At 60.3% G+C, this 98,358-nt stretch carries 93 protein-coding genes, 6 tRNA genes and 2 pseudogenes (1 of these 101 running past the window's edge); 28 read left to right on the plus strand and 73 right to left on the minus strand.

Going from position 1 to position 98,358, the window contains the following annotated elements:
- Positions 1-30, plus strand: partial view of a DUF1835 domain-containing protein gene (locus E4P00_RS23945; protein WP_248133183.1) — the 3' end only. It extends 1,176 nt beyond the left edge of the window; 30 of the gene's 1,206 nt are visible here — the last part of the coding sequence; its start codon lies off the left edge, out of view; the stop codon is at positions 28-30.
- A 15-nt stretch (positions 31-45) separates the two neighbouring features.
- Here the strand turns inward: E4P00_RS23945 and E4P00_RS23950 are convergent, their stop codons facing one another.
- Positions 46-561, minus strand: a complete 516-nt coding sequence (locus tag E4P00_RS23950; RefSeq protein ID WP_248133184.1) for a chemotaxis protein CheY — start codon at positions 559-561, stop codon at positions 46-48.
- A gap of 208 nt (positions 562-769) precedes the next feature.
- Between E4P00_RS23950 and E4P00_RS23955 the strand changes: the two genes are divergently transcribed.
- The 10 genes from E4P00_RS23955 to E4P00_RS24000 all read left to right on the plus strand — a co-directional run bounded on the left by E4P00_RS23955 (position 770) and on the right by E4P00_RS24000 (position 15,502).
- Complete coding sequence (locus E4P00_RS23955; protein ID WP_248130201.1) at positions 770-1,453, plus strand: molecular chaperone; 684 nt, start codon at positions 770-772, stop codon at positions 1,451-1,453.
- 22 nt (positions 1,454-1,475) lie between these two features.
- Entirely contained in the window at positions 1,476-2,462 is a 987-nt protein-coding gene (locus tag E4P00_RS23960) for a fimbrial protein (RefSeq protein ID WP_248133185.1), read from the plus strand.
- Positions 2,463-2,518: 56 nt separating this feature from the next.
- Positions 2,519-5,314, plus strand: coding sequence for an ATP-binding protein (locus E4P00_RS23965; protein ID WP_248133186.1), 2,796 nt, complete (start codon positions 2,519-2,521; stop codon positions 5,312-5,314).
- Positions 5,301-6,494, plus strand: coding sequence for an EAL domain-containing protein (locus tag E4P00_RS23970; protein WP_078821816.1), 1,194 nt, complete (start codon positions 5,301-5,303; stop codon positions 6,492-6,494). The genes E4P00_RS23965 and E4P00_RS23970 overlap by 14 nt, the downstream gene beginning before the upstream one ends.
- 83 nt (positions 6,495-6,577) lie before the next feature.
- Positions 6,578-9,727, plus strand: a complete 3,150-nt coding sequence (locus E4P00_RS23975) for a hybrid sensor histidine kinase/response regulator (RefSeq protein ID WP_248133187.1) — start codon at positions 6,578-6,580, stop codon at positions 9,725-9,727.
- A gap of 23 nt (positions 9,728-9,750) precedes the next feature.
- Positions 9,751-10,398, plus strand: a complete 648-nt coding sequence (locus E4P00_RS23980; protein ID WP_078821818.1) for a response regulator — start codon at positions 9,751-9,753, stop codon at positions 10,396-10,398.
- A 192-nt stretch (positions 10,399-10,590) separates the two neighbouring features.
- On the plus strand, positions 10,591-11,193 hold the full coding sequence (locus E4P00_RS23985; RefSeq protein WP_078821819.1) for a fimbrial protein: 603 nt from the start codon (positions 10,591-10,593) through the stop codon (positions 11,191-11,193).
- A gap of 76 nt (positions 11,194-11,269) precedes the next feature.
- Entirely contained in the window at positions 11,270-12,010 is a 741-nt protein-coding gene (locus E4P00_RS23990; protein WP_248133188.1) for a molecular chaperone, read from the plus strand.
- A gap of 85 nt (positions 12,011-12,095) precedes the next feature.
- On the plus strand, positions 12,096-14,606 hold the full coding sequence (locus tag E4P00_RS23995) for a fimbria/pilus outer membrane usher protein (protein WP_248133189.1): 2,511 nt from the start codon (positions 12,096-12,098) through the stop codon (positions 14,604-14,606).
- 59 nt (positions 14,607-14,665) lie between these two features.
- Positions 14,666-15,502 carry an HAD family acid phosphatase gene (locus E4P00_RS24000; RefSeq protein WP_248133190.1) on the plus strand — a complete coding sequence of 279 codons (837 nt, stop codon included), beginning with the start codon at positions 14,666-14,668 and terminating at the stop codon, positions 15,500-15,502.
- Between the two features lie 171 nt (positions 15,503-15,673).
- On the opposite strand, the gene E4P00_RS24005 is transcribed toward E4P00_RS24000, so the two are convergent.
- The 18 genes and pseudogenes from E4P00_RS24005 to E4P00_RS24090 form a co-directional block, all read right to left on the minus strand.
- Positions 15,674-16,096, minus strand: coding sequence for a RidA family protein (locus tag E4P00_RS24005; RefSeq protein ID WP_248133191.1), 423 nt, complete (start codon positions 16,094-16,096; stop codon positions 15,674-15,676).
- Between the two features lie 11 nt (positions 16,097-16,107).
- Complete coding sequence (locus E4P00_RS24010; protein WP_223019072.1) at positions 16,108-17,691, minus strand: FAD-dependent oxidoreductase; 1,584 nt, start codon at positions 17,689-17,691, stop codon at positions 16,108-16,110.
- 10 nt (positions 17,692-17,701) lie between these two features.
- Positions 17,702-18,625 carry an ABC transporter substrate-binding protein gene (locus E4P00_RS24015; protein ID WP_216091804.1) on the minus strand — a complete coding sequence of 308 codons (924 nt, stop codon included), beginning with the start codon at positions 18,623-18,625 and terminating at the stop codon, positions 17,702-17,704.
- An 18-nt stretch (positions 18,626-18,643) separates the two neighbouring features.
- Positions 18,644-19,417 carry an amino acid ABC transporter ATP-binding protein gene (locus E4P00_RS24020; protein WP_216091805.1) on the minus strand — a complete coding sequence of 258 codons (774 nt, stop codon included), beginning with the start codon at positions 19,415-19,417 and terminating at the stop codon, positions 18,644-18,646.
- Positions 19,410-20,381 (minus strand): amino acid ABC transporter permease, encoded by a 972-nt coding sequence (locus E4P00_RS24025; protein WP_248133192.1) that lies wholly within the window; start codon positions 20,379-20,381, stop codon positions 19,410-19,412. The genes E4P00_RS24020 and E4P00_RS24025 overlap by 8 nt, the downstream gene beginning before the upstream one ends.
- A 19-nt stretch (positions 20,382-20,400) precedes the next feature.
- Positions 20,401-22,794 (minus strand): TonB-dependent receptor, encoded by a 2,394-nt coding sequence (locus E4P00_RS24030; protein WP_216091806.1) that lies wholly within the window; start codon positions 22,792-22,794, stop codon positions 20,401-20,403.
- A gap of 915 nt (positions 22,795-23,709) precedes the next feature.
- A complete protein-coding gene (gspD, locus tag E4P00_RS24035) occupies positions 23,710-25,836 on the minus strand; it encodes a type II secretion system secretin GspD (RefSeq protein WP_248133193.1) in 2,127 nt (708 codons plus the stop codon).
- 5 nt (positions 25,837-25,841) lie between these two features.
- The gene (locus E4P00_RS24040; RefSeq protein ID WP_078821828.1) at positions 25,842-26,342 is read right to left on the minus strand and encodes a general secretion pathway protein GspN; all 501 of its coding nucleotides are present in this window, start codon (positions 26,340-26,342) and stop codon (positions 25,842-25,844) included.
- Complete coding sequence (gspM, locus tag E4P00_RS24045; protein WP_078821829.1) at positions 26,339-26,941, minus strand: type II secretion system protein GspM; 603 nt, start codon at positions 26,939-26,941, stop codon at positions 26,339-26,341. The genes E4P00_RS24040 and gspM overlap by 4 nt, the downstream gene beginning before the upstream one ends.
- The gene (locus E4P00_RS24050; protein ID WP_248133194.1) at positions 26,916-27,908 is read right to left on the minus strand and encodes a PilN domain-containing protein; all 993 of its coding nucleotides are present in this window, start codon (positions 27,906-27,908) and stop codon (positions 26,916-26,918) included. The genes gspM and E4P00_RS24050 overlap by 26 nt, the downstream gene beginning before the upstream one ends.
- The gene (locus tag E4P00_RS24055) at positions 27,905-28,606 is read right to left on the minus strand and encodes a general secretion pathway protein GspK (protein WP_248133195.1); all 702 of its coding nucleotides are present in this window, start codon (positions 28,604-28,606) and stop codon (positions 27,905-27,907) included. The genes E4P00_RS24050 and E4P00_RS24055 overlap by 4 nt, the downstream gene beginning before the upstream one ends.
- A complete protein-coding gene (locus tag E4P00_RS24060; protein ID WP_248133196.1) occupies positions 28,603-29,211 on the minus strand; it encodes a prepilin-type N-terminal cleavage/methylation domain-containing protein in 609 nt (202 codons plus the stop codon). Before E4P00_RS24060 ends, E4P00_RS24055 begins: the two co-directional genes overlap by 4 nt.
- Positions 29,208-29,540 carry a prepilin-type N-terminal cleavage/methylation domain-containing protein gene (locus E4P00_RS24065; protein WP_248133197.1) on the minus strand — a complete coding sequence of 111 codons (333 nt, stop codon included), beginning with the start codon at positions 29,538-29,540 and terminating at the stop codon, positions 29,208-29,210. Before E4P00_RS24065 ends, E4P00_RS24060 begins: the two co-directional genes overlap by 4 nt.
- A complete protein-coding gene (locus E4P00_RS24070) occupies positions 29,537-29,962 on the minus strand; it encodes a prepilin-type N-terminal cleavage/methylation domain-containing protein (protein WP_248133198.1) in 426 nt (141 codons plus the stop codon). The genes E4P00_RS24065 and E4P00_RS24070 overlap by 4 nt, the downstream gene beginning before the upstream one ends.
- 7 nt (positions 29,963-29,969) lie before the next feature.
- The gene (gspG, locus tag E4P00_RS24075; protein WP_103733804.1) at positions 29,970-30,380 is read right to left on the minus strand and encodes a type II secretion system major pseudopilin GspG; all 411 of its coding nucleotides are present in this window, start codon (positions 30,378-30,380) and stop codon (positions 29,970-29,972) included.
- Between the two features lie 20 nt (positions 30,381-30,400).
- The gene (gene gspF / locus E4P00_RS24080; protein WP_248128629.1) at positions 30,401-31,597 is read right to left on the minus strand and encodes a type II secretion system inner membrane protein GspF; all 1,197 of its coding nucleotides are present in this window, start codon (positions 31,595-31,597) and stop codon (positions 30,401-30,403) included.
- Positions 31,594-33,291 (minus strand): type II secretion system ATPase GspE, encoded by a 1,698-nt coding sequence (gene gspE, locus E4P00_RS24085; protein WP_248133224.1) that lies wholly within the window; start codon positions 33,289-33,291, stop codon positions 31,594-31,596. Before gspE ends, gspF begins: the two co-directional genes overlap by 4 nt.
- Before the next feature lie 225 nt (positions 33,292-33,516).
- Positions 33,517-34,080: pseudogene (locus tag E4P00_RS24090) on the minus strand (substrate-binding domain-containing protein); the annotation flags it as partial.
- On the opposite strand from E4P00_RS24090, the pseudogene E4P00_RS24095 reads away from it, so the two are divergent.
- Positions 34,030-34,371 (plus strand): annotated as a pseudogene (locus E4P00_RS24095) (nitrilotriacetate monooxygenase); the annotation flags it as partial. The pseudogenes E4P00_RS24090 and E4P00_RS24095 overlap by 51 nt on opposite strands.
- 40 nt (positions 34,372-34,411) lie before the next feature.
- Here the strand turns inward: E4P00_RS24095 and aqpZ are convergent.
- From aqpZ to E4P00_RS24110, 3 genes are all read right to left on the minus strand, one after another.
- A complete protein-coding gene (gene aqpZ / locus E4P00_RS24100; protein WP_248133199.1) occupies positions 34,412-35,104 on the minus strand; it encodes an aquaporin Z in 693 nt (230 codons plus the stop codon).
- A gap of 235 nt (positions 35,105-35,339) precedes the next feature.
- A complete protein-coding gene (locus tag E4P00_RS24105; RefSeq protein WP_248133200.1) occupies positions 35,340-35,603 on the minus strand; it encodes a hypothetical protein in 264 nt (87 codons plus the stop codon).
- A 129-nt stretch (positions 35,604-35,732) separates the two neighbouring features.
- Entirely contained in the window at positions 35,733-35,930 is a 198-nt protein-coding gene (locus E4P00_RS24110) for a hypothetical protein (RefSeq protein ID WP_032880294.1), read from the minus strand.
- A 248-nt stretch (positions 35,931-36,178) separates the two neighbouring features.
- On the opposite strand from E4P00_RS24110, the gene E4P00_RS24115 reads away from it, so the two are divergent.
- Complete coding sequence (locus tag E4P00_RS24115) at positions 36,179-37,675, plus strand: trypsin-like peptidase domain-containing protein (protein ID WP_216091811.1); 1,497 nt, start codon at positions 36,179-36,181, stop codon at positions 37,673-37,675.
- Positions 37,676-38,280: 605 nt separating this feature from the next.
- Here the strand turns inward: E4P00_RS24115 and E4P00_RS24120 are convergent.
- The 9 genes from E4P00_RS24120 to thrS all read right to left on the minus strand — a co-directional run bounded on the left by E4P00_RS24120 (position 38,281) and on the right by thrS (position 45,737).
- Positions 38,281-38,357: transfer RNA gene (locus tag E4P00_RS24120), tRNA-Pro, on the minus strand.
- Between the two features lie 90 nt (positions 38,358-38,447).
- On the minus strand, positions 38,448-38,804 hold the full coding sequence (locus E4P00_RS24125; RefSeq protein WP_003174972.1) for a MerR family transcriptional regulator: 357 nt from the start codon (positions 38,802-38,804) through the stop codon (positions 38,448-38,450).
- Positions 38,785-39,087 (minus strand): integration host factor subunit alpha, encoded by a 303-nt coding sequence (gene ihfA / locus E4P00_RS24130; RefSeq protein WP_002553164.1) that lies wholly within the window; start codon positions 39,085-39,087, stop codon positions 38,785-38,787. Before ihfA ends, E4P00_RS24125 begins: the two co-directional genes overlap by 20 nt.
- Positions 39,088-39,090: 3 nt before the next feature.
- Entirely contained in the window at positions 39,091-41,469 is a 2,379-nt protein-coding gene (gene pheT / locus E4P00_RS24135) for a phenylalanine--tRNA ligase subunit beta (RefSeq protein ID WP_078821837.1), read from the minus strand.
- 26 nt (positions 41,470-41,495) lie between these two features.
- A complete protein-coding gene (pheS, locus tag E4P00_RS24140) occupies positions 41,496-42,512 on the minus strand; it encodes a phenylalanine--tRNA ligase subunit alpha (RefSeq protein WP_003192486.1) in 1,017 nt (338 codons plus the stop codon).
- 109 nt (positions 42,513-42,621) lie between these two features.
- Positions 42,622-42,978, minus strand: a complete 357-nt coding sequence (gene rplT / locus E4P00_RS24145) for a 50S ribosomal protein L20 (protein ID WP_005789679.1) — start codon at positions 42,976-42,978, stop codon at positions 42,622-42,624.
- A 30-nt stretch (positions 42,979-43,008) separates the two neighbouring features.
- Positions 43,009-43,203, minus strand: a complete 195-nt coding sequence (rpmI, locus tag E4P00_RS24150) for a 50S ribosomal protein L35 (RefSeq protein ID WP_002553160.1) — start codon at positions 43,201-43,203, stop codon at positions 43,009-43,011.
- Positions 43,204-43,263: 60 nt separating this feature from the next.
- On the minus strand, positions 43,264-43,815 hold the full coding sequence (infC, locus tag E4P00_RS24155; protein ID WP_169851780.1) for a translation initiation factor IF-3: 552 nt from the start codon (positions 43,813-43,815) through the stop codon (positions 43,264-43,266).
- Positions 43,815-45,737 carry a threonine--tRNA ligase gene (gene thrS / locus E4P00_RS24160; protein WP_005789682.1) on the minus strand — a complete coding sequence of 641 codons (1,923 nt, stop codon included), beginning with the start codon at positions 45,735-45,737 and terminating at the stop codon, positions 43,815-43,817. The genes infC and thrS overlap by 1 nt, the downstream gene beginning before the upstream one ends.
- 366 nt (positions 45,738-46,103) lie before the next feature.
- Here thrS and E4P00_RS24165 point away from each other — a divergent pair, with 366 nt between their 5' ends.
- Positions 46,104-46,418 (plus strand): hypothetical protein, encoded by a 315-nt coding sequence (locus tag E4P00_RS24165; protein WP_078821838.1) that lies wholly within the window; start codon positions 46,104-46,106, stop codon positions 46,416-46,418.
- Positions 46,419-46,707: 289 nt separating this feature from the next.
- The gene (locus tag E4P00_RS24170) at positions 46,708-46,920 is read left to right on the plus strand and encodes a cold-shock protein (protein ID WP_003234260.1); all 213 of its coding nucleotides are present in this window, start codon (positions 46,708-46,710) and stop codon (positions 46,918-46,920) included.
- 71 nt (positions 46,921-46,991) lie between these two features.
- On the opposite strand, the gene E4P00_RS24175 is transcribed toward E4P00_RS24170, so the two are convergent.
- Both E4P00_RS24175 and E4P00_RS24180 read right to left on the minus strand, forming a co-directional pair.
- A complete protein-coding gene (locus tag E4P00_RS24175; RefSeq protein WP_032880290.1) occupies positions 46,992-47,312 on the minus strand; it encodes an I78 family peptidase inhibitor in 321 nt (106 codons plus the stop codon).
- A gap of 144 nt (positions 47,313-47,456) precedes the next feature.
- A complete protein-coding gene (locus E4P00_RS24180; protein WP_032880289.1) occupies positions 47,457-47,762 on the minus strand; it encodes a hypothetical protein in 306 nt (101 codons plus the stop codon).
- A gap of 153 nt (positions 47,763-47,915) precedes the next feature.
- Between E4P00_RS24180 and E4P00_RS24185 the strand changes: the two genes are divergently transcribed.
- A complete protein-coding gene (locus E4P00_RS24185; protein ID WP_032880288.1) occupies positions 47,916-48,116 on the plus strand; it encodes a hypothetical protein in 201 nt (66 codons plus the stop codon).
- A 34-nt stretch (positions 48,117-48,150) separates the two neighbouring features.
- Here E4P00_RS24185 and E4P00_RS24190 read toward each other — a convergent pair whose 3' ends face one another.
- The 7 genes from E4P00_RS24190 to E4P00_RS24220 are packed head-to-tail and all read right to left on the minus strand — an operon-like array spanning position 48,151 to position 55,115.
- Positions 48,151-49,179, minus strand: coding sequence for a nucleoside hydrolase (locus E4P00_RS24190; RefSeq protein WP_148854418.1), 1,029 nt, complete (start codon positions 49,177-49,179; stop codon positions 48,151-48,153).
- Between the two features lie 26 nt (positions 49,180-49,205).
- Positions 49,206-49,610 (minus strand): D-ribose pyranase, encoded by a 405-nt coding sequence (gene rbsD, locus E4P00_RS24195; RefSeq protein WP_005789692.1) that lies wholly within the window; start codon positions 49,608-49,610, stop codon positions 49,206-49,208.
- Positions 49,607-50,524 carry a ribokinase gene (gene rbsK, locus E4P00_RS24200; RefSeq protein ID WP_005789694.1) on the minus strand — a complete coding sequence of 306 codons (918 nt, stop codon included), beginning with the start codon at positions 50,522-50,524 and terminating at the stop codon, positions 49,607-49,609. Before rbsK ends, rbsD begins: the two co-directional genes overlap by 4 nt.
- A 23-nt stretch (positions 50,525-50,547) precedes the next feature.
- Complete coding sequence (locus tag E4P00_RS24205; RefSeq protein ID WP_248133201.1) at positions 50,548-51,570, minus strand: LacI family DNA-binding transcriptional regulator; 1,023 nt, start codon at positions 51,568-51,570, stop codon at positions 50,548-50,550.
- 3 nt (positions 51,571-51,573) lie between these two features.
- Positions 51,574-52,551 carry an ABC transporter permease gene (locus E4P00_RS24210; protein WP_032880283.1) on the minus strand — a complete coding sequence of 326 codons (978 nt, stop codon included), beginning with the start codon at positions 52,549-52,551 and terminating at the stop codon, positions 51,574-51,576.
- Entirely contained in the window at positions 52,548-54,101 is a 1,554-nt protein-coding gene (locus E4P00_RS24215) for a sugar ABC transporter ATP-binding protein (RefSeq protein WP_005789698.1), read from the minus strand. The genes E4P00_RS24210 and E4P00_RS24215 overlap by 4 nt, the downstream gene beginning before the upstream one ends.
- A 57-nt stretch (positions 54,102-54,158) precedes the next feature.
- The gene (locus E4P00_RS24220; protein WP_005789700.1) at positions 54,159-55,115 is read right to left on the minus strand and encodes a sugar ABC transporter substrate-binding protein; all 957 of its coding nucleotides are present in this window, start codon (positions 55,113-55,115) and stop codon (positions 54,159-54,161) included.
- Between the two features lie 554 nt (positions 55,116-55,669).
- Between E4P00_RS24220 and E4P00_RS24225 the strand changes: the two genes are divergently transcribed.
- The 3 genes from E4P00_RS24225 (at position 55,670) to E4P00_RS24235 (ending at position 57,870) form a co-directional block, all read left to right on the plus strand.
- The gene (locus E4P00_RS24225) at positions 55,670-56,758 is read left to right on the plus strand and encodes an asparaginase (protein WP_248133202.1); all 1,089 of its coding nucleotides are present in this window, start codon (positions 55,670-55,672) and stop codon (positions 56,756-56,758) included.
- Positions 56,759-56,926: 168 nt separating this feature from the next.
- Entirely contained in the window at positions 56,927-57,178 is a 252-nt protein-coding gene (locus E4P00_RS24230) for a DUF1654 domain-containing protein (protein WP_005789704.1), read from the plus strand.
- A 2-nt stretch (positions 57,179-57,180) separates the two neighbouring features.
- The gene (locus E4P00_RS24235) at positions 57,181-57,870 is read left to right on the plus strand and encodes an endonuclease I family protein (protein WP_005789706.1); all 690 of its coding nucleotides are present in this window, start codon (positions 57,181-57,183) and stop codon (positions 57,868-57,870) included.
- Positions 57,871-57,901: 31 nt separating this feature from the next.
- On the opposite strand, the gene E4P00_RS24240 is transcribed toward E4P00_RS24235, so the two are convergent.
- Positions 57,902-58,267 (minus strand): hypothetical protein, encoded by a 366-nt coding sequence (locus E4P00_RS24240; protein WP_032880279.1) that lies wholly within the window; start codon positions 58,265-58,267, stop codon positions 57,902-57,904.
- A gap of 261 nt (positions 58,268-58,528) precedes the next feature.
- Between E4P00_RS24240 and csrA the strand changes: the two genes are divergently transcribed.
- Positions 58,529-58,723 (plus strand): carbon storage regulator CsrA, encoded by a 195-nt coding sequence (gene csrA / locus E4P00_RS24245; RefSeq protein WP_003192511.1) that lies wholly within the window; start codon positions 58,529-58,531, stop codon positions 58,721-58,723.
- 210 nt (positions 58,724-58,933) lie between these two features.
- Entirely contained in the window at positions 58,934-59,194 is a 261-nt protein-coding gene (locus E4P00_RS24250) for a hypothetical protein (protein WP_078821843.1), read from the plus strand.
- 14 nt (positions 59,195-59,208) lie between these two features.
- Here E4P00_RS24250 and E4P00_RS24255 read toward each other — a convergent pair whose 3' ends face one another.
- Positions 59,209-59,886, minus strand: a complete 678-nt coding sequence (locus E4P00_RS24255; protein ID WP_103733795.1) for an HAD-IA family hydrolase — start codon at positions 59,884-59,886, stop codon at positions 59,209-59,211.
- Between the two features lie 216 nt (positions 59,887-60,102).
- On the opposite strand from E4P00_RS24255, the gene E4P00_RS24260 reads away from it, so the two are divergent.
- Genes E4P00_RS24260 through E4P00_RS24270 form a run of 3 tightly spaced genes read left to right on the plus strand, consistent with a single transcriptional unit; the run spans position 60,103 to position 62,474 of the window.
- Entirely contained in the window at positions 60,103-60,363 is a 261-nt protein-coding gene (locus E4P00_RS24260; protein ID WP_032880274.1) for a DUF2790 domain-containing protein, read from the plus strand.
- A gap of 42 nt (positions 60,364-60,405) precedes the next feature.
- Positions 60,406-61,077 carry a heavy metal response regulator transcription factor gene (locus E4P00_RS24265; protein ID WP_032880272.1) on the plus strand — a complete coding sequence of 224 codons (672 nt, stop codon included), beginning with the start codon at positions 60,406-60,408 and terminating at the stop codon, positions 61,075-61,077.
- Positions 61,074-62,474: a heavy metal sensor histidine kinase gene (locus E4P00_RS24270; RefSeq protein WP_248133203.1), complete on the plus strand. Its 1,401-nt coding sequence runs from the start codon at positions 61,074-61,076 to the stop codon at positions 62,472-62,474. The genes E4P00_RS24265 and E4P00_RS24270 overlap by 4 nt, the downstream gene beginning before the upstream one ends.
- Positions 62,475-62,486: 12 nt before the next feature.
- Here the strand turns inward: E4P00_RS24270 and E4P00_RS24275 are convergent, their stop codons facing one another.
- The 5 genes from E4P00_RS24275 to E4P00_RS24295 form a co-directional block, all read right to left on the minus strand.
- On the minus strand, positions 62,487-62,984 hold the full coding sequence (locus E4P00_RS24275; RefSeq protein WP_078821846.1) for an anti-virulence regulator CigR family protein: 498 nt from the start codon (positions 62,982-62,984) through the stop codon (positions 62,487-62,489).
- A 78-nt stretch (positions 62,985-63,062) separates the two neighbouring features.
- The gene (pcp, locus tag E4P00_RS24280) at positions 63,063-63,677 is read right to left on the minus strand and encodes a pyroglutamyl-peptidase I (RefSeq protein ID WP_248133204.1); all 615 of its coding nucleotides are present in this window, start codon (positions 63,675-63,677) and stop codon (positions 63,063-63,065) included.
- 7 nt (positions 63,678-63,684) lie between these two features.
- Complete coding sequence (locus E4P00_RS24285; protein ID WP_032880266.1) at positions 63,685-64,635, minus strand: DUF979 domain-containing protein; 951 nt, start codon at positions 64,633-64,635, stop codon at positions 63,685-63,687.
- On the minus strand, positions 64,632-65,348 hold the full coding sequence (locus E4P00_RS24290) for a DUF969 domain-containing protein (protein WP_005789724.1): 717 nt from the start codon (positions 65,346-65,348) through the stop codon (positions 64,632-64,634). Before E4P00_RS24290 ends, E4P00_RS24285 begins: the two co-directional genes overlap by 4 nt.
- Positions 65,349-65,986: 638 nt before the next feature.
- Positions 65,987-66,063: transfer RNA gene (locus E4P00_RS24295), tRNA-Val, on the minus strand.
- Positions 66,064-66,247: 184 nt separating this feature from the next.
- Here E4P00_RS24295 and E4P00_RS24300 point away from each other — a divergent pair.
- Complete coding sequence (locus tag E4P00_RS24300) at positions 66,248-67,531, plus strand: FAD-binding oxidoreductase (protein WP_032880262.1); 1,284 nt, start codon at positions 66,248-66,250, stop codon at positions 67,529-67,531.
- A 63-nt stretch (positions 67,532-67,594) separates the two neighbouring features.
- Here E4P00_RS24300 and E4P00_RS24305 read toward each other — a convergent pair whose 3' ends face one another.
- Genes E4P00_RS24305 through E4P00_RS24315 form a run of 3 tightly spaced genes read right to left on the minus strand, consistent with a single transcriptional unit; the run spans position 67,595 to position 72,196 of the window.
- Positions 67,595-68,830 (minus strand): cytochrome c, encoded by a 1,236-nt coding sequence (locus tag E4P00_RS24305; RefSeq protein WP_248133205.1) that lies wholly within the window; start codon positions 68,828-68,830, stop codon positions 67,595-67,597.
- A 2-nt stretch (positions 68,831-68,832) separates the two neighbouring features.
- Positions 68,833-69,372: a (2Fe-2S)-binding protein gene (locus E4P00_RS24310; RefSeq protein ID WP_005789732.1), complete on the minus strand. Its 540-nt coding sequence runs from the start codon at positions 69,370-69,372 to the stop codon at positions 68,833-68,835.
- The gene (locus tag E4P00_RS24315) at positions 69,365-72,196 is read right to left on the minus strand and encodes a xanthine dehydrogenase family protein molybdopterin-binding subunit (RefSeq protein ID WP_248133206.1); all 2,832 of its coding nucleotides are present in this window, start codon (positions 72,194-72,196) and stop codon (positions 69,365-69,367) included. Before E4P00_RS24315 ends, E4P00_RS24310 begins: the two co-directional genes overlap by 8 nt.
- Between E4P00_RS24315 and E4P00_RS24320 the strand changes: the two genes are divergently transcribed.
- The gene (locus tag E4P00_RS24320) at positions 72,195-72,374 is read left to right on the plus strand and encodes a hypothetical protein (protein WP_032880254.1); all 180 of its coding nucleotides are present in this window, start codon (positions 72,195-72,197) and stop codon (positions 72,372-72,374) included. The genes E4P00_RS24315 and E4P00_RS24320 overlap by 2 nt on opposite strands.
- Before the next feature lie 206 nt (positions 72,375-72,580).
- Here E4P00_RS24320 and E4P00_RS24325 read toward each other — a convergent pair.
- The 19 genes from E4P00_RS24325 to leuC form a co-directional block, all read right to left on the minus strand.
- Positions 72,581-72,657 (minus strand) — tRNA-Asp (locus tag E4P00_RS24325).
- Positions 72,658-72,762: 105 nt separating this feature from the next.
- Positions 72,763-72,839, minus strand: a tRNA-Asp gene (locus tag E4P00_RS24330).
- Positions 72,840-72,895: 56 nt separating this feature from the next.
- Positions 72,896-72,971 (minus strand) — tRNA-Val (locus tag E4P00_RS24335).
- Positions 72,972-73,078: 107 nt separating this feature from the next.
- A complete protein-coding gene (locus E4P00_RS24340; protein ID WP_032880253.1) occupies positions 73,079-73,843 on the minus strand; it encodes an SDR family oxidoreductase in 765 nt (254 codons plus the stop codon).
- Positions 73,844-73,854: 11 nt separating this feature from the next.
- Positions 73,855-75,066, minus strand: coding sequence for an O-succinylhomoserine sulfhydrylase (locus E4P00_RS24345; protein WP_122734599.1), 1,212 nt, complete (start codon positions 75,064-75,066; stop codon positions 73,855-73,857).
- Positions 75,067-75,131: 65 nt separating this feature from the next.
- Positions 75,132-76,637: an amidophosphoribosyltransferase gene (gene purF / locus E4P00_RS24350; protein WP_003192537.1), complete on the minus strand. Its 1,506-nt coding sequence runs from the start codon at positions 76,635-76,637 to the stop codon at positions 75,132-75,134.
- 41 nt (positions 76,638-76,678) lie between these two features.
- Entirely contained in the window at positions 76,679-77,236 is a 558-nt protein-coding gene (locus E4P00_RS24355; protein ID WP_005789751.1) for a CvpA family protein, read from the minus strand.
- A gap of 249 nt (positions 77,237-77,485) precedes the next feature.
- The gene (locus E4P00_RS24360) at positions 77,486-78,142 is read right to left on the minus strand and encodes an SPOR domain-containing protein (RefSeq protein ID WP_032880251.1); all 657 of its coding nucleotides are present in this window, start codon (positions 78,140-78,142) and stop codon (positions 77,486-77,488) included.
- A complete protein-coding gene (gene folC / locus E4P00_RS24365; RefSeq protein ID WP_248133207.1) occupies positions 78,126-79,433 on the minus strand; it encodes a bifunctional tetrahydrofolate synthase/dihydrofolate synthase in 1,308 nt (435 codons plus the stop codon). The genes E4P00_RS24360 and folC overlap by 17 nt, the downstream gene beginning before the upstream one ends.
- Complete coding sequence (accD, locus tag E4P00_RS24370; protein ID WP_005789754.1) at positions 79,430-80,350, minus strand: acetyl-CoA carboxylase, carboxyltransferase subunit beta; 921 nt, start codon at positions 80,348-80,350, stop codon at positions 79,430-79,432. The genes folC and accD overlap by 4 nt, the downstream gene beginning before the upstream one ends.
- A 244-nt stretch (positions 80,351-80,594) precedes the next feature.
- Complete coding sequence (locus tag E4P00_RS24375; RefSeq protein WP_005789755.1) at positions 80,595-81,227, minus strand: phosphoribosylanthranilate isomerase; 633 nt, start codon at positions 81,225-81,227, stop codon at positions 80,595-80,597.
- Positions 81,228-81,290: 63 nt separating this feature from the next.
- On the minus strand, positions 81,291-82,115 hold the full coding sequence (gene truA / locus E4P00_RS24380; RefSeq protein ID WP_005789756.1) for a tRNA pseudouridine(38-40) synthase TruA: 825 nt from the start codon (positions 82,113-82,115) through the stop codon (positions 81,291-81,293).
- 183 nt (positions 82,116-82,298) lie between these two features.
- Positions 82,299-84,806: a FimV/HubP family polar landmark protein gene (locus E4P00_RS24385; RefSeq protein ID WP_248133208.1), complete on the minus strand. Its 2,508-nt coding sequence runs from the start codon at positions 84,804-84,806 to the stop codon at positions 82,299-82,301.
- A gap of 161 nt (positions 84,807-84,967) precedes the next feature.
- Positions 84,968-85,978 (minus strand): aspartate-semialdehyde dehydrogenase, encoded by a 1,011-nt coding sequence (locus E4P00_RS24390; protein WP_103733783.1) that lies wholly within the window; start codon positions 85,976-85,978, stop codon positions 84,968-84,970.
- 252 nt (positions 85,979-86,230) lie between these two features.
- Positions 86,231-87,343: an aspartate-semialdehyde dehydrogenase gene (gene asd / locus E4P00_RS24395; protein WP_005789767.1), complete on the minus strand. Its 1,113-nt coding sequence runs from the start codon at positions 87,341-87,343 to the stop codon at positions 86,231-86,233.
- A 64-nt stretch (positions 87,344-87,407) separates the two neighbouring features.
- Positions 87,408-88,490, minus strand: coding sequence for a 3-isopropylmalate dehydrogenase (leuB, locus tag E4P00_RS24400; RefSeq protein WP_248133209.1), 1,083 nt, complete (start codon positions 88,488-88,490; stop codon positions 87,408-87,410).
- Between the two features lie 53 nt (positions 88,491-88,543).
- Positions 88,544-89,308 (minus strand): class I SAM-dependent methyltransferase, encoded by a 765-nt coding sequence (locus tag E4P00_RS24405; protein WP_078821854.1) that lies wholly within the window; start codon positions 89,306-89,308, stop codon positions 88,544-88,546.
- Positions 89,309-89,445: 137 nt separating this feature from the next.
- Entirely contained in the window at positions 89,446-90,090 is a 645-nt protein-coding gene (leuD, locus tag E4P00_RS24410) for a 3-isopropylmalate dehydratase small subunit (RefSeq protein ID WP_003192559.1), read from the minus strand.
- A gap of 10 nt (positions 90,091-90,100) precedes the next feature.
- Positions 90,101-91,519: a 3-isopropylmalate dehydratase large subunit gene (gene leuC / locus E4P00_RS24415; RefSeq protein ID WP_005789773.1), complete on the minus strand. Its 1,419-nt coding sequence runs from the start codon at positions 91,517-91,519 to the stop codon at positions 90,101-90,103.
- A 140-nt stretch (positions 91,520-91,659) separates the two neighbouring features.
- Between leuC and E4P00_RS24420 the strand changes: the two genes are divergently transcribed.
- Positions 91,660-92,550: a LysR family transcriptional regulator gene (locus tag E4P00_RS24420; protein WP_005789775.1), complete on the plus strand. Its 891-nt coding sequence runs from the start codon at positions 91,660-91,662 to the stop codon at positions 92,548-92,550.
- A gap of 66 nt (positions 92,551-92,616) precedes the next feature.
- Positions 92,617-95,937, plus strand: coding sequence for an EAL domain-containing protein (locus E4P00_RS24425; RefSeq protein WP_248128644.1), 3,321 nt, complete (start codon positions 92,617-92,619; stop codon positions 95,935-95,937).
- Here the strand turns inward: E4P00_RS24425 and E4P00_RS24430 are convergent.
- The 4 genes from E4P00_RS24430 to E4P00_RS24445 form a co-directional block, all read right to left on the minus strand.
- Positions 95,876-96,856 (minus strand): tRNA-dihydrouridine synthase, encoded by a 981-nt coding sequence (locus tag E4P00_RS24430; RefSeq protein ID WP_005789777.1) that lies wholly within the window; start codon positions 96,854-96,856, stop codon positions 95,876-95,878. The two genes, E4P00_RS24425 and E4P00_RS24430, sit on opposite strands and share 62 nt — an antisense overlap.
- A 55-nt stretch (positions 96,857-96,911) precedes the next feature.
- Positions 96,912-97,346, minus strand: coding sequence for a thioesterase family protein (locus E4P00_RS24435; protein WP_032880241.1), 435 nt, complete (start codon positions 97,344-97,346; stop codon positions 96,912-96,914).
- Between the two features lie 87 nt (positions 97,347-97,433).
- Positions 97,434-97,973 carry a TetR/AcrR family transcriptional regulator gene (locus tag E4P00_RS24440; protein WP_005789779.1) on the minus strand — a complete coding sequence of 180 codons (540 nt, stop codon included), beginning with the start codon at positions 97,971-97,973 and terminating at the stop codon, positions 97,434-97,436.
- A gap of 182 nt (positions 97,974-98,155) precedes the next feature.
- Positions 98,156-98,231, minus strand: a tRNA-Glu gene (locus E4P00_RS24445).
- Between the last annotated feature and the right edge of the window lie 127 nt (positions 98,232-98,358).

Genomic DNA, 98,358 nt, shown 5'->3' on the forward strand with positions numbered 1-98,358 from the left:
CTTGCTGATCAGCCCGTCTGGCGTGACTGATGCTGCGCGATACGATCAGCGCTTGGGAAACAACCCAACAGCGCATGCCACCACCGTCGGATCGCCCTGGTAGACCGCACGCTGGGTCATAGAAGGCTGCGGCGTTCGGCCGTCCACGGCGCGCAGCATCGGCCGCTCAGCGGTCGGGGAACTGTGGGCCGGATCGACGATTTCCATGCAGCAGCGCAGCGAGTTGAAGTCCGGCGATTGCGACAGCGACAGGTGCAAGGTCTGGTTCACCGACACCACCGAGCTCTGCGCGCATTGCCCGTCATAAATCAGTGTGTGGCGAATCAGCGGGTTGTCATGGCAGTACTTCAACAGGTTGACCTGCCGTGAGTGCACCAGTGCTGTGTTGATGATCAGCAGGTCGAACGCCACACCTCCCGAGCAGGTCAACGCCTGCAGTTCGTCGAACGAGCTCAACGGGGCGATGCGGTGATAACCCAACTGGTTGAGCATTTTCTCGATCTTGAGCCGTTGCAGAAGGTCTACATCGGCAATTAGAAGGCGTAACGCTTTATTGGGCATAGGGTAAACCTGACAGTTAAGCAGCAACGTCGATCATTCAACGGTGAACACGTTAACTGTTAGCCCCGGGCAAGACTTTAAGGCGATTCTGAAAGGGTCATCGGTGGGCAGGCACATACTTTTAAGAATCGCCTGAAAGCCCTTGCAGCAAACTCCCTCTACCCTGGCATGCACCACCAAACACTCCCATGGAATTTCAGTTGTGCTGATGTCATCCCTCAGAATGCTGCTGATCGTCAGTATGCTGCTGGCCCTTACACCGCCCGCCCACGCCGCACTAAAAATCGAAGGCACACGCCTGATTTACTTCGGTCATGACAAGGCGGCCAGTATTGGTGTAGTCAACCAGGCACAACGCAAAGTGCTGGTGCAAACCTGGATCACCGGCGAAGACGAAGCGGCAAGCGCCAATGTGCCCTTCGCCGTCACCGAACCACTGGTGCAACTGGCTGCCGGAGAGCATCACCAACTGCGCATTCTGTATGCCGGTGAAGGCTTGCCCACGGATCGCGAATCACTGTTCTGGCTCAACATCATGGAAGTCCCGCTCAAGTCGGAAGACCCTAACAGCATGCAGTTTGCGATACGCCAACGGCTCAAGCTGTTTTATCGACCGCCTACGCTCCAGGGCGGCTCGGCCGAGGCAGTACAACAGTTAGTCTGGCGCAGCGACGACGGGCGCACTCTCACGGTCAGCAATCCCAGCGCATTCCACCTTTCGCTGATAAACCTGCAAACCGACAGCCAGGCGCTCAGCGATTACCTTCTGCTCAAACCCTACGAGAGCAAAACCTTGAGTGCTCCAGGCCCCTTGCCGAAAGGCGCCAGCCTCCACTTCACCGAAATCAACGACATCGGCTTGCAGTCCCCCCGTAGCGCGGTACTCAAGTGATCGATCACGGAGTGTTTCACCTATGTCACTGACTAAACGTTTTCTGCCGCTACTGTTGTGGGCCGGCGTATTATTACCCGCTACCAGCCACGCGCTGGCCTGCCGTGAAGCCGGTACCGACTCGATCATCACCAAAGAAGCTCTAGGCATTGTGACGGCGGTCGCACCCGATGCACCCGACGGCACTATCATCTGGGAATCCGACACACGTAGCATCGAAGTCATCTGCAAGGACGACCAAAAGTATGGGAACGAACACGTGTATTTTTACGTCAATCCAGACAGCGCCGACGTCGGTCAGGGCATCCGCGTAGGCATCCGCTATAAGGATCGAAAGATCACCCAAAGCATCGGCGCGGCCGCTACCGGTGAGTTTTCCGTGGCTTGCATGAAATTTACATATATCCCGGATATATGCGGCGACTCAAAATTCACCCTCAGATTTAGCGTATTCATCGAGAAGTTCGGCACCACCCCGCCAAACGGCCAGGCCAGTACGTTAAGCTCGTACCACGTATTCCAACTGGACGGCGAGCGGGGGCTCAACGGCATCGCCAATAGCAACCTCAACTACGTGCTCACCGGCCTGAATCGTATCCGCTTCGTGCCATGCTCCCCCGAGCTGACCATCAGCCCCAGCGAGGTCAACTTCCCTAAGCCGTCGCAAAAAGCATCGATTGGTCAAGTCGCCAGCAGCGCAAACTTCCGTTTGAACCTACGCAAAGATTGCGACACGCCCTACACCATCAATGCGCGCTTCGCCACCACACCGGGCGGCGGCACCGTCATCAATAATTTGTTGGTGCCGAGCAACAACAGCTCGGTGGGCATCTCGTTATCTCGTGCCGATAGCCAACAAGCACTGCCTTTCAACGCCTGGTTCACGCTACAGACATTGATGGGGAAGGATCAGACCAGCGATGGGTTCCGCGCGGACCTGAAGTGGCGCACCACGCCGATCCCCGGTGCATTCGACGCCGCAGTGGTGGTGGATATGTCTTACAAGTAGGCGTCTTTAAGGATCGTCTTATGCAATGAAAAAAGGCCGGCGCTTAAAGTCCTCCGATGCGAATAAAAAATTACCTGCCCCAGATCAACCCGGTCCTTTCGCGACCCGAAGCAGCCAGAAGGCTGCTTCGTATTTTTGCGACTGTGTTGCTCGTCGGCATTCTGAGTGGGGTTTATACCTTCCTGTTGTCGACGTTCAACAACGATATTTCCCAGCGGCGCGGCTACATGAGCAGCGCCATCGCCGAAGCCCATACGTTTTTTACCAACCGCAAAGCCCTGCTCGAAAGCCTGAGTCTATCGGCGGTGCGCAAACAGTCAGGGGGTTACGCGCCCTCTGCGCAAGAAAAACACTTGCAAGTGGGTGACATCCCGGGCAACCAGTGGAGCATCTGGCTGCCCCCCCGTATGCGCGACTACCTCGAGGCCAAGCAGCTCAACCTGCTCTACGTGAACACCACCCCCACCCCGCAGGTGACGCGACTGTATGATACGAGTGCGCAGGTGCTGCCGATCAGCAAGCCTATGCTCGAACGTCTCAAGGCCCTACAGAACGCCCCTGGCAGGCTCAACACGTTGTGGCTGAGCGACAACACCGATCACCACTCACAGCTCTACCTCTTCATTCGCCTGGATGAGCGCGATGTCGAGTCCGGATGGCTGGGCCTGGAGATGGAAAGCCGCAAGGTCTCCTCATCCCTCAGCGACCAGAGCGCCGGCGAGTTCATGATGCTCAATTCCCAGGGCATGCTGATATTCACCAACAGCAATGACACACAGCTGAGCCAACAATACCTCAAGCCCACGGAGGACAGTTTTTTCGGCTTTGTCGGTAACGGTTTCCTGCCCGACCACCTGGTAATCCGAAAGCACCTGAAGTCCTCAGACTGGCAGCTGATGTACTCCATCGACCTGCGTGACGTGGTCACTGGCCTGTGGAAACAGTTGCTCGGCTCGCTGCTGTTCTGCCTGCTCAGCCTGACCCTGATCTGGCTGGTGATGCGCCGGGTCGACCAGCGCCTCATCATTCCGGCGAGCCACCGCATTCAGGCGTTGATCGAAAGCGAGGCGTTCGGCCGCGATGTGATCCAGACCGCCCCCGTCGCCCTCTGCGTACTGCGCCGCACTGACGGCCAGGTGGTGCTGGAAAACACCCTGGCCCAGCAATGGCTAGGCAACGGTCCCGAACTCGAAGCATTGCGCGCCGGCTGGATCGAGCAGGCCTTCACCGGCGAGTTGTCTGAACGCAGCGACTACTTTGAGACCGTCGACGGTCGCCACCTGTACCTGAGCAGCGCGCCGACCCGCTACAGGGGCGAGGACGTGCTGTTCTGCGCCTTCAGCGATATCAGCGCGCGCAAGCAAGTCGAGGCGGCGCTGGAGGAAGCCCGGCAGTTGGCGGATGCCGCCAACGCGGCCAAGACCCTGTTCCTGGCGACCATGAGCCATGAAATCCGTACGCCGCTGTACGGCGTGCTCGGTACCCTGGAACTGCTCGCACGCACGCAACTGGACGCCCAACAAAAGGACTACCTGCGCACCATCGAGGGTTCATCGGCGACCTTACTGCAACTGATTTGCGATGTGCTGGATGTGTCGAAGATTGAGGCTGGGCAGTTGGCACTGGAGTTGAGCGAGTTTTCGACGCTGGACCTGGTTCACGAAATCATCCAAGGCTATGCCGCAGCCGCCCAAGCTAAAGGCCTGCAACTGTATGCCTGCTTAGACCCAACGCTGCCTGAACGGCTGATCGGCGATGTGACGCGCATCCGCCAAATTCTCAATAACCTGCTCAACAACGCGGTGAAGTTCACCGATCATGGGCGCGTGGTGCTGCGAGTCAAAGTGCTCGGCCGTGACGGCGAGCGCTCGAGCCTGTTATGGCAGGTCTCGGACACCGGCAAAGGCATTGCCCAGGAAGATCAGATAAGGATTTTCGAGCCGTTTTACCAAAGCGAAGGCAACACCAACGTGGTCGCCGGCACAGGCCTGGGCTTGCCAATCTGCCAGCGCCTGACCGAGTTGATGAACGGCAATATTCGGATGGTCAGCGAACTGGGCCTGGGCAGCAGTTTCAGCCTGATTCTGCCGCTGGAAGAAGCGTCTCCCCCGCCGAAGAGACCCCTGTTGGCCGAAACCATTTACGTGGTCTCGCCCATCCCTGAATTGGCGCATTCCATCAGCGGTTGGCTACGCCGTTGGGGCGCCAGAGCCCAGGCGGGTCTGCCAACGTTGCCGGATAGTCATCTGTTGCTGCAAGTGCATCTGGAGAGCGTTGATCCGTTACTGGTGCCCGAATGGCCGGGCCCCGTGATCCATGTCAGCAGCAATGCCAGCAGCGTACCAGAAGCGGAAGACAATGCCTGGCACGTCAACCTCAACCACCTCAGCGCAATTTATCAAGCGGTGAGCCAGGCCCAGGGGCTATGGGTGGCCCGCGCCGGAGAACAGACGCGACAACGTGACCTGCACAAACTCAACCTGCACCTGCTGGTGGCCGAGGACAACATCATCAACCAGCTGATTTTGCGTGACCAACTCGAAGAACTCGGCTGCACCGTCGAACTGGCGGCCGATGGTCAGGATGCATTGCAGCTGTACACCGCCAGCAACTTCGACGTGGTGTTGACGGACGTGAACATGCCCCACATCAACGGCTATGAACTGGCGCGTGAGCTGCGGCGCCAGGGCTGTCCGTTGCCAATTATCGGGGCCACCGCCAACGCCATGCGCGGCGAGGCCGACCTGTGCCTGGCCGCCGGCATGAACCATTGCCTGGTCAAACCCTTTGCGTTGCGTGCTCTATTCAACTCCCTGGCGCCTTATGCACGGATCACCCATGAAGCCCCTTAGTATTTTGATTGTCGAAGACCATCCCCTGCAGTATATCTACCTGCAGAACCTGCTCAGCGAGTTGGGGGATTTCCTGCTCGAAACCGCCGAGGATGGCAAAGAAGCGCTGGAGCGCCTGCGCCAGCGGGACTTCGACCTGGTACTGACCGACCTGCTGATGCCCGGCATGGACGGCGTGCAGTTTATCCAGTGCCTGGCCAGCCTGCGCTGCAAGCCGGCGCTGGCGATCATGAGTGCGGCGTCACGGCGCATGCTGATGGCGGCCAGCCTGGTGGCGAAAAACCTCGATGTGGAAGTGATTGGCCTGATTTCCAAACCCGTGAACGCCGATGCGTTGCGCACCCTGGTCGACCAGCTCAGAAACAAAGTGCGCAAGCCCTCCCCCGAATTGCCCGAGCACATGGACATCGACCGTCATACGCTGGTGCAGGCCATGAGCAGCGGCGAGTTCCAGGCCTGGTTCCAGCCGAAAAAATCCCTGGCCAACGGCCGTATTGTCGCCGCCGAAGCCCTGGTTCGCTGGATGCACCCCGAGCGAGGCGTGATGCTGCCCGCCGCGTTCCTGCCGGCGATCAAGGCGTTCGAACTGGAGGAGCGGCTGTTGTGGCTGGTGCTCAAGCAAGCGATCCACGCCCAGGAACACTGGCGCCAGCGCGGCTATGAAATTCCGGTGTCGATCAACCTGCCGACCCACTTGCTCAACAGCCATGACCTGGCAGACCGTTTGCTGGAGTTCGTGCTGCACCACGATGGTATCCCGGGAATGATCTGCTTCGAGTTGATGGAGTGCTCGGTGCCGCAGTACATCAGTAACTTCTACGCTGGCGCTTGCCGCCTGCGCATCAAAGGCTTCGGCCTGTCCCAGGATGACTTCGGCAAGGGCTACAGCTCGTACTTGAACCTGGTCTCCACACCGTTTACCGAATTGAAGATCGACCAGGCCTTGGTGCAGGGCAGCCACGACAACGAAGGCATTGCCCAAGCACTGGCGAGCATCATCGCACTGGGTCGCAAACTCGGCCTGACCGTAGTTGCCGAGGGCGTAGAGACACCGGAGCAACTGGCCCTGTTGCGCAAAATCGACTGCAATCAGGTGCAGGGATTCCTGATCTCCCGCGCCGTATCCTCTGAACATTTTCAGCAACTTCTGAGCAATGATGGCCCCGCTACATCTCACTGACTGGCAGACACGCGAAATCTGTTCAATAGTTAAGGATAAACGGCACCCAATGCCGTTTCATCCTGCACCTGCGGAACCCCATAATGAAGCACAACACGACAGACCTCGAAGTCATCACTCGCAGTCCATGGCGCCTGAACAAAGGCCTGATGATGCTCCTCGGGATCACGCTGATGCTAGTCATGACCAACTATTGGTCACTGCAATGGGAGATCAATTCTCACTATAGCGCCGCACGCATTCAATTCGCGCGCCTGATGGAAAACCTTGCAGGACAGGAATCATACCTCAGGGGCCTGACGCACACGGGTATACAGGCCGAAATATTGCACCCCATAAACGTCTCGGTCAGCCTGGAAAGTCGCATGAACGACACAAATCGCACCCTCTACGAAGGTTTGAAGTATTCGTTTTCGGTGCCGTTTAACGTCAATATCGATGAACAACAGGTCAGCGCCACCGCCAAATCGCAGATTTTTGCCTTAGGCGCGAACCTGACGAGCTACTTCAGCGCCTTCTGGTCCCCATCGTCGTACGAGGCACCGCAAACCTTTCTGATCAATCGACAGAAGCACTACGCCCTCTCCATACCGTCGGTGGGCTACCTACGTCGGAAAACCATCGAGGAAATCGGCAACCCGATAGCACTGCTCAACGCAGTGGAACAAATTCTTGAGCAGGCGCCGCACGCGCTGGAAGACAATCGCGTGTACTGGCGGGCGGGGCCCATTCCCGAGCATCTAATGGCCTACATCGGCCTGCCACTCGGCGGCCAGGGCCCGGTGGTGGTCGGCACCCTGGTAGACGCGACTCCGATCAGCGATGTACTGCAACCCCAGGAACACTCGGTGATTGATCGCTTCACCCTGATTGCACCCGACGGCACCCAGTTGGTCGGCCCAGAGGCCAGGGCATCGCTCAGCGATGGCGTGCATTTCACCACAGACGGGATTGAATTCAAGATGACCCAGCCGGGCGACCATCCCTGGATCGCGATCTATGGCCTGAACTACTCGCACTTATTTCACGCGACCTTAAGCCCGCTGAGCACCCTAACCCTGCTCCTCGCGAGCCTGCTCCCTCTGGGCTGGGCCGGCAGCCGCTGGTACCGGCGCCAAGTCATTACGCCGGCTCGCCTGGCCCATGAACAGATTGCCGAGAGCCTGGAGTTCAGTCGCGTGATCATCGACACCGCCCCCATCGGCTTATGCCTGATACGGCGCAGCGACGGCAAGCTGTTGATCGAGAACCAACGCGCCAAGCTGTGGCCGGGCTCCGCGCGCCTGGCAGCCGCCCTGGCCGCTGTGCATGACAACAGCGAGAACGGCGAGACATACCTGGAGATCGAAGGCCGGCACCTGCAAATCGGTTACGTGTCCACCCGATATCAGGCCGAAGACGTGCGCTTGTATGCGTTCAACGACATCACTCGGCATATTGACGACGCTCAGGCATTGAAAGCCGCCGATGCCGCCAACGAGGCCAAAACGCTGTTCCTGGCGACCATGAGTCATGAAATTCGCACCCCGCTGTATGGTGTACTCGGCACTCTGGAGTTGCTCGGCCTGACCGACCTCAACTCATACCAGAAAACTTACCTGCATACGATCCAGCGGTCATCCGCCACACTTTTCCAACTGATCAGCGACGTACTGGACGTGTCGAAAATCGAGTCAGGGCAAATGGCGATTGAAGCCGTGGAGTTCTGCCCGCTGGACATACTCGAAGACACGCTGCACACCTACGCCGCCTTCGCCCAACGCAAGGGCTTGCAACTCTATAGCAACATCGACCCGACGCTGCCTGACAGCGTAATGGGCGACCCGATGCGCATCCGCCAGATCCTCAACAACCTGGTAAGTAACGCCCTCAAGTTCACTGACATCGGGCGTGTGGTGATCCGCACCAAAGTCACCGCGCACGATGCCGAGCATGTCAACCTGGAATGGCAAGTCACCGACACCGGCGTGGGCATCTGCGAGGCGCAGCAGATCAAGCTGTTCGACCTGTTTTACCAGTCACCGGACATCGCCAGCAAAGGCGGTGCAGGGCTGGGGTTGCCGATTTGCCGCTGGCTGGCGCAGATGATGGGCGGCGAGATCAAGGTGGTCAGTGAGCCCGGCCTGGGCAGCAGTTTTAGCCTGAAGATACGCCTGCCGCTGTGCCACGGCACGCTGACCAACCCGCCGCTGATCGAACCCAGTGAAACACCTGTGTACGTGCAGGCGCCAGTGGGCGAGTTGGCGCAGTCGCTGTGTGACTGGCTCAATCGCCTGGGCATAGTGGCGTCCTTGGCGACGCCCACGCGGGAGCAGGATAACGGCCATGCGGTGCTGGTGGACCTGCTGCCCAACGAGCCCGCCCGGCCCTGGGCCGGCCAACGCGTACAATGCGTGCCAGGTGCGCGCACACCGCCGTTGCACACAGCACAGGGCTGGGTTGTGGATATGCACGACGTACGTACCATCGCCAGCATCGTGTCCTTGGCTCAACATGGCAAGCATGAACAACCAGCGGCAGCCCAGCCGCAAAGTATCGGGAAGCTCGGATTGCACATACTGGTGGCCGAGGACAATCCGGTCAATCAGGCGATCATCAAGGAGCAACTGGAAGCCCTCGGTTGCTCAGTGATCCTGACCGCCAACGGCGAGCAGGCGCTGCAGCAATGGCAACCGCAAGCTTTCGACCTGGTGTTGACCGATGTAAACATGCCCCTGATGAACGGCTATGAACTGACCAGTGCGCTCAGGTTGCATGACCCGCTGTTACCGATCATCGGCGTGACCGCCAATGCGATGCGCGAGGAGGGCCTGCGCTGCCTGGCGGTAGGCATGAATGCCTGGCTCGTCAAACCCTTGAGCCTGCAAACCTTGCGCGAACACTTGGCCAAGCTGTGTAAGGTCAAACCACCATCCGAGCAGTTCGACGACAGGGTGCAGCTGTCAGAGAAGATGCTCCCGCTGTTCATCAGCAGCATGCAGCAAGACTTACAACGTATCGGTGCAGCCCTGGCACAGCGCGATGCGCGCGCCCTTGGTCAACTGCTGCATTCGGCCGCCGGCGCCCTGGGTACCGCGCAGGCCTTCAACCTGGCCCAGGCCTGCATCGAACTGGAAACCGCGCTTAACCGCAGCAGCCTCAACACCACGCTTGAGCTCAAGGTGAAGGTTGTGATGCAGCGACTGTTGGCCATCCTGGAAACCCTCCAGCCCGGGCAAACTTCCCTCACTTGAACTGGCATTACGGACGGCCCTTTATGAAAAAATTCAATGTAGTTATCGCGGACGATCACCCGATCGTGCTGCTCGGGGTACGCGAAATGGTAGAGCGCGATACACGCTTTCAGGTCGTCGGCGAGGCCGTGTGTTCAGCGGGCCTGATCGAACTGTTGCAGCGCCAGGACGCCGACATCGTGATTACCGACTACAACATGCCGGGTGACTCGCCCTACGGCGATGGTCTGAAGCTGGTGGAGTACCTGAAACGGCATTTCCCGCAGGTGCAGATCCTGATCCTGACAATGATCTCCAACCACCTGATCCTCACTCGCCTGCAAGAGCTGGGCGTGATCGGCATCATCCAGAAAAGCCAGTTGCACACCGAGATTCAACTGGCACTCAAGGCCATTGCACAACAGAGCACGTATCGCAGCCTGGAGCCGCCCAAGACCTCGGTGATCGAGACCCTCACGGCCATCGACGAGCGCTTTACCAGCTTGTCGCCCAAAGAGTTCGAAATCCTGCGCTTATTTGTTTCCGGCATGAGCGTGAGTGATATTGCACGCAGCCAGAACCGTAGTTCAAAGACCATCAGCGCGCAAAAGATCTCGGCGATGCGCAAACTTGAAGTAAGCAGCGACCAAGACCTTCTCGCTTATTGCCTGGCGCGTAACGTTTTCAACTAACCCGCTCTTTGCAAGCCCTTCCTGGACAATGGCGTCCCCCCTACTTGCTGGCCCCCACCTTTAAAGCCAACGCAAGTAAGACGCCAGTTTCGTCACTTATAAGAATCGTCTTATTCGCCCGCGCCGCGTCGCTGCTTATTCTTTGCTCGCAATTCAACAATCGCTTTTCAACTTACACTTACGGGCATCATCATGAAAAAGTTTTCCCTGGCTGTTATCGCCTCGGCGATTATCGCTGCCTCCGGCAGCACATTTGCTGCCGACCCAGCACCGAAACCGTCCATGGCTGGTAGCGGTAAAGTCACTTTCACTGGCGTGATCAACAACGACGCCTGCACGGTAGAGGGCGCCAAATCCGACCGTACCATTTCGGTCGACATGGGCAACGTTGCAATTAAAGACATGGGCACCGCAGAAAATCCAACTGCCGGCCGAGTGACAGCCAAAGATTTCAATCTGAACGTCAACTGCAACCAAGGCACCAAAGTCACCATGCTCTTCGAACCCAACAACGGCGGTTCGGGCCTGGTGAACGGCAAAAAGGTACTGGCGCTGAATCCAGGTACGGCCTCGGCGAAAAACGTCGGTATCGCTTTGCTCGACAGCAACGGCACCCTGATTGACCTCAGCTCGCCAGCCACCGCCCGTATTGAAAGCGACATGCACGGCAATGGCACTGCCGGCGGCGACGCGACCCTGAGCTTTGCGGCTGCCTACGTCACCACCGGTGCTGCCGGTGCGTCCACCGCCGGTCGCGGTGATGCCACTCTGCCGTTCATCCTGCAATACCAGTAACACCGGCGCTCTGTGCACCGAACGTGCGAGGCCATACGGCCTCGCCACTTTCTCTTAATTACACCGGATAACCCACATGCAGCCTCGTTCTATCGCCGCGTGTCTGGGGCTGTTGGGCATGCTTTTGGCTACCCAGGCCGCCGCCAGCATTTCACTGAACACCACCCGTCTCGTGTTCGATGGCGACCACAAAGAAGCCAATGTCACCGTACGCAACGGGAACCAGGAGGTTTTGATTCAATCTTGGGTGGACAGGAACGACGCTGATAGTAGCCCTGCGCCGTTTGCTGTCACGCCGCCAATAGCACGCATCTTTGTCAAGGAGCAGCAACTGCTGCGCATCCTGTATGAAGGCACCGGCATGCCCACGGACCGCGAGTCGGTGGTGTGGCTCAACGTGCAAGAAATCCCCAAGAACAGCGAAACTGAAAACTCCTTGCAGTTGGCCATCCGCCAGCGCATCAAGATTTTTTACCGCCCTGCCGGCCTAACCGGTAGTGCGCTGCAAGCCCCTGCGCAGCTTGAATGGACCCTGGTCAAACATGGCGTCCAGCACCTGTTGCGGGTGAAAAACCCGACGCTTTACCACGTGTCCATGGCCGACATCAAAGTACAGGCGCAACTGGCCAGTGACTCGACCATGATCGCGCCCGGCGAGGAAAAACAGTTCCCACTCAAAGCGCCGCCAGCGGCAGGTCCGGTTCAGCTGTCGTTTTCCAGCATCAATGACTACGGCGCTCAGAACCACTATACCGCGCCTCTGTCCGACGGCCCTTCGGCCCCCGTACGCGCCACTGAGTCGCTCCTCCAACACTAACTATTTTCTCTAACCCATAGGCTTACTCCATCGGCCTGTTTACGTACTCGCCTGCTCGCTGATCAGGGATGTCATAGGTCCTCGCATGTCTTTTAATCCCAGCAACAGTCCCGCGTGTGGCGCACTGAAGTTAAAGACGCTATCACTGGCGATCGCAGCCTGCCTGCCGGTTTTGGCGATGGCCGATGAGGCAGCGCAAACCTTCAACACCACATTCCTGCAAGGCTCGAAGTCATCGGTCGATTTGCAGCAGTTGCTCTCGGCCAACAGCGTGCTGCCGGGCAATTACCGCGTCGACCTTTACAGCAACGAAGTGCTGGTAGGCCGGCGCGATATCGACTTCAAGCGCGACCCGAAAAACGGCCGGATCGAAGCCTGCCTGACCCTCGACCTGCTCAAGCAACTGGGCGTCGACATGAAGCGCCTGCAGGCCGAGGGCAAACTCGACCCGCAGCAGCCACAGGACTGCTACGCCCTCGCCGAGATGATCGAAGACGCCAGCGTGCGTTACGACAGCAGCCGCCTGCGCCTGATGGCGAGCATTCCGCAAGTGGCCATGCAGCGCGGCTTGCGCGGGTATGTCGACCCGCAGTTGTGGGACGAGGGCGTACCTGCCGCATTCATCAACTACCAGCTCAACAGCAGCCGCACTGCCGGCGACTATCAAACACGTATTGCCAATAACCTGGGCCTGCGCAACGGCATCAACCTGGGTGCCTGGCGCTTGCGTAACGAGTCGAACCTCAGTGGCGGCACCGGCCGCGCGAACACCTTCACCAGCAACCGCACCTACCTGCAGCACGACGTGACCGCTATCAAGGGCCAGTTCAGCGCCGGTGAGATTTTCTCCGACACCGACCTGTTCGACAGCGTGCGATATCGCGGCCTGAAACTGGCCTCCGATGACGGCATGCGTGCCGACAGCGAGCGCGGCTATGCGCCAGTGATTCGTGGCGTGGCACAGACGAATGCGAGGGTAGAAATCCGCCAGAACAACTACATCCTCTACACCGCCAACGTCGCGCCGGGCCCGTTCGAGATCAATGACATTTACCCGAGCGGCTCCAACGGCGACCTGGAAATCACCGTGATCGAAGCCGACGGCACGCGACGGGTGACGAGGCAGGCGTTTTCCAGCCTGCCAATTATGGTGCGTGAGGGCCAGGTCAAGTACAGCCTCTCAGTGGGCACGTTCAACAGCAATGCCGATGGCATGGCAACCCCGCGTTTTCTCAGCGGTACACTGGCCTATGGTCTGACCAGCAACCTCAGCGGCATCGTGGGTTTGCAAACCAGCGAGGACTACAATGCGTTGTCCATCGGCGCCGGCAAGAACACCTCGTTCGGTGCGTTCTCGCTGGATACCACCCATTCGTCCAGCAAGGCCCAGGGGCGAACCTCCCAGGGCAGCAGCGTGCGCGCCTTGTACGCCAAGACCTTCGCCGGCACCGATACCAACTTCACCCTGGCCGCCTATCGCTATTCCACCGAGGGCTATCGCACCCTCACCGACCATGTGGAAGACAGCAGCGAGGACGTGCGCGTGCGCACCGGCCACTCGAAAACCCGCACCGACCTGACTATCAACCAAAGCATCGGGCGCAACAGCGAGTTCGGCAGCCTGTATTTGACCGCCAGCGACCAGCGTTACTGGAACCGCGGCGGGTCAAAGAGTTTTTCAGCCGGCTACTCCAGCAACTGGGGCGACCTGAGCTACAACCTCGGCGTGACGCGCACCAAGCAAATCGTCACCTGGGGACAGCCCAGCAGCGACACACAGGTGAACCTGTCCATCTCGTTCCCGCTGGGCAAACAGGCTCGCGCGCCACGGGCATTCGTCACCACCAGCCACCAACGTGGCAACACCACCACCCAAGCGGGCATCAATGGCTACGTGGCCGACACCAGCGACACCTCCTATTCGGTGCAGGCCGGCCACAGTGACACCAGCGGCGACTCAGGTTCGGTGAACATCAACAGCCGCACCGCCGTGGCCGACGTCAGCCTCGGCTACAGCCAGGGCCAGGGCTATAACTCACAGAACTTCAACCTCGCAGGCTCGGTGGTGGCTCACGCGGGCGGCGTCAACCTGGGGCAGACGGTCAGCGAGACCTTCGCCCTGGCCGAAGTGCCAGGCGTCTCTGGGGCCAAGATCAGCAGCTACAGCGGGGTGGAGACCGGCTACAACGGCTATGCGGTGGTTCCCACTGCGCAACCCTACCGGGTCAACTGGATCAGCCTGGACACTCGCGACCTGGGTGGCGACGTGGAAATCACCAACGCCACCCAGCAGCTGGTGCCGCGCCGTGGCGCCATCGTGGTGGCGCATTACAGCGGCACCACCGGGCGGCGGGTGTTGTTTGAGTTGTTTGATGCACAGCATCAACCGCTGTCGTTTGGTGCCTCACTGGAAGACGCCAATGGCAAGCAGTTGGCGATTGCCGACCCCAATGGTAATGCCCTGGCACTGGTGGAAGAGGATCAGGGCACGCTGATCATCAAGTGGGGGGAACAGCGTTGTAGCGCGAGCTATGCGCTGGCACCACAGAACAAGGCGTTGAACTACGAGCGCCAGGCACTGGTGTGTACGCCTTGATTGTGCGGGGGAATGCGCTACTGTGCCGACCACGCACCCATCCTCCGCGAGATTTGCCCATGCGTAACCTGTTCCTTGCCAGTGCCTGCCTGCTGACCACCGCCCTGGCAGGCTGCCAGCAAACACCACCGGCTAACGACCAACTCGATGCAGTGCTCTGGACCCAGACGTCCATCGAGCACGAGATGATCTACCGCCAGCTCTTCGCCAACGCCACCCGCCAACTCGATGTAGCGCTGGCCGACCCCAACTGGGACGCACTGCCTTTGCCTGCGCGCAAGCTGACCGGTTTGCCACCGGCGGTGATCGTGGATATCGACGAGACCTTGCTGGACAACGTGCCGCTCAACGCTCGCGACATCGTCAACAATCAGGTCTATTCCTACGATCGCTGGAATACCTGGGTCGAGCAGGCCAAGGCTCAGGCGCTGCCGGGTTCCGTGGCGTTCCTGCAAGCGGCCAGACAAAAAGGTGTCAAGGTGTACTACCTCACCAACCGCGAGCACAGCCAGGTCGCGGCCACCGCCAAAAACCTGCGTTTGCGCGGCTTTCCGATTGAGAGCGACGCACAGATCCTGGCGGCCAGCACCCCCACCGGCCACTGCGAAAGCGCGGGCTACGGCAAGCAGTGCCGCCGCCAGTGGGTCGCCAGCCGAGCACGCGTGCTGTTGATGGCGGGCGACTCGTTGGGCGATTTCGTGCAGGCCGAACACAACACCCTGGCTGCGCAGCGCAAGGCCGTCGAACCCTATGTGAACTGGCTGGGGCAGCGCTGGTTCCTGCTGCCCAACCCGAGCTACGGCAATTGGTACAGCGCGCCGTATGGGGATGATGAAACCTTACCGTTTGTCCAGAAGCGCAAGCTCAAGCAGCAGGCTTTGTTGTTGCAGCAATAAAGAGTAGCCATGTGGAAGGGGGCTTGCTCCCGATAGCAGTGGTTCAGCCAACACATGCAGTGACTGACAATCCGCTATCGGGAGCAAGCCCCCTCCCACAGTTCGAGCCGCCAACAATGACGCAGGGCTGCTCCCGCCGTGCGCACCACCTTGCTGATAGCAAATCGTGCATCAAGCAGTTCGGGCAGCAATCGCCTCCACTTCCACCAACGCCCCCGGCAACGGCAGCGCCACCACTTGCAACGCGGTCCGCGCCGGTTTTTTCGGCTGCTCGGGCGTACCGAAGAACTGCGTATACCCCCGCTGCAACCCGGCAAAATCCAGCTTGCGGTCGGTTTCTTCCGCGCCGACCAGAAATACGCGCAACTGCACGATATCGCCCAGGTCCAGATCCTGCTGCTGGAGGATTTTGCGCAGTTTGTTGAACACTGAAACAGTCTGTACTTCGGTGTCGCCGTAAACCCCAGGCACATTCGGGTCGGCGAGATCGGGCAGCGTGCCGCTGACGAATATCAGACTGGCCGAGGCCGGCACGGTGACGGTTTGCGAGATGGGAAAATCGCCCACGCTGGTGCGTTGAATGCTGTCGCTCATGGTGTTGCTCCTCAAGAGGCGGCCACAGCCGCGATCTGTCGTTGTTGGGTGATGTGCTCGGCCAGTTGCGCCACCACATGGCGCGCGGAGTTGGCCGCCGACTCCTGCCAGATGCCCACGCCACTTTGCACCAGGCCGTCGCCGGCGAAGTACACCCGGCCATGGGGCCGTTCCAGCAAGGCGTGGGCCTGGGCGGGGAAGTGTTCGCGTTGCAGCCACGGGCCTTCGCTGTAGGGGATCTGTTCCCAGGACACCGCCAGCGGATGACGCAAATGTTTGGAATAACCTGGATGCAACAGCTCTACGGCTTGTCGGGAGGCGGCGTGCTGCTGTTCGAGTGGCTGTGCGCCGAACACGTCGGCGCCCTCCCCGGTCACGTAACCGGCCACCAGCACGCCCTCGCGGGTATTGAGGTCGTTGCTGGGGTACCACAGCAAGCGCGCCGGGTGCTCGACCCATGACAGGCCGCCATAGGTGCGGTAATCGGTTTCCCAGAAACGTGGGGATTGCCACGCCACCTTGGTCGCCTGGTCGCTGCGCGTGCTGAGCAAGGCGGCCTTGACCGGGTCGCTGAAGTCGCTGTCCAGCCTGGCCAGCAGGGGCAGCGGCAAGGTCGAGACCAGGTAATCGGCACGCACCACCTGTTCGCGGCCGCTGTGCTGGTCGTGATAGGTCACCGCCACGCCCTCCTCCAACTGACGGATCTGCCGCACCTGGGCGCCCAGTTGCACCTGCTCATGCACGCGTCGGTAGAGGGCGTCGGTGATGCGGTCCATGCCGCCCACCGGCTGGAACATGGTGGCTGAAAATTCCGGGAATTCGGTGTGCAACAAAGCGCCCCAGAGTTCCGGGTGCAGCAAGCGCTCCAACCCCAGCGGCTTGTGGCGGGCGGGCAAGGCGCCAGGGTGGGCGGCGGATTCAAGGTGCCCGGAACGCAGGGTGCCCTCGAAGGCCAGCTCCTGGGACAGGTCGCCGTACACCTGCAAAAAACCCAGCAGGCGCGTGCGCTCTTCACCACTCAACACATCGTCAAGGGCGTCACGTTGCACCGCCCTGGCCAGCAACCCGGACAGGTGCCCACGGGTGTCGTTGAGCGCCTGGCCGACACTGAACGCCGGCTGGCTCAGGTCCGGCCGCACCTGAGCGCCATGGCTGCTGTTGACCAGCACTTCCAACGGCACGCCCAGCTCACTGCAATAGTCGAGGATGGTGCGGTGCTGGCTGGGGATACGCGCCGGGCCGGCGTTGAAATACTGGCCCGGATCAAACCCCACGGTTTGCGAGCGACCATCCTTGTAGGCCACGCGATCGCCGTTGCGCAGGGTCCAGGTGCGACCACCTACGCGCTCACGGGCTTCCAGCACCTGCACGCTGAAGCCAGCGCGACTCAGTTCCAGGGCCGTGACCAATCCTGCAATCCCGGCGCCCAGCACCAGCACGCGGGTGCCCTGCCCCAGGCCATCCTTGAGTTTCAGCGGTTGCGGTCGGCGGTGTGACGATGGGCCCAGCCCCAACACCGCCAGTGCATCCTTGACCGCCTTCTCACCGCCCACTGCGGCAATGCTCGACAGCGCTTCACGTCGTGTCAGTCCCATGTCGATGCTCCTAGTCCGGCAGGCCCGGTGGATTGATCAGCGACTTGTCGACGCGTTCGACATCCAGGCCCCAACGTTGCAGCACCTGCTCGTATTGCCCTCCGGCAATCGCGCCTTCCAAGGCAGTGTGGATCGGCTGGACCAGGCCGTTGTCCTTGCGCGTGGTCACGGCGATATCGGCCTGCAACGGCCACCCACCGTTGACAGTGCCGACGCGCTTGATGCCGCCGGTGATCGCCGCCGAATAGGCGTACACCGAGTTCGGCCCGAACAGCGCATCGCTGCGCCCTGACTGCACCGCCAGTTGCGCGGCGGCCTGGTCGTCGAAGTATTGCAACAGCGCAGGCTTGAGGCCGGCTTTTTCATTGGCCTCGTTCCAGGCCAGCAGGACCTTTTCCTGGTTGGTGCCGGAGCCGACGATGATCTTCAGCCCGGCAATGTCCGCCGCCTGCTGAATCGCGTTGATCTTGCTGGTGCTCTTGACGTAAAAGCCGAGCACATCCTGGCGGTAGGTGGCGAAGTCAAAACGCTTTTTACGTGCCTCGGTGACGGTGACGTTGCTGATCACCACGTCGTATTTGCCCGAGCTGACGCCCAGGGGCCAATCCTCCCAACTGGTCTGTACCACATTGAGTTGCAGGCCGAGGCTATCGGCGATCAGTTGTGCGGTATCGGCTTCGCTGCCGATGGTGGTCTTGTCGTCACTGGCGAGCAGTGCCAGGGGCGGCCCGGCCACGCCGGACACGGCCACGGTGAACTTGCCCGGCTGGGCGAACTTGAAGCCCGGCGGGATCTGCGCAATGGCCGCTTCATTGCGCGGCACATGGATGCGCGGGCGGTCGGGGCTGAGATCGACCTGTTGCACAGCGAAGGCGTATTGCGCGGTGCTGACGGCAAGCGCCAGCAAGGTCACGCGGGTGGTGTTGATGAACATGGGCACTCACTCCTTGAACTAAAGCACCTTGCCGAGAAAGGCCTGGGTGCGGGGATGGTGGGGTTGGCGCAGGATCTGTTCGGGCGGGCCTTCTTCGATCAGTTGACCGTCGCAAAGAAACACCACGTGGTCGGCCACTTCACGGGCAAAGCCGATCTCGTGGGTGACGATCACCAGAGTCACCCCCAGCCGGGTCAGACCCTTGATCACGTCCAGCACCTCGCCTACCAGCTCAGGGTCGAGGGCCGAGGTGGGCTCGTCGAACAGCAGCACCTTGGGATCCAGCGCCAGGGCCCGGGCGATGGCGACGCGTTGTTGCTGACCACCGGAGAGCTGGCGCGGATAGGCGTCGGCCTTGTCCGCCAGGCCGACCTTGGCCAGCAACTCGGCAGCCTTGAAGTGCGCTTGTGCCTTGCTCCAGCGCTTGTGGGCCAACGGCGCTTCAGCGATGTTTTCCCACGCGGTGAGGTGCGGGAACAGGTTGAAGTTCTGGAATACAAAACCGACGTCGATGCGACGCTTGAGGATCTCGCGTTCCTTGAGTTCGAACAGCAGGTCGCCCTTGCGTCGGTAGCCGACATATTCACCGTCGATGGTGATATGCCCGCTGTCGATTTTCTCCAGGTGGTTGATGGTGCGCAGCAGGGTGGACTTGCCCGAGCCGGACGGGCCGAGGATCACCGTGACCTTGCCGGGGTCGATAGTCAGGTCGATGTTATCGAGCACCTGCTGGTTGCCAAAGCGCTTGCCCACGCCCTGGATCTGGATGCGCCCGGCGCGTGCTTCAGCCATGGGACTTCTCCTTGAGCCACAGGCGCAGGCGCTGCAACGGCGTCGGCGGCAGCACCCGCGCGGTGCCGCGGGCAAAGTGACGCTCGACGTAGTACTGGGCGCTGGTGAGCACGGTGGTGATGATCAGGTACCACACAGTGGCCACGATCAGCAGCGGGATCACCGCCTGGGTGCGGTTGTAGATGACTTGCACGGTGTAGAACAGCTCGGGCAGGGCCAGCACATAGACAATGGAAGTGCCCTTGACCAGGCCGATGATTTCGTTGAACCCCGACGGTAAAATCGAACGCAGCGCCTGGGGCAGGATGATGCGGAAGATGCGCCGCGAGGCCGGCAACCCCAGGGCCGCGGCTGCTTCATGCTGGCCGGCCTCCACACCGATCAGGCCACCGCGGATGATCTCTGCCGCGTAGGCGGCCTGCATCAGGCTCAAGCCAAGCACCGCCACGGTGAATTGACTGAGCACATCCACCGTCGACCACTCGGCGAACACCAGATCGGTGAACGGCACACCGAGCACGATGTGGTCGTACAGGTAGGCAAAGTTGTAGAGAATGATCAGCACCAGCAGCGCCGGCATCGAGCGGAAAAACCAGATATAGCCCCAGGCCAATGCGGCCAGCAACGGTGAGCCCGACAGCCGCGCCAACGCCAGCGCCGTGCCAAGGATGACGCTGAACACCGTGCTCAGCAGCGTCAGCAACAGCGTCTGCCCCAAGCCGCGCAGCACTGACGGCGAGAAGAACCACTGGCCGAACACCCCCCACTCCCACCGCGGGTTGGTGGCCAGGGAATGCACGATGGCCAGCAGCACCAGCGCGGCGAAGATCGACCCGGCCCAGCGCCAGGGATGTCGGGCCGGTACTACTTGCAGAGCCTTTATCGGCGTCGAGATACGGCGCTGGCGCAGCGGTTGGGCGCTGACCTCATCAAGCAGGTCGTAGGGTTTGGCGACAATGGGCATGTGCTATTCCTCGCAGGCCTTAGAAGGCGTAAGTCAGCCGGGTGTAGTAGTACCCGCCGGTAAAACCGTAGGGCGAATAGGTGCCGTAGCTGGCGACCATGGTGCTGCTCGGCACCCCTTGTTTCTTGGGGTATTGGTCGAACAGGTTCTTGGCGCCGATGGCGATGTTCAGGTCTTTGGTGAGGTTGTAGCCAAGGTCGAGGTCGGTGATCCATTTGGCGCTGTAGACCCGGTCCAGGTCGCGGTTGGCCGATGAATTGACCTCCTTGTAGGAACCGTAGCGAGTCAGGGCCAGGCTGAGATTGAAGCGTTCGATGCTCCAGTCGCCACCAAGGATCAGCTTGGTATTGGGCTGCACGCCGGTGATCAGGTTGCGGGCCTCGCGATCCATCAGGTCATAAGGCCGGCCAAGGATGCTGGTGGACGCCTTGTAGTTCTGGATTCTGGTCTGGTTCCAGTTGAACGCAGCGGTCCACTTCAGCGCGCCGAACGCGCCCAGGTCCTGGTTGTAGCTGCTGACCAGGTCCAGGCCCTTGGTGCGGGTGTCGGCGCCATTGATAAAGTACTGGCCGCCGGAGGTGGAGTTGATGCCGTTGTTCTGCAGTACCTGGGTGACTTCAGGGCCAAGCAAGGTGCCGGTCAGGGTGATGCGGTCACGTAGATTGATCACGTAGGCATCGGCGGTGAAGCTCAGGCGGTCGGTGGGTGTAAGGGTGAAACCGAGGCTGAAGTTGGTGGAGCGTTCGGGCTTCAACTCTTCGGCGCCCAGCGCCTTGGCCGCCGCCGACCCCAACGGCAGCACGCCGTAATTGATCGACTGGTACACGCCGTCCACCACGCCATAGGTGGTGGAGCGCGCACTGAACAAACTGTTGGCCAGGGACGGCGCCCGAAAGCCATTGCTCACCGTGGCACGCACCGCGAACTGCGGCGTGAAGTCGTAGCGGGTGGTCAGCTTGCCGCTGCGGGTGGCACCCACGCCTTCGTTGTAATGCTCATAACGCAAAGCAGTGCCGACATACCAATCCGGCAAGGGGTTGAAGCCCACGTCCACATAACTGGCCAGGCTGTTGCGAGAAGCGCTGCTTTCTTCCTGCGGGGAAATACCGTTGGTGACCTGGGCTCCGGACGAGGCACAGTTACCCGGCGCCACGCAGTAGCCGCCGTTGGCATAAGACCCGTAGTCACCGGCCTGTACCTCGTAGGTATCGCGCCGATGCTCGAAGCCATAAGACAGGTCCAAGGGTTTTTGCAGGCCGATATCAAAGCCGCGCTTGAAGTCCAGGTTGGTGGTCAACTCGGTAGAAATCCAGGTGCCGGACGTGAAGCTGTTCGGCGTGGCCTCGCCCAGGGACGGGTTCTGGTTGTGGGTGGTGCCCTGCTCCGCTTCATTGCGCCCGTAAGTGGTGGACAGGTCCCAGTCCCACTCACCCAGGGTTCCCTTGCCGCCGAAGGCCGCCTGAAAATCGTCCTCGTCGATGTACCAGGTCGGGGTGTACCCGGCCGGATAGCCATTGGGCCCGGTGGTGATGGTGTTGGTGATGGTCGGCAGCCGGAAGTTCTGGCCCTGCTCGGCCTTGCGTCGCGAGTAGGTGGTGAAAGAGTACAGGCTGAGGCTGTCATCGATCGGCAGCTCGGCGTTGTAGCCCAGGGTCAGCAGGTTGGTCTTGGGCGTGCCGTAGCCGCCATAGGTGGACTTGCCTGCCAGGCCATACGCCTGCTCGTAGGTGTAGCCATTGGCGCTGGCCTTGTTGTCATCGTTCTGGCTACGCGCATCCAGAGCCAACTGCACGATGCCGCCGTTACCGATTTCGAAGCCCTTGTTGAGGCTTTGCTGCACCGTCTGTTTCTTCCCGTCGTAGCCAAGGCCGGTGTTGGTCACCGAAGTGCCGCTGGTGTCGGCCTTGAGGATCACGTTGATCACCCCGGCGATGGCGTCGGAACCGTATTGAGCTGCGGCGCCATCGCGCAGGACTTCCACATGGTCGATGGCACTGATGGGGATCAGGTCCAGATCCGCCGGCGCCGCGCCAGTGTTGATGCCGTTGATATTCAAGGTGGCGCTGGTGTGGCGGCGCTTGCCGTTGACCAGCACCAGTACTTCGGCGGCGCTCAAGCCCCGCAGGTTCGGCGCCCGGGCAATGCCGCTGGCGTCCCAGCCGGTTTTTTCCGGCAAGGTCAGCGACGGGATCACTGCGCTCAACGCCTCCATCAGCCCGGGCTTGCCGGTGCTTTGCAGTTGCTTGGCGCTGACCACATCAATCGGCACCGGGCTGCTGGTGACCGTGCGCTGCTCGGCGCCACGGTTGCCGGTGACCACGACGGTAGACAAGGTGCTGTCGTCCTGGGCTTGCGTCGCTGCAGCCAGCAAGGACAACGTCAGGGCGGCGGTGGGTTGTAGAACGTGCTTCATATCCATTCCCGGCTTTTTCCAAATCGCGAAATCGAGCAGGCACGCGCCTGACGCGGCGTGACCGGTGTTCAAAAGGCGTTTCGGCTTGGGCTAGGTGTGGGGCAAGCGAGGGGTTTGAAGTGGCAACATACGTTGAGCTCCCGTCCAACGACTCTGCTGCGGGGGATAGTCACCCGGTCAGGCGCGCAGAATCTGAATCACGCTGGGTACCATCCGAGGTCAGGGGTAGGCTGTTGAGCTCAAACATAACGGAATGAATTTCAAAAATATAATGCTGTTTTGGCATAAGCTAATATTCTCTACTTTCATTATTATTTAATATTTTTATTCATAACGGTAATGTTTAACCCATCAGCAGCAGAGAGATTCTGGGCTAGGGAGGTTGCCCTCGATAGCATAGGTATCTACACAACTTTGCAGCCGCCAACCGTAACCACGATGCGAAGCGAGCCGCTCGTGATCTTGATCTGCTTTTGATCCTAGGCGCCCCGTTAAACCACGCTGGCCGGAATTCGACAGGGATTTGGGGGGTAAACCGGCAGGGATGCCGGTTTAGCCGCCCCGCGCCATGGATGGCGCGTGGCGGCGACCCCCCCGAATACCTGGCGGATTACGGGCACACCGAGCCTAAGCGAGGTGCCGAGTGGTGGGGCAAGAGCCCTTTTGGTTACTTTTGGCTGGGCCGGCATTCCGGGCTCTTTTCCAAAAGTGACCCGCTGTAAAAGCGGAACCAATATCAGCCGTTACCACAGGAATGGATATGTACTCGGTATAACTGTGTTGGCTGTCAGGCCGTCATCGCAGGCAAGCCAGCTCCCACATTTGGATCGCGTCGCATCATTTAGGTAGTCGCTGGCAGTCAAGCCGCCATCAGGAGCAAGCCCCCTCCCACATTGGTACTCCGAGCAGCCAGGATTATTGAGCCGGCCGCAACAGCTGCATCTGCTGGCGATAATCATCCGTCACCTGCCGCGCCTGGCTGCTGCTGGTAATGACTCTTGGCGTAATGAGCACTATCAACTCTGTACGGTCCTTAGACTTGCCAGTATTGCCAAACAACCACCGCAACCCCGGTATCTTCCCCAGATAAGGCACGGCACTGACACTCTCGGCGTTGTCCTGTTTGATCAACCCACCAAGCAATACCGTCTGCCCACTCTGCACCGCCACCTGAGTCGACACCGAGCGTGTGGAAATGCGCGGGTTCACCGGCGTCTCACTGCTGCCCGCCGGGTTCTGGGCATCACTGACCTGCTGCTGGATATCCATGTACACCAGCCCGCCCGGATTGATGCGCGGCACCACATCCAGGATCACCCCGGTCTGTACATATTCGACACTGCTCAAGGTGGTGTCGGCGTCACCGGTGTTGACGGTGGTCTGGCTGATGGGAATGTTATCGCCCACCTGAATCTGAGCCGGCTGATTGTTCATCACCACCAGCGACGGCGCCGACAGCACCTGGGTGCGGCCGTTGGTTTCCAGCGCGTGCAAAGCCACTTGCAGGTTGGAGCTGACAAAGGAGTAGAACAACGAATCCGCCGCCCCCAGCCCCGCCCCGCCACCGCCCAGGGCGCCTTGGCTGCCGGAGGCGTTGGCCACCGTGGTGCTGGTGGAATTGCCCGCCAGGCGGCCCAGATACCACTGCACACCCAGGTCCAGTTCACCGGTGAGTTTGACCTCCAGGATGCGGGTCTCAATCTGCACTTGCAGCGGTGGGTTGTCCAGGCGCTTGATCGCCGCTTCGATCTCTTTCCATTGCGCCGGACGGGTGCGCACCAGCAGCTGGTTGCTGCTCTTTTGCGCGGTGATGCGGGTGCCGGCTTCGAGGTCGCTGGTGGGGGGCGCCTGGGTATTTTCGGCAGGTTCGGATTCGGGTTCGTCGGGTGCAGGCGCTGGGACATTGGCCTGCAGCCCAGCGCTGGTGGACGAGGACAAGGTGGTGGTACGCAACCCCGGCGCGACCTTGGCCGGTGCGTCGTCCTTGATCACGCCATTGCCGTAGATCTGCCGCAAATATTTGGCCAGGTCGGCGGCCTTCATATTGCGCACGTCGTACACATACATCTGCGGCTCGTTGCCGCCGCCCTCGTCGATGGTGCGAATCCAGTCACCCACCTCGCTGAGGTACTCGGGCTGAGACGAAATCGCCACCACCGAGTTGGTGCGCTCGACCGGCAAAAATCGCAACATGCCCGCCAGGGGCGTGCCGCTGTCGGCGCCGAACATGGCTTGCAGCTCGGGCATCAGTTCGGCCACCGAGGCGCGTTGCAGGCCGAAGACCGCCACGGACATGCCCTTGAGCCAGTCCACATCGAAAGTGTCGATGGTGTCCTGGTAGTTGGCCAGCTCTTCCGGGGTGCCGGCCAGGCTCAGTACATTGCGCGCCGGGTCGACCAGCAGAAACGCATTCTCTCGGGCGAAGGGCTTGAGCAGTTTCTGCATCTCGGTGGCGGAGATGTAGCGCAGCGGGAAGAGTCGCGCCGAGAGCCCGCTGGAGGGCTGCGTCACGCGCATCTGCGGCACCAGCTTGCCCGCCACCGCCTGGCTGGCCGGCAGGATCACGTAGCGGCTGCCCTGCTTGATCATGGCGTTGTCGGTCCAGGACAGCAGGGTTTCGAGGATCGACAGGGCCTGCTGCTTGTCCACCGGTTTTGACGTGGAGAAGCTGACATTGCCCTTCACGCCCTCGGCGATGCTGTAGTTCTCGTGCAGCAAGTCGCCCATTACGCTGTTGATCACCGCTTCGATGGGCTGGCCCTGAAAGTTGAAGACGATGTCGCCGCCCTCCTCCTGGGCTTTTACCGGCGCAGTGGGTTTACGCACGAACGTCTGATTGCCACGAATCAGCTGGCGCTGCGGCGGCGACTTCGCCTCGGGCAGAGCGCTTTGCATCGCAGGCTCCGCATTCGGCGGGCGTTGCGAACCGGTGCCTTGCAGCGCCTCGTTCAGCAGCTGTTCGTCCGGATCAAGGCGGTCGGGTAAGGATCCACAACCGCCCAGGGAGACGGCAGTGGCCAGGCAAAACAGCGAAGTGCGCATATCGATCAAGGGAGGGGCTCGCGGGGATGGGAAATCAGGGGTAACCGCTTGCCGTAGAGGCTCAGGGTCTGGGTGCGCCCGTTGAGGGCGAAACGGGCGTATTGCGGGGTCAGGTGTTCCAGGCGCCAGCCGTTGGGCAGCGTCTGGCCCAGGCGCACCGTCAGGGGTGGGCCGCCGGCTTGCTTGAGCATGGCCATTTGCAGGTTGCCGGTGATCATGATGCCGCTGAGGGTCAGGTTGGCCAGGCTCGCCACCTGGGTCTTGCCGACCACGCTGTCCGGGCGGCGATCGGGGCTGAACAGCGGCGTCTGCCAGGTGCTCGCGAGCTCTTGCAACGCCGGCGCCGGTGCGGCCTGCACAGTGACGGAGGGCTGCACAGGTGCAGGCGCCTGCGGCAACCATCGCGGTTGATCACCGATGCTGCTGAGGATCACCGCCATCAGTACGCCCAATAGCCCGGCCAAGCCGAGCAAGCCCCACTCCAGGGGGCGCAGTGCACCGATCATGGCGCCACCTGCGCCGGTTGCAGGTAGCCACGCACCAGCAGTTGCACCGCCAGCTTGCCCGCCCCGCCAGTGGCCGGTGCCTGTTTGCTGCGGCGAATGCGCAACTCATCGACAAACAGAAACGGCGGCTGGTATTCCAGCGCGTGCAGGATCGCGGTCAGCGGTTCGATGGCGCAGTTCAGCGTGAGGCTGACCTTGACCTGCCGATAGGGCTCGCTGCTGTCCTGTTCGGTGGTGATGGGTTTGCGCTGGGTGAGGTTGCAGCCGCCGCCAAGGTTGGCGTGGCTGTTGATCAGGTCGGCCAGACGCTGCATCAGGTCGGCGGCGACCACATCGGGGTCATCGCCTGGCAACAGGCTGGCGCTGCTGGCCGGGTCTTGCCGCGCCAGCTCAAGCTGCTCGCGCAATGCATCGCCCTGGTGCAACACGGCGGCGTAGCGTTGCTGCTGTTCACGCAACTGCTGGGCTTGTTCGCCCATGGTGCGCAGCGGGCCGGCGAACCAGCTGTCGATCAGCAACCAATAGGCCGCACCGAGTACCACGGCCAGGAGCAACAAGGCCCCGCCACGACGTTCACGGGGTGTGAGGGGTCGGCGCATCGGCGGCCTCCTGGCGTAAGTGGGCGCGCAAGGCAAACTGGTCCTTGCCGGTGCGCGCATCGGGTTGAATCACCCCTTCGAACTGGGCGTTGTCCAACCGCCGGCAGCCTTTGATGCGGGTGATCAGGCCACTGGCCTTGGCACTTTGCCCGGAGAAGGTCACCTCAGCGTCCTTGACGTCCAATTGGTCGAGCCAAGTGTCGGCGGGCAGACAAGTGGTCAAGTCATTGAGCAGCGCAGCCAGCGGCGGTTGCGCCCGTTTGCGCTGGGTGAGGTACTGCGCCGCGCCGCGGGTATTGAGCAGTTGCTGGCGCAGGGCGTGCACCTGGGCGACCTGGGCTTTTTGCTGCTGCACGGTGGCGTGCATGGCGTCGAGCACACGCTGGCGGTCGTTGAGCCACAGCAACATGGCGGCGATCAGCAAGGCACCGCACAGCCATGGCAGGCTGCGCTGCAAATCCTTGCCCGTTCGGCGTTGGCGCGAGCGTAACGGTGCCGGCAGCAGGTCGATGCCCAGGCCCGCCACATCGACGCGATGGGGATGCAGACCAAGGGCAGCGCAGTCACTCAGAATCCGATCCAGACGCTCGCGCAGGATCGCCACCAGCGTGACCTCAAGGTGGGTGGGTGTGCGCTGCTCCTGAAGCGCCACGAAGTACAACTGCTCGGCGTCGAACGGGGTGTAGCGGTCCAGTTCATAGCCGACCACCGCCGTGAGATTGCGCGCGGCCGCCAGGGGCAATTGCAGGCGTTGCTGCAGCACCACGTCAGGGCCGAGCATCAGCACCTGGCAGGCGCTGCCGGGGATAACCGGCGCCGTCAGCGGCCAGTGATGGATCTGTTCAGGCGGCTCTTGCGGGGCCAGCCAGCTCGGCACACAGCCGCGCAGCTCGGTGAGCCACAGGTGCCAGCCTTGTTGCAACAGGCTGCCGCGCCACTGGCGGGCGATAGGTTCAAGTCGATTCATTCTTGCCACCGCACCACCCGATAGGGTTGTGCACGGTCCTCCGCGGGGCTCAATAAGACGGTGAGTTGCAGGCGTGCCTGATAGCCGCCGGGGCGCTCGGCACGGCTGTCGATTTCCAGCACCTGGCCGGGGTCGGCGCCCTCGGCGTTTTGGCGTGGCAGGTTCAATGCCTTGCGCATCAAGGGGCTGGCAAATGCCGGATCGGGTCGATCCAGGTCGCTCCACAAGGTCATTTCCGGCAGCAATTGGCTGTACAGCGCCTGGGTCATACCGGGCAGTTGCCGCACTTCTTCCAGCACCCGAAACGGCGCCAGGCCCTGATGGCGCCGAGCCTCAAGCGCCTGGACCAGCTGATGGGCCTGGGCCGGGGTAGCGCCGCAAGCCAGGGCCAGGTGCAGCAAGTCATCGAGGTCGGCGTTGACCAGGTACAGCTTGCCGCGCTCACTGCGCAGGCGGACCTGTAGGCGGGCGTCGTCGAAGGTCAGCGCTATGGCACGCCCGTCCGCCACCCAGTGCCGATCAGCCATGACCTGGGCAATACCGGCTTCGGCGGCCAACAGCGTCTGGGTGTGCTGGCGGTACCACAGCGCCTGGCGACTTTGCAGTTGCACCCAGGCAGCCAAACCGCCGAGCAATAGGCTGAGTAAAGCCAGCACCCACAGCACCAGCAGCAACGCCGCTCCGCGTTGGCGCTTCATTGTTCACTGCTCGCGCTGCCGAGGTTCAGGCGCAGGGCAATCACTTGCGTCAGCCACGGCACCGGCCCGTTGACGCTGGCGTCGATGCGTACTGCGACGGGCAAGCGCCGGGGCCAGGGCCATGCGCTCAACCAGCCGGTGGGCTGGCCCAAGGGCGATACGCCGCGATAACTCAATTGCAGCGCCTCGACGTTATGCAGCAGCACTTGCGGTTCAGCGCGCTGGGCGTTGGCAGCGGATTGCAACTGCGAAAACGCCACCTGAAAATCCTGTTCTACCCGTTGCAAGGTAAAGCGCTGGATGCCCCCGCCGAGCACGCCGGGCAAGGTCGCCACAAACTGCAAGCGCTCTGCCGTACCGATAAAAAAACCGTCGGCCTGGCTGTCGTCTTCAATGATATTCAAGGGCAACGCCTCGCTGATCGCGGTGCGTAGAAACTGTTGGGCGGTGCGCATTTCATCCAGGCTCACGGTGTAACTTTGGGCCTTGGCCACCGCCCGATTGGCGCCCAGCAACGCAGCGCCCACCAGCAATAACAATATCGAAAGCAGGCTGAGCACCACCAGGATCTCCAGTAAGGTGAAGCCCTGCTCGCGGCACCTCACAGGCGGGCCTTCAAGGTGCTGAAGCGGGCCTGATGCACGCCTTCGCGCAGGTTCAGGTCGAGACGAAACAGATGGGGCTGTTGCCGGGTACTGGTCAATTGCCAATGGATGCCATCAAGTTCGCCTTGCAAGGTGCCTTCGCTCAGCGGGCCGGCCGCTTCCTGGTCCAGCAGCGTGAGCGCGGCCTGGGTTAGCCGGTCGCTGTGGGCAACCTGGGCCAACGAGCGCGCACTCTGGCCGAAGGCAACCAGCAACACGCTGCTGCACACCGCCATCAACGTCAGGGCCGCGAGCATTTCCAGCAGGGTAAAACCGGCCTGATGCTTCATGGCAGCGCCCTGGACTGCACGCTGCCGGTGAGCCAGCCAATGTCGATACGCCAACGCCGGGCGCCGCTGGCCAGCAGCAGGTTGCCGCCGGTGGAACTGCCATCGGGGTAGAACACCACGGCGGCGCCCGCCTGCTCGGCACTGTGCAGCGTCACCTGCAACGGTGCCTGCCACTGTTGCGCAGCACGCCCTGGAGCCCGGAACGTCAGGCGTTGCAGGTCGAATTCGGTGCGCGCCGCCTGGCCGCTGACGATCGCCCCCGCCCGCGTGGCGCGCAGTGCCTCGACCATCTGCCCCACCACCCGCCGCTCCTGAGCCACTTGCAGCCCCTGGCGCACACCCAGCCCCAACAACCCGGCGGCGATGCCGATCAATACAATGACCACCAGCATCTCCAGCAAGGTAAAGCCGCGCTGGGCCATGGGCGGGTTACTCCCAGTTACCCAAATCGGCACTGTAGCCCTCGCCGCCCGGTTGACCGTCCTGGCCGTAGAAGATCAGGTCGAAGGCGCCATGCTGCCCGGGGAAGCGATAACCGAACCCGTGGCCGAACGGGTCCTTCAACTCCGAAGGCTTGGCATAGGGGCCCGCCCAGCTGGAGGCATTGGCGGGCTTGTCGAGCAGCTGTTGCAGGGTGCTGGGCGGCGCCCCCACATCCAGGGCGTAGCTGTCGATCTTCATGCTCAAGCTCGCCAACTGCGCCTTGCCTGCGCCGTATTTGCCCTTGTCCACATTGCCGCCGACCTGGCGCACGACAATGGTTGCGACGATGCCCAGCAGCACGATCACCGCGAGCATTTCCAGCAGGGTGAAGCCGTTTTGGCGGTGCCGGGTTCTCATTGATTCCACTCCATGAAGGTTCATATATGGCTGGTGAGGCTCATCAGCGGCAGCATGATCGCGAGCATGATTACCGCCACCAGCACCGCCATGATCACGGTCAGCGAGGGCACCAGCGCAGCGAGCAGGCGGTCGATCGCACGCTTGGCCTCGACGTCGAAGATGTCGGCGACCTTGAGCAACATGCCGGGCAGTTCACCGGCGTGTTCGCCGACCTCGATCATTTGCAGGGCCAACTGCGGCAACAGCGGCTGACTGCCAAACGCTTCGGCCAGGGTGCCGCCGCCTTTGACCTGTTGCGCCGCCAGCGCCACTTGCGCCTGCAATGCACGGTTGCTGCAGACCTGCCGGGCGATCACCAGCGCGGGCAGCAATGCCACGCCATTGCAGAGCAAGGTGCCGAGGGTGCGAGTCAGGCGTGCGGCTTGCACCCGTTGCAGCAGCGGGCCGACCACACGGATGCCCAGCAGATGACGGTCGTAGCGTTCGCGGCGGTTGGGGTCGCGCAGGCGCGTCGCCAGGAGCCCGGCACTGATCGCCAACCCGGCCAACAGCACCAGGCCATAGGCCGACAAAAACTCGCCAAGCCCCAGGATCACTTGGGTGATCAACGGAATCGGCACGCCCAGATCCTGAAAAATCGGCACGAATTGCGGCACCACATAGGCCAGCAACAGCGCCAGGGAACCCAGTACGCCCACCACCAGGAACGCCGGGTAGATCAGCGCGTTGATCACCTCGCCACGCAGTCGCTGGCTGCGCTCCAGGTAGTCGCTGAGCTGGCGCAGGGTGTCTTCCAGCGCACCACCGGCTTCGCCCGCGCGCACCATGCTCAGGTACAGCGCAGAAAACGTATCGCCCTCTTCCTCAAGCGCAGCCGACAGCGGTTTGCCGGCCTTGACCTGGTCACGGATGCGCTCGATCAAGGCCCGCACCTGGGGTTGGCCGGGTTGTTTGAGCAGCAGGTTCAACGAGCGTTCAAGGGGCTGACCGGCGCCGAGCAGCGTCGCCAGTTGCTGGGTGAAACTCACCAGCGCTGCACCCTTCAACGGCCCGCGTACACGACGTAACGAGGCACTGCCCGTCGTTTCGATATGCAGCAGCAACCAGCCACGCTTGTGCAAGATGGCGACGGCGGCGGCCTGGTCAGCAGCTTGCAGCGTGCCTCTCTGGGCGGCGCCCTGGCTGTCCAGGGCACGGAACTTGAACAGGCTCACGCATCCTCTCCACGGGTGACGCGCAACACTTCTTCCAGGGACGTGACGCCCGCCAGTGCCTGACGCAGGCCGTCTTCATACAAGGTGCGCAAACCGCCGTGGCGGGCGGCTTGCTCAAGGGTGGCGGCGTCGGCGTGGGCCATCAGCAGGCTGCGCAACTCGTCATTCATCACCAGCAATTCGGTGAGGGCGCTGCGGCCGTGGTAGTCGCCGTGATACAGCAGGATCGGGCGCTGCTCGGTGAGGCGATCCAGCCCGTGTTCCTTGATCAACGCCGGCGGCGCCTGGAACGCGACCCGTGTGGCCGGGTCCAGGCGCCGCACCAGGCGTTGGGCGAGAATGCCGCTGACGGTGGAGGCGATCAGGTAGCTTTCCACGCCCATGTCCAGCAAGCGTGTGATGCTGGCGGCGGCGCTGTTGGTGTGCAGGGTTGAGAGCACCAGATGGCCGGTGAGTGAAGATTGGACGGCGATGCGGCACGTTTCCAGGTCGCGGATTTCACCGATCATGATCACGTCCGGGTCCTGGCGCACGATGGCGCGCAGCGCTCCGGCAAAGTCCAGGCCGATGGCGGGCTTGACCTGGATCTGGTTGATGCCCTCAAGCTGGTACTCCACCGGGTCTTCCACGGTGATGATCTTGCGTTCGGCGGTGTTGAGCCGCGCCAAGGCGGTGTACAGCGTGGTGGTTTTACCCGAGCCTGTGGGCCCGGTGACCAGCAGGATGCCGTGGGGCCGCTCGAGCAAATCAAGGAAGGCTGCCAGGCGCTGGCCATTAAAACCCAGGCTTGGAAAGTCGAACTGCACGGTTTGCCGGTCCAACAGGCGCATCACCACCGACTCGCCGAAGCTGGTGGGCACCGTGGACACGCGCAAATCCAACGCCTTGCCCTGGATGCGCAGCATGATGCGCCCATCCTGGGGCAGGCGCCGCTCGGCGATGTCCAGGCGCGCCATGATCTTGACCCGCGAGATCACCGCCGCCGACGAACTGGCGGGCGGTGCTTCGGCGTCGTGCAGCACGCCATCGATGCGGTAGCGCACCTTGAGCTGGTTTTCGAAGGGTTCGATATGGATATCCGACGCCCGTTGTTCCACGGCGCGTTGCAGGATCAGGTTGACCAGGCGAATCACCGGCGCTTCGGAAGCCATGTCCTTGAGGTGCTCGATATCTTCGAGGGCACCACTCTGCTCATCTAGGTTTTCGATCAGCGTGCCCATGGCCGAACGGCCCTGGCCGTAGTAACGCTCGATCAGGCCCTCTACGTCGGTATGTGCACCGATGGCCAGCCAGACAGGAACTTGGCAGGCATACGCCAGGGCTTGGAACGGGTACAGCTGCGTCGGGTTGGCGGCCAGCACGCGCAGACCGCCCTCGTCCCAGCCCATGGGCACCAGGTGGTAGTGACGCAGGAAACGCTCGGTAACGGCGGGTAATGGGTCGAGCAACGGCGGCGCAGCGTCGGCCGCCAGCAATGGTGCAACCAGCAGATCGGCCCAGGCGCGGGCCAGTTCGATTTCGGACACCAGGCCCAGGCGCGTGAGTAAACCCAGCAGGTCGCGAGGGTCATCGGATAAGCGCCGGGCGCGTTCCAGATCCAGCGTTTTAAGCCCGGCGTGCTGCATCAGCCACGCACACACCTGGTCGGTGTGCGGGATGTGCATCTTGCAAGCATCGATGGGGGCTGAAGACATCATTGAGGAATATCTAACGTTGCGAAAAGTATGGCTATTTGGAACTACCGAACAATGCCATTAGTTCGCCACAGCCGATGCAGGAGTTAGCCGGGGGTATCGACTGGAAGTTATAGCTCTAGTTCCGGCTGGCGGGAAATTAAATACAAAACATTGCCAAGTGCACTGATTTAGAGCGTTAGCAGCCAATAGCCACTAGTTGCACTTAGCCATACCCCGTAATGACTAGGTACTTTCCCTTTCAATTAACTGACAGTGCAAAAGATTCAAGCGTGCAACTTCACCCTCGATCGGTAATACACCCAGACTTTGCAGAACGCGGGTGGCGGCTAATACACCAATCTGCAGGGCCGGTGGCTGGATCGTGCTGAGGCTGGGCAGCAACATCTGTGCGAAGGGGTAATCACCAAAGCCCAAGACGGCACAGTCCTGCGGGATGTTCAGCCCCGCTCGTTGACCGGCGAGCAAACCACCGGCAGCCAGGTTGTCGTTGGCAAAGAAAATCGCGTCGGGCCTGGTCACCGCCCCCATCAGCGCCTCCATGGCCTGCTTGCCCGCCTCGAAAGGCGCACGGTCGGCGTCGGGGACGAAGACCCACGGCTGCACACCCAGCTCGCTGAGGGTCGCAGTAAAACCATCACGGCGCTCCGGCACGTAGTCCCAGGTTTCCACCACCGGGATGTCCACCTCGGCGATCATCTTTTCGATGCCTGGGCTATGGAAGCGACTGGTCAGCACCAGCGCGGCCGCCAGCAACTGCGGAGCGAACTGGCCCAGCGCGAACAGCTGACACTGGCGCAACTGGGCCGACGCATTGCCGGCGGACGCGGTCATTACAGCTTGATCGGCACGCCTACGCAGATCGCCGATGAGCTGCAGCGCTGGTTCGAAGAAGGCGCGGCGGATGGCTTCAATATTCTGGTGCCACACCTGCCGGGCGGGCTGGAGGATTTCGCCCGCCTGGTCGTTCCCGAGTTACAGCGGCGTGGCTTGTTTCGGCGCGAATACACCGGCACCACACTGCGTGAAAACCTTGGTTTGGCGCGCCCGGCCAACCGTTACAAGGCGGCTCGATCATGAAGAACACGGTCCGCTCGCCGAGCAAAGGTGGCCTGAGCGACTACTGTTTTGTCGCCAACACGAACCGGTGCACCAGCCCACCAAACACGCCACCGAGTAAAGGCACCACCCAGAACACCCACAACTGGGCTATCGCCCAATCGCCTTGAAACAGTGCTACGCCCGTACTGCGCGCCGGGTTAACCGATGTATTGCTCACTGGAATACTGATCAGGTGAATCAAGACCAGGGCAAAACCGATGGCCAGCGGCGCAAAACCGTCCGGCGCCTTTTTGTCGGTAACGCCCAGGATGATCAACAGGAAAAACGCCGTGAGTACAAACTCGGTGACCACCACTGACAGAAACGAGAAGCCACCTGGAGAGTGCTCACCATAACCATTGGTGGCAAACCCCGCAGTCACATCGAACCCGGCCTTGCCGCTGGCGATCAGGTACAGCACGCCGGCCGCCGCAATCGCGCCCAGAACCTGAGTGAGGATGTAGGGCACCACATCCTTGCCGCCGATACGCCCGGCGGCGAGCAAACCCAGGGTGACCGCCGGATTGAAATGCCCGCCGGAAATATGCCCGACCGCGTAGGCCATGGTTAATACCGTCAAGCCAAATGCCAATGCCACACCGGCAAAACCAATGCCCAACTCAGGGAATGCGGCCGCCAACACGGCACTGCCGCAACCGCCCAGTACCAGCCAGAACGTGCCGAAGAACTCGGCGGCGAGACGTTTTTTCATCAGGAAACTCCTTGAAGTCAGGTCAAAGAGTTGGAGCCTAACAACAGGGTACGGGCATTGGATGTGGGAAATTTCCTTAGCGCGTAACTAATGAGCAGGTGTGATTCGCGATGAAGATTGTTCACGCGGGAAGGCATCTATTCCCGGCATGAAAAAGCCATAATCAGCAACAACAGTGGCGCATCAAGGCAAAGCCGGCCTCTTGCTGCTCAGCGTGGCCCCCCTCTGGATACCCTCACCGTAGCGCGCCCGCCTTGGCGATCAACTCACGCAATCGGAAATCCTTAGGCTCAAACACGTCGAGGAGCCCGATCGCCTTAAGAGCGGGCAGAGATTGAATAATTTCTCGCTCAGCCAGCAGTTGATCATCCATGCTCGCGCCTGGGTTACTCCAAACTCGTACGTTTGCCAAAAAGGCACCCACCGTCCCTTTACGTACGGTCACTCCCTCAAATGTTGCTTCGTTTGTATCGTCGGCAAGAACGTCTTCGGCACGCATATCCGTCTCCGCAGTTGGGTTGCTTTAACTTCTCGGGCTTTCGGAAAAGGGCATCACGCCGACAATAACGTAATTATCTTGCGCTGACATTTAAATGAAAACCCGGCGCTTGGCCGGGTCCGTTGATGCTCAGTTGTCAGGATGCTCACTGGCTACTGAATCGGCAGCGTCCACGTCCGACATATCTTCCTCGAGGGGTGCCTCGTCGTCCGGTGGCAGCGGGATATGATCCTCATCGCGCTTTGGATCATGACCGGCCTCATTGTCCGTTCCACGCGTTACTGCCTGCTGTGAAATATTGCCTGGGGCGTTCTCGTTGATTTCCATGCTGTCTCTCCGCTCTAAAGCGCGACAAATACGCACTTAAACATTGGAGCAGGCGTGTAACAGGGAGTGCCGAACTTTGGACGAACGGAAAATCCCGAGACGGTGTTGGGCGTAAGGACGCCAGCACCAGCAGCCATAACGGCGACTGAGGATCCCGCCAAGGGCTCACGCAGTAGCCCTGTATGTCATCCGCCATGGCCTGATTGAGTAGTTTCAGCCAATCAATGACTTCCTTGTCGAGGCCCCTTATGGCACTTCCTCACACCGCCTGCATCTTCCTGTATTTCCTGTTGCTCAGCACTGTCTGGCCCAGCCATGCCAGAGATCTGGCCGAGGGCCTTACCGAGCAGTCACCGTCTGTGGCCCTTGAAAATAAAAACCACCGTTATCCGCAATGGACCGGCATCGGTTCACTGGAAAACGCCTTAGGCCAGACCTGCAATGCCGTTCTGCTCGACACGCGCAATCGCCAAGGTAAGGCCATCGGGCCGGCTTATGTGCTGACCGCCGGGCATTGTGTGTTCTACAGCTACGGTACAGCGCGCGTCCACCAGGCGCTCACCGCCGACGTGACCTTCAACTACTTTCATGACACACCCGAACGGCGTGTCACCTACGCCGTCAAGACGGCGCATTGGAGCAGCATGGCGGGCACTGACCTGGCCGTGCTCGAACTGGATACGTCACTGGCGGTGCTGGTGGCCAAGGCGATCATGCCACTCAAGCTGGCCTCCCAGCGTCAGACATCGGATCGAGAGGTGATCAACGTGGGAGCGCCGACCGGCTTTCTGAAAAAGGGCCTACGCATGAGCGCCTGCGTGGAGTCGACCCTCAACAGTTTTGCCGAACATCCCGGCGTGTTCCCCAGCGCCTTGCGCAACCGCTGCAATGGTCTGCGCCCAGGCAGCTCCGGCAGTCCGATGCTGGACCGGAACACCAATGAAATCACCAGCATCATCAGCAAGGTCGCGTCTGCCATTCAGAAAGACATTCTCAATAGCTGCCAGAACAACTCGGCGTGCGAAGCCGCCAAATTCAACTACAGCTACCCCGTCAACGACTTGTACTACTGCTTTGTAGACGGTGTTTTCCGTAACGACACCCCAACCTGTCAGCTCAAGGCGGTTGAAATCACGCTGGATGAGCCGTGGAACCTGAAGCCCTATGTGCATTTAAAACGTGACGCCACCGACCAAATTACCCGTCCGACTTGGAACCTGAGGTTCTCGATCCAGGAACCGTTCTACCGATTCAAAGCCGTGAATCACATCAGCGATTGCGCACGCACACACGGCTACCAAGTCGCTGCCGCTTCTGACGAGGCCTACATCAACCAACCCATCGGCCCAGTGCTGGGGCCGCATGTGTTATGCATACTCGGGGTGCAAACGGCCGAACAGCCGCTGACCGAAGCGCTGCTGCGCAATGCGCTCACCCATTCGGTATTCCTGACCAACCCGGCACCTGCACCGCAGCTCAAGCACCGCTATCACATCGCCTGGGAAAACCAGCAGAACGGTTTTAGCCAGCATTATTACTACAGCGTGAACTCGGCGATCAGCACCATCTGCGGCGATATTGACGACGATCGCTACACCTTGGCCATGGACGGCATATCCCTTGATATAGCAGAGCTGCCGGTCACGTTATGCAGTTATGCACGCAACAACGCCGGGCAACCGTCGGCCATTCGCACAGACATGATCATAGGCGCAACGGTTCGCTCGCAGCGTCAGGCCAGGTGAGGCAGGGAGATGTTTTAAGCAAATGTTGATGAGTCAAGTCAGCGCAATCGAGGGCAATGCCCGAAAGGCACGACTTGAGCGGGATCACTGGGGTTCTCCCCCGCCGAAACGCAGCGGGGGCGACCCGGTTACCATTGACCAGAGAGCAAACAGGTTGCCGCCTCAATCATGCTGAAGTGGTACCACGGCTGAGAATCCTGGCAACTGGTGGCGAAAGACGCATGCGCACTTGAGGTCGCTAACAGGCAGGCTGCAGCCGTCATATAGACGTATTTTTTTATAGTCATCTTCACTCCCCTTCCCATCGTTAATACATTGGCTTGCGCTTCAAACTCTACTGCCGGGTTCGTGCAACGATCAATTAGGGCAGGTGTGCTAGTGGCGTATCGACATGCGCGCGACAATGCCTATCGACGTCACGCCAGTCATTTCAGGGGAGTGTCGTAGCGATTGCATGTTCGCTGTACCCCACCGGCAGATCACAGAGGTGAAACAGGCTCTCGGGCCCATAACAGCCCACGGCGCGGTAGGGGGTTTAGTAGGGGGTATTTTTCAGACATGAAAAAGCCCAATCTTTTCAGATTGGGCTAAGTCATTGAATAATATGGTCGGGACGGAGTGATTCGAACACTCGACCCCTAGCACCCCATGCTAGTGCGCTACCGGACTGCGCTACGCCCCGACTAGGCGTGTTACTGGGTTCGCTTCTTAACGAAGCGAACCGGAATATACCGCAAGCTTTTGAAATGTGGAAGTATTTTTAAAGCTTGAATCATTTCTTCAGCACCACCAGCACATCTTCCAGTTCGGAGATCATCTGGCGGATCAGTTGCTTGTATTGGGTGGTGTCGTCTTTGGCTTCATCACCGGACATACGCTGGCGTGCGCCGCTGATGGTGAACCCCTGGTCGTACAGCAATGCACGGATCTGTCGGATCATCAGCACGTCCTGGCGCTGATAATACCGACGGTTCCCGGTGCGTTTGACGGGGTTGAGTTGAGGAAACTCCTGCTCCCAATAGCGCAGCACGTGCGGTTTTACCGCACACAGCTCGCTGACTTCACCAATGGTGAAGTAGCGTTTGCCTGGGATGACGGGTAGTTCGTCGTTATGACTTGGTTCCAGCATAAGCCTCAACTCGGGCCTTCAACTTCTGCCCTGGACGAAAGGTGACCACACGGCGAGCCGTGATCGGGATTTCTTCTCCCGTTTTTGGATTGCGGCCAGGCCGCTGGCGTTTGTCCCGCAGGTCAAAATTGCCGAAACCGGACAATTTGACCTGTTCGTTGTCTTCCAGAGCGTGGCGGATCTCTTCAAAAAACAGCTCGACCAATTCCTTGGCCTCGCGCTTGTTCAGACCCAACTCTTCGTACAGACGTTCCGCCATCTCAGCTTTCGTCAAAGCCCCCATACGTCACTTCCTTAACGTGGCGTTCAACCTTTGTTCGAGCGAGGTGAGGATATTTTGTGTCGTGGTATTCACCTCATCGTCATTAAGAGTGCGCGATGGATGCTGCCAGGTCAAGCCGACTGCGAGGCTTTTTCTATGCGGATCAATGCCTTTACCCTGATAGACGTCAAATAGCCTGAGGTCTGTCAGCCATTCCCCTGCATTTTCACGGATTACATCCAGAACGGCAGTGGCGGCGACGTCACGGTCGGCGATCAGCGCCAGGTCGCGACGCACTTCAGGAAAGCGCGACAACTCGCTGAATTTAGGCATCTTGCCCGACGCCACTTCAGCCAAGACTAGCTCAAACACGAAAACTGGACGGTCCAGCCCCAACGTTTTCGACAGTTCCGGGTGAATGGCGCCCACAAAACCTACCAGGCGACCTTCGCGCTCGATACGCGCAGTCTGGCCTGGATGCAAGGCTGGGTGACTGCCCGGCACAAACGTAAAGGCATCCAGCGCGCCGGCAAAGCCCAGTACCGCTTCCACGTCAGCCTTGACGTCGAAGAAGTCTACGACGTCGCGGCCCTGCGCCCAGCCTTCCGGCAGGCGGCTACCGCAGACCACGCCAGCCAGCATCGGCTCTTGCTTGAGGCCATCGAGCTGACCCACGAAACGCAGGCCGCTTTCGAACAGGCGCACGCGGTCTTGCTGGCGGTTCAAGTTGTGGGAAAGCGCTTTCACCAGACCCGGCCACAGCGAAGAACGCATGGCGGCCATGTCGTTGGAGATCGGGTTGGCCAACAACAGCGGTTCAACACCCGGGTTGAACAGCTCAAATTGTTTTGGATCGATGAAGCTATACGTCACGGCTTCCTGGTAACCACGAGCAACCAGCAGGCGGCGCAGCTCAGGCAGGTGCGCACGCGCTTCGGCCTTGGGTTGCGGCGCGAGGCGCGCTTGCGGGTAGCGAACCGGCAGGCGGTTGTAGCCATACAGACGTGCCAGCTCTTCGATCAGGTCGACTTCCAGGCTGATGTCGAAGCGATGGCTAGGAACTGCAACCTGCCACTGCCCTTCCCCACCTGCAGAAATACCCAGGCCGAGCGCGGACAGCAGTTGCTCGATTTCAGCCGGCTCGATGACTAAGCCGAGCATCTGCTCAACGCTTTTGGCACGCAAGGTGATCGGCGCAATCGACGGCAGGTACTGTTCGCTGACGGTTTCGGTGATCGGGCCGGCTTCGCCACCGGTGATTTCCAGCAGCAGGCCGGTGGCGCGCTCCATGGCTTCACGGGCGAGATTCCAGTCCACGCCACGCTCATAGCGGTGCGAAGCATCGGTGTGCAGGCCATAGGAACGGGCCTTGCCTGCGATGGCGATCTGGTCAAAGAACGCGCTTTCAAGGAATACGTCACGAGTGGTCGCGGATACACCGCTGTGCTCGCCCCCCATCACGCCGGCAATTGCCAGGGCGCGAGAGTGGTCGGCGATAACCAGGGTGTCGGCACGCAGGCTGACTTCCTGACCGTCGAGCAGCACCAGCTTTTCGCCTTCCTCGGCCATGCGCACGCGGATGCCACCGTTGATTTCGGCGAGATCGAAGGCGTGCAGCGGCTGACCCAGCTCCAACATCACATAGTTGGTGATGTCGACGGCGGCGTCGATGCTGCGCACGTCGGCGCGACGCAGGCGCTCGACCATCCACAGCGGGGTCGGCCTGGACAGGTCGACGTTACGGACCACACGCCCCAGGTAACGTGGGCAGGCGTTCGGCGCGAGCACTTCGATGGAGCGAACTTCGTCATGCACCGGCGGCACAACAGCAACCGCCGGACGGGTGACAGGAGCGTTGTACAGCGCGCCCACTTCACGGGCCAGACCGGCCAGGGACAGGCAGTCGCCGCGGTTCGGGGTCAGGTCGACCTCGATGCTGGCGTCTTCCAGTTCCAGGTAAACCCGGATGTCCTGACCCACAGGCGCGTCGGCCGGCAGCTCCATCAGGCCATCATTGCCCTCGCCTACCTGCAACTCAGCCTGAGAGCACAACATGCCGTTGGACTCGACACCACGCAGCTTGGCCTTCTTGATCTTGAAGTCGCCAGGCAGTTGGGCACCGATCATGGCAAACGGGATCTTCAGGCCCGGGCGCACATTAGGCGCTCCGCACACGACCTGAAAGGTTTCCGAACCGTTACTGACCTGGCACACACGCAATTTATCGGCATCAGGGTGTTGCTCGGTGCTCAGCACTTCGCCTACTACCACGCCACTGAAAACACCGGCGGCCGGGGTAACGCTATCGACCTCAAGACCGGCCATCGACAGACGCGCAACCAGCGCGTCGCGATCTACCTGCGGGCTTACCCAGCCACGCAGCCATTGTTCACTGAATTTCATCCTGCTCTCCTAAAGATTCGTTACGACTAGCGAAATTGCGCGAGGAACCGCAAGTCGTTGTCGAAGAACAGACGCAAGTCGTTCACGCCGTAACGCAGCATGGCCAGACGCTCAACGCCCATGCCGAAGGCAAAGCCCGAGAACTCTTCCGGATCGATCCCGGACATGCGCAGCACGTTAGGGTGGACCATGCCGCAACCCATGACTTCCAGCCAACCGGTCTGCTTGCAGACGCGGCAACCTTTACCGCTACACATCACGCATTCCATGTCGACTTCAGCGGACGGCTCGGTGAACGGGAAGAACGATGGACGGAAACGCACCGCCAGCTCTTTCTCGAAGAACACCCGCAGGAATTCTTCGATGGTGCCCTTGAGGTCGGCAAAATTGATATCGCGATCCACCAGCAGGCCTTCGACCTGGTGGAACATCGGCGAGTGGGTGATATCCGAGTCGCTACGGTACACACGGCCTGGGCAGACAATGCGGATCGGCGGCTTGTTCGCTTCCATGGTGCGGACCTGTACCGGCGAGGTATGGGTGCGCAACAGCATGTTCGCGTTGAAATAGAAGGTGTCGTGCATCGACCGGGCCGGGTGATGGCCTGGGATGTTGAGCGCCTCGAAGTTGTGATAATCGTCTTCTACCTCAGGGCCTTCGGCAATGCCGTAGCCGATGTGGGTGAAGAACTGCTCGATACGTTCCAGAGTCCGGGTAATCGGATGCAGGCCGCCCGAGGCCTGACCACGGCCAGGCAAGGTCACGTCAATGGACTCGGCGGCGAGCTTGGCCGCTAGATCGGCCTCCTCGAGCGACGCCTTGCGCGCATTGAGCACCTCTGTGACACGTTCCTTGGCAACGTTGATCAACGCACCGACTTGCGGACGTTCTTCAGCGGGCAAATTTCCCAGGGTCTTCATCACCTGAGTCAATTCACCTTTCTTGCCAAGGTAGTGAACCCGGATTTGCTCCAGGGCATTTACATCTTCAGCGCTTTGCACGGCCTCAAGGGCTTGGGCAACGAGCGCGTCCAGGTTTTCCATGTACAGACTCCAGATACAAAATAGGGGAAGAGCTTGAAGGCTCTTCCCCTATTTATGACGTTTACCACCTTGGGCTACAGGAGTAACCCAGGATGACTGTCGGGGGTACTTAAGCCAAGGAGGCTTTAGCTTTCTCGACAATCGCAGCAAACACCGCTTTTTCGTTCACGGCCAGTTCAGCCAGAACCTTACGGTCGATTTCGATGGACGCTTTCTTCAGGCCAGCGATGAAACGGCTGTAGGACAGACCGTTAACACGTGCACCAGCGTTGATACGAGCGATCCACAGAGCGCGGAACTGACGTTTTTTCTGACGACGGTCACGGTAGGCGTACTGGCCTGCCTTGATTACCGCTTGCTTGGCAACACGGAATACGCGTGAACGCGCGCCGTAGTAGCCTTTAGCAAGTTTCAGAATTTTTTTGTGACGTTTACGGGCAATGACGCCACGCTTTACACGAGCCATGAGTTACTTCCTCTAGTCTTGATCCAAAAATTAACGAAGGCGCAGCATGCGCTCGACTTTTGCCACGTCAGACGGGTGCAGCAAGCTGCTACCGCGCAGTTGACGCTTACGCTTGGTCGACATTTTGGTCAGGATGTGGCTCTTGAAAGCGTGCTTGTGCTTGATACCGTTAGCAGTTTTCAGAAACCGCTTAGCAGCACCACTTTTAGTCTTCATCTTTGGCATGTTCGGATACTCCGCATTCAGTTGATAAACATAATCAGAAGGCCTGCCGTGCCCTGTTGATTACTTCTTCTTTTTCGGGGCGATGACCATGATCAGTTGGCGTCCTTCCATCTTAGGATGCTGTTCGACCGAACCGTACTCGAGCAGGTCAGCTTCAACCCGCTTGAGGAGTTCCATCCCCAGCTCCTGGTGGGCCATCTCACGGCCGCGGAATCGCAAGGATACCTTGGCCCTGTCCCCATCACTCAGGAAACGTACCAGGTTGCGCAGTTTTACCTGGTAATCCCCTTCCTCCGTCCCTGGACGAAACTTGATTTCTTTAACCTGGATCTGCTTCTGGTTTTTCTTGGCTGCGGCAATCTGCTTCTTCTTCTCGAAGATCGATTTGCCGTAGTCCATCAGCTTGCAGACAGGTGGTACAGCATCGGCGGAAATTTCCACCAAATCGAGCTTGGCTTCTTCAGCCTTAAGAAGCGCGTCTTCAATTGACACAATCCCAAGCTGCTCACCCTCAGCCCCAATTAACCGAACCTCGCGTGCCGAGATATTCTCGTTGATCGGGGCTTTCGGTGCAGCTCGTTTATCTTGTCTCATTTCACGCTTAATAATAATTACTCCGAATCTGGGCGACCACGCCGGGAAACCGCTTGCGCGAGGAACTCAGCGAACTGGGCGACGGGCATCGAGCCCAGGTCAGCACCTTCACGAGTACGCACAGCGACAGTCTGCATCTCGACTTCCCGATCTCCGATAACCAAAAGATAGGGAACCTTGAGCAAAGTATGCTCGCGGATTTTAAAGCCGATCTTTTCATTTCTCAAGTCGGACTTGGCACGAAATCCGCTTTCGTTGAGAGTTTTTTCAACTTCGGCGGCAAAATCTGCCTGTTTATCAGTGATATTCATGATCACTGCCTGGGTCGGAGCCAGCCACGCAGGGAACGCTCCCTCGTAGTGCTCGATCAGGATACCGACGAACCGCTCGAACGAACCGAGGATCGCCCGGTGCAGCATAACCGGGTGTTTACGGCTGTTGTCTTCGGAGACGTATTCGGCTCCCAGACGGATCGGCAGGTTAAAATCGAGCTGCAGGGTACCACACTGCCAGACACGGCCAAGGCAATCTTTGAGCGAGAACTCGATCTTCGGACCGTAGAACGCGCCCTCCCCCGGCTGCAGGTCGTACGCAAGGCCCGCACTGTCGAGTGCTGCGGCCAGTGCCGCTTCGGCGCGATCCCACAGCTCGTCGGAACCAACGCGCTTTTCCGGACGAGTGGACAGCTTCATTTCAACTTCGGTAAACCCGAAATCGCGATAAACGTCCATGGTCAGCTTGATGAACGCGGCGGATTCAGCCTGCATCTGCTCTTCGGTGCAGAAGATGTGGGCGTCGTCCTGAGTAAAACCGCGCACACGCATGATGCCGTGCAGTGCACCGGATGGCTCGTTGCGGTGGCAGGCACCGAACTCGGCCAGGCGCATCGGCAACTCGCGGTAGCTCTTCAGGCCTTGATTGAACACCTGCACGTGGCATGGGCAGTTCATCGGCTTGATGGCGTAGTCGCGGTTTTCCGACTGAGTGGTGAACATGTTGTCGGCGTAGTTGGCCCAGTGCCCGGATTTCTCCCACAGGCTGCGATCAACGACCTGCGGGGTCTTGATCTCCAGGTAACCGTTGTCGCGCTGAACCTTGCGCATGTACTGCTCAAGCACCTGGTACAGGGTCCAGCCATTCGGGTGCCAGAACACCATGCCCGGCGCTTCTTCCTGAAGGTGGAACAGGTTCAGACGCTTGCCGATCTTGCGGTGGTCGCGCTTTTCAGCTTCTTCAATGCGCTGGATGTAGGCGGCCAGCTGTTTCTTGTCAGCCCAGGCCGTGCCGTAGATCCGTTGCAGCTGTTCGTTCTTGGCATCACCGCGCCAGTAGGCACCGGACAGCTTGGTCAGCTTGAACGACTTGAGGAAGCGCGTGTTCGGCACGTGTGGGCCACGGCACATGTCGACGTATTCTTCGTGGTAGTACAGGCCCATGGCCTGCTCGTCCGGCATGTCTTCCACCAGGCGCAGCTTGTAATCTTCACCACGCGCGGTAAACACGTCGATCACTTCGGCACGCGGGGTGACTTTCTTGATGACGTCGTAATCTTTTTCAATCAGCGCGTGCATGCGCTGCTCGATGGCCGCCAAGTCGTCCGGTGTAAAAGGACGTTCATAGGCGATGTCGTAATAGAAGCCTTCTTCGATTACCGGGCCGATCACCATCTTGGCGGTTGGGTACAGCTGCTTGACCGCATGGCCAATCAGGTGCGCGCAAGAGTGGCGAATGATCTCCAGCCCCTCTTGATCCTTGGGCGTGATGATTTGCAGGCTGGCATCGCAAGTGATCAGGTCACTGGCGTCGACCAGTTTGCCGTCGACCTTGCCGGCCACGGTGGCCTTGGCCAAGCCTGCACCAATGGATGCGGCGACTTCGGCTACGGAAACCGAATGATCGAATGAACGTTGACTGCCGTCGGGTAGAGTAATAGTTGGCATGGCGCCTCCTCTCCTAGTGGTGACCCCTACCAAAGGTCACGTGGGTTGGGATGAGCCAGTACAAGATCCAACACCAGGCCGTTCAGTGATGAACGCCTGCCTTACAGCGGCAGGAGCCTTTCGGCCAACCGATAATCGAACCAGAGTGACTGGATTGAGCTAAAAAGAAACATGGCAAGGCGGTAATTGACGCGCCTGAAACTAGCCAAGCCCACGATGCTAGCACAGATGAACGGTCATCGCGCCGACGAAGCTTTGTGTATAGCGCAATTCAAGGCTTTATAGCTGCAAAGTGAACTTGAGCTGTACGTCGGGCCTCCAACCCACTGAGAATCGCCGTTCGTCCTCGACCCAAAGGAGCATCCCATGATGCGTTTCACCTCTACCCTCGCTGTCGCCGCTACCCTGAGCCTCCTTTCCCTTGGCGCGCAGGCTGCAGCCCCTTCCAACTGGCCAGCCGGCGCCCGTGACAGCTTTGTGAGCGACTGCAGTGCCGCCGCGAGTCAGAACGTAGACGCCAAAACTGCCAAAGCTCACTGCGAATGTGGTGCTGACAAGATCAATGCCGAATTGAGCACTGCCGAGATCAAGGAACTGATGACCAATCAGAACGCCAGCCCTGAGCTTAAGAACAAAGCGGTAGCGGCTATTTCGTCCTGCAAAGTCGTGAAGAAAAAGTAAGATTGACCACTGATCTGACGACCATATCGCTGGAAAAATGGCCTGAAAACTGCCATTTCACACAAATTATGCAGGTTTTACGGCTTTTTTTAACAGTTGATATTTCAGCGCAAAGCCCCGTAGATCGGGGCTTTGCGCCGATCCAGGGATCAGATGCAACGCGATTGATTAGCAAACAATGCCTTGGGGGGGCTCCCAAGTCGAACATTTCGACTATGATAGCCCAGTGTGCCCAGTTGGCCTGAGCAGCACAGCACTACTGAAAATATATGTTTCTTGGAGATACACCATGTCTAATCGCCAAACCGGCACCGTTAAATGGTTCAACGATGAAAAAGGCTTCGGCTTCATCACTCCTCAAGGTGGCGGTGACGACCTGTTCGTACACTTCAAAGCTATCGAAAGCGACGGTTTCAAAAGCCTGAAAGAAGGCCAAACCGTTTCCTTCGTGGCTGAGAAAGGCCAAAAGGGTATGCAAGCTGCACAGGTTCGCGGCGAGTAATTCTCCGCTGATCTAAAAAAACCCCGTCCATGTGACGGGGTTTTTTATGGGCGATGCAAAAGCCGAAGCTGTCAGCCGCAATTGACCCGCGTGATCACCAGGTTGTTGTCAGTGTTGAGGTTCAGGCGGTCAGAACGATATTCCAGGGTAATCATATCGTTGGGCTTGAGGATGCGTGCATTCTGCGCGCCAGCACGGGTACGAGCCTGCTCCAGCAACTGCGGCGAGGCTTTCTGGCCGATTGCGAACTCGGCGGCCTTCGACTCACAGCGGCTATGACCGGCATCGGTCACGGTGGCGTCTTTGCCTGGCTCAGAGGCACCCGGGGTGCTGCAACCCGCCAATGCGAGTGCTGCCAACAAAGTACCGAATGAAGCGAGCTTCCAAGGCATGAAGCCTCCTATGATAAAAAATGGACAGAGATCGTGCGACAGCGATATGAACGATTGGTTTCAAGACGTTAATCGCCTGCGCGCAAGTCTGCCTGACTCGCGCGGGGCAATCGCCCAGTCAATCGTGACTAGATATGAACGCACTCAGTAGATGTCGATGTAGTCAGATGGTGGGTATGGCCAGTTCTGTTTCAGCGCGTTGAAGATCTGCATGACCCAGACCTCATCGCTGGCCGCCACAATACCGACATAGCCAGAACCCTTGGCCCAGGTCTCCAGACGAAACAGCAGGCCATCTATCTGAGCTCCACCGACTACGCCGGAAGAAATATAGGCAATACCAGCCCTGGTTACCCGAAGCTGGGTATGTACGTCGTCACTGGCGTGGGCAAGCAGTTGGCGCACGGCATCCAGCGTCAGGTTCTCAGGCTTGTTCAGATCGATCTGCACGCGGTGTTTCCCGGCTGTTAAACAAGCCAACAGTGTCGCATACCCCCTCCTTCATGCCTAAGTAGCAGTGCCAAAAGCCGCGCAAAATGGTTAACTGCGCCGCTGGAACCGCGTTCCAGCGCATTGCCCAGTACTTTCAGCCGTGAGATTTCCATGACCACCGTAACGCTCCAAGCCGATATCAAAGCCAAGTGGCCCCAGGGGCAAAGCTCCTATAGCCCCGGCAGCCCCGAAGAACTGGCGATCATTGGTATCGATCTGTTGGTCAAGGAACTGGGAACCCAGGCGGCACAAGCGTTCATCGGCCAGGTATTCGAGAAATACCCGGCCGACTACATGGGCGCACAAGAATAAGAGCCGGCCGACGAACGCCGACCGGTAAAACGTATTACTTCAAACGCGCCAGACGCTCGGTCAGCAGATCGAAGAAGCCCTGGGCGTCGCCGTTCTCGACCCAGTACACATTCTTCTCCTGCTTGAGGCCGTCGTACCAATCGACGATGGTCTGGCCAAAGGTTGGGCCTTCGCGGCTGTCGACGACCATATTGGCCTGACGACCGCTGAACAGCGATGGTTTGAGCAGGTAGGCAACCACGGTAGCGTCGTGGACCGGGCCACCCGGAATGCCGTAATGCTCCATGTCGCCTTTGACGTACTCGTTCAGGATACTGCTGACGACCTTGCTTGCGTTGTTGTTCAGGTCCGCAATCTTCTTCAGGCGGGCGTCGCTGGTGAGGACTTTATGGGTCACGTCCAACGGCAGGTAGGTCAACTTCACTCCACTTTTGAGCACGATCTCAGCCGCCACCGGATCGGCGAACAGGTTGAACTCGGCCACGGGCGTGATATTACCGCCATTGAAGTGCGCACCACCCATCACCACCACTTCCTTGATGCCCTGGGTGATTTCGGGCGCCTGGGTCAGTGCCAGCGCGAGGTTGGTCTGCGGACCGAGCATGGCGATGGTGATGCTGTGCGGTTTGGCGGTGCTCAGCGTTTTGATCAGGTAATCAACGGCATTACCTTCGGCCAGGCCTTTTTTCGGCTCGTGCACGGTGACGCCGGAGATGCCCTCTTTGCCATGGATATTCTCGGCGTAGATCGGCTTGCGCAACAGAGGCGCCGGCGCACCTGCGTACACCGGAATGTCTTCACGCCCTGCCCACTCGCGCGCCAGACGCGCATTGCGGGAGGTCTTGTCCAGGCGCACATTACCGGCGACGGTGGTCAGCGCACGAATGCTCAGCTCCTCCGGCGAGGCCATGGCAAACAGCAGCGCCACCACGTCATCGGCCCCAGGGTCGGTATCGATGATCAGGTCGATTTTTTCCGCCGCCTGGGCGCTTGCAGCTGTGAGTGCGGACAAAAGCAGAACACTCCGGAACAGGTTTTTCAGGATGGGTAGACCACGTTGCATAAAGCACTCCTTGTCATTGGGGGACGCTAAAACGTTACGCCGGATACCAGCGCGATATTGCAGTAAGGCTGGCACTCGCCGGTACGCACAACCGCGCGTGCTGTGCGGCTCAGTTGCTTGAATTCTTCATGGCTGAGCAGCCGCCGCTCACCCAGCGCTGCCTGCTCTGTCAGCGCATTGAGCGCGCTCAGCGCCGGCGGTTGCTTGAGCAGGATTTCCTCCGCGAGCACGTGGCTTTCAACCTGCATCTCACTGAGCACAATGCGCAACGTGCTGATGAAATCCGGAATGCCCTGGGTCAGTGCCAGGTCGATCAATTCCACGCCGGGCGGCACCGGCAAGCCGGCATCGCCGATGACCAGCACGTCACCATGACCCAGGGACGCGATCACGCGTGACAGGGCGATATTGAGCAAAGGTGTCTTTTTCATGAGGGCACAAAACCTTGTACGTCGTGCAGCGTAGGAATGGAAGGCTGAGCGCCGGCGCGGGTCACAGACAACGCCGCCGCTACCTGGCCAAAACGGATCGCCTCGGCTTCGCTCTTGCCAGCGGCCAGTGCAGCGGCAAAGCCACCGACGAAGGTATCGCCAGCGGCTGTGGTGTCCACCGCCTTGACCTTCGGCGCCAACAGATGCTCGAAGCTGCTACCGTCGGCAAACAGTGCCCCCTGAGCGCCAAGCGTAATGATGACTTTACCCGCCCCCGCCTTGATCAGCGCTGTCGCGGCGACCTTGGCGCTGTCGAGCGAGTCGACGGTGACACCGCTCAGGGCGGTGGCTTCACTTTCATTGGGGATCAGGTAATCGATCGAGGCATACCACTGAGCGGGCAAAGGCCCACTCGCGGGCGCCGGATTGAGGATGACTGTCTTGCCCAGTTCGCGGCCGCGCTTGAGCGCATGACCAACGGTGTCCATCGGCACTTCAAGCTGGCAGATGATCACGTCTGCCGCCTGCAGCACAGCGTCGCACGCTTGCAGAGACGCGGGCGTCAACTCACCGTTGCTGCCGGCCACAATGACAATCGCATTCTGGCTGCTGTCATCCACCACGATCAATGCCACACCACTGGAGCCCTCTACGGTGCTGACCGCCTGGCAATCGATCCCTTCCACCAGCAGTGCATCACGCAATTGACTGCCATAGGCATCGGTGCCCACGCATCCGATCATCGCAACACTGGCCCCCAGCCGCGCCGATGCCACCGCCTGGTTGGCGCCCTTGCCACCCGCAACGGTGGAAAAGCTCTGGCCGATCAGGGTTTCACCGGCACGCGGCAAGCGACTGGCCCGGGTGACCAGGTCCATGTTCAAGCTGCCTACTACCACTACTTTTGCTGGCATACATCAGTACTCATCAATTCGGTTCAGCGGTATTGGGCGAACACACCGGCCAATGGCGCCGTCGACTCACGCAAAACGATACTTGGCGTCACGATGCGTTGATCGATCGACCGTTGGGGTGTTGCTATTCGTTGCAATAATAATTCGGCCGCCGTCTCGCCCAATTGCAGGATCGACTGCCCGACCGTGGTCAGCGCAGGATAGACGTAGCGTCCCATCTGAATGTCATCGAAACCGATCACCGACAACTCGGCCGGCACGCGGATGCTGCGTTCTGCGGCTGCGCGCAGCACGCCGAAACCAATCATATCGTTGCTGGCGAAAATCGCGCTGGGCGGGTTTTGCGCTAACAATTGCACGGCTGCGGCATACCCCCCCGTGCTGGTGAAATCGCTTTCCAGGATCCGGCTGGCCAACACCTCGACACCCGCCTCGCGCAATGCACGCTGGTAACCCGCCAGGCGCATTTGTGCCACGCGGGTATGCCCCGGGCCGCCGATACAGGCGATATCCCGATGGCCCAACTCCAGCAAGTGCCGGGTCGCGAGGTAGCCGCCCTGTTCGTGGTCGATGCGCACCAGGTCGACATCGATGCCATCCAGGGCCCTGTCGACAATCACCATGGGCGTGCGCACTGCACTCAAGCCCGCCGCCAGGCCGCTGTCATCGCCGCCCACCGACGTCACGATCAAGCCGTCGACGCGTTTTTCGAGCAACACGCGCAAATAATTGCGCTGTTTTTCCGCGTCGTCGTCGGAGTTGCAGAGGATCACGCAGTAACCATTACGCTCGCAGTAATCCTCGATGCCCCGCGCAAGCTCGGCAAAATACGGGTTGAGGCTATTGGGCACCAACAGGCCAATGGTGGCGGTGGTCTTGGCCTTGAGCGAACGCGCCACGGCGCTGGGCACGTAGTCCAGCTGTTTGATCGCCGCCTCGACCTTGATGCGGACCGGCTCGCTGACCGGACGCGTCTTGTTCACCACATGGGACACGGTGGTGTAGGAAATACCTGCAAGCGCTGCCACATCCTTGATCGTTGCCATGACTCAGCCCCGCCGACTGGCGCGCTGGCTGCGGTAAGTATCGAGGACCACGGCGATCACGATCACAGCACCGGTAATGATGCGTTTGGTGGGTTCCGTAGCGCCGATCTGCGCAAGCCCCGCCGCCAATACCGAAATGATCAATACACCGAAGAACGTACTGATGACCGAACCGCGCCCGCCCATCAGGCTAGTGCCGCCGATTACCACCGCGGCGATTACCTGCAGCTCCAGGCCTGAACCTGCATTCGGGTCTGCCGCCTCCAGGCGCGAGATCTGGAACAGCGCAGCTACACCGGCCAACAGGCCCATCAGGCTGAACACCAGAATCTTGTATGGCTTGGGATTAATGCCAGCCAGGCGCACTGCTTCTTCGTTAGTGCCGATGCCGATCAGGTAGCGACCGAAGACAGTGCGGGTCAGCACCAACTGAGCCGCAATGATCACCAACAGCGCAATGATGAACGACGGGGAAATACCGAAAGCAATCGGGTTGGACAGCCAGGCAAACGAGTCACCGATATAAGCGGTGCGCGAGCCCGTCATTTGATAGGCCACACCCCGGGCCATCTCCAGCACACCCAAAGACACGATAAATGACGGGATACGCCAGGCCACGGTGATGGAGCCGGTGATGGTCCCGGCCAATGCAGCGCAGCCCATGCCCAGGAGCGCAGCCGGTAACACGCTCCAGCCCCAGCCCAGGATTGCCACGCTGACCGCCGATGCCGCCAATGCCAGCACCGAACCTACCGACAGGTCGATACCGCCGATGATCAGGATGAAGGTCATGCCCACCGCCAGCACCATCAGGTCCGGAATCTGGTTGGCCAGGGTGCTGAAGGTGTCGTAGGACAGGAAGTGGTCGCTGAGTACCGAGAACAGCGCAATCATCGCCAGCAAGGCACCCGCCAGCCCCAGGTAAGTACCCAGGCCATAGAAGTTGCCGCCAGTTTTACCGGAGGAAATGCTTGTTTTCATGGGGTATTCCTAGGCGCTGCCTCATTGAGCAGCGCATCACGTTTCTGATAGCCGGCAAAGGCGGCGGCGAGCAATTCGTCCTGGGTCCAGCTGTCACGCTCGAAGGTCTCGATCAGGCGCCCCGCGGACAACACCCCGATGCGATCACAGATCAGCATCAGTTCACGCAGGTCGCTGGAGACCACCACCAAGGCTTTGCCCTGGCGAGTCAGTTCGCCAAGCAACGCATAGATGTCGAACTTGGCGCCGACGTCGATGCCTCGAGTGGGCTCATCGAACAGCATTACTGCGCAATCGCGCTCCAGCCAGCGGCCAATCACTACTTTTTGCTGGTTGCCACCCGACAACTCGGACACCAATTGCCCCGGGCTGGAACTGCGGATACGCATGGCGTCGATCTGGCGTTTGGCCAGGGCGGTTTCGTTGCGGCTATTGACGACGCCACCGCCGGAAATTTCCGGCATGTTGCCCAAGGCTATATTGGCGCTGATCGATTGGGTCAGCAGCAGGCCCTCGCCCTTGCGGTCCTCGGTGATCAGGGCGATACCATGACCAACCGCATCCACTGGCGAGCGAATACTGACCACCCTGGCCGGCGATCCCAGGGCCACGGTGCCGCTGTCGGCCTGGTCGGCACCGAAGATCAGGCGCAGCAACTCAGTGCGGCCGGCGCCGATCAGTCCGGAAATACCGTAGATCTCACCGGCGCGCACTTCAAAGGACACGTCGCGAACCTTGTCCGAACGGCTCAGGCCCTTCACCGTCAGGGCCGGTTCGCCGATGGTGCGCGGGCCCAGGTCAATGTGTTCGCCCAGCTCGCGACCGACCATCAAGGTCACCAGTTGCTCACTGTTGTAATTGGCCATCGGCTCGACGCAGACCAGCTTGCCGTCGCGCAGTACCGCAATGCGCTGGGCGACACGGGCCAGCTCTTCCAGCCGGTGTGAAATATAAATGATCGCCACGCCCCGGGCCTGCAGACGGGTGATTTGCTCAAACAGCATCTCGACTTCACGGGCGGTGAGCATGGCCGTGGGTTCGTCGAGAATCAGGACGTGGCAGTCGCCGATCAGGTTGCGCGCAATCTCGACCATTTGCTGGTGGCCAATGCCCAGGCTGCCAACCAAGGTGTCGGGGTCGATCGCATCCAGGCCAACTTGAGCCATGGCCTCGATCGCGGCTTTGCGCAGTTGCTTGCGGCTGATCCAGCCACAGTTGCTCGGCAGGTTATCCAGAAACAGGTTTTCAGCCACCGTCAGGGTCGGCAGCAGGTTGAGTTCCTGCATGACCATGCGCACGCCCAAGGCTTCGGCCTGGGTGCGGCTGGCGGGGCAGTACTCCTGACCGTTGAACTGCATGTGCCCGGTAGTCGGTGTGACCAGGCCGCCGATGATCTTCGACAAGGTACTTTTGCCTGCGCCGTTCTCACCGGTCAGCGCGAGCACTTCCCCGCGATTGAGCGTCAGGGTGATGTCGGACAGAACCGGCTGGGCATAGGTCTTGCCGATACCGCTGACCGAGAGGACAGCGTTCGGGGCGGAAGATGACATAGGAAAATCTCCAGGCGCCCGCTCAGGACGAGCGAGCGCTGTTGGGTACTGCCGGGATTACTGCTTGATGACGAGTTCGACCGGGGTTTCGATCACGCCATCTTTGGCATCGACCTTCTCACCCTTGACCAGCTTCAGTGCGTTCTGGATACCGAATACCGCTTGTTGCGCGGCAGCCTGGTCAGCGGTGGCCAACACACGACCATCCTTGAGCATTGGCTTGATCGCATCAATGTTGTCGTAGCCCACCACCAATACCTTGCCGGCCTTGCCTGCCGCACGCACGGCGGAGACAGCGCCCAGGGCCATGTTGTCGTTACCGGCCAGCAGCGCCTTGATGTCCGGCGTTTCGCTCAGCATCGCTGCAGCAATCTTGTTGCCCTGGTCGATTTCCCAGTTGCCGGATTGGGTGGAAACAATCTTCATGCCTGCAGCGTCCATCGCATCCTTGAAGCCTGCGGTGCGCTGCTGGGCGTTAGTCGTGGTGGGTACGCCTTCGATGATGCCAACCTTGTCACCCGCGGCCAGTTGCTTGGCCAGGTAGTCGCCCACCAGCTTGGAGCCTTTGCGGTTGTCCGGACCTACGAACGGGATATCGAGGTTTTTGCTTTTGAGTACCTCCGGGTCCAGGCGATTGTCGATGTTGACGACCTTGATACCGGCATCAGAAGCCTTCTTCAGCACACTGGCGAGCGCCTTGGAGTCGGCGGGAGCAATGACAAGCGCGTCTACCTTGGAGTTGATCATCTCGTTGACGATGGCGATCTGCGCACTGGTGTCTGTTTCGTTCTTGATCCCGTTGGAGATCAGCTTGAACTCTGCTGGGTGCGCTTTCTGGTAGTCCTTGGCACCGTCGGTCATGGTGACGAAGAACTCATTGGCCAGGGACTTCATGACCAAACCAACAGTAGGTGTTTTGGCAGCGTCATCAGCAAGTGCAGAAGAGAGAGGCAAAGCAGCGGATGCGGCAAGCACAGCGACAGCAAGAAGACGTCCAGCGAATGGCAGCTTCATGGGTTCACTCCGATCTTATGATTATTGTGAGCAACGCTTGCACCGAAGACCTCTTCGGCGGCCCTCCCACCCGGGCGGCTGATGCGAGCTGTCACGATACTCCTGGAGCGCTCGTGAAACATCTCGCAAACGTTTGCGTTGAGCAAACTATGAGAACCTTGTCGGGATTTGTCAACGGTAGAAACTGGCCTTTCAATCCCATGCCCGCGACCTGGTCCAACCAACCTTGGGGACTGAAACGTTTAAGGCCACCTCTTTCTCGCACTCTCTAAAACGACAGGTGTTGACGCTAATCGCACTCGAATTTTGTGACAGGGCTGTCGGACAACCGAACACACTACCCCTCAACCGTTCGGAAAGCCGGACGCCACTCACTCAAAACAAGTTTAAAAAATCTCATAAGTTGTTTTAAATCAATACGTTAATTTAAGAAGAACCACACACTCGGCCTGGTACAAATCCTGCTTTTCCCCTGCACCTCGCGGCGTTCAGAACCGCCCGGGTGTTCTAGATGAACCGGCTACAGCACTCATCAAAAACCAGAGAGAAAAATAATGAAATCTGCATTGAAGAACTTTGTCCCGGGCGCCATGGCCCTGCTGCTGCTGTTCCCCCTTGCCGCACAGGCAAAAGAAGTCGAAAACAAAACCAAACTGTCCAACGTAGTGATCCTTGCCACAGGCGGCACCATTGCTGGCGCCGGTGCCAGTGCGGCCAACAGTGCTACGTACCAGGCAGCCAAAGTCGGCATCGAACAACTGATCGCCAGCGTTCCTGAGCTTAGCCAGATCGCCAACGTACGCGGCGAACAAGTGATGCAAATTGCTTCGGAAAGCATCAACAACGAAAACCTGCTGCAACTGGGTCGCCGCGTCGCAGAACTGGCTGACAGCAAGGACGTGGATGGCATCGTGATCACTCACGGCACCGATACCCTTGAAGAAACTGCCTACTTCCTGAACCTGGTAGAAAAAACCGACAAGCCTATCGTCGTGGTCGGCTCCATGCGTCCAGGTACCGCCATGTCGGCTGACGGTATGCTCAACCTGTATAACGCAGTCGCTGTCGCAGGTAGCAAGGATGCGCGGGGCAAAGGCGTGCTGGTGACCATGAACGACGAAATCCAATCGGGTCGCGACGTCAGCAAGATGATCAACATCAAGACCGAGGCATTCAAGAGCCCGTGGGGCCCGCTGGGCATGGTCGTTGAAGGCAAATCCTACTGGTTCCGCCTGCCGGCCAAGCGTCACACCATGGATTCGGAATTCGACATCAAGACCATCAAGAGCCTGCCTGACGTTGAAATTGCCTACGGCTATGGCAACGTGAGCGACACTGCCTACAAAGCACTGGCCCAAGCTGGCGCCAAGGCCATCATCCACGCCGGTACCGGTAACGGTTCGGTATCCTCGAAAGTCGTTCCCGCGCTGGTCGAATTGCGCAAGCAAGGCGTACAGATCATTCGCTCCTCCCACGTCAACGCCGGCGGTATGGTTCTGCGTAACGCTGAACAACCAGACGACAAATACGACTGGGTTGCGGCTCTGGACCTGAACCCGCAGAAAGCTCGCATCCTGGCCATGGTAGCCCTGACCAAGACCCAGGACAGCAAAGAACTGCAACGCATGTTCTGGGAATACTGATTACTGCTGATCGACCTGTGGGAGCGAGCTTGCTCGCTCCCACAATTGCTCCCCCTTCTCAACAAACTTCCCGAATCGCTGTCAGACGAACTTCTTGAAATTTAAGCAGTTGCGAAATCGCCTACAGTTAAATACTGTATGTGCGTACAGCAAATTAAGGAATGCTCCGTGGCAAAGCCCTCTTCCGCAGCACCTGCGGCGCCTGACGCCTATCAGCGCCTGGCTATTCGCGTGCAAAAGATCATCAATTCGACCAACGCACAGAAAGCCAAGGCAGCCTTGCTCTTCCGTTTACCCGATGAGCCGGAAGACGTGTGGCAACGTCTACTGGAAGAAATTGCAGAAAACGACAACGTCACCCTCGCCTATCGGGATGACGGTGGCGTGCAGATTTTTTGGGTTGTGCCGAAGGAAGATTGATTGTGAGTGCCCGTTTTATTGCTGTGTGCTGTCTGTTTTTAAGCGTAACCGCCAACGCCCAAGCCCCTCGGACCTTTAGCGAAGCCAAGAAAATCGCCTGGAAGCTTTACGCCCCCCAATCGACCGAATTCTATTGCGGCTGCAAATACACCGGTAACCGCGTGAATTTGAAAGCCTGCGGTTACATCCCGCGCAAAAACGCCAATCGCGCCGCGCGCATCGAGTGGGAACACATCGTGCCGGCCTGGCAAATCGGGCATCAGCGCCAATGCTGGCAAAACGGCGGGCGAAAGAACTGCACGCGCCACGACGATGTGTTCAAGCGCGCCGAGGCGGACCTGCACAATCTGGTGCCGAGCATCGGCGAAGTGAATGGCGACCGTAACAACTTCAGCTTTGGCTGGCTGCCCGTGCAAAGTGGGCAGTACGGCTCGTGCCTGACCCAAGTGGATTTCAAGGCCAAGAAGGTCATGCCACGCCCGTCCATTCGCGGCATGATCGCACGCACGTATTTTTATATGAGCAAGCAATACGGCCTGCGTCTGTCGAAGCAGGATCGCCAGCTGTATGAAGCCTGGAACAAGACTTACCCGGTGCAAACCTGGGAGCGCCAGCGCAACCAGACCGTGGCTTGCGTGATGGGACGGGGCAACGAGTTTGTCGGCCCGGTGAATCTCAAGGCCTGCGGTTGAACGTGGGCGGGGTTGCCGCCCACTTGGCACGTCACTGCGCGGCGTTGTGTTCGATAATTTCAGACACGGTGTCGGTTTTCTTCGCGCGGGCCATCTTTTCGTTGAGCAAGGCTTGTTTGGCCTCCGCCTCGGCCTTGGTTGCGAACGGACCCAACAGCACCTCATCCTTGCCGTCGACCTTCACGATATAAAAATTGAAACCATGCTCCAGCAACCAGGCGGTCAGGTCGGTGATCGCCTGCAGCTTGTGGTCTGGCGGGCCGACGCGCACATCCCATTCCTGAGCGGCAATCGCGCCGGTTTGTGGCAGGCTTTCGGTCACGGCAGGTTTGGCCTTGGGCGCATCGACCGATTTACCTTCACCGCATCCGGCCAACGCCAACACCACAATTGCCATCGCTACTTTACGCACTGCCCTGCTCCTTTGAGGATAAAGAGGCGACTTTACCATTCACTGTCTATTCTGGCCGTCATAAACGTTGGCTTAAACAATGCGAATGATGTATCGCGACCTGTATGATGCCGCCATGGGAATTAATGTCGCCTCTATGCGTCCTAAAAGAGGCAGCCACAGGGAAGCGCTTCGCAGTAAGCTACACACATCCGACACCTGCCCTGTCTGACACATGTGTCCTTAAAAGTAATCAAGGAGAAGTCCATGCTTATACTCACCCGCAAAGTTGGTGAAAGCATAAACATCGGTGATGACATTACGATCACCATTCTGGGCGTTAGCGGCCAGCAAGTACGAATCGGCATCAACGCACCCAAGGACGTTGCCGTGCATCGCGAGGAGATTTACCAGCGCATCCAGGCCGGCCTGACTGCACCCGACAAAAACCAGACGCCTTGAAACGCCTCCAGTAGCCAGCCCTTTCGTTCACTGTAATGGCTGGCGAAAACCCAATCGGCCTGCTCGCGTCTTCCAGCCTGACCAGTGCGCTTTGAGCATGCCCCTTCGCTGCAAGATGAAACTGTCTGGGCATCTGGAACTTGTTGAAGTATTCGCAGCCCAATTTCTGACACTTTATCCTGCCATCCGTGTGCATTCAGGAATACGTCGATGAGGCCAGTCGCGACGCCACCTCTTGTTTCCAGATCCTGGATGATCGCCCTGCTGATCGGGGTGGCCTTCCTGGCGCTTGGGTATGGGCTGAGAGTCGAAGTCGAGGGCGCCGATCCCGACGCCCATTCCTGGCTGGACCTGGCGCTCCTTCTCTGCGGCTACCTGCTGGTGTTCTGCCTCAAACCCATCCAAAAAGTTATCTTGCGCAAGCTATGCCAGCGCGCAGCGCATCGTGCCCATCAGAAAACCACACGCTGAGGACCTGCTGCGTATCACGGCGCCAGCTTGCGCAAAGACAACAAGCCATCAGCGCCATGCTCGGTGCATAAATCGCCGTAGTCGTTGATGCAAGCGTGTGCAGTCACCATGGGCTCCAAGTGTGCCGAGGTGACAACCACAACATCCGCCCCCGCTGCTTCACCCGCTCGAATGCCCACCGCGGCGTCTTCGAACACCAGGCTGTCCTCAACCGACACCCCCAGGCGTTTCGCGCCCAATAAATAGCACGCAGGGTCGGGTTTACCGTTGGCCACATCTTCGGCCGTCACCCACACGGCCGGCACGGGAATGCCTGCCGCTTGCAGTCGACGTAACGCCAGCGCCTTGGGGGCAGACGTGACCAGTGCCCATTGATCCGCGGGCACGCCTTTCAAAAACGCCACTGCGCCGGGAATCGCTACAACGCCGTCGACATCGTTGAGCTCCGCGTCGGTAATCCACTGGGCTTCAACTTCTGGATCGACACCCGGCAACGCCTGGCGGGTGATCGTATCAATCGCGCGCGCGCCATGAATGGTAGGCAGAAACGCTTCCACATCCAGACCATGGCGCTCGGCCCAGATGCTCCATACACGTTCGGCCGCAGCGATGGAGTTGAGCAGGGTCCCATCCATATCGAACAGGAAAGCGCGGTAACGCCGGTTGAACACGGATGAAGTTGAGATGGACACTGCGCGGCTTCCTCATGAGCTGGACCCCTGCAATCTACGGATCACCTCGGCGCTTGTAAACGTAGAGCCTCCTCGACCGGACACTCATTGCCCACGCGCCAGGCTCGAACCAAGAATGACGAACTTGTCATGATCCTGTTGGTTGGCTGTTGGGGTCGCCTGGTTACTGTGAACTCACTGCCAACCCGGCAGCCCCCAGCCACGAGAGAGACCGCCATGAAACTGTTCGCCCTGGGCTTTGCCGCCTTGCTCGCCACCGGTACTGCCTTCGCTGCCGACGTAACGTCTGCCAGCGATGTCATCCACGACAAAACCGGCTTCTTCCTACACCTGGATGTCGACAAGGTGCTATCGAGCACCGACATCTCTGGCCAATGCGGGATTGTCCCGGCGCACTTGCGCTACCTGGACCATCAGGGCCGCGAACACCTACTCGATTACCAAGTCCAGGGCGTCGGTTGCGCCAGTGACAATTGATCGGGCTACACTTGCGCCACTTATTGAAGCAGGACACTTTCCATGAACATCCTCGTAGTCGAAGACGAACCCAAGGCCGGCAATTACCTGCTCAATGGCTTGCAGGAGCTGGGCCACTCGGTGAGCCTGGCGCGCGACGGCGTAGAGGGTTTGCACTTGGCCCTGGAAACACCATTCGACGTGATCGTGCTGGACGTGATGATGCCGAAAATGGATGGTTGGGAAGTGCTGCGTCGCCTGCGCAAAGAGGCCGATACACCGGTGCTGTTCCTCACCGCTCGCGATGACATCGCCGACCGCATCAAGGGCCTTGAACTGGGTGCCGACGACTACCTGATCAAACCCTTCTCCTTCGCCGAACTGGTTGCACGCCTGCGCACCCTCAACCGACGTGGCCCGAGCCGCGAAGAAGAACAGCTGCACATCGCCGACCTGCACATTGACGTGCTCAAGCGCCGTGTGACCCGCGCCGGTACGCGCATTACCCTGACCAACAAGGAGTTCGCCTTGCTGCACCTGTTCGCCACCCACCAGGACCAGGTGCTGTCCCGCTCGCTGATCGCTTCACGCGTATGGGACATGAACTTCGACAGCGACACCAATGTGGTCGATGTTGCCGTACGCCGCCTGCGCCTGAAGATCGATGACCCGTTCCAGCTCAAACTGATCCACAGCGTGCGGGGCATTGGCTACCGCTTCGATACCCAACCATGAAGCGCGATCGCCATTATTCCCTGACCCTGCGCCTGGCATTGATCTTTGCCCTGCTCGCCTTCGCCCTGCTGGCCACCCTGGGCGTGACGCTATACCGCGAGCTGGAGCGTGAGCTGATCAAGCGTGACGACGCCGCGCTGATCTCGCGCGCCAACCAACTGCGCAACGTGCTCAATGACGGCAATACCCGCGAGCTGATCAAGACCAAGCCCCAGCTGTTCCAGAACATGCTGGGCAACAGTGAGTCGGTACTGAGCATCGCTGCACCTGGGCAGACTCCGTTATTGCTCGTCAACCCGGGCAACATTCAAATACCGGCCGTGCCGGCCGTGGCAAAAGACCACGCCCTTGGACTCGCCGACGTACACCATTTGCCCGGCGTAGATGGCGTGCCCTTCGCCACCGTGGCGGCTTTCATCGACACCGGTGACCTGGGGAGCCTGCAAGTCACCGTCGGGCGCCTGATGGCTGAACGCACAGCCATGCTTGCCAGTTATCGCTTGAGTGTTTTTATCCTGGCCAGCATCGCGGCGGTCATTCTCGCCTTGGTTGGTTATGTGCTGGTACACCGTGGGCTGGTGCCCTTGCGGCGCCTGGCCGGACACGCACAGGGCATCGGCGTGAACAACCTGGCCGAGCGCCTGGGCAGCCAAGGCGCGCCCAAGGAGCTGCTGCCGATGATTGACGCCTTCAACACCATGCTTGAACGGCTGGCCAAAGGTTTTATTCAACTGGGCCAGGTGTCCACCGATATGGCCCATGAACTGCGCACCCCCATCAATAACTTGCTCGGTGAAACCCAGGTCGCGCTGCAACAGAGCCGCACTATTGAAGACTATCAGCAACTGCTGGCCTCAAACGTTGAAGAGCTTGAACGCCTGGCACGGATGCTCGACAACATGCTGTTCCTGGCCCGTACCGACCCTGCCAGCGCCTTGCGCCAACGTCAGGCGCTGGACGCAGCCGATGAAGTGGAGCGCATCGCCGATTATTTCGAGGGCTTGGCCGGTGATGTGGGTATGCACATCGTTGGCGTGGGCGAAGGTGTGATCTGGGCGGAACCGATGCTGCTGCGCCGGGCCCTGGCGAACCTGTGCGCCAATGCCATCAAGTATGGCGCGCCGAACACCGAGCTGAGCATCCGGGCCGTCCCGACAGTCGAGGGCACTTGCATCAAGGTCAGCAACCAGGGTGCAACCATTGCCGCGGAGCATTTGCCCAGGCTGTTCGAACGCTTTTACCGGGTGGATGAATCCCGTGAATGTTCATCCCAGTCCAATGGACTGGGATTGTCAATTGTGGCGACCATCATGCAGCTGCATAACGGTCGGTATGGCGTCAGCAGTGAAGACGGCGTGACGTGCTTTGAATTGTTTTTCCCCGCGCAGGAGACGTGAGGGGTTTTCCGCTCAATCAAAGGCGCCATTAAGTACTTCGTAGATGATGCCGCTGGCGATGGCGACCAGAATCAAATCGGTTCCCGCTTGCTGCCATTCATAACCGTCGTAGTGCGGCAGCCGCCCCAGCAGGCGACCATCGAGTTTCTTGGCGATACCGGGTGGCAGCGGCTTGCCGCGCGCCAGGTTCTTCTGGATCCCCGGCGGCAATGCAGGCCCTGGGCTCCAGTAATCGCGATAACCGCCGAGCACATTCAATACGCTCCCTCGGTCAACGCTGGGGCCGTGACCACCTGAGCCGCCCTTGCCCTTGGGCTTGTCGTAGGCCTGCCCTGCGGGGTTATTGCCTTTGTTATTGCCCTGCCCCTGACCGCCCTTGTTACCCTGGCCCTGCCCCCCTTGGTTATTACCCTGCCCCTTGCCATTACCGGGATCGGCCAAGGCAAGACCGCTACCCGCAAACAGCGCGAGGGACAACACGACAGATACGAACTTCGGGTACTTGATCATGATGGTTTTCCAAGGTGGATACACCTGTGAACTATAGTCGAAGTTGCCCCACGAATGACTCCATTCACAGCCCGACCGTCAGCTCAGCTGCCCGCCTGCTTCCCGTACATCCGCTTGGGTGAGCCAGGCCGTCGAGACTGCCAGTCGCAAGGCCTCAACTAAAGGCGGCTGGTCGGCCGGCGGCGCGCTCGGCACATGGATAAACCCACTGCGCACCCCGGCCTCGACCAGCCGGTGCTGCAAAAGGTAGAACACCTGATTGCACACGAACGTGCCCGCCGTTTGCGAAACGGCAGCCGCCACCCCCGCGTCACGCAGCGCCTTGACCATGGCCTTGATCGGCAATGTCGAGAAGTATGCAGCCGGGCCACCGGCTACCACTGGCGTATCAATCGGTTGCTGCCCGAGGTTGTCGGGGATGCGTGCGTCATTGATATTGATCGCTACACGCTCGATAGACATCTCGCTGCGCCCGGGCGCCAGGCCGGTGGCAATCACCATTGCCGGATTCAACTCACTGATCAATCGGGCCAGGTGTTCACCCGCCGTGGCAAATGCACAGGGCAGGCAATGCGCGACAATGCGTGCACCCTCGCCCAGTTGCACGCCATCCAACTGGCGCGCAGCTTCCCATGACGGGTTCACAAGGTCGTTATCAAAGGGCTCGAAACCCGTCAGCAGTACAGTTTGCATAGTGACCTCACATCAACAGGTAAAGCAGCACGATATTGACCACCAGCATCATCAGCGCCGTGGGGATCTGCGCCTTGATCACCGCGTTCTTGTCGGGCAACTCCAGCAACGCCGCCGGCACGATATTGAAGTTGGCCGCCATCGGCGTCATCAACGTGCCGCAGTAACCGGAAAACATACCGATCGCCGCCATCACCGCAGGGTTGCCGCCATAAATCCCTACCAGCACCGGCACGCCGACGCCGCCAGTCATCACAGGGAAAGCCGCAAAACCATTGCCCATGATCACCGTAAACAGGGCCATGCCCAGTACATAGACCATCACCGCCACCAGCTTGTAGTCCAGGTTGATGTAGGTGGTGGTGACGTGGGCGACTGCCGTGCCCACCCCGGCCTCGTTGAACAACAATCCAAGCATCGCCAGCATCTGCGGCAACACCATGGCCCAGCCCAGGGCTTCGGTCAGGCGACGGGATTCGCGCAGGGCTTGTACCGGCGTATCGCGGGTCAGCCAGCAGGCCAGGCCCAGAGCAATCAGGCAGCCGATGCCGAGCGAGACGAAGGTGGTGTTCTTCGGGTCCAGCAACGGTACACCGCCAATTTCGGTGTGCTTGAGCAATACCGAGCCAATCACCGTAGTCAACGGAATCGCCAAGGCCGGGATAAACAACTTGTGGCCCAGGCGCCCGGCGCTGGCGCGGGACGCCTTGACGTGCAATTCGGCGTGCTGGCCGCGACCAACGCCACCCAAGCCGGCGATCAACGCCATCACCACCACACCGATGCCGATGGCCACCGAGGGCAGACGCTCCCCCACCAGGAACGGTATGGCGAACAACAACCAGAACAGCGCGCTGGACCAGCGTTTGGGATGGGTGCGATCGAGCAGGATCATGCCCGCAGTGATCAGCAACAGAACACCGGCGAGCCAATAAAGGTATTGAATGGAAATAATCATTGAGCAGCCTCCACGGACGTGGTGGCCGGGCTCATTTCGCGGGTCAATCGTCGATCAAAGCGATGCAGCCGGATCGCATGAATGATGAACGCACAAATCGCCGTCGGAATGCCCCACACCGCGATGTGCAGCGGCTCCACGTCAATCCCCGAGCCCAACAGGAAGGTGTGCATCAACGCAATTGCACCGAAGGCGACAAAAATATCCTCACCAAAAAACAGCCCGACGTTATCGGTGGCCGCACACATGGCCAAGACCTTGTGGCGCAGCTTGTCTGGCAGCTTGCCGTAGCGTTTTTCCGCGGCACCTTCGGCCATCGGCGCCAACAGTGGCCGCACCATTTGCGGATGCCCACCCAGGCTGGTCAGCCCCATGGCGGCCGTGGATTCACGCACAAACAGATAAATGATCAGTAAACGCCCAACCGTGGCGCGCTCGAAGCGGGCGATCCAGTTCTGCGCGTGCAGGCGCAGGCCATGGCGCTCCAACAGGCCAATCACCGCCAGCGGCAATAAAAGAATCAATTGCAGGGCACGAGTCTGAAGGAAACCATCGCCCATGGTGGCGAGAATTTTTTCCAGCGGGAACTGGGCGGCAAGCCCGGTGGCGATGGCGGCGGCGGTGACCACCAACAGCGGATTGAAGCGCAATACAAAGCCGACCACGATGACAAGCACGCCGATCAGCGGCCATAGGTTCACAACTGTTTGCATGGCACAGAGGTCCTTTAGTGCGCGCTGCGGCGCCATAACAGCAGGATGTGGGCAAAGGGCTCACAGCTTGGAAGTGGCGTGCAGTCGGCTCGGTTTTTTTATTGTTGACCCGGAAGGTCGAGCGTCAGTGGCGGCAACTTTGCTGTCTGGAGACCGGGAGTGTCCAACAAGAAAAATTGTTGCTGCACACCAATAAATTTTGTGGGGGGATGGCGCCGACGGTCGGGCGCTATCAGGAGAAAGCGTCCAGGCCTCAAGGGGAAAGTCGCGCAGCCAACCTGATGAGGAGCTCAAAATCGTTCAACCGTGTAGATTCTCAATCAGAACCTATACTCCATCATGCAGCTGTGTGTACCTGCAGTTCGTTCACGGTGTTATACCGACAATGAGGGCTCGCGCTATGTATGCCGGACAAATGAGTGATATGGCGACCACGTTTGGCGAAATACGCTGCCAGGTGTTCGTCCAGATAATTTGCCTGCTGTCGGTGGCTACGCTGTTCTGCTGATCGAGCGTTCAAACACCTGAATACACGCCTTGAGTCGTGTAGGGATGGCTATTGCCCAAATTCCAGACAACAAAAAAGGGCCCACCTTTCGGTGAGCCCTTCTAGACCGCCCAGCAGAGCGGATTTTGTTTGGTAGGCGCGATTGGACTCGAACCAACGACCCCCACCATGTCAAGGTGGTGCTCTAACCAACTGAGCTACGTGCCTGCTGTGAGGCGGCATTCTACGGAATTCCGGAGGGGTGTCAACATCTTTTTTGCAGCTAAGCCTATGAATATGCGAATTTTTTATTTATGCCGGGTACACCTGGGATTTCCGGGTGGCTGGCAGGCAATTTTCAACTCAGGTAGGATCGCCGCACTCGTAAAAAATATAAAACAGAGGTTCCAGGATGGCGAACACCCCCTACCCCCAGTCCTATTACGCCGCTTCCGCGAATGCAGCCCCACCTCGCCCGACGCTGCAAGGTGAGGTCGAAACCGATGTCTGTGTGATTGGTGCCGGCTATACCGGGCTTTCCAGCGCGCTGTTTTTGCTGGAGAACGGCTTTCGCGTCACGGTACTGGAAGCCGCCAAGGTGGGTTTTGGTGCCTCGGGTCGTAATGGCGGGCAGATCGTCAATAGCTACAGCCGTGATATCGATGTGATCGAGCGCAGTGTCGGGCCCAGACAGGCTCAGTTGCTGGGGCAGATGGCCTTTGAAGGCGGCAAGATCATTCGTGAGCGCGTGGCTAAATACCAGATCCAGTGCGACTTGAAGGACGGCGGTGTATTTGCCGCACTCAACAGCAAGCACATGGGTCATCTGGAATCGCAGAAGCGCCTGTGGGAGCGCTACGGCCATACGCAGCTGGAATTGCTCGACGAACGCCGCATCCGCGAAGTGGTGGCCTGTGACAACTATGTGGGCGGTTTGCTGGACATGAGCGGCGGGCATATCCACCCGCTCAACCTGGCACTGGGCGAAGCGGCGGCCGTGGAATCCCTGGGCGGTACGATTTATGAGCAATCGGCAGCGGTGCGCATCGAGCGCGGCGCCAACCCTGTGGTACACACCGCCGAAGGCAGGGTCCGGGCCAAATTCATTATCGTTGCCGGTAACGCTTACCTGGGCAACCTGGTGCCGGAGCTGGCGGCCAAGTCGATGCCATGCGGTACCCAAGTGATCACCACCGCACCCCTTGGCGATGAATTGGCCAAGACGCTGTTGCCGCAGGATTACTGTGTCGAAGACTGCAACTACCTGCTCGACTACTACCGCCTCACCAGTGACAAGCGCCTGATCTTCGGCGGCGGCGTGGTGTATGGCGCGCGGGACCCGGCGAATATCGAGGCAATCATCCGGCCAAAAATGCTCAAGGCATTCCCGCAACTCAAAGACGTGAAGATCGACTACGCCTGGACCGGCAATTTCCTGCTGACCCTGTCGCGCCTGCCCCAGGTCGGCCGTCTTGGCGACAACATCTATTACTCACAAGGCTGTAGCGGCCATGGCGTGACGTACACGCACCTGGCAGGCAAAGTACTGGCGGAGGCATTGCGCGGGCAGGCTGAGCGTTTTGATGCGTTTGCGGACTTGCCGCATTACCCGTTCCCGGGCGGGCAGATGTTGCGCACGCCGTTTGCAGCGCTGGGGGCTTGGTACTACGGGTTGCGCGATAAATTCGGAATGTAAACACATCCGGTGTGAGAGCGACTTGCTCACTCCCACACCGGCTGTACGCTTCATACGCTGCCGTCAATGCGCCTTGTGTTCGACGGAAGGCGCCTCGGCTTGCAGCTTCTGCACATCGCCTACGGCCAGCTCAGCCGATTGGCCGCCCCAACCTTGACGCAGGTAATTGAGCAGATCAGTCAGCTGTTGCGCACTGAGCTTCTCGGAAAACCCCGGCATCGGTTGCATGTGCTCGAACCCGGAAAATTTCTGCTCGCCAATACCGTCCTCGATCACACGCAGCAGGTTGCGCGGGTCTTCCAGTCGCAACGTGGTGTTGCCGCGCATGGCCACCGCGATGTGCGGCTTGCCTTCGCCACCTGCGGCGTGGCAACCGGCGCAGACGTTCAGGTATTCCTGGCGGCCGCGCTGAGCGCTCTGGCTGAGTTTATCCACCGGCACGTCGACCAGCGCTTTGGCGGCCGGCGGGTTATCGCCCAGCAGGAACGTGGCCATCGCGGCCAGATCCTGATCGCTCAGGCCTTGGGTGCTGTTGTGGAACACCGGGAACATCTCGTTGAACATCGTGCCCTGGGCGCTCATGCCGTGCTTGAGGAATGTGGCCAGGTCCTGTTCATTCCAACCGCGCGCAGCCAGGTCAGTGGCGAGCAGGCTGGGCGCCAGGTAACCATTGAGGATGCCGCCGGTCAGGCGCTTGTCCAGCTCCATCGCGCCCGGCAGGCCGCGTGGCGTGTGGCATTCGCCGCAGTGACCAAGCACTTCGACCATGTACTGGCCGCGTTTCCAGGCTTCGCTTTTACCTTCGGTCGGCTCCAGTTTCAGCGCTTTGCCGTACAGCACATTCCAGCCCATCAGGCCCAGGCGCACGTTGAACGGAAAGCTCAGGCTCGTCACCGGCCCTGCGCGCTCGATCGGCTCGATGGTTTTGAGGTACGCATGAATCGCATCCGAATCTTCGCGCGGCATCAGGTGGTAGGAGGTGTACGGCATCGCCGGGTACAGATTCGCCCCATCGCGACGCTTGCCTTGCGTCAGCGCAGCGAAGAACTCGTCATCGTTGTACAAGCCGATGCCGTGCTCTTTGCTCGGCGTGATGTTGGTGCCGTAGATCGTGCCGAACGACGAGACGATCGGCAGCCCGCCCGCAAACGGCGCGCCGCCCGCCGCAGTGTGGCACGCCATGCAGTCGGCGGCGCGGGCCAGGTATTCGCCGCGCTTGACCTGATCATCGGCATGAGCAAACAGCACCGGCGCAGCCAGGCCGACCGCCAGGGTCATTCGGGTCAGAAAAAGCTTCATGCTCAACCCTCCTTGACCAGGCCGAGATCGGTCAGCACGTTGCGAGTAGCGTTGTAATAACGCACGTACCCGGTGCAACGGCAGACGTGATGCCCAAGGCTGTCCTCGATGACTTGTTCCAGTTTGCTGTGTACGGTCGGCTGGCGCTGCAGCTTTTCCACCAGCACGGTCGCTGCGTTGACGAAGCCCGGCGCGCAGTAGCTGCACTGGAACGCAAACTCATCCACGAAGCGCTGCTGGATCGGGTTCAGTTCGATGACCTGCCCCGACTCGTCGCGCTTGGCGTGGGATTCGATGGTGCGCACTCGCTTGCCTTCAAAGTAATGCGCGCCGGTGATGCACGTGCGCACTTCTTCGCTGGTGCCGTCCGGGTTGTCGACGATGACCACGCAAGCGTGGCAAATACCCTGGCCGCAGCCAAGACGCGAGCCAGTGAGGTTTTTGTATTCGTGCAGGTAGTCGATCATCGGCAGGTCATCAGGGATGTCCACTGGGCCGACGGATTGACCATTGAGGGTCAGTTGAAGCGGACGGTTAGGCATTGAGGGCTTCCTTGATGCGCGCAGCAGTGATTGGCAGGTCGCGAACACGTTTACCGATGGCGTGCGCCACGGCATTACCGATGGCCCCGACGATCGGGATCATCACCACTTCAGCGATACCCTTGGATGGATCGCTCGGCGACAGCGCCGGCAAAATCTCCGACGTCTGTTTCCACACGGCAACGTGACGCGCCATCGGCAGACGGTAACGGTTGAAGTTCCAGTCACCCTCCCCCGGCCCGCCTTCATACAGCGGCATTTCCTCCATCAATGCGTGGCCGATGCCCATGGCGACACCGCCCTCAAGCTGACCTTTGACTAACTCCTCAACCAGCACGCGACCGCACTCGATCCACGAATGGTGATTGAGCACCTCCACCTGCGCCGAGCCCTTATTGACCTTCAGCTCGACCAATGTGGCGACCGGGCTGTAGTAAGTCACGGCAGCGTTGTTCAACTGCGTCGCGGGGTAGCTGATGTTCTGGCGATCCAGCAGATGGAAGCCGGCAGTGCTCATCAGCGCCTGCTTGGCTTTTGGCGCGCCGTCGCCGTACTTCACGGCCAGGCCGTCGAGCGGCAGGCGCTCACGCACGCCGTCGATGCTGTATTCAGCCTCGGCCCAACTCCAGCGGTTGAAACCGTGCACAGTGGCCGCGGTGACCAGGCCGCGCTCGTGGGCACGCTTGGCCAATTCTTCAAAACTGAGTGGCTGCATGCCGTTGGCGGTGAGCTTGCCGTCGACCCAATGCGCATCTTCGCGGCGCACCACATACGGGTTGGCCTGACCGCCGAACGGGCCCTGACGCCAGATCTCCAGCGCCGCCGGCCACAAACCATGGTTGAACAGCACGCGCGCCGCTTCACGGGTGGCGTGGCTGAAGTAGTACGCCGAGTTGGTGGCCGAAGATGCCGAAGCGAGCTTGCCCACCCAGCGCGGGTTGCGCAGCAGGTTGTCCTGCTCGGCCTGGCTCATGATGTAAGGGTTGCCGCTGGTGATCAGCTGCATTTCCTTCCACTCTGTTTCGCCGGTCTTCACTTCGTGGGCCGGGCTGCCAAGGAAATCGGCAACGACCAGCGATTGCGAGGTAGACATACCGGTGCCGATTTCGATACCGATATGACGCAGGCTGATGCGACCGTCAGCGCTGAATTCGATACTGGCCATCGGTGCTTCGGAACCAGTGCCAAAGTCTTTCTGGCAGATAGCGAAACCCACGCCGTACCAGTTATCCGGGTCCGCGGCTTCGCGTTGTTGCTTGATCGCGTCGCGGTTTTTCCAGACCTCGTGCACAGAGGCTTTGTCGAGGATTTCGTGCAGGCGCAACGCACCGGCAGGAATGGCGCCCTGGGTGTTTTTCATGCCCGAACGCAGTGCGTTCTTGCGGCGCAACTCGATAGCATCCACACCGAGACGACCGGCGATTTCGTCGACCATCATTTCCGTCGCGGCCATGCTTTGCAGGGTGCCGTAACCACGCATCGAACCGGCTTCAACGCCCCGCGAGTGATACGCGGTGACTTGCAGGTCGTTCTGCGGCATGTAGTAGATCGACTGTGCGGCCGTGGCGCCTACTGCTGCGACCGAGGGGCTGTAGTTGATCCGGCCACCGCCGTCGACGCTCATGTCGGCGAGGAAGATCTTGAAGCTGTGATCGTTCTTGTCGACAGCCAATTGATAACGAATATCGAACGGATGACGCTTGATGCCGCTCTGGAACTGCTCGTAACGGTCATTGGCCAGACGCACCGGCACGCCGGCACCGTACAACGCCGCGAGGGCGGCGTAGTAGACAAAGATGTTGTGGTCTTTGGAGCCGTACCCCACGGTGTAACCGGGGTGCATGTTCAGGTTGGCCAGGCCGAAGCGCGACGGCGAGATCATTTTCGCAGTCTCGGTGGCCACCTCCAACGGGCACTGGGTGGCCACCACGAAGTGCAGGGTCTTGGTTGCCGGATCGTACCAACCGTTGCCGTTGTCCGGCTCCATGGCGGCCGGCTCGATTGACGGGGTCTTGTAGCGCTCGTCGAACACCAGCCAGTTGTCCGGCGGTGTGTTGATCTGACTCTTCATGCGGTCGGCGTAGAACAGACCGCGCTCGGTCAGGTTGCCGTGCAGATTCGGTTGTGAATTCCATACCGGGCGACGGTTTTTCAGCATCGGAAACAGAATCGAATCCTTGAGGCTGGCAAATTCGTCTTCATCGGCCGAGGTGGGGCCGCCAACGCGCACATAGCGGAAGCTACCGTAAGGGTCGCCTTCGTAGTACGGCACCTTGGCGCCGTAACGAATCGCCTTGTCGTTGAATTTGAGTTTGTTCTTGGCCTGGCGGAAACGCTCGAAATCGTTCCAGATCAGGATCGCCACCGGGTGACCGATAAACATCGGCACCTTGCCTTCAGGCAGCAGCGGGTCCGGAGCATGTTCCTCGGGGAAAACGATACCGTCCTTGTCCAGATCGGCAGCGGTGACGATACGATCCGGCTGCAGATCGGCGCCGAGCCACGCCAGGTCGTAGCCCGCATAAATATGGTCGGCCTTGATGGTTTTCAGCAGCATGGCGTGACCTTGCTGCGCAGGCCAGCCGGGCATGTCCTTGGAGCGGATGTCGCGGGCGAAGACTTTGCTGCCGCACACTTTGGACAACGCATCGTTACGCTGACGCGCCTTGCCGTTATTGCCCAGCCATTTTTCGGACGGCACGGTAACGCTGTTTTCCATCAGGGCAGCCAGCGCCTGGGTGCTCAGCGGTGTCAGCGTGACGCTCACACCCGCCACCAGGCCGCCCTGGAGGAACGAGCGCCGGGTTATTTCACGGTTGGACATGGATCATCCTCTGAGCGGTTATAAATCCGCCCTTATGGTTAAGTACACCGAATATCGAGACTTGCAGAAGCCTTTTTACGACGAATCAAAAGGCCATGATGACAGTGCAAAGTTGACCGAAGGGTTAACTTTAAAGGTTTCTGCGCCTGCGGCAAATAACCACATTGAAATTTTTTGACACAACAACGCAAAACGGCCGACAAGATCGAGACGATCTGTCAGCCGCTTGCCTATAAATGAGGACGATGTCACAAACACCATGACGTTTTTTCAAACGCCAGACACAAAAAACCCCGGTCTTTCGACCAGGGTCTTTGCTATCGGATCAAGTCAGCCAGTGGCTTTCTTGTGCTTCAAGGCGTTCAGTGGGCCTTGAGGCAGATATGGCGCAGCGGACGGGACTCGAACCCGCGACCCCCGGCGTGACAGGCCGGTATTCTAACCGACTGAACTACCGCTGCGTATCGCTTGGCTGATTGAGCGTAAACCCTCAACCACCTTTAAACATCTGATCAATCAACCTGGGTTGTTCAATCTCAAGCCCGACACATCGAACCTGGAAAATATGGCGCAGCGGACGGGACTCGAACCCGCGACCCCCGGCGTGACAGGCCGGTATTCTAACCGACTGAACTACCGCTGCGCGTCGGTGCAACCTTTAAAGTTGCGTCTTGCCACAAGTGCAAGACTCTCAAGAAGTGGTGGGTGATGACGGGATCGAACCGCCGACCCTCTGCTTGTAAGGCAGATGCTCTCCCAGCTGAGCTAATCACCCTTTGCTTCGTTGAGGCCGCGAAATTTACGCAGGTAGCGGACCTAAGTCAATAGCCTGCTTGAAGTTTTTCTGAAAAAGACAAAATCACTTCAAGACGGCTAACCGCCCTACTCGCTGTAAATCATCTTCTTGCTCATGCCACCGTCCACCACAAACTCTTGCCCGGTGACAAACCCGGCCTGACGCGACAGCAACCAGGCCACCATCGCCGCCACGTCCTCTACCGTACCGACCCTGCCCGCCGGATGCTGGGCATGATCAGCATCGGTGAGCGGCTCCGCACGGCGTGCAGCAGGATCACGCGCATCAATCCAGCCAGGGCTGACCGCATTGACCCGAACCTCTGGCCCCAGGCTCATGGCCAAGGCGTGAGTCAGGGCCAGCAAGCCACCCTTGCTCGCCGCGTAAGCTTCGGTATCCGGCTCCGATTGACGGGCCCGGGTCGATGCCAGGTTGACGATCGCACCGCCGTGGGCGCGCAGGTACGGCGCGCAATGCTTGGCCAACAGCATCGGCCCGCCGAGGTTCACCGCCAGCACGCGATTCCAGTACGCCAGATCGAGGCTTTCCAGGGTGATATTGCGCGGATCAGCCACGGCGGCATTGCAGACCAGCGCGTCGAGTCGCCCGAACTGCCCCAACACCTCGGCAACCCCCTGGGCCACTTGCTTCTCGTCGGCCACGTCCATGGTGATGAACCAGGCGTTATCACCCAGCACCTTGGACACCTTGGCGCCGCGCTCGCGGTCAAGGTCGGTCAACACCACCTGCCAGCCTTCGCTGATCAGCCACGCGGCAATCCCCAGGCCAATGCCCCGCGCCGCGCCCGTTACCAGTGCAACGCGCCCGTTACTGGCCGCTGCGGCCTCCATGGACCACTCGATCACAAGGCCGCCAGCCCGCGGGCCAGGTCTGCCTGCAAGTCTGCTACATCTTCCAGGCCCACCGCGATACGGATCAGGCTGTCACGGATACCGGCCGCTTCACGCTCCTGCGGCGCCAGGCGCCCATGAGAGGTGGTGCTCGGGTGAGTGATGGTGGTCTTGCTGTCACCCAGGTTGGCGGTAATGGAGATCAAGCGCGTCGCATCGATAAAGCGCCAGGCGCCGTCTTTGCCGCCCTTGACTTCGAAACTCACCACCGCACCAAAACCACGCTGCTGGCGCTGGGCCAAGGCGTGTTGCGGGTGGCTCTTGAGGCCAGCGTAGTGCACCTTCTCGATACCATCCTGCTGCTCCAGCCACTCGGCCAGGGCCTGGGCGTTGGCGCAATGGGCTTTCATGCGCAGGCTGAGGGTTTCCAGGCCCTTGAGGAAGATCCAGGCGTTGAACGGGCTCAGGGTCGGGCCGGCGGTACGCAGGAAGCCCACCACTTCCTTCATCTGCTCGCTGCGCCCAGCCACCACGCCGCCCATGCAACGGCCCTGGCCGTCGATGAACTTGGTTGCCGAGTGCACCACGATGTCCGCACCCAGCTTCAGCGGTTGCTGCAAGGCCGGGGTGCAGAAGCAGTTATCCACCACCAGCATCGCACCCTTGGCGTGGGCGACTTCGGACAGCGCAGCGATGTCGACCAACTCGGCCAGCGGGTTCGACGGCGATTCGACGAACAGCAGCCTGGTATTGGCCTTGATCGCCGCATCCCAGCCGGACAAATCCGCCAGGGGCACGTAATCCACTTCGATACCGAAGCGCTTGAAGTACTTCTCGAACAGGCTGATGGTCGAGCCGAACACGCTGCGCGACACCAGCACATGGTCGCCAGCGCTGCACAGGCTCATCACCACCGCCAGGATGGCCGCCATGCCGGTCGCGGTCGCCACAGCCTGCTCAGCGCCCTCCAGGGCCGCGATACGCTCTTCGAACGCGCGCACGGTCGGGTTGGTGTAGCGCGAGTACACGTTGCCCGGCACCTCACCGGAAAAACGCGCCGCAGCGTCGGCCGCCGTGCGGAACACATAGCTTGAGGTGAAGAACATCGGGTCACCGTGCTCCCCTTCCGGGGTGCGGTGCTGGCCGGCGCGCACAGCCAGGGTATCGAAAGCTACGCCATCGAGGTCGCTGTCCAACCGACCGGCATCCCATTCCTGACTCATGCTGCGACTCCTTACTCAATACGTTATTTAAGATACAAAACCGGCCCCTCAGGGCCGGTATCTACTCAGTTGTTGTACAGGTCGATGATCGCGCTGACCGCCTGGGTCTTGATCTTGGACGAGTCGTTACGCGCCTGCTCGATCTTGTTCAGATAAGCCTCGTCGACATCTCCGGTCACGTACTTGCCGTCGAACACGGCGCAGTCGAACTGCTCGATCTTGATCTTGCCCCCGCCAACCGCTTCGATCAGGTCCGGCAGGTCCTGGTAGATCAGCCAGTCGGCGCCGATCAGGTCGGCCACGTCCTGGGTCGAACGATTATGCGCAATCAGCTCATGGGCGCTCGGCATGTCGATACCGTACACGTTCGGGTAACGCACCGCAGGCGCCGCAGAACAGAAGTACACGTTCTTCGCCCCGGCTTCGCGGGCCATCTGGATGATCTGCTTGCAGGTGGTGCCGCGTACGATGGAGTCGTCCACCAGCATCACGTTCTTGCCGCGGAACTCAAGCTCGATGGCGTTGAGCTTCTGACGCACCGATTTCTTGCGCGCAGCCTGGCCGGGCATGATGAACGTACGGCCGATGTAGCGGTTCTTGACGAAGCCTTCGCGGAACTTGACGCCCAGGTGGTTGGCCAGCTCCAGCGCAGCGGTACGACTGGTGTCCGGAATCGGGATAACCACATCGATGTCGTGCTCTGGACGCTCGCGCAGGATCTTCTCGGCCAGCTTCTCGCCCATGCGCAGACGCGCCTTGTAGACCGACACACCGTCGATGATCGAGTCGGGACGCGCCAGGTAGACGTGTTCGAAGATGCACGGGGTCAGCTTCGGCGCAACGGCGCACTGGCGGGTGTGCAGCTTGCCGTCTTCGGTGATGTAGACAGCCTCGCCCGGCGCCAGATCGCGGATCAGGGTGAAGCCCAGTACATCCAGGGACACGCTTTCGGACGCGATCATGTACTCGACGCCTTCGTCGGTGTGACGCTGGCCGAACACAATCGGGCGGATGCCGTGGGGGTCGCGGAAACCGACGATGCCGTACCCGGTGATCATCGCCACCACGGCATAACCACCGACGCAACGGTTGTGCACGTCGATCACGGCAGCAAACACGTCTTCTTCGGTCGGCTGCAACTTGCCGCGCTGGGCCAGTTCGTGGGCGAACACGTTGAGCAGCACTTCCGAGTCGGAACTGGTGTTGACGTGGCGCAGGTCAGATTCGTAGATCTCCTTGGCCAGCTGTTCAACGTTGGTCAGGTTACCGTTGTGCGCCAGGGTGATGCCGTAAGGCGAGTTGACGTAGAACGGTTGAGCTTCGGCCGAAGTCGAACTACCGGCAGTCGGGTAACGCACATGGCCAATGCCCATGTGCCCGACGAGGCGCTGCATGTGACGCTGATGGAACACGTCACGCACCAGGCCATTGTCCTTGCGCAGGAATAACCGGCCGTCGTGGCTGGTCACAATACCGGCAGCGTCCTGGCCGCGGTGCTGGAGGACGGTTAGCGCGTCATACAGCGCCTGATTGACGTTCGACTTACCGACGATACCGACGATGCCACACATGCGACGCAACCCCTACTTAATGAATCTTGACTGAACACAGCTTACTGAGGCGTTTGCGCCGGCAAGAGGTGTTCCTTGAACGGAAGATCAGCGGGTACGCTGATTCCGCTGGCCAGCCACTGACTGCTCCACCCCAATATGAGGTTCTTGGACCAATCTGCAACCAATAGAAATTTTGGCACGAGTACAGACTCCTGCCACCACGAATCCTGCTGTACCGGCCCCAGGCTCAACAGCCCGACCGCCACAACCACCAGCAACGCGCCACGCGCGGCGCCGAAGGCCATGCCGAGAAATCGATCGGTCCCGGAGAGGCCGGTGACACGTATCAATTCGCCAATAAGATAATTGACCATTGCCCCCACCAGCAGCGTGGCGATGAACATGATGGCGCAGCCCGCGATGACGCGAGCCGAAGGTGTCTCTATGTACCCGGCCAGGTAGACCGACAGTGAACCACCGAACATCCAGGCTACGACTCCTGCGATGATCCAGGTCAGCAACGACAGTGCTTCTTTTACGAAGCCGCGGCTCAGACTGATCAAAGCGGAGATGGCGACGATTGCAACGATCGCCCAATCAACCCAGGTAAATGGCACAGTGCAGCCTACGTACGGATAAGGCGGCGCATTTTAGCAGAGCGCCGGGCTATCGGTAAGCGGTGATTGCGGCTGCTTTGCAAATCAATAGATTGGGCGGTGTGAACGCCATTTCAAGCCCACCATAAACCAATGTGGGAGGGGGCTTGCTCCCGATTGAAGTGTGTCAGTATCAGATGTACTGACTGACCCACCGCTATCGGGAGCAAGCCCCCTCCCACACTTAGATTGCGTTAATGCCTGCTTGAATCAGCCGCGCTCTGGCTGGAAGCGCACCACAAACCCATTGAGGTTCTGCTGGCGGCCCAGCAAATCGCGCAGGCGATCAGCCTCCGCGCGCTCGATCAGCGGCCCGACAAACACACGATTCTTGCCATCGGCACTGCGGATATAGGCGTTATAACCCTGGGCACGCAGCTTTTTCTGCAAGGCGTCGGCACTTTCGCGATTGGCCAGGCTGGCGAGCTGGATCGACCAACTGATCGGCAGGCCATTGGGATCAATGCGGCTCTGGCCCACATCCGGTTTACCCGGCGCAGCAGGCTGCGGCGCCACAGGCTTGGGCGTTGGCGCCGGTGCAGGCGGTTTGGCAGCGACAGCCGGTGCCGGCGTCGGCTTGACCACCGGCACACTTGGCTGCACCGGCATCGAAGGAGCCGGTTGCGTGGCGACCTCCTCCTCGACAGGTACAGGTTCTTCCGGCAACGCCTGAGGCTCGGGCACCACCACCGGCTCGACCTGAACCTGGGGCACCACCGGCGCCTGGGGCGCAGCGGGCGCCTCAACCACCACCTGGCGCTGCTCATCCTGGCGGGAAAACAGCATCGGCAGGAAAATCACCGCCAACGCCACCAATACCAGGGCTCCAACCATTCGCTGCTTGTATGCGCTATCCAGTAATGCCATGTGCAGCTTCCTCCGTGGAGCGCCGGGCCAGCCATTCGAGCGCCTCGGCAACACAATAAAATGATCCGAACAACAGGATTTCGTCCTCTGCCGTAGCCACCGCACACTGCGCTTCAAGGGCGGCAGTGATGCTTGCATACGACGTCACGGGCGCGCCAAGGTTCTGCAAGGCGGTCTGCAGCTCAACCGCCGGCCGGCTGCGCGGCGTATCCAGCGGCGCAACAGCCCAAGACTGAACACTGCCAAGCAACGGCGCAACCACCCCATCCAGATCCTTGTCGGCCAACAGCCCGAACACCGCCAGGCGACGGCCGGCCGGTGGCGTGCGCGCCAGGCGCTGCGCCAAATAGTGAGCCGCATGGGGGTTGTGCCCCACATCCAGCAACAGGTTCAGGCGCTTGCCTTGCCAGTCGAGCACCCGACGATCCAGGCGCCCCACCACTTTCGTCGCCCGCAGGGTTGCGCCGATCTGCTCGGCATTCCACGGCAGATCCAGCAGCAAATAGGCTTGCAGCGCGAGCGCAGCGTTTTCCATCGGCAGGTTCAGCAGCGGCAAATCAAGCAGCTCGACCACCTTGCCACGGGCATCACGCCCGCGCCATTGCCAATGGGTCGCACCGATATCGAGATTGAATTCACGGCCGCGCAGGTAGAACGGGCAATCCAGCTCGCGCACCTTGTCCAGCAAAGGTTGCGGCGGATCCACGTCGCCACACAGCGCCGGCCTGCCCTGGCGGAAAATCCCGGCCTTTTCATAGGACACGGACTCGCGGGTATTGCCCAGGTAGTCGGCATGATCAACACCGATGCTGGTGACCAGCGCCAGGTCGGCATCCACCACGTTGACCGTATCCAGGCGCCCGCCGAGGCCGACTTCCAGTACGACCACATCCAGTTGCGCACGCTCAAACAGCCAGAACGCCGCCAGGGTGCCCATCTCGAAATAGGTCAGGGAAATATCGCCACGCCCGGCATCCAGGGCAGCGAAGGCTGCGCACAACTGCTCGTCCGTGGCTTCGACGCCATTGAGCTGTACCCGCTCGTTGTAGCGCAGCAGGTGCGGCGAGCTGTACACGCCGACCTTCAGGCCCTGGGCCTGCAACAGCGCCGCGACAAAGGCACAGGTGGAGCCCTTGCCATTGGTGCCGGTCACCGTGATCACACGCGGTGCCGGCTGGCCCAACCCGAGGCGGGCCGCTACCTGTTGCGAGCGCTCCAGGCCCATGTCGATGGCGGACGGATGCAACTGCTCAAGGTAGGCGAGCCATTCGCCCAGGGTACGTTGGGTCATAGGTTTGCAGGCACCGGCGGCACGACGATTGGCTCGACTTTAGGCGCGACGTACACAGGCGTCGGCAGGCCCATCATTTGCGCCAGCAGGTTACCCAGACGTGGACGCAGTTCGCCACGCGGGATGATCAGGTCGATAGCACCGTGCTCCAACAGGAACTCGCTGCGCTGGAAGCCTTCCGGCAGCTTCTCGCGCACGGTTTGCTCGATCACACGCGGGCCGGCAAAACCGATCAGCGCCTTGGGCTCGCCGACGATCACATCGCCGAGCATCGCCAGGCTGGCGGAAACGCCGCCGTAGACCGGGTCGGTCAGTACCGAGATGAACGGAATGCCTTCTTCGCGCAGACGCGCCAGTACCGCCGAGGTCTTGGCCATTTGCATCAGGGAGATCAGCGCTTCCTGCATACGCGCACCACCGGAGGCGGCGAAGCAGATCATCGGGCAACGGTTTTCCAGGGCGTAGTTGGCCGCACGCACAAAGCGCTCACCGACGATGGCGCCCATGGAACCGCCCATGAAGGAAAACTCGAAGGCCGAGACCACCACCGGCATGCCCAGCAGCTTGCCGCTGACCGAGATCAGCGCGTCCTTCTCGCCGGTCTGCTTCTGCGCACCGACCAGACGGTCCTTGTACTTCTTGCTGTCGCGGAACTTGAGACGGTCGACCGGCTCCAGGTCAGCGCCCAGTTCGTTGCGGCCATCGGCATCCAGGAAGATGTCGATGCGCGCGCGCGCGCCGATACGCATGTGGTGATTGCACTTGGGGCAAACATCCAGGGTCTTTTCCAGCTCCGGGCGGTACAGCACCGCGTCGCAGGACGGGCACTTGTGCCACAGACCTTCAGGAACCGAGCTTTTCTTCACCTCGGAACGCATGATCGAAGGGATCAGTTTGTCTACTAACCAGTTGCTCATGCTTTCTTTCTCCAGTACCGGTGGCTTGAACACAGCCCCGCGTATGCCCTTGAGCTAAATTCATATGTGGCGATGATGCCTGCGGGACGGGGTCAGACGTTGGACCTGCCATTTCCCGCCTGCATCCTCAGCCTTCCAGACAACCTGCCAGCGCAGGGTTGCCACTTCATTTCCGGGCCACCCACAGGCGGCGCCGGGCTGTTTTACACAGTGGTAGTTATGGACGGCGGCAGACTGCCAGCCGTCACATCCCGCCACTGCTGTTGCGCACGGCCTGCATGAATGCGCGAATCCTGTTGTGATCCTTGATGCCCTTGCCCTGCTCCACCCCACCGCTGACGTCCACGGCATACGGCCGCACCTGCTCGATGGCAGCGCCGACGTTCGCAGGGTTGAGCCCACCGGCCAGGATGATCGGCTTGCTCAACCCTTCGGGAATCAGCGACCAATCGAACGCCTCACCCGTACCACCCGGTACGCCTTCGACGTAGGTGTCGAGCAGGATCCCGCGAGCGCCGATATACGCGGCACACGCCGCGGCGATATCGTCGCCCGTCTTGACCCGCAACGCCTTGATGTACGGGCGCTGATAACTTTCACACTCATCAGGCGTTTCATCGCCGTGGAACTGCAGCATGTCCAGCGGCACCGCATCCAGGGTTTCATTGAGTTCGCAGCGACTGGCGTTGACGAACAAGCCCACGGTGGTCACGAAAGGCGGCAGCGCCGCAATGATGGCCCGCGCCTGCAGCACATTCACCGCGCGCGGACTTTTGGCATAAAACACCAGACCGATGGCATCGGCCCCTGCCTCGACTGCCGCCAGCGCGTCTTCTATGCGGGTAATCCCGCAAATCTTGCTGCGAACGGCTGACATGTCGTAGGAACCTCAGGGTTGGACCGAGAAAGTCCCGGATGTTAACAAAAGCTTTTCCGGGCGTCAGCCGCCAAGTTCACTGAAACCTGTGAGGAAGTGTGGCCCGATAAAGCGTTCCGGCAACTGGAACTCGTCGCGGTACTCCACATCCACCAAATACAGGCCAAATGGGTGCGCCGTGACGCCGCCCGTGCGACGAATGCGGCTTTCCAGCACTTCCCTGGCCCACTCAACCGGGCGCTCGCCGGTGCCGATGGTCATCAGCACGCCGGCAATGTTGCGCACCATGTGATGCAGGAACGCTCCGGCGCGAATATCCAGCACGATCATCTTGCCGTGGCGAGTGACCCGCAGGTGGTGAACTTCCTTGATCGGCGACTTGGCCTGGCACTGGCCGGCGCGGAAGGCGCTGAAGTCATGCACGCCCACCAGGTGCTGCGCGGCCTCGGCCATGCGCTCGGCATCCAGTGGGCGGTGGTTCCAGGTAATTTCTTCATTGAGATGCGCGGGCCGGATCTGATCGTTGTAGATCACGTAGCGGTAACGCCGGGCGATGGCCTTGAAGCGTGCATGAAAATGCGCCGGCATGACCTTGGCCCAGCTCACACTCACGTCGTGGGGCAAATTGATATTCGCCCCCATCACCCAGGCCTTCATCGACCGCTCGGCCTGGGTGTCGAAGTGCACCACCTGGCCACACGCGTGTACGCCAGCGTCGGTACGCCCGGCGCACATCAGCGACACCGGCGAGTCAGCGACTTTGGACAGGGCGTTTTCGAGGGTTTCCTGCACCGTCAGCACGCCGGAGGCCTGACGCTGCCAGCCGCGATAGCGCGAGCCTTTGTATTCCACGCCCAGGGCGATGCGGTAAAAGCCGGCGGCCGCCATTTCGGCGGCCGCGTTATCTATATTTGCCAAGAACTGAGAGCCTGATGAGTTGCGCAAAGGCGGGCATTATAAAGGCGTCGGATGCCTGACGGGCGTTTTGTTATGGATCGATGCCAAACAAATGTGGGAGGGAGCATGTCGAATCGTCGCACCGCCCCTCCCACACTGTTATAGCGCCTGGCTTTAGATTCGGCCGAGCATTTCCTTGGCTTCGCCACGCTGGTCTTCGTTGCCTTCGACCAAGACTTCATCAAGGATGTCTTTAGCGCCATCGGCATCACCCATGTCGATGTAAGCCTGGGCCAGGTCGAGCTTGGTAGCGACTTCATCCGTGCCTGAGAGGAAATCGAAATCCGGTTCATCATCACCGCCCAGCGCGGCATCCTCGGCCGTGAAGGTCGGCTCGATCGGCGGGTGCTCCAGGCTCTGGGACAATCGGTCCAACTCGGCATTGACGTCGTCCAGTTCCGAGGCAAACGCATCGGGCTTGGCTGCCGGGGCCGTCGGCTCATCAGCCAGGGACAGGTCAAAGTCTTCCGGCAACTCGAATTCGTCCAGCGCGGCAGGTGTCAGGGTGGGCGGCTCGACAGGCGGCACGTCCTTCATCTGCTCCTCAAGTCCCGAGAGGAAGTCGTCATCGGATTTCGACGCTGGCGGATCCAGTTGCAGGTCCAGATCAAAGTCCGAGAGATCCTGCGCATCGGCCTTGGCCTCAGTCTGTTGTTGCAGCAGCGCTTCAAAGGTTTGCTGGTCCCGGGCGATCTCGGCCGGCGAGGCAGCTTCCAGCTCATCCAGGCTAAGGTCAAAATCGTTGTCGAAGGTGTCCGCCGGCTCAGGCGCGGCCGGCTTGTCATCGAGCAAATCCTTGACGTACTGCGCATCGAGAGCCGCAGCAGCCACGGCGGCGCTGACGCCCGCTGCCAGCACGGCCATGGCCGGGAAGCGGCTCTTGAGCTGCTCGACCTGGGCGTGGTTCTCACCGTTGGCGACCAATTGGCGCTCCTGGGTGACGAAGCCGTCCTTGTCGTTCTGCAGGCCGTAGACTTCCATCAGCTTCAAACGCAGGTCGCTGCGCTTGGGCTCATGCTTGATGGCTTGTTCAAGCACATCAGCCGCCTGGTTCAGGTGGCCGCGGTCGATATGGGACTGGGCCTGAGCCAATGCATCGCTGGAATTCTCCTGGGCAACAGCGACGGCCAGGGGTGCGAGCACGGAAGCGACAGTCGGCACGACAACCGGCTCAGCCACCGGGGCAGGCGCTGGCGCGGCGCCCAGCTTGACGCTCGGCGGCGGCACTTCAAGGCCTTCAAAACTGTCGGGCGGCAGGTCCTGGTCAATATTGGGTGTGAACTCAGGCTCTTCGGCCAGCGCCCGCGCCATGCGCAGATGCTTTTCCTCTTCGCGGCGGGCATTGCGATGGCGCGCCCACAGCAACAGAAGCAGCAGCACCACCAGGATGCCTGCCCCGCCAATGATGCCGAGGATAATAGGGTTGGTCAGCAAGTCATTGAACTTGCCTTCGGTGGTAGCAGGTGCCGCGACCGGCTTGGGCGGTTCAGCGGCGGGTGCAGGGGTTGCAACGGGCGCCGCAGGCTCTGCTGCGGGCTCACCTGCCAGCTGCGCAGGGATTGCAGCCGTAGCCGGCTCACCGTTTTGCGCCTGCAAGCGAGCCAACTGGTCATTCTTCAACTGAATCAGCTTTTGCAACTTGTCCAACTGGCTTTGCAAGTCGGCGGCGCGGCTCTTCAGTTCTTCGTTATCGCGGCGGGTGGTGTCCAGCTCTTCCTGGGTCATCGCCAGCTTGTCGCTCAATGCGCGGTTATCACCGGCCTTGCCCTTCGTACCTTGCTTGGCGGCTTCGGCCGAGACCAGGCTCAAGTTGTCCCTGGCCTGGGTGCTCGTCGGCGCATTGCCGGCCTGGGTACGCTTGGTCGCATCCAACTGCGCCTTGCCGGCCACTTGGCCCTTGGGGGTACGACGGCCCTGACGCCATGCGGCGTTCTGCGCGCTGACTTCGGCGATCGCTTGAGGCTGCGCCAGCGCCGTACTTTGCGTGACATCTGGCAGGCGCAGGACCTGGCCGGTTTTCAGGCGGTTGATATTGCCATCGATAAAAGCGTCAGGGTTGAGCGCCTGGATCGCCAGCATCGTCTGCTGGACCGAGGCGCCGTTACGATTCTTCGCGGCGATTTCCCACAAGGTGTCGCGGGACGTGGTGGTGTGCTGGGCGGGCGTGCCGGCGGCAGGTGCGGTACTGGCCGGCGCGCTGGCAGTCGGTGCCGGCTGGTCGAACTTGGCCGGGTCGAGCAGTACGCTGTAGTCACGCATCAAACGGCCATTGGGCCATTGCACCTGCAGCAGGAAGCGCACATAGGAATCGGGCAGCGGCTTGCTGGAGGTCACGCGCACCACGCTGCGACCTTCGGGGTTGATCACCGGGGTGAACGTCAGGTCATCGAGAAACGCCTGGCGGTCAACGCCCGCATCCACGAAGGCCTGGGCAGAAGCCAGGCTCGGAGTGATCTCGGCCGCCGTGAGGCCGCCCACATCACGCAATTCGATTTCCACCGACAGCGGCTGGTTCAACTTCGACTTGAGGGTCATCTCCCCAAGTTGCAGCGCCTGCGCCATACCGGAGGACAGCGCCGAGGCGGCCGCTATTGCTAACACCAGTTTGCGAACTTGAACCATAGCCTCATCCTTTGTTTGAACGCTCCCCGCCCTGCGAGAAGGTTGGTAACCGCTGCCATAAGGCATGGCGAGCCGATAGGTCACCGACGCGCTTGTGTTTCACTTGGGACCAAGCATAGCGCCTGGCTAGAATCAATCTACAAATTGCCGCCAAGTATCTTTTACACAAGGCCTTTTATCAACAACTGCGCCAGCTCCACAGCGTTCAGGGCCGAGCCCTTGCGTACGTTATCTGACGTCAACCACAGATTTAGTTCCGCGGGGTCGTCGACACCTGCACGTACGCGTCCTACGTAAACCACATCCTGGCCGACCGCATCGCCTACAGCCGTTGGGTAATCGCCCTCCTCAACCAGCTCGATACCCGGCGCAGCATCGAGTGCACGGTTGACTGCGGCCAGATCGACCGGCGCGGCCAATTGCAACGACACTGTCAGGCTATCGCCGAAAAACACGGGGGCTTGAACGCAGGTTGCGGAAATCTTTAGCAAAGGTGTTTCCAGCACGGCACGCAGCTCGTGTACGAGGCGTTTCTCCAAGGCTGTATGACCTTGGGCGTCTGGCGTACCGACTTGAGCCAGCAAGTTGAACGCCATTTGCCGATCGAAGAACTTCGGCTCCAGTGGACGCACGTTCAATAACTCAGCGGTCTGCCGCGCCAACTCGCTGACGGCCTCCCGGCCCTGGGCAGAGACCGCCAGGTTGGCGGTGACATTCACGCGCTGGATGTCCACCAAACCCCGCAACGGCGCGAGCACTACCGCCAGGTAGGTGGCAGACGGGCTTGGGCTGGCGAGCTGGAAAGGCTTTTTCAAACCGTTCAACACCTGGGCGTTGGCCTGCGGCACCACTGGCGGCGCCTGTTCGGCAGGCAATGCACCGGACAAGTCGATCACCGAACAGCCAGCGGCTGTGGCGCGCGGGGCGAAACTCAGGGTCACCGCCGGGCCTGCTGCGAAGAACGCCAACTGCGCCTTGCTGAAATCGAACTCGTCGACCTCTTTGACCCGCACGTTCTTGCCACGAAACGGCACCGAAGCCCCCGCCGAGTTGCTGCCCGCCAGCAAATACAGTGTGCCTACCGGGAAATCCAGTTCTTCGAGGATCTGCACCAGCGTTTCACCCACGGTGCCGGTGGCACCGATTACGGCGATTTCAAAGGTCTGGGTCATGGGGGCTGCCTCGGGCATTGCAGGGGGGAGCGGCACTTTACCGGGTGGCTGGGGGTGAGGCAATTAGCCTGGGCCTTGTGGTGTGGCTGATGGCGCTATCGCAAGCAAGCCCCCTCCCACACTTGCCCTCCATTTCAAGGTTGGAACTGGGTTGAATGTGGGAGGGGGCTTGCTCCCGATAGCGCCCGACAGAACAATAAAAAACCCCGCGCCTGTCACCAGAGCGCGGGGTTCTTCAATGCAAGAAAGCGATCAACGCTCCAGCAAAATCCGCAACATGCGACGCAGCGGTTCAGCCGCGCCCCACAGCAGCTGGTCGCCGACGGTGAACGCACCGAGGAACTGGCTACCCATGTTCAGCTTGCGCAGACGGCCCACCGGTACATTCAGGGTGCCGGTGACCTTGGTCGGGCTCAGCTCCTGCATGCTGATATCGCGGTTGTTCGGCACCAGCTTGACCCAAGGGTTGTGCTGGCTGATCAAGCCTTCGATATCGGCGATCGGCACGTCTTTGTTCAGCTTGATGGTCAACGCCTGGCTATGGCAACGCATGGCGCCAATGCGCACGCAGATGCCGTCCACCGGAATCGGGTTCTTGAAGCGACCGAGGATCTTGTTGGTCTCGGCCTGAGCCTTCCACTCCTCGCGGCTCTGACCGTTGGGCAGTTCCTTGTCGATCCACGGGATCAAGCTACCGGCCAATGGCACGCCGAAGTTCTCGGTCGGGTAGGCGTCGCTGCGCATGGCTTCGGCCACACGACGGTCGATGTCGAGAATCGCGCTGGCCGGGTCGGCCAGTTGATCGGCGACAGCGGCATGGGTCGCGCCCATCTGCTTGATCAGCTCGCGCATGTTCTGCGCACCGGCACCGGAAGCAGCCTGATAGGTCATGGCACTCATCCACTCGACCAGGCCGGCTTCGAACAGGCCACCCAGCCCCATCAGCATCAGGCTGACGGTGCAGTTGCCGCCCACGTAGTTCTTGGTGCCGGCATCCAGTTGCTGGTCGATGACCTTACGGTTGACCGGATCAAGGATGATCACCGCGTCATCCTGCATACGCAGGCTGGAAGCGGCGTCGATCCAGTAACCCTGCCAGCCGGCTTCGCGCAGCTTGGGGAAGACTTCGCTGGTGTAGTCGCCACCCTGGCACGTCAGGATCACGTCGAGGGTCTTCAACTCTTCAATGCTGTAGGCGTCCTTGAGCGGGGCAATATCCTTGCCCACGGACGGCCCTTGGCCACCTACGTTCGAAGTGGTGAAAAACACCGGCTCAATAAGATCGAAATCCTGCTCTTCCAGCATCCGCTGCATGAGCACGGAACCGACCATACCGCGCCAACCGATCAGACCTACACGTTTCATCGCAACTACACCTTGTTAAAAAGTGGGCCGCCTTGCAGCAACAACTGCAAGCGGGCCCGAGAGATTACAGATTCCGCAGCGCGGCGACTACTGCGTCGCCCATTTCTTGCGTTCCGACCCTGGTGCAGCCCTGGGACCAGATGTCCCCGGTGCGCAAGCCCTGGTCCAGTACCAGGCTGACGGCTTTCTCGATCGCGTCGGCCGCTTCACTCAGGTTGAAGGTGTAACGCAGCATCATCGACACCGACAAAATGGTCGCCAGCGGGTTGGCAATGCCCTGGCCTGCGATGTCCGGCGCCGAACCGTGACACGGCTCGTACATGCCCTTGTTGTTGGTGTCCAGGGACGCCGACGGCAACATGCCGATGGAACCTGTGAGCATGGACGCCTGGTCGGACAGGATGTCGCCGAACAGGTTGTCGGTGACGATCACGTCGAACTGCTTGGGCGCACGCACCAGTTGCATCGCGGCGTTGTCGACGTACATGTGGCTCAGTTCGACGTCCGGGTAATCCTTGGCCACTTCCTCAACGATTTCGCGCCACAGTTGGCTGGAGGCCAGCACGTTGGCTTTATCCACCGAGCACACCTTTTTGCCACGCACACGGGCCATATCGAAACCGACCCGGGCAATACGGCGGATTTCGCTCTCGCTGTACGGCAGGGTGTCGTAGGCCTGGCGCTCGCCATTTTCCAACTCGCGCACGCCCCGTGGCGAGCCGAAGTAGATACCGCCGGTCAGCTCACGCACGATCAGGATATCCAGGCCCGCCACCACTTCCGGCTTGAGGCTTGAGGCATCGGCGAGTTGCGGGGAGAGGATCGCCGGGCGCAGATTGCCGAACAGGCCCAGTTGCGCGCGGATTTTCAACAGGCCGCGCTCCGGGCGGATGTCACGCTCGATCTTGTCCCACTTCGGGCCGCCCACGGCGCCGAGCAACACGGCGTCGGCCGCCCGGGCACGGTCCAGGGTTTCGTCAGCCAGGGGCACGCCGTGTTTGTCGATAGCGGCGCCGCCGATCACGTCGTGGCTCAGCTCGAAGCCCAGGCTGTACTTGGCGTTTGCAAGCTCCAGCACCTTGACCGCTTCGGCCATGATTTCCGGACCAATACCGTCGCCAGGGAGAATCAGAATCTGCTTGCTCATGGGTTCCTCATTTCATCAAGCGACCCGCCCGTGGGCAGGTCGGGAAAAATCAATCAACGCTGGGCAAAGACCACCAGCACGTCGGTGCTGAAGGTGCCGTCGGCCTGAATTTCGTAATAATCGCGCACTTCCTGGCCCATCGCCCTTTGCAGCTCAAGGATTGCCGCACGCAGCACCTCTGGCGTGCGCATGCGCTCGACCCACGAGGTGTACTCCAGGCGCAGGCGCTGGCGCAGACTGTTACGCACATGCAGACCGGACTCGCTGAGTTGCTGCATCCACTCGGCGGCGGCGTAATCTCGCACGTGGCTGGTGTCGCGCAGCACTTCGACGGTTTGCAGGTAAGTGTCCAGCAATGGGCTACCCGGTGACAAGACATCCACAAACGCCGCCACCCCGCCCGGCTTGAGCACGCGGCGCACTTCCCGCAGGGCCAGGCCCAGGTCACTCCAGTGGTGGGCCGAATAACGGCTGAACACGAAGTCGAACTCGCCATCGGCGAACGGCAGACGCTCGGCGGCGCCGTGGACGGTGCGGATATTGTGCAGGCCGCGATCTTTCGCGGCGGCGGTGACCACGTCGAGCATCTGCCGGGACAGGTCATAGGCCACCACTTCTTTAACCAGAGGCGCCACCTGGAAACTCACATGACCGGCACCGCAACCCAGGTCCAGCAGCCGTGCAGCGCCCTGCCCGGCCAGCTCGGCCTGCAGCAGCGCAAACTCGGTGCCCTGGGCGTGCACGGCACTGCTCAGGTAGGCCGCAGCCTGTTCGCCGAATTGTTTTTGCACGACTTGGGTGTGGGCGGTGGTAGTCATGGGCTTTCCTCAATGGACCTTGTGGTGTTTGTTCTGGCCCTATCGGGAGCAAGCCCCCTCCCACATGTTGATATGCGAACGCATTCAAATGTGGGAGGGGGCTTGCTCCCGATGGCGGCGGTCCTGCCTACCGCAAATCAGGCATCGCGAAACAACCAAGGCTGGCTCGCCCGATGTTTGGCTTCAAACGCCGCAATCGCATCGCCGTCCTGCAAGGTCAGGCCGATATCGTCCAGGCCGTTGATCAGGCAGTGCTTGCGAAACGCATCCACTTCAAAGTGATAGACCTTGCCGTCCGGACGGGTGACGGTCTGCGCGGCCAGGTCCACGGTCAACTGATAGCCCACATTCGCTTCCACTTGCTGGAACAGCTCATCCACTTCGGCATCGCTCAAGATGATCGGCAACAGGCCGTTCTTGAAGCTGTTGTTGAAGAAGATGTCGGCATAGCTGGGCGCGATGATGCTGCGAAAGCCGTACTCTTCCAGGGCCCACGGCGCGTGTTCACGGCTGGAGCCGCAACCGAAGTTTTCCCGGGCCAGCAACACACTGGCACCCTGATAGCGCTCGGCATTGAGCACAAAGTCTTTGTTCAGCGGGCGCTTGGAGTTGTCCTGGTAGGCGTAGCCCACATCCAGATAGCGCCACTCATCGAACAGGTTGGGGCCAAAACCGGTGCGCTTGATCGACTTCAAGAACTGCTTGGGGATGATCTGGTCAGTGTCCACGTTGGCACGGTCCAACGGCGCTACAAGACCTGTGTGCTGGGTAAAAGCTCTCATCGGGTATTCCTCAGATCAATTCGCGAACGTCGATGAAACGACCGTTGACGGCAGCGGCGGCGGCCATGGCCGGGCTGACCAGGTGGGTGCGGCCACCGGCGCCCTGACGCCCTTCAAAGTTACGGTTGGAGGTGGACGCGCAATGCTCGCCCGACTCCAAACGGTCCGGGTTCATCGCCAGGCACATCGAACAGCCTGGTTCACGCCATTCAAAACCGGCTTCGAGGAAGATCTTGTCCAGGCCTTCAGCTTCGGCTTGCGCCTTCACCAGGCCGGAACCCGGTACCACAATAGCTTGCTTGATGGTCGAGGCAACCTTGCGGCCCTTGGCGATCACCGCCGCGGCGCGCAGGTCTTCGATCCGCGAGTTGGTGCAGGAGCCAATGAACACGCGATCCAACTGGATGTCGGTGATCGCCTGGTTGGCTTTCAAGCCCATGTACTTCAAGGCACGCTCGATGGAGCCGCGCTTGACCAGGTCGGCCTCTTTGGCCGGGTCCGGCACGTTCTGGTCAACGGCCAGGACCATTTCGGGCGAAGTGCCCCAGCTGACTTGCGGCTTGATCTGCGCAGCGTCGAGTTCGACCACGGTGTCGAACACCGCATCGGCGTCGGACACCAGGTCTTTCCAGGCTTCGACGGCGGCGTCCCAATCGGCGCCTTGCGGGGCAAACGGGCGACCTTTGACGTACTCCACGGTTTTCTCATCCGCCGCCACCATGCCCACACGGGCACCGGCCTCGATGGACATGTTGCAGATGGTCATGCGCCCTTCGATGGACAAGTCGCGAATGGCGCTGCCGGCGAATTCGATGGCGTGGCCGTTACCGCCGGCGGTGCCGATCTTGCCGATCACGGCGAGCACGATGTCCTTGGCGGTCACGCCAAACGGCAATTGGCCTTCGACGCGTACCAGCATGTTCTTCATTTTCTTGGCGACCAGGCACTGGGTGGCGAACACATGTTCCACCTCGGAGGTGCCGATGCCATGGGCCAGGGCGCCGAACGCACCGTGGGTAGAGGTGTGGGAGTCGCCGCAGACCACGGTCATGCCCGGCAAGGTCGCACCCTGCTCCGGCCCGATCACATGGACGATGCCCTGGCGCACGTCATTCATCTTGAATTCGGTGATGCCGTATTCGTCGCAATAGTCGTCGAGGGTTTGCACCTGCAAACGCGAAACCTGGTCGGCAATGGCCTCGATACCGCCCTTGCGCTCAGGAGTGGTCGGCACGTTGTGGTCCGGCGTGGCGATGATGGAGTCGACGCGCCAAGGCTTGCGCCCGGCCAGTCGCAGGCCTTCGAACGCTTGGGGCGAGGTCACTTCATGGATGATGTGACGGTCGATATAGATCAGCGACGATCCATCATCGCGACGTTTCACTTCATGGGAATCCCAAAGCTTGTCGTAAAGCGTTTTGCCGGCCATCAGTCGGTCCTCATCAGCGGTGTTTCTATACGCCGGGCTTTTCAATAACCCTTTGGCTTGTGAGGCTGATGGTATGGCGCTACATTAAATAACTCAAATTCATATTTTTTATACTTTGGATTACCAACTGGAATAGCACCATGGATCTGGCCAACCTCAATGCTTTTATCGCCATCGCCGAGACCGGCAGCTTCTCGGGGGCCGGCGAACGCCTGCACCTGACGCAGCCCGCCATCAGCAAACGCATCGCGGGCCTGGAGCAGCAATTGAAAGTGCGCTTGTTTGATCGCTTGGGCCGTGAAGTCGGCTTGACCGAAGCCGGCAGGGCCTTGCTGCCGCGCGCTTATCAAATCCTCAACGTGCTGGACGACACCCGCCGCGCCCTGACCAACCTTACAGGGGAAGTCAGCGGGCGCCTCACTCTGGCCACCAGTCACCATATAGGCCTGCACCGCCTGCCACCGATCCTGCGCACCTTCACACGGCAATACCCAAACGTGGCACTGGATATTCAGTTCTTGGATTCAGAAGTGGCCTACGAAGAAATACTCCATGGTCGCGCCGAAGTGGCGGTAATCACCCTGGCGCCCGAGCCCCACCATCTGGTGCGCGCCTCGCCGGTATGGGATGACCCGCTGGACTTTGTGGTAGCGCCGGAACACAGCCTGATCAGCAACGGCTCCATCAGCCTGGCCGATATCGCCAGGCACCCGGCGGTGTTTCCCGGCGGCAACACCTTTACGCACCATATTGTCAGCCGCCTGTTCGAAGCCCAGGGGCTTGCGCCAAATATTGCGATGAGCACCAACTACCTGGAAACCATCAAGATGATGGTGTCCATAGGCCTGGCCTGGAGCGTGTTGCCGCGCACCATGCTCGATGATCAAGTGGCAAGTATCGCTTTGCCGGGCATACAACTCAGTCGCCAGCTAGGCTATATCGTGCATACAGAAAGGACGCTATCGAACGCTGCGCGGGCTTTCATGAGCCTGCTGGATGCACAGGTCGATCTGCCAGGGTTACCGGCATGACACTGTGCGGCCTCGGGTTTCAAAGAAAACCGCGCTGTCTTCTCACCGAGCCAAGGCCCATTGACAATGCGCAACCCCGGCGACCCCGTACCCCCCCTGCCCCGCATCTACGCCCTGGACCCCCAAGCGGCGGAGCAAAGCTGGGACAGTGCCCCGCAATTGCTGGCAGCCCTGAATGCCGCCCGGCTGGGCGCCTGGTGCTGGGAAATCGACACGGGAAGAATCAGTTGGTCACGGGGTACTCAAGCGTTATTCGGCTTTGACCCGCATCAACCCTTGCCCAAGGACCTCGACTACCTTGACTTGCTGGCCCCGCAAGACAGCGCACGGGTGGTGCGTGGTTTTCACGCGGTCCTGGCAGGAGAGCCGTTCGAACGGGCCATGCACCATCGCATCCAGTGGCCCGATGGCAGCCTGCACTGGCTGGAAATCAGCGGCAGCCTCGCGCCGGAAAAAGCCGGACGGCGCCGCATGATCGGAGTGATCCGCGAGATCACCCATCAGCGCGACCGCGAACACGCCCTCAGCCACTCCGAAAAGCGCTTCGCCACATTGTTCCATTTATGCCCGAACATGGTGCTACTGACCCGCCAGGCCGATGGCTTGATCAGCGAAGCCAACCAGTATTTCGAAATGCTGTTCGGCTGGCCGGTGGCCGATGCCATCGGCCGTACCACCCTGGAACTGGGCCTGTGGCGCCATCCGGAGCAGCGTGCACTGCTGGTCAAGGCCACCCAGCGCAAAGGCGAACCCATCACCATGGAGGTGCAGTTCTGCGCCAGCAACGGCCAGATCCACGACGGCACCCTCAGCGCCCAGAAGGTGGAACTGGACGGTGAGGCTTACCTGATCAGCACGTTCCTGGACACCACCGAACGCAAAAATGCCGAGCAAGCGCTCAAAGACAGCCAGGAGCGCCTCGACCTGGCCCTGGATTCCGCGCAACTGGGCACCTGGGATTGGCACATCCCCAGCGGTATGCTCTACGGCTCGGCCCGCGCCGCCCAACTGCACGGGCTCGAACCGGCGCCCTTTCATGAATCCTTCGATGCGTTTTTCGAAGGGATGTCCGACCAGGATCGCGAGGGTATGCGCAATGCCTACCGCAGCTTGCGTGAAGGCCCGGACGGCAACTACCAATTGACCTACCGCGTGCAGTTGGAGGACGGCAGCCCACGCTATCTGGAAAGCCGTGCGCGCCTGTACCGCGATGAAGCAGGCAAACCCCTACGCATGGCGGGCACCTTGCTGGATATCACCGACCAGGTCGAACGCGAGCAACGCCTCACCGCCTCCGAGGAAAAATTTGCCAGCCTGTTCCAGGCCAGCCCCGACCCTATCTGCGTGACCTGCCTGGAAAGCGGCGCCTTTATCGAGATCAACCCGGCGTTTACCCAGACCTTCGGCTGGACAGCCGCCGAAGTACTGGACAAAAGCGCCGAACAAATCGGCCTGTGGGACGACTCCAGCAAGCGCCTGCAACGCATCGAGCAGGTGATTCGCGAGCAGGCCCTGAGCAATGTGGCCATCGTGGTGCATCACAAGGACGGCCAAAGCCTGACCTGCGTCATCTCCAGCCGCTTGATCAAGGTCAGCGACCAGCCCTGCATCGTCACCACTCTTCGGGACATCACCCAGCAGCAACGCTCGGAAGCCGCCCTCAAGGCCAGTGAAGAGAAGTTCGCCAAGGCGTTTCACTCCAGCCCCGACGCGATTTCAATCACCGAACGCGACACCGGCCGTTATGTGGAGGTCAATGACGGTTTTTGCCGCCTGACCGGTTACCGCACCGAAGAAGCCATCGGCCTGACCCTGTACCAGATCGGCATCTGGGCCGATGAAAACCAGCGCGCGGCATTATTGGCCGAGTTGCAGATCAAGGGCCGCATCCATCATCTGGAAATGCTCTGGCACAACAAACGAGGCGAGGTGCTGGCGGTGGAGGTCTCGGTCGAGCCGATCACCCTGAACGAAACCCCCTGCCTGCTGCTGACCGCACGAGACGTCAGCCTGCTGAAAAACGCCCAGGCGCAGATCCGCCACCTGGCCTATCACGACCCGCTCACCAACCTGCCCAATCGCGCACTGCTGATGGACCGCCTGAGCCAGCAGATCGCCCTGCTCAAGCGCCACAACCTGCGCGGCGCCCTGCTGTTCCTCGACCTCGACCACTTCAAGCACATCAACGATTCCCTCGGCCACCCGGTGGGCGATACCGTGTTGAAAATCGTCACCGCACGCCTGGAAGCCAGCGTGCGCATGGAGGACACCGTGGCACGCCTGGGCGGCGATGAGTTTGTGGTGCTGCTCAGCGGTCTTGAGGGTAAGCGCCAGGAGGTCAGCGACCAGGTGCAAAGCGTGGCCGATACATTGCGTGAGTTGCTGTCGGAGCCGATGTTCCTTGACGGCCATCGTTTGCAGGTCACGCCCAGCATCGGCGTGGCGCTGATTCCCGACCACGGCACCACGCCAGCCGATTTGCTCAAGCGTGCCGACATCGCCCTGTATCGCGCCAAGGATTCAGGGCGCAATACCACGCAGATGTTTCACAACAGCATGCAAAAAACCGCCAGTGAGCGCCTGCGCATGGAGACCGACCTGCGCCTGGCCCTGTCACGCGGCGAGTTCAGCGTGCATTACCAGCCCCAGGTGGATGCGCGTGGCAACCGGATTGTGGGGGCCGAGGCCCTGGTGCGCTGGCAACATCCGCAACTGGGCGCGCAGTCGCCGACGGAATTTATCAAGGTATTGGAAGACAGCGGCCTGATCCTGGAAGTCGGCACCTGGATTCTCGATGAAGCCTGCGGCGCCTTTGCCCAGTTGATTGCCGACGGTCTGGTAGACCCGCTCAATTTCAGCCTGTGCGTGAATATCAGCCCGCGGCAGTTTCGCCAGAACGACTTTGTGGAACGGGTAGAACACAGCCTCAAGCAGCATCAACTGCCCTCCAGCCTGCTGAAACTGGAGATCACCGAAGGCATCGTGATCCAGAACCTGGACGATACCGTGGCGAAGATGCGTCGCCTGAAAAAGCTCGGCGTGAGCTTCGCAATGGATGACTTCGGCACCGGCTACTCATCCCTGACCTACCTCAAGCGCCTGCCCGTGGATGCATTGAAAATCGATCAGTCATTCGTACGCGATGCCACCCACGACCCTAATGACGCGGAGATCATCCGCGCCATCGTAGCCATGGCGCGCAGCTTGAACCTGGACGTGATCGCCGAGGGCGTGGAAACCCCGGAGCAACTGGCGTTCCTGCAAAAGCTGGGCTGCCATTTATTCCAGGGTTATCTGCACAGCCGTCCGTTGCCGATAGAAGGCTTCAGGCGGTTGCTGGAACAGGGTCGAGCGGGACCGGATGCTGCATGCCCAGCAGACGGCTGACGCATTGCAGGTCGGTCTCGCGGCGCAGCGCGGTGAACAGCTCCACCGCCTGCGGGTAGTTGCGCGTCAGCATCGCCAGCCATTGCTTCAAGCGGCCGGGTGCCTGTTTTTCAGTCAGTTGCGCCACCGACTGGCGCCAGAACTCCTGAAGCATCGGCTGCATCTGCGCCCAGGTCATCTCGACCACTTCCTCACCGGCCTTGGCCGCTACAATCTGCCTTGCCAGGTCAGGACGCGCCACCAGGCCACGGCCGAGCATGATGTCTTCGGCGCCACTGATTTCACGGCAACGCTTCCAATCTTCGACGCTCCAGATATCACCATTGGCAAATACCGGCACCTTGACCACGTCCTGCACCCGCGGGATCCACTCCCAGTGGGCCGGCGGCTTGTAGCCATCGGCTTTGGTGCGCGCGTGGACGACGATATGCGCAGCACCGCCCTCGGCCAACGCGGTGGCGCATACCAGCGCGCCATCCGGACTGTCGAAGCCCAGGCGCATCTTGGCGGTCACGGGAATGTGGGCGGGCACGGCACGGCGCACGTGCTCGACGATCTGGTTGAGCAGCTCCGGCTCCTTGAGCAGCACCGCGCCACCCCGGGACTTGTTGACGGTCTTGGCCGGGCAACCAAAGTTCAGGTCAATCACCTCAGACCCCAGCTCGCAGGCCAGGGCAGCGTTTTCGGCCAGGCACACCGGGTCGGAGCCGAGCAGTTGCACACGCAGCGGCACACCCGCAGCGGTATGGGCACCGTGCAGCAGTTCCGGCGCGAGCTTATGGAAATACGCAGGGGTGAGCAGGCGGTCGTTGACGCGAATAAATTCGGTCACACACCAATCGATACCGCCCACGTGGGTCAACACGTCCCGCAGGATGTTGTCGACCAACCCCTCCATGGGCGCCAAAGCAATTTGCATGGAAAACACTCAACAAAAATCGTGGCGCAGTTTACTGGGTTTCCGGCGGCGACCGTTAACCCCCCGTCAGGGCGGGACCGTAACCGTCAATAAACTCGGCAGGCATGCGCTTGGGTTTGCCGCTGGACAACTCGATGCACACAAAGGTGGTTTGCGCGCGCAGCAGCGTCGCGCCGTCGCGAGGGCGTACCAGCTGGAATCGACGGGTCATTTTCAGGCGCTGGTCCCAGTCGACGATCCAGGTGGCCAGTTGCAGCTCATCGCCTTCATAACCTGCCGCCAGATAATCGATCTCATGGCGTACGACCGCCATGGCACGGTCCAGGCGACGGTATTCGGTGAGGTCCAGACCCAGGCGCTGGGAGTGGCGCCAGGCGCAACGCTCCAGCCAGGACACGTACACCGCGTTGTTGGCGTGCCCCAGGCCGTCGATGTCTTCAGGCGCAACCTGCAGATCGATGATAAACGGCGTTGCCAAATCCCAGCCCATGCCTTGCTCCAGTCGATTGATGTCGGCGGGGCAGTGTATCAGGCGGTTTGCCGCTGCTGTAGACGGCGGCAGTCGAGGCGCGCCTCTTCAGCGCACCGCCGACTTGGCCGCTCGGATTACGCGGTCCGACAACTCACCCGGCCCCAGTGCGCGAGCCAATGTCAGGCCACCCACCATCAAGGCCATGTCCGCCAGCGCCTTGTCGATGTCTTCAGGGCTGTCGGCCAGCTGCGCAGTCATCAGCTCCACGTGCTCGCTCAAGACCTCGCGAAATGCGTCGGGCAAGCGACCCATCTCGCCAACTGTGGCCGGCAAGGGGCAGGCCTGGGAGGTTGAATCACGATGCTTGCGTGACAGATAGAAGGCCGCCACCAGCGCCCGACGCTCTTCGCCGGTGAGCTGCGTGTCCAGATCGTCGATAGAGGCCCGGCGCTGCGCCAGCAACTGGCTGAACGCCTCCAGCATCAACGCGTCCTTGCTTTCAAAGTGCGCGTAGAAACCACCGACGGTCAGCCCTGCCGCCCCCATGACCTCCCCCACACTCGGCTCAGCCGGGCCGCGCTGGATCAATGCCGCGCTGGCAGCCTGCAAAATACGTTCGCGGGTTTGCGCTTTTTTATCGCTCATCAAGGCCTCCGACTTTCATGGGTTGGATATTATTACCATAATAATATTGCGCAAGCGAAAGGTACGACCGCCGGTCAGAACAAAAAAATGGAATCAATCAAGAAAATGGCCGAACGCCAGACAAACAAAAGGGCCATTCAATAATTGAATGACCCTTAAAAATCCCGCAAAGCGGGTAATCGTGGCGTCCCCTAGGGGACTCGAACCCCTGTTACCGCCGTGAAAGGGCGGTGTCCTAGGCCACTAGACGAAGGGGACAAAACCTTCTGTACATCTGATCAGAGCTGAGACCTGATCAATTCAAGGACGGTGTGGCCGGAACCTTGAACCTGTAAATTGGTGGAGCTAAACGGGATCGAACCGTTGACCTCTTGCATGCCATGCA

The sequence above is a fragment of the Pseudomonas sp. B329 genome (genome assembly GCF_023127835.1).
Lineage (GTDB): Bacteria > Pseudomonadota > Gammaproteobacteria > Pseudomonadales > Pseudomonadaceae > Aquipseudomonas > Aquipseudomonas synxantha_A.

Excerpts from the sequence above, each read along its gene's own strand:
- E4P00_RS24190 (WP_148854418.1), bottom strand. The coding sequence starts at position 49,179 with ATGCAACGTGGTCTACCCATCCTGAAAAACCTGTTCCGGAGTGTTCTG.
- E4P00_RS24275 (WP_078821846.1), bottom strand. The coding sequence starts at position 62,984 with ATGATCAAGTACCCGAAGTTCGTATCTGTCGTGTTGTCCCTCGCGCTG.
- E4P00_RS24205 (WP_248133201.1), bottom strand. The coding sequence starts at position 51,570 with ATGGCAACGATCAAGGATGTGGCAGCGCTTGCAGGTATTTCCTACACC.
- E4P00_RS24125 (WP_003174972.1), bottom strand. The coding sequence starts at position 38,804 with ATGCTGGAACCAAGTCATAACGACGAACTACCCGTCATCCCAGGCAAA.
- E4P00_RS24000 (WP_248133190.1), top strand. The coding sequence starts at position 14,666 with ATGCGTAACCTGTTCCTTGCCAGTGCCTGCCTGCTGACCACCGCCCTG.
- E4P00_RS23985 (WP_078821819.1), top strand. The coding sequence starts at position 10,591 with ATGAAAAAGTTTTCCCTGGCTGTTATCGCCTCGGCGATTATCGCTGCC.
- E4P00_RS24285 (WP_032880266.1), bottom strand. The coding sequence starts at position 64,635 with ATGATTATTTCCATTCAATACCTTTATTGGCTCGCCGGTGTTCTGTTG.
- folC (WP_248133207.1), bottom strand. The coding sequence starts at position 79,433 with ATGACCCAACGTACCCTGGGCGAATGGCTCGCCTACCTTGAGCAGTTG.
- E4P00_RS24290 (WP_005789724.1), bottom strand. The coding sequence starts at position 65,348 with ATGCAAACAGTTGTGAACCTATGGCCGCTGATCGGCGTGCTTGTCATC.
- E4P00_RS24005 (WP_248133191.1), bottom strand. The coding sequence starts at position 16,096 with ATGAGCGACAGCATTCAACGCACCAGCGTGGGCGATTTTCCCATCTCG.
- leuC (WP_005789773.1), bottom strand. The coding sequence starts at position 91,519 with ATGGCCGGCAAAACGCTTTACGACAAGCTTTGGGATTCCCATGAAGTG.
- ihfA (WP_002553164.1), bottom strand. The coding sequence starts at position 39,087 with ATGGGGGCTTTGACGAAAGCTGAGATGGCGGAACGTCTGTACGAAGAG.
- E4P00_RS24425 (WP_248128644.1), top strand. The coding sequence starts at position 92,617 with ATGCGCAACCCCGGCGACCCCGTACCCCCCCTGCCCCGCATCTACGCC.
- leuB (WP_248133209.1), bottom strand. The coding sequence starts at position 88,490 with ATGAGCAAGCAGATTCTGATTCTCCCTGGCGACGGTATTGGTCCGGAA.
- E4P00_RS24115 (WP_216091811.1), top strand. The coding sequence starts at position 36,179 with ATGGCACTTCCTCACACCGCCTGCATCTTCCTGTATTTCCTGTTGCTC.
- E4P00_RS24310 (WP_005789732.1), bottom strand. The coding sequence starts at position 69,372 with ATGCCTAACCGTCCGCTTCAACTGACCCTCAATGGTCAATCCGTCGGC.
- E4P00_RS24440 (WP_005789779.1), bottom strand. The coding sequence starts at position 97,973 with ATGAGCGATAAAAAAGCGCAAACCCGCGAACGTATTTTGCAGGCTGCC.
- E4P00_RS23950 (WP_248133184.1), bottom strand. The coding sequence starts at position 561 with ATGCCCAATAAAGCGTTACGCCTTCTAATTGCCGATGTAGACCTTCTG.
- E4P00_RS24055 (WP_248133195.1), bottom strand. The coding sequence starts at position 28,606 with ATGAAGCGCCAACGCGGAGCGGCGTTGCTGCTGGTGCTGTGGGTGCTG.
- E4P00_RS23975 (WP_248133187.1), top strand. The coding sequence starts at position 6,578 with ATGAAGCACAACACGACAGACCTCGAAGTCATCACTCGCAGTCCATGG.
- E4P00_RS24030 (WP_216091806.1), bottom strand. The coding sequence starts at position 22,794 with ATGAAGCACGTTCTACAACCCACCGCCGCCCTGACGTTGTCCTTGCTG.
- E4P00_RS24270 (WP_248133203.1), top strand. The coding sequence starts at position 61,074 with ATGAAGCGCGATCGCCATTATTCCCTGACCCTGCGCCTGGCATTGATC.
- E4P00_RS24210 (WP_032880283.1), bottom strand. The coding sequence starts at position 52,551 with ATGAAAACAAGCATTTCCTCCGGTAAAACTGGCGGCAACTTCTATGGC.
- truA (WP_005789756.1), bottom strand. The coding sequence starts at position 82,115 with ATGGCGGCCGCCGGCTTTTACCGCATCGCCCTGGGCGTGGAATACAAA.
- E4P00_RS24360 (WP_032880251.1), bottom strand. The coding sequence starts at position 78,142 with ATGGCATTACTGGATAGCGCATACAAGCAGCGAATGGTTGGAGCCCTG.
- E4P00_RS24175 (WP_032880290.1), bottom strand. The coding sequence starts at position 47,312 with ATGCCTTGGAAGCTCGCTTCATTCGGTACTTTGTTGGCAGCACTCGCA.
- E4P00_RS24385 (WP_248133208.1), bottom strand. The coding sequence starts at position 84,806 with ATGGTTCAAGTTCGCAAACTGGTGTTAGCAATAGCGGCCGCCTCGGCG.
- E4P00_RS23990 (WP_248133188.1), top strand. The coding sequence starts at position 11,270 with ATGCAGCCTCGTTCTATCGCCGCGTGTCTGGGGCTGTTGGGCATGCTT.
- rplT (WP_005789679.1), bottom strand. The coding sequence starts at position 42,978 with ATGGCTCGTGTAAAGCGTGGCGTCATTGCCCGTAAACGTCACAAAAAA.
- E4P00_RS24240 (WP_032880279.1), bottom strand. The coding sequence starts at position 58,267 with ATGGCAATTGTGGTGTTGGCGTTGGCCGGATGCGGTGAAGGTAAATCG.
- E4P00_RS24010 (WP_223019072.1), bottom strand. The coding sequence starts at position 17,691 with ATGGGACTGACACGACGTGAAGCGCTGTCGAGCATTGCCGCAGTGGGC.
- E4P00_RS24015 (WP_216091804.1), bottom strand. The coding sequence starts at position 18,625 with ATGTTCATCAACACCACCCGCGTGACCTTGCTGGCGCTTGCCGTCAGC.
- gspM (WP_078821829.1), bottom strand. The coding sequence starts at position 26,941 with ATGCGCCGACCCCTCACACCCCGTGAACGTCGTGGCGGGGCCTTGTTG.
- purF (WP_003192537.1), bottom strand. The coding sequence starts at position 76,637 with ATGTGTGGCATCGTCGGTATCGTCGGTAAGTCGAACGTCAATCAGGCG.
- accD (WP_005789754.1), bottom strand. The coding sequence starts at position 80,350 with ATGAGCAACTGGTTAGTAGACAAACTGATCCCTTCGATCATGCGTTCC.
- E4P00_RS24215 (WP_005789698.1), bottom strand. The coding sequence starts at position 54,101 with ATGTCATCTTCCGCCCCGAACGCTGTCCTCTCGGTCAGCGGTATCGGC.
- E4P00_RS24050 (WP_248133194.1), bottom strand. The coding sequence starts at position 27,908 with ATGAATCGACTTGAACCTATCGCCCGCCAGTGGCGCGGCAGCCTGTTG.
- rbsD (WP_005789692.1), bottom strand. The coding sequence starts at position 49,610 with ATGAAAAAGACACCTTTGCTCAATATCGCCCTGTCACGCGTGATCGCG.
- E4P00_RS24315 (WP_248133206.1), bottom strand. The coding sequence starts at position 72,196 with ATGTCCAACCGTGAAATAACCCGGCGCTCGTTCCTCCAGGGCGGCCTG.
- csrA (WP_003192511.1), top strand. The coding sequence starts at position 58,529 with ATGCTTATACTCACCCGCAAAGTTGGTGAAAGCATAAACATCGGTGAT.
- E4P00_RS24435 (WP_032880241.1), bottom strand. The coding sequence starts at position 97,346 with ATGGGCTGGGATTTGGCAACGCCGTTTATCATCGATCTGCAGGTTGCG.
- E4P00_RS24165 (WP_078821838.1), top strand. The coding sequence starts at position 46,104 with ATGATGCGTTTCACCTCTACCCTCGCTGTCGCCGCTACCCTGAGCCTC.
- E4P00_RS24025 (WP_248133192.1), bottom strand. The coding sequence starts at position 20,381 with ATGCCCATTGTCGCCAAACCCTACGACCTGCTTGATGAGGTCAGCGCC.
- E4P00_RS23980 (WP_078821818.1), top strand. The coding sequence starts at position 9,751 with ATGAAAAAATTCAATGTAGTTATCGCGGACGATCACCCGATCGTGCTG.
- E4P00_RS23960 (WP_248133185.1), top strand. The coding sequence starts at position 1,476 with ATGTCACTGACTAAACGTTTTCTGCCGCTACTGTTGTGGGCCGGCGTA.
- E4P00_RS24105 (WP_248133200.1), bottom strand. The coding sequence starts at position 35,603 with ATGCGTGCCGAAGACGTTCTTGCCGACGATACAAACGAAGCAACATTT.
- E4P00_RS24265 (WP_032880272.1), top strand. The coding sequence starts at position 60,406 with ATGAACATCCTCGTAGTCGAAGACGAACCCAAGGCCGGCAATTACCTG.
- gspG (WP_103733804.1), bottom strand. The coding sequence starts at position 30,380 with ATGAGAACCCGGCACCGCCAAAACGGCTTCACCCTGCTGGAAATGCTC.
- E4P00_RS24345 (WP_122734599.1), bottom strand. The coding sequence starts at position 75,066 with ATGAGTCAGGAATGGGATGCCGGTCGGTTGGACAGCGACCTCGATGGC.
- E4P00_RS24070 (WP_248133198.1), bottom strand. The coding sequence starts at position 29,962 with ATGGCCCAGCGCGGCTTTACCTTGCTGGAGATGCTGGTGGTCATTGTA.
- asd (WP_005789767.1), bottom strand. The coding sequence starts at position 87,343 with ATGAAACGTGTAGGTCTGATCGGTTGGCGCGGTATGGTCGGTTCCGTG.
- E4P00_RS24340 (WP_032880253.1), bottom strand. The coding sequence starts at position 73,843 with ATGGAGGCCGCAGCGGCCAGTAACGGGCGCGTTGCACTGGTAACGGGC.
- E4P00_RS24260 (WP_032880274.1), top strand. The coding sequence starts at position 60,103 with ATGAAACTGTTCGCCCTGGGCTTTGCCGCCTTGCTCGCCACCGGTACT.
- E4P00_RS23995 (WP_248133189.1), top strand. The coding sequence starts at position 12,096 with ATGTCTTTTAATCCCAGCAACAGTCCCGCGTGTGGCGCACTGAAGTTA.
- rbsK (WP_005789694.1), bottom strand. The coding sequence starts at position 50,524 with ATGCCAGCAAAAGTAGTGGTAGTAGGCAGCTTGAACATGGACCTGGTC.
- gspE (WP_248133224.1), bottom strand. The coding sequence starts at position 33,291 with ATGTCTTCAGCCCCCATCGATGCTTGCAAGATGCACATCCCGCACACC.
- E4P00_RS24220 (WP_005789700.1), bottom strand. The coding sequence starts at position 55,115 with ATGAAGCTGCCATTCGCTGGACGTCTTCTTGCTGTCGCTGTGCTTGCC.
- pcp (WP_248133204.1), bottom strand. The coding sequence starts at position 63,677 with ATGCAAACTGTACTGCTGACGGGTTTCGAGCCCTTTGATAACGACCTT.
- E4P00_RS24375 (WP_005789755.1), bottom strand. The coding sequence starts at position 81,227 with ATGTCAGCCGTTCGCAGCAAGATTTGCGGGATTACCCGCATAGAAGAC.
- E4P00_RS24300 (WP_032880262.1), top strand. The coding sequence starts at position 66,248 with ATGGCGAACACCCCCTACCCCCAGTCCTATTACGCCGCTTCCGCGAAT.
- E4P00_RS24420 (WP_005789775.1), top strand. The coding sequence starts at position 91,660 with ATGGATCTGGCCAACCTCAATGCTTTTATCGCCATCGCCGAGACCGGC.
- E4P00_RS24390 (WP_103733783.1), bottom strand. The coding sequence starts at position 85,978 with ATGACCCAGACCTTTGAAATCGCCGTAATCGGTGCCACCGGCACCGTG.
- thrS (WP_005789682.1), bottom strand. The coding sequence starts at position 45,737 with ATGCCAACTATTACTCTACCCGACGGCAGTCAACGTTCATTCGATCAT.
- E4P00_RS24430 (WP_005789777.1), bottom strand. The coding sequence starts at position 96,856 with ATGCAAATTGCTTTGGCGCCCATGGAGGGGTTGGTCGACAACATCCTG.
- leuD (WP_003192559.1), bottom strand. The coding sequence starts at position 90,090 with ATGAGAGCTTTTACCCAGCACACAGGTCTTGTAGCGCCGTTGGACCGT.
- gspD (WP_248133193.1), bottom strand. The coding sequence starts at position 25,836 with ATGCGCACTTCGCTGTTTTGCCTGGCCACTGCCGTCTCCCTGGGCGGT.
- rpmI (WP_002553160.1), bottom strand. The coding sequence starts at position 43,203 with ATGCCAAAGATGAAGACTAAAAGTGGTGCTGCTAAGCGGTTTCTGAAA.
- E4P00_RS24170 (WP_003234260.1), top strand. The coding sequence starts at position 46,708 with ATGTCTAATCGCCAAACCGGCACCGTTAAATGGTTCAACGATGAAAAA.
- E4P00_RS24305 (WP_248133205.1), bottom strand. The coding sequence starts at position 68,830 with ATGAAGCTTTTTCTGACCCGAATGACCCTGGCGGTCGGCCTGGCTGCG.
- pheS (WP_003192486.1), bottom strand. The coding sequence starts at position 42,512 with ATGGAAAACCTGGACGCGCTCGTTGCCCAAGCCCTTGAGGCCGTGCAA.
- E4P00_RS24405 (WP_078821854.1), bottom strand. The coding sequence starts at position 89,308 with ATGACTACCACCGCCCACACCCAAGTCGTGCAAAAACAATTCGGCGAA.
- E4P00_RS23965 (WP_248133186.1), top strand. The coding sequence starts at position 2,519 with ATGCGAATAAAAAATTACCTGCCCCAGATCAACCCGGTCCTTTCGCGA.
- E4P00_RS23955 (WP_248130201.1), top strand. The coding sequence starts at position 770 with ATGTCATCCCTCAGAATGCTGCTGATCGTCAGTATGCTGCTGGCCCTT.
- E4P00_RS24225 (WP_248133202.1), top strand. The coding sequence starts at position 55,670 with ATGAAATCTGCATTGAAGAACTTTGTCCCGGGCGCCATGGCCCTGCTG.
- E4P00_RS24250 (WP_078821843.1), top strand. The coding sequence starts at position 58,934 with ATGAGGCCAGTCGCGACGCCACCTCTTGTTTCCAGATCCTGGATGATC.
- pheT (WP_078821837.1), bottom strand. The coding sequence starts at position 41,469 with ATGAAATTCAGTGAACAATGGCTGCGTGGCTGGGTAAGCCCGCAGGTA.
- aqpZ (WP_248133199.1), bottom strand. The coding sequence starts at position 35,104 with ATGAAAAAACGTCTCGCCGCCGAGTTCTTCGGCACGTTCTGGCTGGTA.
- E4P00_RS24320 (WP_032880254.1), top strand. The coding sequence starts at position 72,195 with ATGGATCATCCTCTGAGCGGTTATAAATCCGCCCTTATGGTTAAGTAC.
- E4P00_RS24040 (WP_078821828.1), bottom strand. The coding sequence starts at position 26,342 with ATGATCGGTGCACTGCGCCCCCTGGAGTGGGGCTTGCTCGGCTTGGCC.
- E4P00_RS24065 (WP_248133197.1), bottom strand. The coding sequence starts at position 29,540 with ATGAAGCATCAGGCCGGTTTTACCCTGCTGGAAATGCTCGCGGCCCTG.
- E4P00_RS24020 (WP_216091805.1), bottom strand. The coding sequence starts at position 19,417 with ATGGCTGAAGCACGCGCCGGGCGCATCCAGATCCAGGGCGTGGGCAAG.
- E4P00_RS23970 (WP_078821816.1), top strand. The coding sequence starts at position 5,301 with ATGAAGCCCCTTAGTATTTTGATTGTCGAAGACCATCCCCTGCAGTAT.
- E4P00_RS24110 (WP_032880294.1), bottom strand. The coding sequence starts at position 35,930 with ATGGAAATCAACGAGAACGCCCCAGGCAATATTTCACAGCAGGCAGTA.
- E4P00_RS24185 (WP_032880288.1), top strand. The coding sequence starts at position 47,916 with ATGACCACCGTAACGCTCCAAGCCGATATCAAAGCCAAGTGGCCCCAG.